Annotated in this window: 107 protein-coding genes, 6 pseudogenes and 2 riboswitches (1 of these 115 cut by a window edge); of the genes and pseudogenes, 30 read left to right on the top strand and 83 right to left on the bottom strand. The window is 56.9% G+C overall.

The window, feature by feature from the left end; translation table 11 throughout:
* The 23 genes from IRT44_RS07360 to rnjA all read right to left on the bottom strand — a co-directional run.
* Positions 1 to 148, bottom strand: the 5' end (the start) of a protein-coding gene (locus tag IRT44_RS07360) for an ArsR/SmtB family transcription factor (protein WP_171566167.1). The gene continues 188 nt to the left of window position 1, outside the view; the window shows 148 of its 336 coding nt (coding positions 1–148); it begins with the start codon at positions 146 to 148; its stop codon lies beyond the left edge, outside the window.
* A 94-nt stretch (positions 149 to 242) separates the two neighbouring features.
* Positions 243 to 1880, bottom strand: a complete 1638-nt coding sequence (locus IRT44_RS07355) for a GMC family oxidoreductase (RefSeq protein WP_212133478.1) — start codon at positions 1878 to 1880, stop codon at positions 243 to 245.
* Entirely contained in the window at positions 1870 to 2469 is a 600-nt protein-coding gene (locus IRT44_RS07350; RefSeq protein ID WP_171566164.1) for a gluconate 2-dehydrogenase subunit 3 family protein, read from the bottom strand. Before IRT44_RS07350 ends, IRT44_RS07355 begins: the two co-directional genes overlap by 11 nt.
* Positions 2470 to 2475: 6 nt before the next feature.
* Entirely contained in the window at positions 2476 to 2868 is a 393-nt protein-coding gene (locus IRT44_RS07345; protein WP_171566163.1) for a hypothetical protein, read from the bottom strand.
* Positions 2869 to 3034: 166 nt separating this feature from the next.
* Positions 3035 to 4327, bottom strand: a complete 1293-nt coding sequence (locus IRT44_RS07340; protein ID WP_212133480.1) for an arsenic transporter — start codon at positions 4325 to 4327, stop codon at positions 3035 to 3037.
* A 119-nt stretch (positions 4328 to 4446) separates the two neighbouring features.
* Positions 4447 to 5199 (bottom strand): phosphate ABC transporter ATP-binding protein PstB, encoded by a 753-nt coding sequence (gene pstB, locus IRT44_RS07335; protein ID WP_171566160.1) that lies wholly within the window; start codon positions 5197 to 5199, stop codon positions 4447 to 4449.
* Positions 5200 to 5332: 133 nt separating this feature from the next.
* On the bottom strand, positions 5333 to 6106 hold the full coding sequence (gene pstB / locus IRT44_RS07330; RefSeq protein ID WP_171566159.1) for a phosphate ABC transporter ATP-binding protein PstB: 774 nt from the start codon (positions 6104 to 6106) through the stop codon (positions 5333 to 5335).
* A 16-nt stretch (positions 6107 to 6122) separates the two neighbouring features.
* On the bottom strand, positions 6123 to 7013 hold the full coding sequence (gene pstA / locus IRT44_RS07325; protein WP_230077680.1) for a phosphate ABC transporter permease PstA: 891 nt from the start codon (positions 7011 to 7013) through the stop codon (positions 6123 to 6125).
* The gene (gene pstC, locus IRT44_RS07320) at positions 7010 to 8002 is read right to left on the bottom strand and encodes a phosphate ABC transporter permease subunit PstC (RefSeq protein WP_230077679.1); all 993 of its coding nucleotides are present in this window, start codon (positions 8000 to 8002) and stop codon (positions 7010 to 7012) included. The genes pstA and pstC overlap by 4 nt, the downstream gene beginning before the upstream one ends.
* Before the next feature lie 103 nt (positions 8003 to 8105).
* Complete coding sequence (locus IRT44_RS07315) at positions 8106 to 9020, bottom strand: phosphate ABC transporter substrate-binding protein (protein WP_230077678.1); 915 nt, start codon at positions 9018 to 9020, stop codon at positions 8106 to 8108.
* A 181-nt stretch (positions 9021 to 9201) separates the two neighbouring features.
* Complete coding sequence (locus IRT44_RS07310) at positions 9202 to 9777, bottom strand: GerMN domain-containing protein (RefSeq protein WP_171566155.1); 576 nt, start codon at positions 9775 to 9777, stop codon at positions 9202 to 9204.
* A 39-nt stretch (positions 9778 to 9816) separates the two neighbouring features.
* Positions 9817 to 11457, bottom strand: a complete 1641-nt coding sequence (locus IRT44_RS07305) for an N-acetylmuramoyl-L-alanine amidase family protein (protein ID WP_171566153.1) — start codon at positions 11455 to 11457, stop codon at positions 9817 to 9819.
* A 207-nt stretch (positions 11458 to 11664) separates the two neighbouring features.
* Positions 11665 to 12075, bottom strand: a complete 411-nt coding sequence (locus IRT44_RS07300) for a hypothetical protein (RefSeq protein ID WP_171566152.1) — start codon at positions 12073 to 12075, stop codon at positions 11665 to 11667.
* Positions 12076 to 12154: 79 nt separating this feature from the next.
* Positions 12155 to 12412 carry a hypothetical protein gene (locus IRT44_RS07295; RefSeq protein ID WP_171566151.1) on the bottom strand — a complete coding sequence of 86 codons (258 nt, stop codon included), beginning with the start codon at positions 12410 to 12412 and terminating at the stop codon, positions 12155 to 12157.
* 129 nt (positions 12413 to 12541) lie between these two features.
* Complete coding sequence (locus tag IRT44_RS07290; protein ID WP_171566150.1) at positions 12542 to 14167, bottom strand: peptide ABC transporter substrate-binding protein; 1626 nt, start codon at positions 14165 to 14167, stop codon at positions 12542 to 12544.
* Positions 14168 to 14367: 200 nt separating this feature from the next.
* Complete coding sequence (locus tag IRT44_RS07285; RefSeq protein ID WP_171566149.1) at positions 14368 to 15207, bottom strand: MetQ/NlpA family ABC transporter substrate-binding protein; 840 nt, start codon at positions 15205 to 15207, stop codon at positions 14368 to 14370.
* Between the two features lie 49 nt (positions 15208 to 15256).
* Complete coding sequence (locus IRT44_RS07280) at positions 15257 to 15922, bottom strand: methionine ABC transporter permease (protein ID WP_171566148.1); 666 nt, start codon at positions 15920 to 15922, stop codon at positions 15257 to 15259.
* 1 nt (position 15923) lies between these two features.
* Positions 15924 to 16937: a methionine ABC transporter ATP-binding protein gene (locus tag IRT44_RS07275; protein WP_212133617.1), complete on the bottom strand. Its 1014-nt coding sequence runs from the start codon at positions 16935 to 16937 to the stop codon at positions 15924 to 15926.
* Between the two features lie 81 nt (positions 16938 to 17018).
* Positions 17019 to 17134, bottom strand: a riboswitch (SAM riboswitch).
* Positions 17135 to 17264: 130 nt separating this feature from the next.
* Positions 17265 to 18242 carry an LCP family protein gene (locus tag IRT44_RS07270; RefSeq protein ID WP_171566146.1) on the bottom strand — a complete coding sequence of 326 codons (978 nt, stop codon included), beginning with the start codon at positions 18240 to 18242 and terminating at the stop codon, positions 17265 to 17267.
* A 233-nt stretch (positions 18243 to 18475) separates the two neighbouring features.
* Complete coding sequence (locus IRT44_RS07265; RefSeq protein ID WP_212133618.1) at positions 18476 to 19504, bottom strand: methyltransferase; 1029 nt, start codon at positions 19502 to 19504, stop codon at positions 18476 to 18478.
* Between the two features lie 138 nt (positions 19505 to 19642).
* Positions 19643 to 20515, bottom strand: a complete 873-nt coding sequence (locus tag IRT44_RS07260) for an aldo/keto reductase (RefSeq protein ID WP_171566144.1) — start codon at positions 20513 to 20515, stop codon at positions 19643 to 19645.
* 177 nt (positions 20516 to 20692) lie between these two features.
* Entirely contained in the window at positions 20693 to 21124 is a 432-nt protein-coding gene (locus tag IRT44_RS07255; protein WP_171566143.1) for a BrxA/BrxB family bacilliredoxin, read from the bottom strand.
* Positions 21125 to 21228: 104 nt separating this feature from the next.
* Positions 21229 to 22911 (bottom strand): ribonuclease J1, encoded by a 1683-nt coding sequence (rnjA, locus tag IRT44_RS07250; RefSeq protein WP_171566141.1) that lies wholly within the window; start codon positions 22909 to 22911, stop codon positions 21229 to 21231.
* A 288-nt stretch (positions 22912 to 23199) separates the two neighbouring features.
* On the opposite strand from rnjA, the gene IRT44_RS07245 reads away from it, so the two are divergent.
* The gene (locus IRT44_RS07245; protein WP_171566140.1) at positions 23200 to 23523 is read left to right on the top strand and encodes a DUF3889 domain-containing protein; all 324 of its coding nucleotides are present in this window, start codon (positions 23200 to 23202) and stop codon (positions 23521 to 23523) included.
* A gap of 148 nt (positions 23524 to 23671) precedes the next feature.
* On the opposite strand, the gene IRT44_RS07240 is transcribed toward IRT44_RS07245, so the two are convergent.
* Positions 23672 to 24286, bottom strand: a complete 615-nt coding sequence (locus tag IRT44_RS07240; RefSeq protein ID WP_171566139.1) for an SCO family protein — start codon at positions 24284 to 24286, stop codon at positions 23672 to 23674.
* Positions 24287 to 24359: 73 nt separating this feature from the next.
* A complete protein-coding gene (locus IRT44_RS07235; protein ID WP_171566138.1) occupies positions 24360 to 24674 on the bottom strand; it encodes a rhodanese-like domain-containing protein in 315 nt (104 codons plus the stop codon).
* 274 nt (positions 24675 to 24948) lie between these two features.
* A riboswitch (SAM riboswitch) is annotated at positions 24949 to 25058 on the top strand.
* A gap of 98 nt (positions 25059 to 25156) precedes the next feature.
* On the opposite strand from IRT44_RS07235, the gene IRT44_RS07230 reads away from it, so the two are divergent.
* Complete coding sequence (locus tag IRT44_RS07230) at positions 25157 to 26470, top strand: homocysteine synthase (protein WP_230077677.1); 1314 nt, start codon at positions 25157 to 25159, stop codon at positions 26468 to 26470.
* Positions 26471 to 26657: 187 nt separating this feature from the next.
* On the opposite strand, the gene IRT44_RS07225 is transcribed toward IRT44_RS07230, so the two are convergent.
* Positions 26658 to 26999 carry a DUF5412 domain-containing protein gene (locus tag IRT44_RS07225; protein ID WP_230077676.1) on the bottom strand — a complete coding sequence of 114 codons (342 nt, stop codon included), beginning with the start codon at positions 26997 to 26999 and terminating at the stop codon, positions 26658 to 26660.
* Positions 27000 to 27212: 213 nt separating this feature from the next.
* Between IRT44_RS07225 and IRT44_RS07220 the strand changes: the two genes are divergently transcribed.
* The 4 genes from IRT44_RS07220 to IRT44_RS07205 all read left to right on the top strand — a co-directional run bounded on the left by IRT44_RS07220 (position 27213) and on the right by IRT44_RS07205 (position 31818).
* Positions 27213 to 28151: an AAA family ATPase gene (locus IRT44_RS07220; RefSeq protein ID WP_212133619.1), complete on the top strand. Its 939-nt coding sequence runs from the start codon at positions 27213 to 27215 to the stop codon at positions 28149 to 28151.
* A 7-nt stretch (positions 28152 to 28158) separates the two neighbouring features.
* A complete protein-coding gene (locus tag IRT44_RS07215) occupies positions 28159 to 29349 on the top strand; it encodes a DUF58 domain-containing protein (RefSeq protein ID WP_212133620.1) in 1191 nt (396 codons plus the stop codon).
* On the top strand, positions 29346 to 30680 hold the full coding sequence (locus IRT44_RS07210; RefSeq protein ID WP_212133621.1) for a DUF4129 domain-containing protein: 1335 nt from the start codon (positions 29346 to 29348) through the stop codon (positions 30678 to 30680). The genes IRT44_RS07215 and IRT44_RS07210 overlap by 4 nt, the downstream gene beginning before the upstream one ends.
* A gap of 223 nt (positions 30681 to 30903) precedes the next feature.
* Positions 30904 to 31818, top strand: a complete 915-nt coding sequence (locus IRT44_RS07205; RefSeq protein ID WP_212133622.1) for a Nif3-like dinuclear metal center hexameric protein — start codon at positions 30904 to 30906, stop codon at positions 31816 to 31818.
* Between the two features lie 478 nt (positions 31819 to 32296).
* On the opposite strand, the gene IRT44_RS07200 is transcribed toward IRT44_RS07205, so the two are convergent.
* The 5 genes from IRT44_RS07200 to IRT44_RS07180 form a co-directional block, all read right to left on the bottom strand.
* Positions 32297 to 33037 (bottom strand): hypothetical protein, encoded by a 741-nt coding sequence (locus tag IRT44_RS07200; RefSeq protein WP_171566134.1) that lies wholly within the window; start codon positions 33035 to 33037, stop codon positions 32297 to 32299.
* A gap of 185 nt (positions 33038 to 33222) precedes the next feature.
* A complete protein-coding gene (locus IRT44_RS07195; RefSeq protein ID WP_171566133.1) occupies positions 33223 to 33429 on the bottom strand; it encodes a YezD family protein in 207 nt (68 codons plus the stop codon).
* Between the two features lie 166 nt (positions 33430 to 33595).
* Positions 33596 to 33865: a DUF2325 domain-containing protein gene (locus tag IRT44_RS07190; protein WP_171566132.1), complete on the bottom strand. Its 270-nt coding sequence runs from the start codon at positions 33863 to 33865 to the stop codon at positions 33596 to 33598.
* 252 nt (positions 33866 to 34117) lie between these two features.
* The gene (locus IRT44_RS07185) at positions 34118 to 35140 is read right to left on the bottom strand and encodes an NADH:flavin oxidoreductase/NADH oxidase (protein WP_230077867.1); all 1023 of its coding nucleotides are present in this window, start codon (positions 35138 to 35140) and stop codon (positions 34118 to 34120) included.
* 256 nt (positions 35141 to 35396) lie between these two features.
* Complete coding sequence (locus IRT44_RS07180) at positions 35397 to 35993, bottom strand: DUF4309 domain-containing protein (RefSeq protein WP_212133631.1); 597 nt, start codon at positions 35991 to 35993, stop codon at positions 35397 to 35399.
* 1002 nt (positions 35994 to 36995) lie between these two features.
* On the opposite strand from IRT44_RS07180, the gene IRT44_RS07175 reads away from it, so the two are divergent.
* Positions 36996 to 37823, top strand: coding sequence for a M23 family metallopeptidase (locus IRT44_RS07175; protein WP_230077675.1), 828 nt, complete (start codon positions 36996 to 36998; stop codon positions 37821 to 37823).
* A 319-nt stretch (positions 37824 to 38142) separates the two neighbouring features.
* Here the strand turns inward: IRT44_RS07175 and IRT44_RS07170 are convergent, their stop codons facing one another.
* The 6 genes from IRT44_RS07170 to IRT44_RS07145 form a co-directional block, all read right to left on the bottom strand.
* Positions 38143 to 38403 carry an HPr family phosphocarrier protein gene (locus IRT44_RS07170; RefSeq protein WP_230077674.1) on the bottom strand — a complete coding sequence of 87 codons (261 nt, stop codon included), beginning with the start codon at positions 38401 to 38403 and terminating at the stop codon, positions 38143 to 38145.
* Positions 38404 to 38432: 29 nt separating this feature from the next.
* Positions 38433 to 40349, bottom strand: a complete 1917-nt coding sequence (locus IRT44_RS07165; RefSeq protein ID WP_230077673.1) for a PTS fructose transporter subunit IIABC — start codon at positions 40347 to 40349, stop codon at positions 38433 to 38435.
* A gap of 32 nt (positions 40350 to 40381) precedes the next feature.
* The gene (gene pfkB / locus IRT44_RS07160; RefSeq protein ID WP_230077672.1) at positions 40382 to 41296 is read right to left on the bottom strand and encodes a 1-phosphofructokinase; all 915 of its coding nucleotides are present in this window, start codon (positions 41294 to 41296) and stop codon (positions 40382 to 40384) included.
* Positions 41293 to 42048: a DeoR/GlpR family DNA-binding transcription regulator gene (locus tag IRT44_RS07155; protein WP_171566125.1), complete on the bottom strand. Its 756-nt coding sequence runs from the start codon at positions 42046 to 42048 to the stop codon at positions 41293 to 41295. Before IRT44_RS07155 ends, pfkB begins: the two co-directional genes overlap by 4 nt.
* 220 nt (positions 42049 to 42268) lie before the next feature.
* Positions 42269 to 43372, bottom strand: coding sequence for a citrate synthase/methylcitrate synthase (locus tag IRT44_RS07150; RefSeq protein WP_230077671.1), 1104 nt, complete (start codon positions 43370 to 43372; stop codon positions 42269 to 42271).
* 153 nt (positions 43373 to 43525) lie between these two features.
* Positions 43526 to 44446 (bottom strand): LysR family transcriptional regulator, encoded by a 921-nt coding sequence (locus IRT44_RS07145; protein WP_230077670.1) that lies wholly within the window; start codon positions 44444 to 44446, stop codon positions 43526 to 43528.
* Positions 44447 to 44715: 269 nt separating this feature from the next.
* Between IRT44_RS07145 and IRT44_RS07140 the strand changes: the two genes are divergently transcribed.
* The 4 genes from IRT44_RS07140 (at position 44716) to IRT44_RS07115 (ending at position 50422) form a co-directional block, all read left to right on the top strand.
* Positions 44716 to 46371 carry a DUF6583 family protein gene (locus IRT44_RS07140; RefSeq protein WP_171566121.1) on the top strand — a complete coding sequence of 552 codons (1656 nt, stop codon included), beginning with the start codon at positions 44716 to 44718 and terminating at the stop codon, positions 46369 to 46371.
* A gap of 192 nt (positions 46372 to 46563) precedes the next feature.
* Positions 46564 to 49683 (top strand): S8 family serine peptidase, encoded by a 3120-nt coding sequence (locus IRT44_RS19385; protein ID WP_326838943.1) that lies wholly within the window; start codon positions 46564 to 46566, stop codon positions 49681 to 49683.
* A 176-nt stretch (positions 49684 to 49859) separates the two neighbouring features.
* Positions 49860 to 50132: a hypothetical protein gene (locus tag IRT44_RS07120; protein ID WP_230077669.1), complete on the top strand. Its 273-nt coding sequence runs from the start codon at positions 49860 to 49862 to the stop codon at positions 50130 to 50132.
* Entirely contained in the window at positions 50057 to 50422 is a 366-nt protein-coding gene (locus IRT44_RS07115; RefSeq protein ID WP_230077668.1) for a hypothetical protein, read from the top strand. Before IRT44_RS07120 ends, IRT44_RS07115 begins: the two co-directional genes overlap by 76 nt.
* A 73-nt stretch (positions 50423 to 50495) precedes the next feature.
* Here the strand turns inward: IRT44_RS07115 and clpP are convergent, their stop codons facing one another.
* The 5 genes from clpP to IRT44_RS07090 form a co-directional block, all read right to left on the bottom strand.
* Positions 50496 to 51077: an ATP-dependent Clp endopeptidase proteolytic subunit ClpP gene (gene clpP, locus IRT44_RS07110; RefSeq protein ID WP_171566116.1), complete on the bottom strand. Its 582-nt coding sequence runs from the start codon at positions 51075 to 51077 to the stop codon at positions 50496 to 50498.
* Positions 51078 to 51171: 94 nt separating this feature from the next.
* A complete protein-coding gene (locus tag IRT44_RS07105) occupies positions 51172 to 51417 on the bottom strand; it encodes a hypothetical protein (protein ID WP_230077667.1) in 246 nt (81 codons plus the stop codon).
* Complete coding sequence (locus tag IRT44_RS07100) at positions 51414 to 52007, bottom strand: winged helix-turn-helix domain-containing protein (RefSeq protein WP_171566115.1); 594 nt, start codon at positions 52005 to 52007, stop codon at positions 51414 to 51416. Before IRT44_RS07100 ends, IRT44_RS07105 begins: the two co-directional genes overlap by 4 nt.
* A 267-nt stretch (positions 52008 to 52274) precedes the next feature.
* Positions 52275 to 53561, bottom strand: coding sequence for a S8 family peptidase (locus tag IRT44_RS07095; protein WP_171566113.1), 1287 nt, complete (start codon positions 53559 to 53561; stop codon positions 52275 to 52277).
* Between the two features lie 160 nt (positions 53562 to 53721).
* Positions 53722 to 54492 (bottom strand): MBL fold metallo-hydrolase, encoded by a 771-nt coding sequence (locus IRT44_RS07090; RefSeq protein ID WP_230077666.1) that lies wholly within the window; start codon positions 54490 to 54492, stop codon positions 53722 to 53724.
* A 118-nt stretch (positions 54493 to 54610) separates the two neighbouring features.
* On the opposite strand from IRT44_RS07090, the gene IRT44_RS07085 reads away from it, so the two are divergent.
* From IRT44_RS07085 to IRT44_RS19325, 3 genes are all read left to right on the top strand, one after another.
* Positions 54611 to 55024, top strand: coding sequence for an Lrp/AsnC family transcriptional regulator (locus tag IRT44_RS07085; protein ID WP_212133037.1), 414 nt, complete (start codon positions 54611 to 54613; stop codon positions 55022 to 55024).
* A 219-nt stretch (positions 55025 to 55243) separates the two neighbouring features.
* Entirely contained in the window at positions 55244 to 55525 is a 282-nt protein-coding gene (locus IRT44_RS07080) for a hypothetical protein (protein ID WP_212133036.1), read from the top strand.
* Between the two features lie 38 nt (positions 55526 to 55563).
* A complete protein-coding gene (locus tag IRT44_RS19325; RefSeq protein WP_268255215.1) occupies positions 55564 to 55698 on the top strand; it encodes a hypothetical protein in 135 nt (44 codons plus the stop codon).
* Positions 55699 to 55842: 144 nt separating this feature from the next.
* Here IRT44_RS19325 and IRT44_RS07075 read toward each other — a convergent pair whose 3' ends face one another.
* The 3 genes and pseudogenes from IRT44_RS07075 to IRT44_RS07065 all read right to left on the bottom strand — a co-directional run bounded on the left by IRT44_RS07075 (position 55843) and on the right by IRT44_RS07065 (position 57440).
* Entirely contained in the window at positions 55843 to 56193 is a 351-nt protein-coding gene (locus IRT44_RS07075; RefSeq protein WP_212133054.1) for a cupin domain-containing protein, read from the bottom strand.
* 63 nt (positions 56194 to 56256) lie between these two features.
* A pseudogene (locus IRT44_RS07070) lies at positions 56257 to 56580 on the bottom strand (DUF2500 domain-containing protein); the annotation flags it as partial.
* A 98-nt stretch (positions 56581 to 56678) separates the two neighbouring features.
* Positions 56679 to 57440 carry an ANT(4')-I family aminoglycoside nucleotidyltransferase gene (locus IRT44_RS07065; RefSeq protein WP_212133035.1) on the bottom strand — a complete coding sequence of 254 codons (762 nt, stop codon included), beginning with the start codon at positions 57438 to 57440 and terminating at the stop codon, positions 56679 to 56681.
* Positions 57441 to 57904: 464 nt separating this feature from the next.
* On the opposite strand from IRT44_RS07065, the gene IRT44_RS07060 reads away from it, so the two are divergent.
* Positions 57905 to 59071, top strand: a complete 1167-nt coding sequence (locus IRT44_RS07060) for a cation:proton antiporter (protein ID WP_230077665.1) — start codon at positions 57905 to 57907, stop codon at positions 59069 to 59071.
* 63 nt (positions 59072 to 59134) lie between these two features.
* Here the strand turns inward: IRT44_RS07060 and rpmG are convergent, their stop codons facing one another.
* Positions 59135 to 59284 (bottom strand): 50S ribosomal protein L33, encoded by a 150-nt coding sequence (rpmG, locus tag IRT44_RS07055; protein ID WP_171566106.1) that lies wholly within the window; start codon positions 59282 to 59284, stop codon positions 59135 to 59137.
* A 229-nt stretch (positions 59285 to 59513) separates the two neighbouring features.
* Between rpmG and IRT44_RS07050 the strand changes: the two genes are divergently transcribed.
* The 4 genes from IRT44_RS07050 (at position 59514) to IRT44_RS07030 (ending at position 64249) form a co-directional block, all read left to right on the top strand.
* Positions 59514 to 60674: a CdaR family transcriptional regulator gene (locus IRT44_RS07050; RefSeq protein ID WP_171566105.1), complete on the top strand. Its 1161-nt coding sequence runs from the start codon at positions 59514 to 59516 to the stop codon at positions 60672 to 60674.
* Between the two features lie 118 nt (positions 60675 to 60792).
* The gene (locus tag IRT44_RS19380) at positions 60793 to 61656 is read left to right on the top strand and encodes a sugar diacid recognition domain-containing protein (RefSeq protein WP_304414791.1); all 864 of its coding nucleotides are present in this window, start codon (positions 60793 to 60795) and stop codon (positions 61654 to 61656) included.
* A complete protein-coding gene (locus tag IRT44_RS07035; RefSeq protein WP_212133033.1) occupies positions 61653 to 62795 on the top strand; it encodes a glycerate kinase in 1143 nt (380 codons plus the stop codon). Before IRT44_RS19380 ends, IRT44_RS07035 begins: the two co-directional genes overlap by 4 nt.
* 26 nt (positions 62796 to 62821) lie before the next feature.
* The gene (locus tag IRT44_RS07030; protein WP_230077865.1) at positions 62822 to 64249 is read left to right on the top strand and encodes a GntP family permease; all 1428 of its coding nucleotides are present in this window, start codon (positions 62822 to 62824) and stop codon (positions 64247 to 64249) included.
* Between the two features lie 87 nt (positions 64250 to 64336).
* Here the strand turns inward: IRT44_RS07030 and IRT44_RS07025 are convergent, their stop codons facing one another.
* On the bottom strand, positions 64337 to 65302 hold the full coding sequence (locus tag IRT44_RS07025) for a hypothetical protein (RefSeq protein WP_230077664.1): 966 nt from the start codon (positions 65300 to 65302) through the stop codon (positions 64337 to 64339).
* A 271-nt stretch (positions 65303 to 65573) separates the two neighbouring features.
* On the opposite strand from IRT44_RS07025, the gene IRT44_RS07020 reads away from it, so the two are divergent.
* From IRT44_RS07020 to IRT44_RS07010, 3 genes are read left to right on the top strand one after another with little or no spacing between them, the layout of a single operon-like run.
* Positions 65574 to 66935 carry a VCBS repeat-containing protein gene (locus tag IRT44_RS07020; protein WP_171566100.1) on the top strand — a complete coding sequence of 454 codons (1362 nt, stop codon included), beginning with the start codon at positions 65574 to 65576 and terminating at the stop codon, positions 66933 to 66935.
* Positions 66936 to 66972: 37 nt separating this feature from the next.
* On the top strand, positions 66973 to 67683 hold the full coding sequence (locus IRT44_RS07015) for a response regulator transcription factor (RefSeq protein WP_171566099.1): 711 nt from the start codon (positions 66973 to 66975) through the stop codon (positions 67681 to 67683).
* Positions 67670 to 69061, top strand: a complete 1392-nt coding sequence (locus IRT44_RS07010) for a sensor histidine kinase (protein WP_171566098.1) — start codon at positions 67670 to 67672, stop codon at positions 69059 to 69061. The genes IRT44_RS07015 and IRT44_RS07010 overlap by 14 nt, the downstream gene beginning before the upstream one ends.
* Positions 69062 to 69183: 122 nt before the next feature.
* Here the strand turns inward: IRT44_RS07010 and IRT44_RS07005 are convergent, their stop codons facing one another.
* Entirely contained in the window at positions 69184 to 69816 is a 633-nt protein-coding gene (locus IRT44_RS07005) for a nitroreductase family protein (RefSeq protein WP_171566097.1), read from the bottom strand.
* A gap of 169 nt (positions 69817 to 69985) precedes the next feature.
* Between IRT44_RS07005 and IRT44_RS07000 the strand changes: the two are divergent.
* Positions 69986 to 70730 (top strand): annotated as a pseudogene (locus IRT44_RS07000) (SDR family NAD(P)-dependent oxidoreductase).
* 105 nt (positions 70731 to 70835) lie between these two features.
* On the opposite strand, the gene IRT44_RS06995 reads toward IRT44_RS07000, so the two are convergent.
* The 29 genes and pseudogenes from IRT44_RS06995 to IRT44_RS06860 form a co-directional block, all read right to left on the bottom strand.
* Positions 70836 to 72494, bottom strand: coding sequence for a b(o/a)3-type cytochrome-c oxidase subunit 1 (locus IRT44_RS06995; RefSeq protein ID WP_171566094.1), 1659 nt, complete (start codon positions 72492 to 72494; stop codon positions 70836 to 70838).
* A 14-nt stretch (positions 72495 to 72508) separates the two neighbouring features.
* Complete coding sequence (locus IRT44_RS06990; RefSeq protein ID WP_230077663.1) at positions 72509 to 72976, bottom strand: cytochrome c oxidase subunit II; 468 nt, start codon at positions 72974 to 72976, stop codon at positions 72509 to 72511.
* Positions 72977 to 73006: 30 nt separating this feature from the next.
* The gene (locus tag IRT44_RS06985) at positions 73007 to 73159 is read right to left on the bottom strand and encodes a cytochrome c oxidase subunit 2A (protein ID WP_171566091.1); all 153 of its coding nucleotides are present in this window, start codon (positions 73157 to 73159) and stop codon (positions 73007 to 73009) included.
* 180 nt (positions 73160 to 73339) lie between these two features.
* Positions 73340 to 73996 carry a response regulator gene (locus IRT44_RS06980; protein ID WP_171566090.1) on the bottom strand — a complete coding sequence of 219 codons (657 nt, stop codon included), beginning with the start codon at positions 73994 to 73996 and terminating at the stop codon, positions 73340 to 73342.
* A complete protein-coding gene (locus IRT44_RS06975) occupies positions 73968 to 75062 on the bottom strand; it encodes a PAS domain-containing sensor histidine kinase (protein ID WP_171566089.1) in 1095 nt (364 codons plus the stop codon). The genes IRT44_RS06980 and IRT44_RS06975 overlap by 29 nt, the downstream gene beginning before the upstream one ends.
* Before the next feature lie 171 nt (positions 75063 to 75233).
* Positions 75234 to 76475, bottom strand: a complete 1242-nt coding sequence (locus IRT44_RS06970) for an outer membrane protein assembly factor BamB family protein (protein WP_230077662.1) — start codon at positions 76473 to 76475, stop codon at positions 75234 to 75236.
* 186 nt (positions 76476 to 76661) lie between these two features.
* Positions 76662 to 77137 (bottom strand): annotated as a pseudogene (locus IRT44_RS06965) (sporulation protein YunB); the annotation flags it as partial.
* A gap of 165 nt (positions 77138 to 77302) precedes the next feature.
* On the bottom strand, positions 77303 to 78295 hold the full coding sequence (locus IRT44_RS06960) for a copper amine oxidase N-terminal domain-containing protein (protein WP_230077661.1): 993 nt from the start codon (positions 78293 to 78295) through the stop codon (positions 77303 to 77305).
* 576 nt (positions 78296 to 78871) lie between these two features.
* Positions 78872 to 79576, bottom strand: coding sequence for a sporulation protein YunB (gene yunB, locus IRT44_RS06955; RefSeq protein WP_171566086.1), 705 nt, complete (start codon positions 79574 to 79576; stop codon positions 78872 to 78874).
* A gap of 30 nt (positions 79577 to 79606) precedes the next feature.
* Positions 79607 to 82390, bottom strand: a complete 2784-nt coding sequence (locus IRT44_RS06950; protein ID WP_230077660.1) for a calcium-translocating P-type ATPase, SERCA-type — start codon at positions 82388 to 82390, stop codon at positions 79607 to 79609.
* A 26-nt stretch (positions 82391 to 82416) separates the two neighbouring features.
* The gene (locus IRT44_RS19320; RefSeq protein ID WP_256379887.1) at positions 82417 to 82551 is read right to left on the bottom strand and encodes a hypothetical protein; all 135 of its coding nucleotides are present in this window, start codon (positions 82549 to 82551) and stop codon (positions 82417 to 82419) included.
* A 48-nt stretch (positions 82552 to 82599) separates the two neighbouring features.
* On the bottom strand, positions 82600 to 83259 hold the full coding sequence (gene ytaF, locus IRT44_RS06945; RefSeq protein ID WP_171566084.1) for a sporulation membrane protein YtaF: 660 nt from the start codon (positions 83257 to 83259) through the stop codon (positions 82600 to 82602).
* 93 nt (positions 83260 to 83352) lie between these two features.
* A pseudogene (gene mglC, locus IRT44_RS06940) lies at positions 83353 to 84368 on the bottom strand (galactose/methyl galactoside ABC transporter permease MglC).
* Positions 84369 to 84383: 15 nt separating this feature from the next.
* Positions 84384 to 85904 (bottom strand): sugar ABC transporter ATP-binding protein, encoded by a 1521-nt coding sequence (locus IRT44_RS06935; RefSeq protein WP_171566082.1) that lies wholly within the window; start codon positions 85902 to 85904, stop codon positions 84384 to 84386.
* Positions 85905 to 85987: 83 nt separating this feature from the next.
* Positions 85988 to 87031 carry a galactose ABC transporter substrate-binding protein gene (locus tag IRT44_RS06930; RefSeq protein WP_171566081.1) on the bottom strand — a complete coding sequence of 348 codons (1044 nt, stop codon included), beginning with the start codon at positions 87029 to 87031 and terminating at the stop codon, positions 85988 to 85990.
* A 331-nt stretch (positions 87032 to 87362) separates the two neighbouring features.
* Positions 87363 to 88259, bottom strand: a complete 897-nt coding sequence (locus IRT44_RS06925; protein WP_230077659.1) for a Cof-type HAD-IIB family hydrolase — start codon at positions 88257 to 88259, stop codon at positions 87363 to 87365.
* A 13-nt stretch (positions 88260 to 88272) separates the two neighbouring features.
* Positions 88273 to 89955, bottom strand: a complete 1683-nt coding sequence (treC, locus tag IRT44_RS06920; RefSeq protein WP_230077658.1) for an alpha,alpha-phosphotrehalase — start codon at positions 89953 to 89955, stop codon at positions 88273 to 88275.
* Between the two features lie 95 nt (positions 89956 to 90050).
* Positions 90051 to 91463 (bottom strand): PTS system trehalose-specific EIIBC component, encoded by a 1413-nt coding sequence (gene treP, locus IRT44_RS06915; RefSeq protein ID WP_171566076.1) that lies wholly within the window; start codon positions 91461 to 91463, stop codon positions 90051 to 90053.
* Between the two features lie 102 nt (positions 91464 to 91565).
* Positions 91566 to 92276: a trehalose operon repressor gene (gene treR, locus IRT44_RS06910; protein ID WP_171566075.1), complete on the bottom strand. Its 711-nt coding sequence runs from the start codon at positions 92274 to 92276 to the stop codon at positions 91566 to 91568.
* A 159-nt stretch (positions 92277 to 92435) separates the two neighbouring features.
* Positions 92436 to 93398 carry a substrate-binding domain-containing protein gene (locus IRT44_RS06905; protein WP_230077657.1) on the bottom strand — a complete coding sequence of 321 codons (963 nt, stop codon included), beginning with the start codon at positions 93396 to 93398 and terminating at the stop codon, positions 92436 to 92438.
* A gap of 6 nt (positions 93399 to 93404) precedes the next feature.
* On the bottom strand, positions 93405 to 95162 hold the full coding sequence (locus tag IRT44_RS06900) for a cache domain-containing sensor histidine kinase (RefSeq protein ID WP_230077656.1): 1758 nt from the start codon (positions 95160 to 95162) through the stop codon (positions 93405 to 93407).
* Positions 95159 to 96814, bottom strand: coding sequence for a response regulator (locus tag IRT44_RS06895; protein ID WP_230077655.1), 1656 nt, complete (start codon positions 96812 to 96814; stop codon positions 95159 to 95161). The genes IRT44_RS06900 and IRT44_RS06895 overlap by 4 nt, the downstream gene beginning before the upstream one ends.
* Before the next feature lie 186 nt (positions 96815 to 97000).
* Positions 97001 to 97960 carry a sporulation protein gene (locus IRT44_RS06890; RefSeq protein WP_171566071.1) on the bottom strand — a complete coding sequence of 320 codons (960 nt, stop codon included), beginning with the start codon at positions 97958 to 97960 and terminating at the stop codon, positions 97001 to 97003.
* A 37-nt stretch (positions 97961 to 97997) separates the two neighbouring features.
* On the bottom strand, positions 97998 to 98876 hold the full coding sequence (locus IRT44_RS06885) for an arginase family protein (protein WP_230077654.1): 879 nt from the start codon (positions 98874 to 98876) through the stop codon (positions 97998 to 98000).
* Positions 98877 to 98974: 98 nt separating this feature from the next.
* Entirely contained in the window at positions 98975 to 99175 is a 201-nt protein-coding gene (gene copZ / locus IRT44_RS06880) for a copper chaperone CopZ (RefSeq protein WP_029100895.1), read from the bottom strand.
* A gap of 191 nt (positions 99176 to 99366) precedes the next feature.
* A complete protein-coding gene (locus IRT44_RS06875; protein WP_171566070.1) occupies positions 99367 to 99528 on the bottom strand; it encodes a hypothetical protein in 162 nt (53 codons plus the stop codon).
* Positions 99525 to 101822, bottom strand: a pseudogene (locus IRT44_RS06870) (heavy metal translocating P-type ATPase); the annotation flags it as partial. The gene IRT44_RS06875 and the pseudogene IRT44_RS06870, both read right to left, overlap by 4 nt.
* Before the next feature lie 155 nt (positions 101823 to 101977).
* Positions 101978 to 102895: a pseudouridine-5'-phosphate glycosidase gene (locus IRT44_RS06865; RefSeq protein ID WP_230077653.1), complete on the bottom strand. Its 918-nt coding sequence runs from the start codon at positions 102893 to 102895 to the stop codon at positions 101978 to 101980.
* 3 nt (positions 102896 to 102898) lie between these two features.
* On the bottom strand, positions 102899 to 103999 hold the full coding sequence (locus tag IRT44_RS06860) for a carbohydrate kinase (RefSeq protein ID WP_230077652.1): 1101 nt from the start codon (positions 103997 to 103999) through the stop codon (positions 102899 to 102901).
* Between the two features lie 257 nt (positions 104000 to 104256).
* Between IRT44_RS06860 and IRT44_RS06855 the strand changes: the two genes are divergently transcribed.
* From IRT44_RS06855 to IRT44_RS19370, 7 genes are all read left to right on the top strand, one after another.
* A complete protein-coding gene (locus IRT44_RS06855) occupies positions 104257 to 104412 on the top strand; it encodes a hypothetical protein (protein WP_230077651.1) in 156 nt (51 codons plus the stop codon).
* A gap of 170 nt (positions 104413 to 104582) precedes the next feature.
* Positions 104583 to 105029 carry a MarR family winged helix-turn-helix transcriptional regulator gene (locus IRT44_RS06850; RefSeq protein WP_171566065.1) on the top strand — a complete coding sequence of 149 codons (447 nt, stop codon included), beginning with the start codon at positions 104583 to 104585 and terminating at the stop codon, positions 105027 to 105029.
* Between the two features lie 119 nt (positions 105030 to 105148).
* Positions 105149 to 105775, top strand: a complete 627-nt coding sequence (locus IRT44_RS06845) for an FMN-dependent NADH-azoreductase (protein ID WP_171566064.1) — start codon at positions 105149 to 105151, stop codon at positions 105773 to 105775.
* A gap of 78 nt (positions 105776 to 105853) precedes the next feature.
* Positions 105854 to 106240, top strand: coding sequence for a DoxX family protein (locus IRT44_RS06840; RefSeq protein WP_171566062.1), 387 nt, complete (start codon positions 105854 to 105856; stop codon positions 106238 to 106240).
* A 62-nt stretch (positions 106241 to 106302) separates the two neighbouring features.
* Positions 106303 to 107085, top strand: coding sequence for a pirin family protein (locus IRT44_RS06835; RefSeq protein ID WP_230077650.1), 783 nt, complete (start codon positions 106303 to 106305; stop codon positions 107083 to 107085).
* A gap of 273 nt (positions 107086 to 107358) precedes the next feature.
* Positions 107359 to 107901: a serine hydrolase domain-containing protein gene (locus IRT44_RS19375; RefSeq protein ID WP_326838942.1), complete on the top strand. Its 543-nt coding sequence runs from the start codon at positions 107359 to 107361 to the stop codon at positions 107899 to 107901.
* A gap of 36 nt (positions 107902 to 107937) precedes the next feature.
* The gene (locus IRT44_RS19370; protein ID WP_212133018.1) at positions 107938 to 108396 is read left to right on the top strand and encodes a serine hydrolase family protein; all 459 of its coding nucleotides are present in this window, start codon (positions 107938 to 107940) and stop codon (positions 108394 to 108396) included.
* Between the two features lie 57 nt (positions 108397 to 108453).
* Here the strand turns inward: IRT44_RS19370 and IRT44_RS06825 are convergent, their stop codons facing one another.
* From IRT44_RS06825 to IRT44_RS06800, 6 genes and pseudogenes are all read right to left on the bottom strand, one after another.
* Entirely contained in the window at positions 108454 to 109971 is a 1518-nt protein-coding gene (locus IRT44_RS06825; protein WP_230077649.1) for a succinyl-CoA:acetate CoA-transferase ScpC, read from the bottom strand.
* A gap of 163 nt (positions 109972 to 110134) precedes the next feature.
* Positions 110135 to 110806: a LytR/AlgR family response regulator transcription factor gene (locus tag IRT44_RS06820; RefSeq protein ID WP_212133017.1), complete on the bottom strand. Its 672-nt coding sequence runs from the start codon at positions 110804 to 110806 to the stop codon at positions 110135 to 110137.
* A gap of 176 nt (positions 110807 to 110982) precedes the next feature.
* Positions 110983 to 112406: pseudogene (locus IRT44_RS06815) on the bottom strand (alanine/glycine:cation symporter family protein).
* A gap of 311 nt (positions 112407 to 112717) precedes the next feature.
* The gene (locus IRT44_RS06810; RefSeq protein ID WP_171566055.1) at positions 112718 to 113038 is read right to left on the bottom strand and encodes a hypothetical protein; all 321 of its coding nucleotides are present in this window, start codon (positions 113036 to 113038) and stop codon (positions 112718 to 112720) included.
* Between the two features lie 155 nt (positions 113039 to 113193).
* Positions 113194 to 114645 (bottom strand): sensor histidine kinase, encoded by a 1452-nt coding sequence (locus IRT44_RS06805; protein ID WP_230077648.1) that lies wholly within the window; start codon positions 114643 to 114645, stop codon positions 113194 to 113196.
* The gene (locus tag IRT44_RS06800) at positions 114645 to 115340 is read right to left on the bottom strand and encodes a response regulator transcription factor (protein ID WP_171566052.1); all 696 of its coding nucleotides are present in this window, start codon (positions 115338 to 115340) and stop codon (positions 114645 to 114647) included. Before IRT44_RS06800 ends, IRT44_RS06805 begins: the two co-directional genes overlap by 1 nt.
* Positions 115341 to 115343: the final 3 nt, after the last annotated feature.

The raw sequence follows: 115343 nt of genomic DNA, 5'->3' as shown, positions 1-115343 counted from the left end.
ATGGTTGGGATGTTTGCAAAATCTCCACGAGATCGCGTACACAGAAAGACTGTACCTGCAGGAGAGCCATGATCGTCAAGCGTGTTTTGTCGCCGAGAAGCTTGTAGATCTCAGACAAATACAGCACCTGAGTCAAATCCACATCCATAATACCCCACCTTTGCCTTGCATATCTGTTTATCAGTATACAATACACACATAAGGCAGGGAAGATATGATGTCGACAGTTCCGTGAACACCAATCAGACGTCTCTTGTCTTCATTGCTTCCACCAGGCGGTCCGCTGTCCGGGCGGCCAGCGCCATCACCGTGTTGGTCGGATTGGCGCCGCCTGAGGTGACAAACGTGGAAGCACCCGCGATGAACAAGTTGGGAATGTCGTGGGTTTGCCCGAATTCATTGACTACCGACGTCGACGGGTCCTTGCCCATCCGGCAGCCGCCCATCAGGTGGGCCGTGTCGTCGACGACGTGCTGCGGTGTGCCGCCCATCGCTTCAATCAGCCGTTTCATCTGCTCGATGGCGTGCGCGATCAGCTTTTTGTCGTTTTCACCGTAGGAAAAGGTCACTTTAGGAATCGGCAGACCGTACTCGTCCTTCTCGTCGCTCAACGTGACGGCGTTGTCGGGATTGGGAAGCACCTCTCCGACGAGCGTGATCCGGGCGTAGTAGTTGTAATCCAGCATCGTCTCCCGCAAGGCTTTTCCCCACAATAAGGTGCCGTCCATCCGTTCCGCCGCAATCCCACCGGCCATCGCCACCGGTCTGGCTCCATGGGCGCTGAGCGTGTACCCCCGGGCAAATCCCCGGTTCCGGTCCGTCTCGTAAAAATGCTGGGTCAACGCAAGCACAGGCGTCCCTTTGTACAGGCGCACTTCTTCCGGAAGCAGTCCGTACACGTCCTGACTGGAGTGGGTCATGATCGCCTTGCCCACCCACCCGCTGGAATTGGCCAGTCCGTCGGGAAAATGGGGCGTGGCCGAATTGAGCAGCAGGCGCGGCGTCTCCACGACATAGCCGGCGAGAATCACCACCCGGGCTGTCTGCTTGTAGGTGTCGTTGCCGTGTTGAAAGAGAACGCCGGTAACGCGTGTCCCATCGGTGAGAATCTGCGTCACCATGCAGTCGGACAGCACTTCCGCTCCCGCCTGGATCGCTTTCGGGATGTGGTGAATCAAGCCGCTGTACTTGGCGTTGGGCATGCAGCCCTGGTTGCAAAATCCACGGTTGATGCAGGGAGGCCGGCCGTCAAACGGCGCGGACAAAATGGCCAGCGGCGCGACGACGCTGTCGAAGCCCAATTTTGCGCACGCTTCGCGAAACAACTGGGAGTTGGCGCTGATCGGCTCCCGCACCGGAAACGGATACGGCCCGTTGAACGGCCCCCAGGGGAAGTAATCGGGACCGGACACGGCAATTTCCCGCTCGATCTTGTCGTAGTAGGGAGCCAGGTCCTGATAGCGGATCGGCCAGTCTTCGCCTACACCATCCACTGTCTTGGTCATGAAGTCGCTCTCGTGAAACCGCAGGAAAACCCCGGTAAAATGAACCGTGCCGCCCCCTACGCCCCTTCCCGAGTTGTTGTGCCCCAGCCGCAGCGGATTGTTCCCGTCGACCAGGCGGGTCTCCTGCCAGCCGAGGTTTTTCATCGCCAATTCGTCACTGGCAAAATCGGTCTGCGGATTCCAGAAGGGGCCGGCTTCGATCACGACGACGCGCAGCCCGGCCTTGGCCAGTTCGTATGCCAGCACGCCGCCTGCCGCCCCCGCCCCGACGATACAGACATCCGCCCCGTCCGCGTACCGGCGCTGATCCAGCCGCTTGGAACGATGCCCTTCATAATGGTCGATGTGATGCGTAACCCGGTCCTTATTCTCCATCCGCTTTCGCCTCCCAGGGATCCACCAGTCCTTTTTCCACGCGCACATAGCCGCGCGGATACGCCGGTCCGCCGTAGCCGATGTCCGACCAGACCAGGGGGTGAGAGTAATACGCCTCCACCGTGTCGCGGAGCAGCTTGGTGAAAAAGTCGACGGGGTTCAGCTGCGCCCAGGCGGTCGTAGCGGGAACCTGCCCGGCAGCCACCGCTTCCAGCACAGCCTGCTGCTCTTCCCGCTTCAAGCCGGGAAATTCCTCGCCGTACATCTCGCGGCTGGCCTCGTTGACTCCGGCCAAGCCCAGAAGGTACAACTGCTGTTTGGGCGGCACCCCCACTTTCCGCTGCGATTCACCGATCGGACTGGCGGCCGTTTCGTCCAGATGCTGGACCACGTACGTCAGCACCTCCAGCCGGTGGTCATCCACCAGCACGCTGACGATGGACTGCAGCAGTATCGCTTCCGTTTTGGTAAAAAAACGACAGGCCACTTGCGGAGTGCGCCGCTTGGCCACGATGTTCCGGGTGTGAGGGTCCCAGGCCTCGTGTTCCTCCCACACGTCATACGATGGGTAACGGCTCGTTTTCGCCATGCCGCCTCACCCCCAGTACAGGGCCAGCAGCCCCAGGGCCGAGATCGCTGTCATTAGCAGCGGCAGCATAATGGGCGGGCCAACCAAAAAGTTTTGGCTCTGGGAATACCCGCCTACGCGCTGTCCCACTCCCGCAGTATGCAGATAGGCTCCGTACAGACTGCCAACCAAGCCAATCCACATAAACAGGGCAAACAGCACGCGCAGCCACCCCGCATTGTAAAAAGCCAGGACGATGGCGGTCACGGCAAACAAAGGCCCTTCGATCACCGGCACCCACATCTCCCAGCGGCGAAAGTTTTGCCGGGCGTGGAACAGTGTCACCTGAACAGACAGCATCGCAAACGCAAGTCCCACAAACAAGAGCAGCACCCGCTCAAGGGGCCAGCCTTGCCACATTGGTCATCTCCTCCTAGGAATCACATGTTCATCACCAGTGCTGTCCCTATTTTTTCCTCGATTTCCAGCGGCTATTCTCCCAATCGCGGCTCACTGCCCCAAAGACCCGAACCCAGCACAACAAAAAAAGGCCAGCCTGTCCACAGGCTGACCATGAGCGACCCGTTTATCCCGAAATAAGCAGCGTGAGATACAGGCCAGTCAACGTGAAAAACAATGTGGGCACGGTAAGGACGATCCCGGTGCGGAAATACTGGCCCCAGGTAATCGTCACACCCTTGCGCCCCAGTACGTGCAGCCAAAGCAGTGTCGCCAGCGAACCGATTGGCGTAATTTTGGGCCCCAGATCACAACCGATGACGTTGGCGTAGACGAGCGCTTCGCGAACCACCCCCGCAGTCGCCGTGCCCTGGACTGCCAACGCGTCAAACATCACCGTCGGCAAATTGTTCATCACCGAGGACAGCACTGCTGCAGTAAAGCCCGTCCCAACGGTCGCGGCAAACAGCCCGTGGACGGACAGCACATCCAGCCAGTCTCTCACCCAGTCGGTCAAGCGGGCGTTGTGCAGCCCCCAGACGACCACGTACATCCCGATGGAAAAAATCACGACCACCCACGGCGCCTCTTTCACAATCCGGCGCGGTTGAATCGCCGCGCTCTTTCTCGCTGCCAGGTAAAACGCTGCAGCCGCCCCGGCAATCAGCAGCGACACGGGAAGGTGCAGCCATTCACTAGCGAAAAAACCGGCCAAGAGAACGGCCAGAATCGGCCATGACAGGCGAAACAGCTCCTGATCCCGAATGGCCTCACGCGGCTCTTTCAGGTGGGTCAGGTCGCAGCTTCGGGGGATGCTGCGGCGAAAATACCAAAACAGCACCAGCAGGCTGGCCCCCACCGATACCAGCGTGGGCAGCAGCATCCTGCCCGCGTATGCGGCAAAGCCGATGCCGAAATAGTCGGCCGATACGATGTTGACCAGGTTGCTGACCACAAACGGCAAGGAGCTGGTGTCAGCGATAAAACCGCTGGCCATCACAAAAGCGAGCACCACCCGCCCGTCCAGCTGCAGGGCGCGCACCTGCGCGAGAACGATCGGCGTCAGGATCAGGGCCGTCCCGTCGTTGGTAAACAAGGCGGAAACGACCGTGCCCAACAGAATCACATAGACAAACATCTTCCGGCCGCTGCCTTTGGCCAATCGGACCATGTGCAGCGCCGCCCACTCAAAAAAGCCGATTTCATCCAGGATCAAGGATATGACGATGATGCCGACCAGGCTGATGGTGGCGTTCCACACGATGCCCGTCACTTCTCCGACGTCTGCCAGCGTGACCACCCCGCAGGCCAGTGCCAGCAGCGCGCCGCCGACAGCCGGATACCCGATCGACAGTCCGCGCGGCTGCCAGATGACTAGAGTCAAGGTAACTGCAAAAATGATGAATGCAAGCCAGACCACTGTTGTTTCTCCTCTCGCTCATCCCCCGCTGTGTCTGTTGTGTACGCGCGGCGGGACACATACATGAAAAAGAGCGAACCTCAAAAAGGCCGCTCTTCTTATATTACGATACTGTGGAGTTATCCGAAACGCCCCGTGATGTAATCTTCTGTCCGCTTGTCGTTCGGATGTTGGAAGATGACCGGAGTGGCGTCGTATTCCACCAGTTCTCCGTTGAGGAAAAACGCCGTCTTGTCGGAGATGCGGGCCGCCTGCTGCATGTTGTGGGTGACGATGACGATCGTGTAGGTACCCTTCAGCGTGAGCAGGAGCTCCTCGATCTTCGCCGTGGAGATCGGATCGAGCGCCGACGTCGGTTCGTCCATCAGCAAAATCTGCGGTTGGACCGCCAGCGCGCGGGCGATGCAGAGACGCTGCTGCTGACCGCCAGAGAGACCGTACGCCGGCTTTTTCAGCACGTCTTTTACCTCGTCCCAGAGCGCGGCTGCCCTCAGGCTGTTTTCCACGATCTCGTCCAGCGTGACGCGGTCCGTTATGCCGTGCAGACGCGGACCGTAGGCGATGTTGTCGTAAATGCTTTTCGGAAACGGGTTGGGCTGCTGAAACACCATCCCGATGTTTTTGCGCAGACGCTCCACGTCCACGTTGGGGCCATAGATGTCTTCGCCAAACACCTTGACCGTTCCCGTGATGCGCGTGTGCGGAACGTAGTCGTTCATGCGGTTCAGCGTCCGCAAAAACGTGGATTTTCCGCATCCCGACGGGCCGATCAGGGCCGTGATCGAGTGGGGTTCCACATCGAGATGGATATGATGAAGAGCTTGCTGTTTGCCGTAGTAGAGATTCAACTCACGAACCGAAATGACGCTCATGCGGTAATCGCTCCTTCGTTTCTCGTCTTCTCGATCGCGTCGCGGTGGACCACGAGGCCCTCCACCATGCAGTCAACCTGCGCGGCGAAGAGCTAGTCGCATTCAACATGCGGGCAATTCGACAGAGGGAGATTCAGCCGAAACGGCCGCTGATATAATCTTCCGTTTTCTTGTTTTGCGGCGCGGTGAAGATTTTCGACGTGTCGTTCATTTCCACCAGTTCTCCCATCAGGAAAAACGCCGTCTTGTCGGAGATGCGGGCAGCCTGGTGCAAATTGTGCGTCACGATCACAATAGTGTACTCTTCCTTCAAATCCAGCACCAGTTCTTCAATTTTCATCGTGGAAATCGGGTCCAGCGCGGAAGCCGGTTCGTCCAGCAGCAGAATCGTCGGCTGCATGGCGATCGCCCGGGCGATGCACAGCCGCTGCTGCTGGCCTCCGGACAGGGAGAGCGCAGACTCGTGCAGCCGGTCTTTCACTTCATCCCAGAGCGCTGCCTTGCGCAGGCTTTTCTCCACCAGCTCGTCCAGATCCCGCTTGTCATGCACGCCGTGAAAACGGGGAGCGAACGCAATGTTTTCGTAAATCGATTTGAAAAACGGATTGGCCCGCTGAAACACCATGCCGACCACCTGGCGCAGTCCTTCGATGGTGATCTTCTCGCTGTTCACCTCAATCCCGTCCACCACGATCGAACCGGTGACGCGGCAGCTGTCAACGAGGTCGTTCATCCTGTTCAGGCTGCGCAGGAGCGTTGATTTTCCGCAGCCTGATGGTCCGATAAACGCCGTGACCGCATTGCGTTCAATGTCCATGTTGATATTGGAAACGGCGCGTTTTTCGCCGTAGTACACAGAGACGTTGCGCATTTGAATGATCGTGTCAACCGCTGTGCCTGTTTGCATGGCGTTTATCCCTCCCCTAATTCGTTCCCGAAGTCATTTTCTTGTACAGCCAGCTGCCAAACCAACGGGCACCGAGATTGAACACGAGCACAGCCAGGACGAGAATGGCAGCCGCCCCGTCGGCGACGTCCCGGGCATCGGGGGTCAGCCCTTCGCTGTTTACTTTCCAAATGTGCACGGCAAGTGTTTCAGCCGGGCGGAACGGATTGAGCGGAGACGTCGGGCTGAACAGGGAAAAATCGGTGAAATTCAAGGTGGGAGACGACATTCCGGCGGTAAACAGCAGCGCCGCCGCTTCCCCGAAAACCCTGCCGGAAGCCAGAATCGCGCCGGTAATTATGCCCGGCAGCGCCGCCGGCAGAATGACGGAAACAATCGTCCGCCACTTGGTAATCCCCAGCGCCAGACTGGCCTCCTTTTGGCTGCGGGGGACGTTTCGCAGGGCATCCTCGGTAATCCGCACCAGCAGGGGGAGGTTAAACACGGTCAGGGCCAAGGCGCCGGACAGCAGGGAATATCCCCATCCAGTCATGTTGACGAACACCAGCAGCCCAAACAGGCCGACGACGATGGATGGAAGGGAAGACAGCACTTCGATGCTCAACCGGATAAACTGGGTAAACCGATTATCGGGAGCGTATTCAGCCATGTAGATGCCGGCCCCGATTCCCAGCGGCAGGGCAATCAGCATGGTCAGCACCAGCAGGTAGATGGAGTTGAACAACTGCGGCCCTACTCCCCCGCCTGCATTGACAATGTCGGGCGGAGAGGTGAGAAAGTCGAGCGTGAGCTTGTGCCATCCCTGCGAGAGGATGAAGCCAAGCAGCCCCACCAGTGTGCCGATGATCAACAGCGCAATCAGTGTAAGAACAACCGTGGCCGCGCGATCAATAACTTTTGCTCTCATTTGGTCACCATCTTCCTTCTGCCGAGAATGCGCAAGACCATGATGAAGACAAACGACATCAGCAGAAGCAGGAGCGCCATGGACCACAGGGCGTTGTTGTAGGGCGTCCCCTGGATCGTGTTACCCATATTCAGCGTAATCGCGCTGGTCAGGGTGCTGATCGGATCGAGCAGGCCGCCCGGCAGCCTGGTGGTGTTGCCAATCACCATCTGCACAGCCAGCGCCTCCCCGAACGCACGGGCCATCCCCAACACGACAGCGGTCAGGCACCCCGGCAGCGCAGAATGAAGCACCACATTCCAAATCGTCTGCCAACGGGTCGCTCCCAGCGCGAGCGAGGCGTTGCGCAAATCCTGCGGCACAGCCTCAATGGCGTCCATCGCCACACTGGTAATGGTCGGCAGAATCATCAGGGCCAACACGAGCCCCCCAGCCAGCAGGCTGAACCCCAAAACGTCAAACTGCACGCGGATAAACGGCACCAGCAAGGTAAGACCAACGTAGCCGTACACGACCGACGGAATGCCCACCAGCAGTTCGATGACCGGCTTGAGCACTTTTTTTCCGAAACCCGGGAACATTTCCGTCATGAAAATGGCTGCGCCAATGCCCAACGGGGCCGCAATGAGAGCAGCCAGCAGGGTGACGAGAGACGAACCGAGAATAAACGGCAGCACGCCGTATACAGCCGGTTCACCTTCCGGGTCCCATTTTACCCCGATCAAAAACTCGCCCAGGCTCACCCCGTTGACCAGGAACGTCGACAGCCCTTTGGAGGCGATAAAATACGTGATGGACAGCACGACAACCACCAGCACACCGGCGCACGCCATGGCGATAAAACGGCCAGTAACGTTCTCTGTAAACTGACGCTTGTTGTACGTCAGCAGCTTGCGATCGATCGCGGACGTCCGTTCCCCGACTTCCGACGTGCGGTCTGCGCTGATGCGGTTGTTTACGATGATTGACCCTTCCGAACGATGGCTCATACTCTCCCTCCATATGAATCAACGAACATATAAATCAGCGAAACACGCAAAATGAGGGGCAAGTGCCCCCCCACCCCTCATTCTGCTGCCGATTGTCTGTCCATTATTTTTGGGTTACATTGCCTTGGGCGTCGCGCTCCACCTTCATGTCGGTGATGGGCAGGAAGCCCAGGTCCGTGACGGTTTTCTTCTGTACCTCATCGCTCAGAATGAAGTCGAGAAACGCTTTTGCCGTGCCGGTCGGTTCCCCTTTGGTGTACATGTGTTCATACGCCCATACCGGATACTTGTTCGCGGCGATGTTTTCCGCAGAGGCTTCCACGCCGTCCAGTTTCAGCGCTTTTACCGAATCGTCGATGTAGGAAAGCGCCAGGTAGCCGATTGCACCCGGAGTTTCGGCTACGATTTTGCGGACAGTGCCGGAGGAGTCCTCGGTGATGCCTTCTGCTTCGTCATGGCCGTCCAGCGCGAATTTGTGGAAGGTGGCGCGAGTGCCGGAGCTCTTCGGACGGTTGACCAGCGTTACTTTCAGATCTGGGCCGCCTACTTCCTTCCAGTTGGTGATTTTGCCGGTGAAAATGTCAATCAACTGCTGCTTGGTCAGATTGTCAACCGTGACTTTCGGGCTTACCACCGCTGCCATCCCGACTACCGCCACTTTATGGTCAACCAGTTCGTTGGCCGGAATGCCTTGTTTCTCCTCGGCGAAGATGTCGGAGTTGCCGATGGTGGCTGCCCCGCTGGCAACCTGGCTCAAACCGGTGCCACTGCCGCCGCCCTGCACCTGAATTTGCACGCCCGGATTCTTGGCCGTGAAGTCTTTGGCAGCTTGTTCGACGAGCGGCTGCAGCGCGGTGGAACCTACGGCGGTTACCGGCTCGCCGGATACGGAAGATCCGTTGTTTTGCGTATTGCCTTGTTGTTCCGGTTGTGCCGGAGCCGCGTTGTTGCTTCCGCATCCCGCCAGAAGCGCCCCTGCCACGGTCAGCACCATAAGCAATTTGCCGAGCTTTTTCATCTGATGAAAATCCTCCTTAATCATCGGTTTGGATTGTTTCTCTTTCCATGAACAAACTATATCGCTCGAATGTTGCTGAATTGTGGTGCCATTGTAAAGCTTTCATAAAGTTTGCCGATTCGCCCATGCCCCTTCCATAACAAAAAAACGACATGTCCGATATTGGACATGTCGTTTTTCATTATTGGCTGTCTCTTGTCAACGGTTCCGTGATGTCAACGTGCCCCATCAGGGACTCGGTCGGCTTGCCGTCTTCCAGAATCACGATTTGCTTCACTTCGTCGAACTGGAAGAGCGTCTGCTTCAACGCATCAATGGCCAAGGCTTCGCCGCTGGAACCGAGGTTGTACACATTCTTGCTGTCAGCGTCAATGGTCAGTGTGCCTTTGTCAAACGTGACAGAGTGATAACGGAAATCCTTCCACAGCGGGCTGTGTCCCGCCTGCTTCGGTTTTTCCAACAGGGCGATCGCTTTTTTGTACTTGTCGAGGTCATCGGCATACGCGATCTCCTGCTCTTCCTTTTTCAGGTCCGTCAGGTTGTCGTCCGTGTAGTATACGGCGATTGTCTGCTTGGTGAGCTGCGGCTGCTCCGGCTGTTCAGCCTGAGGTTGCCCCGGCTGTTCAGCCTGCTGTTGCTGCGCAGGTGCGCCCGTCTGCTGGCCGGATGGCTGCGGCTCGGGCTTCGCCCCCTGTCCGCATCCTGCCATAAGCAGCACGAGAGCAGCAGCGAGTCCGATCAAACTGCGTCGTTTCATCGGGAACCCCCCTTCTGGTCATGTCGCCTGACTTGCCGCTTACCGGTACGTGAGATAGTACTCGCGAATGGCGGCGGCAAGCGCTTTGGCTACTTTGTCCTGAAACGCCGGCGACGTGAGTTGGGCGTTTTCCGTCGGATTGGAGAGGAAGCCCGTCTCCGTCAGCACGGCCGGCATTTTCGTGTTTTTAATGACGTAAAACGCCGTTTGCTTCACGCCACGGTCGGCAAATTTCGTCGCCCCCTGCAGGTGGCGGTGCACAATCCGGGCAAGGGCCTCGCTGTTGGCGTTGTAGTAGAACGTCTCGGTTCCCCCTGCGGTCGGCTTCGTGAACGAGTTGGCGTGAATCGAGATGAACAAATCCGCATTGCGGCTGTTGGCGAACTCCACGCGCTCTGCCAGGGTCAGATAGACGTCTGTGGTGCGCGTCATCTCCACCTGAAACTCGGGGTACTGCTTCAACTCTGCCGCCAGTTTTTTTGACACGGCCAGGGTAAAGTCTTTTTCCACATTTCCGGCTGTGCCGCTGGCCCCATTGTCGTGGCCCCCGTGCCCCGCGTCGACGACAATCAAAAAGCCTGTCTTGCCGGGAGCAGTCGCAGCAGGCGCCAGTTTGACGGCAATCCCGTCGTTGGTATACTCCAAATTATACTGACTCTTCTGGTTCAGCTCAATGACGACCCGAACCGTCTTTGGCGAAGAACTGTACTGGCTGTAGCGGATATTGGCAATCAACGTGTCGTCTTCAGGCTTGTCCGACGGCGACATCTGATTCGCCTCTTCCGTTTGATCCGGCTGATTCTGCCCATCTGTCTCTTCGACCTCGTCGGCCTTCTGGCTGCCCAGTTTGGCCACCAGGTCGTCGTCCAGCTCGGTCTGCGGCAGATCCAGCACGATGCGGTGCGGTCCCTCCAGGACGAACGTTTCAGGGGTTACTGGCAGCGTGGTGTCGATCCAGACGCTGTCCCCTTCTGCAGCAACACCGGTAAAGCGGCTGAGCCGTTTAATCTCGACGCGGTTGTCCCGTTTGTCCCACGTCATGCGGCCGCCCAATTCCTCTTCCAACCGATCCAGGGGCACGACCTGCTGATCGTCGATGGTGATGGCCTCAGCCGGGTGCTTCCAGGCGAAATCCTTCCATCCCACTTGTTCGGCCACCGCCTGTGCGGAGACGTACAGCGAGTCGCCCATCCGGTAGAAGTCCAGCGACTTGGACGGACTTTTGCCGTTGATCAGCACGGCTGGCGTCTCGTTGGCGATTACCGTGCGGGTGGACGCGTTCCATCCCACCGTGACACCGAGCGATTCAGCGACAAACCGGATCGGCAATAGCATCCGCTGCTGGCGCACGACCGGCGGAGTGTCCAGCTTCACCTGTTTCCCGTTGACCTTGGCTGCCGTGGAATCAAGCGTGAGCACCAGATTATGTACGCCGCGCTTGATGGTGGCTGTCCGCGCGGCCTCATCCCACTTCACATCGGCGCCCAAGCCTTCGGCGATCACACGGATCGGCACCAGCGTGCGGCCGTTTTGGATAAGCGGCGGCACGTCAGGCTTGACAGCTTGTCCATCGATCATCAGGTTCACCGGTTCTTCCTTGGCGCTGCCAGCTGCCGCAGCCCACCCGGGGATGAGCAGCAGGACCAGCAGAACAAAAAATAGTAACGATCGTCTCTTCATCCTGACCTCCTCCGTTGGTATTTCTTGTTTTGGCATAAACTACCGAGCGGGATGCGCCATAGTATTAGACGCAACAAAGGCGGCAAAGTTTGTAGGAGTTTTGGACCAAATTCAGTCGAAAAAAGATAAAATACGTCGAATTATGTCACGTATTTTCCAGTAATTATTAGTTGACAAAAAAGAGGCGCTTCCTTGGAAGAGAACGCCTCAACGTTTGCCCCAGCCCAGAAAACGTCTTTCCTTCCGGCTGGCCTGGGTGACGGATTTGCCTGTCAAACCTGAGTTTGCCAGGAACTGCTGAATCATGGCGATCACGGCCGGGTTGGAAAGCACCTTGATCGACTCCGCCACCTTGGGATTTTTCAATTGGGGAAACGCACTGCTCAAATGAGGAAGCAAGGGCAGCAGGTCTTCCAAGGAGAGCTTGGGTTTCTCCGGCTCCACTTGGACCGGAGCCCTCCGCCGCCGGCCAAAAATCGACCCCCGCCTGCGAGGGACCGGCTGTACCTTCAAGCGGTTGAGCGTCTCCTTCATCTCCTGCAGTTCACTCCGCACCTGGTCCATTTCGCTGATGATCTGTTCTTTGCTGGTGTATTGAGCATCGGCCAACTGGTTCATTTTCTCAAGCAATTGCGCGAGGGAGACGGTGGTTTTTTTCTTGCCTTTCGTCTTCTGAGCGATAGTCTCACCTCCCCCGCTATTTCATTCGCTTCTTGATGTTGTTTAAATCGCCCAGCTTTACACCCTTTTGGGCCAGCTTGTTCATCAGGCTGTTGACGTCCTCCGTTCGAGCCATCCGCCGAAACTGTGCCACGTACTGATCCAATTCCTGCTCGGTAAACGACTTCCCGAACTTTCTGCCCAGATCGCGCATCACTTCCTTCAGCCCTGCGTCTGTCTTCAGCTTATCTTTCGGTATGGACCTGACCAGGTTCAGCAGCTTTCCAAGATCCACGGCTTCTCCCCCTTGGTACGGTTTATTCCTTGTTACTCTATGACCAAAGAGGCTCGGGGGATTGGTCGATTGTCCCTGTCGGATGAAAAAAAGAAGAGAAGCACACGCATGTGCTTCTCGGTTTTGCCCTTATTCAAAGGAAGCCCATTTCCAGTCGACGTTGCCAAGATCGCTGATGACAACCCCTTTGAGGTTCTCCTTTTGCACCCAGGAGTGGGTGTAGTAGTAGATCGGGATGACGGGCATTTCGTCCATGAAGATGGACTCGGCCTCGGCCAGAATCTGCTTGCGCTTCTCCGTATCATTTTCCATGCTGGCCTGATCCAGCAGCTCCTTGAACTTGGGATGTTCCCAACGGGTGTCGTTGTTGCCGCCCATTTTTTCCTTAAACAACTCCAGGAAGTTGATCGGGTCGTTGAAATCACCCAGCCAGCCCTGGCGGCCGATTTGGAATTTGCCTTGGTGCAGGTCTTCGATGTACACCTTCCACTCCTTGTTTTCCAACCTTACATCGACGCCCAACGCTTTTTTCCATTGATCCTGGATCGCCTGGGCGATTTTTTGGTGCCCTTCTGTCGTGTTGTAGGAGAGGGTGACCGTCGGCAGCTTGGTGATGCCCAGCTCCTTCATGCCTTCTGCCAGCAGCTTCTTGGCAGTCTCCACGTCGTTGTCCTTGAAGTAGCCGTCCTTGTTCAGCGCCATGGTCGGCGGTACAGCCCCCATCGCCGGAAGTTGACCGGCCTGCAATACGTTGTCGATCAGGGATTGACGGTCAATCGCGTAAGCAAATGCTTTACGGATTTTTGCATTATTAAACGGAGGTTGCTCTGTATTGAACTTATACCAGTAGACACCTGCGATGGTCTTGTTGTGCATCTTCCCGGATTCTTTCAACATCGGGATGGCGTCCGTCGGCAGTGCACTTATCGGCGCGCCGGCCCAGTCGAGCTCGTCGCGTTCAAACATGGACAGTTCGGTGTTCTCGTCATCTACCATGGAGAACTCGATTTTGTCCATTTTTACCACGTCTTTATCCCAGTAATTTTCATTTTTCACGAGCACCAGCTTGTTCTTGTGCTCCCATTCCGCCATCTTGAACGGACCGTTCCCCACGTGGGTGCTCGCCTGCATCGCCCAGTTCGGGTTGGATTCAACCAGCTTCTTGTTGACCGGGAAATAGGTCGGGAACGCCGTCAGTTCCTTGAAGAAAGGCGTCGGCCTTTCCAGCTTTACTTCCAGCGTCTTTTCGTCCAGCGCCTTGACGCCGACGTCCTCCGCTTTCGCCTTGTTCTTGTTGTACGCCTCTCCGTTCTTGATGTAGTACAGCTGATACGCGTAGGCTGCTCCGGTCTTCGGGTCGAGCGCGCGCTTCCAGGCAAACTCGAAGTCGTGCGCGGTCACCGGGTCGCCGTTGCTCCACTTGGAGTCGCGCAGATGGAAGGTGTACGTGAGGCCGTCAGCGGATACGTCGATTTTTTCCGCCACGGACTCGTGCGGCTGACCGTCCGCGCCGATCCGGGTAAGCCCGTCAAATGTTGCCCGAATAATGGCCGAAGAGGTTGTATCTTCGGAAAGACCCGGGTCAGCCGTAGGCGGTTCGGAGTGCAGGTTCAACCTCAGCACCTGCGAGCCGGTTTTCTTCGCTTCCTCTGCCTGGGACCCCTGGCTTGGGTTGTCGGAATTGCCTCCACACCCTGCAAGAGCGGCACCGAGCACGAGGAGTGAACTCATTGCAATGAAAATATTCTTTTTCATGCCACTTATCCCCCTTGTCTAAATCTTTCCTCAAATATACCTCTATATATGTTGTTTTTAAACAAGTTTTACGTTGATTTAATAAAATTTTATTTATTTATAAAAAAATTCGTTGGAATGATAAACATTCATGCAAAAGTGGACGGCAAACATAAAAAACGCCCGAATCAGCCGATTCGGGCGTCAGAGGAGGGACGGCCTTAGAATGCCGGCACAACCGCTCCTTTATACGTATCCTCGATGAACTTTTTCACATCCGGCGAGTTCAGCTCTTTCGCCAGCTTTTGGATGGCCTCGGAGTCCTTGTTATCCAGACGTGCTACCAGATAGTTGGCGTACGGAGAGTCCTTGTCTTCAATGATCAGTGCGTCTTCGGTCGGCACCAGTTTGGCTTCCAGCGCGTAGTTGGTATTGATCATCGCCAGATCCACTTCTTCCAGAACGCGCGGCAGCATGGCTGCTTCTACTTCTTTGAACTGCAGGTTTTTCTTGTTTTCGACGATATCTTTTACGGTGCCTTTGATGCCAACACCGTCTTTCAGCTTGATCAGGCCGTTTTTCTCCAGCAGGGCCAGCGCACGGCCGTTGTTGGTCGGGTCGTTCGGCAGAGCGATGGTTGCACCGTCGGCCAGTTCGTCAATCTTTTTGATTTTCTTGGAGTAAGCACCAAACGGCTCGATGTGCACTGCCACCACCGGCACCAGGTTCATGTTTTGGTCTTTATTGAACTGCTCCAGGTACGGAATGTGCTGGTAGAAGTTGGCGTCCAACTGTTGTTCGTTCAACTGCACGTTTGGCTGTACATAGTCGGTAAATTCCTTAACTTCCAGGTTAATGCCCTGTTCTTTCAGTTTCGGCTGGATGAATTTCAGAATTTCAGCATGAGGTACAGGCGTAGCGCCCACTTTCAGGGTGATTTCTTTTTGTTCGCCCCCGTCCGAACCGCCAGACGCATTCGGAGCGGTTTCGGTTTTCGTGCCGCATGCCGCCAGAGACAGTGCCAGTACAGTCGACAGAATGGAAACAGCCCATTTTTTCACAGATGATTACCCCTTTCTCTTTCATATTGTTGTCTTTATGGTAAAGATCTTACTTGCGGCTGAAACGGATTACCAATTTGTCTCCCAGCGTTTGCAAGATCTGAACCAACACCAGCAAAATCACGACAGTAACAATCATCACATCGGTCTGGAACCGCTGGTAACCGTAGCGGATGGCCAGGTCGCCCAGTCCGCCGCCGCCGATCACGCCAGACATCGCCGTGTAGGAAACAAGCGCCACGGTGGTAATCGTAATGCCGGCAATCAACCCCGGACGGGATTCAGGCAGCAGCACGTTCCAAATAATCTGCCACTTGGACGCTCCCATCGACTGGGCCGCTTCGATCACACCGCGGTCCACTTCCCGAAGCGACGTCTCCACCAGTCTGGCGAAAAACGGAGCCGCCCCGATCACCAACGGCGGAATCGCTCCCTTGACCCCCAGCGAGGTGCCGACCAGGATTTTCGTCAGCGGAATCAACATGATCATCAGGATGATAAACGGCACCGAACGCAGCACGTTTACGACAAAGGAAGCAATCGTGTAAAAGACGCGGTTTTCCAAAAGCTGTCCCTTGGAGGTGAGAAACAGCAGGACGCCCAGCGGCAGTCCGATCAGGACGGTAAACAGCGTCGAAAAGCCCAGCATCGTCAGTGTATCCAATGTGGCCTTGCCGATTTCCGCCACATCGACGTTTTCAAACGTCAGTCCCATGTTACATCACCTCCACTTCAAGACCGCGCTGGCGCAGGGTTTCGATCGCGCGGCTGTTCTGCTCCGGATTGCCGCTCAATTCGACGACCAGCTGGCCGTAAGGTGTATCTTTCATCCGCGAAATCGTACCCTGCAGGATGCTGAACATCGTGCCGGTCTCCTGCATGGTCTGGAACAGGATCGGCTGGTACGTCTTTTCGCCCAGGAACGTGATGCGCACAATCGTCTGGTCGCCGGCCGCCTTTTCGTGAGCCACCACTTCCCGCAGCTCGGCGGAATCGGCCACCTGCTCCACGAACTCCCGCGTCGTCGGATGCTGCGGTTTGAGGAACACGTCCAGCACCTTGCCTTCCTCGACGATGACACCTCCGTCGATAACGCCGACACGGTCGCAGATGGAGCGGATGACGTGCATCTCGTGCGTAATCAGGACGATGGTCAGGCCCAGCTTGCGATTGATGTCGAGCAGCAGGGCGAGGATCGAATTGGTCGTCTGCGGGTCGAGCGCGGACGTCGCCTCGTCACACAGCAATACTTTCGGATCGCTGGCCAACGCGCGGGCGATCCCGACACGCTGCTTCTGCCCGCCGGAGAGCTGGCTCGGATACTTGTCGCGGTGTGCTTCCAGGCCGACCAGTGTGAGCAGTTCGTTTACCTTTTTGTCAATCTCCGCCTTGGGCCGCTTGGCCAGCTTCAGCGGAAAGGCCACGTTCTCCGCCACCGTGGCCGAAGAGAGCAGATTGAAGTGCTGAAAGATCATGCCGATTTGGCGCCGCTGCTCCTGCAGCTTGCGGTCATCCAGTGTAGTCAGGTCGACGCCGTCTACGATTACGTGACCGGATGTCGGACGCTCCAGCATGTTGATGCAGCGAATCAGTGTACTTTTCCCGGCACCGGAATGTCCGATGATGCCGAAGATTTCTCCTTTTTCTATGGTCAGGTCAATCCCCATTAGTGCGGGGACCGTCTTGCCCTGTACCGTGTAGTTTTTGCGCAAGTTTTGCAAGCGAATCATCCGGTTCACCTCCCTATACGGAACAAACCCCTTTTTCAGCATGAAAAAGGGGTTTGCATCGATATCCGATCACATCCACCCTTCTCATCTCTCAAGATTCTCCGATCTTGTAGGAATTGGCACCGCGACACCCATCTGTGCGATGAGCCGGTTGCCGGGCTTCATTGGGCCTGTCCCTCCGCCTCTCTTGATAAGAAGAATTTCTCCGTATATGCTGTTTGTTTGTATTTTCGTTGATACAAATCGGATTATATTCCATTTAAAAAAACGATGTCAATGGAAAATTAAAGGAAAAGTGCAGGGCGATCTGCCCGCTTGAAGAGAGCCTCAGCTCTGCTTCCCGTCCGTTTCCCCCGCGGAATTGGCTTCCGGTTGGGCTTGCAGTTTTTCCTGAACAAAAGCCTGAACACGTTCCACATCAGGAATAAGGACAGCACCGGCGCGATTGGATTCGCTGAACATCCCCATTGGCGGAAGCTGATACTGACCGGGCTGTTCGGTGTTCAGCGTCAATCCGAGCGAGGCCAGCTTCAACATGTCCAGAGAGCTGATGTTGGTCTGCACGTACGGGGTAATTTCTTTCAAAATGGACGGCAGTTGGATCAGCGTGGTGCCGCTCTTCATCTGGTCGGCCAGCGCGGCCATCAGCTTCCGCTGCCGCTCCGTCCGCGTGTAGTCGGACGTCGCGTCGTGACGGAAGCGGACGTATTGCAGCGCCTTGGAGCCGTCAAGCCGCTGCAGCCCTTTTTTCAGATCAATATCGTACATGCCCTTGTCCGTAGGGTCGCGGTACCGCATGTTTTTCTCCACGTACAGCTCCACGCCGCCGACAGCGTCAATCAGATGCTTGAAGCCCTCGAAGTCGGTGATCACATACCGGTTCACCGGCAGCCCGGTAAACTGGCTCACGGTTTCCATCGCCAATTCCGGCCCGCCTTCGACAATTGCCGCATTGATTCGCGCATGTCCGTGGTCGGGAATCTCTACGTAGGTATCGCGCAAAATCGAAAACAAATCATATCGTTTCGCAACCGGATCAATGCTGAGCAGCATCATCGAATCGGAACGGGGCAGCGCGTTGCTGCGCATGCCGCGCCGGTCAACGCCCATCAACAGGATGTTGACGCGCTCCTTGCCGTCCCACGTGGGAATCTCCGCCGCCTTGGTCGCGCCGCCGGCGGGATGGTCGATTACGTTTGGCTGTTGAATGTCCTCGGCAAATTGATACAGCGAATATCCGTAGTACCCCCCTGCCGCAGCGACTGCCACGATCAGGAGGAGCAGCATTCGTTTCAAAAAGCGCATATGGAAAACGCCACCTTTGTCTCTTTCAGATAATATACTCCCCACTTTGTCTAGTATACTCGAATCCGGTCGAAGGCGGGCACCCTATATTTGGCTGGAATCTTGTTATGTAGGTGCGCATGTGACCTGGCGATGCTTGAATAAAAAATGACACCTCCCTGCTACACGCGGATGAGGTGTCATCACAAACATTGGGCTATGCTATTGTTAAACAGATTGACTGGGCCATCCTGTCACACAGGGACAGCCTCCAGCATTGAGACGGCTGCAGACGTCGGAATGATCCGCTGCAGTTCAAAGCCCGCTCTCCGGAAAAGCGTCCGGAACTCCGCCTCGGTCCGTTCCTTTCCCGTAGCCATGATCATCATTTCCAGATCAATCAACATGGACGGATGCGGTTGATTATTGGCCGGAACGACCATCTCGATCACCAGGAGCTTTCCGTCTTCCCGGATGGCCCGTCGGCAGTTGCGGAAAATGGCAACGGCTTCCTCGTCGTTCCAGTCGTGGATAATGTTCTTCATCATGTACAGATCGCCGCCTGCCGGAACCGATTCAAAAAAGCTGCCGCCGATACACGCGCACCGATCCGCAAGCCCGGCCTCGGCAATGTGCCGCCGGGTGCCCTCAATTACGGCGGGAACGTCATAGATCGCCCCTTTCAGCCCCGGATAAGCATTCAGGATGGCGGTCATTAATCGGCCGTGACCGCCTCCCACGTCGATCACCTTGTCATATGGGGAAAAGTCGTACGCCCGCACCAGCGCCGACGCCATCCGGTTGGACATGTCCGACATGGCCTGGTTGAACTGCTCACCCGCATCGGGATGACGCTCCAGGTACGCAAAAACGCCCATGCCGTGCACGTCCTGAAATGCCGATTTGCCCGTTTTCACCGTATACATGATGTTGCTCCACGCGTCCCGATGCCATTTTTCCCCCATCATGATCGCCATGCCGCGCAGGCTGTTCGCTCCTGACTGCAGATACGAACCGAGCGGCCCCAGTGCAAACCGCTGCTCACCTTCCTCCCGAAACAGCCCGATGCCGCACAGCGCCCTCAAAATGCGATGGAGCGACGGGGCATGCGTCTCGGTCGCCTCGGCAAGCTCGCCGACGTTCTTCGGCCCATCCGCCAGCAGATCAGCAATTCCCAGCTTGGCGGCAACATAGATGGCCTGCTGCACCCATCCCCCGGTGATCCATTCCATGACCCGATCGGCTAACGCCTGTTGTAACTGTGACTTCTTCTCGTTTTGCATCCTGTCTCCCCCGCTCTATGGATTTTGTCTCACTGCCAAGGGTATTCAGGCACGTACAATAAAATTCCAGTTCATTCAAATAATAACGCTCTTTTCCATTTTGGAAAAGAGCGTTTGTCTCCGCGGTTATCTCCACAGTTAAAACTTCAGCTCCGGCAGCTGGTACCACTCGCCGGACATCCATTCGCTTGCCTTCCAGCGCAGCACGTCGGGACGGACGAGCGAAATGATCTCCTGGAAAAAGGCGACCCGCTCGATGTCGGTCATTGGGACAAAGCGGTTTGCCGCCTCCACATCCGCCTCCAGTTCGCTCATCTTGCTGACCCCGAGGATCGCGGTGGACACGGGCAGACTCCAGGTGTAGCGCAGAGCCTGTTCCGTCCACGGCGCCAGTTGGCCCAGCGCCATCACCTTCATCCCGATGACAGCCACGCCTTTTTCCACCGCCAGCGGAACGAATTCGTGGGCAAAGCTGTAGATAAAGTGATCCAGCGCCGACAGGGCGACCAGTGCGCTGTCAAACGGGAAGCGGCGAATGGCTTCCGCCAGCAAACGGGGATCGGTATGGCCGCTGATGCTCAGCTTGCGCACCAGCCCCTGTTCCCGAGCCTCGACGAGTGCTTCCAGGGCGCCGCCCTTGGCAAAAATGGCTTCAAAGTCGTGCGGCTGCATGACGTTGTGCACCCGCCACTCGTCGACGTAATCGGTCTGGAGCCGCTTCAAGCTGGCTTCCAGATCGCGCCAGGCCAAATCACGCGTCCGACCGCCGGTTTTGGTGGCGATCCACACCTTGTCGCGCAGCCCTTTCAGTCCCTTGCCCAGCCGCGTCTCCGACTGGCCGTCGCTGTAACTGGGCGCCGTATCAAAGTAGTTGACGCCTAATTCCACGGCGCGGCGGACAATGGCAATCGCATTTTCCTCGCTGCAGCCGTGTTCATCCACAATGCGCTGGGCGCCAAAGCCCAGCAGGGAGACCTGATGAGGGTCTCGTCCAAATGAACGGGTAATCATGCTTGGTCATCCTTTCGCAACATGCGCCCGGGCGTTCCCCCGCGAACCGCATCCCACCGCAGCGGCTTGCAAGCAGCCTGGCGGCGGGTCCATGGGGGTGCCGGGCTGTGGCAATTCGTTTTTACAACCACGCAGAACAAGACGCCCGCAGCGGAGCGTCTTGCCTCATGTTCGATGTTAGTCGCAATATTTATCGTACGCGTCGGTCAACAGCTTGGAAATGGTCACCAGGTCGTTGTTTTCGATCTGATGGCGCTCGATCATCGTCACCAGTTTGCCGTCCTTCATCAGGGCAAACGACGGCGACGACGGCGGATAGCCTTCAAAGTACTCACGCGCCTTGGCGGTCGCCTCTTTGTCCTGACCGGCGAAGACGGTGTAGAGGTGATCCGGCTTTTTCGGATGGTTGAGCGAGTGAGCCACGGCCGGACGGGCCAGACCGGCCGCGCAGCCGCAGACGGAGTTGACCACAATCAGTGCGGTGCCTTTCAGGTTCGGCAGCGTTTTTTCCACTTCCTCCGCCGTGCGCAGTTCGGTAAAGCCGACGCGGGTCAGCTCGTCGCGCATCGGTTGAATCACTTGATTCATGTATGCCTCGTAGGACATCATGGGGCATTCTCTCCTTTTTTCCGGTACATTTGCTCGTTATCAATTATATCCCGTGAAAGCCCATTGGAGAATGGGTTCCGACACTTTCACCGGTTTGGCCGCGCCTACACTTCCATCAGGATGGTCAAAATCATCGGATTGCGGCCGGTTTTTTCATAAATGAACGGCTTGATCACTTCGTTGATCTGCGACTTCAGCTCGGACCATTCCTTGATCTTCTTGTCCAGCGCCTCCTGCAGCTTCTGGCGGACGAGCACGGTGGCCTCCTGGATCAGCGATTCCGATCCGCGCACGTAGACAAAGCCGCGGCTGACGATGTCCGGGCCGGTCAGGATCTTGAAGTTTTTCATGTCCAGGCTTACCACGACCACCATCAGGCCGTCTTCCGCCAGGTGCTTGCGGTCGCGCAGCACGATGTTGCCGACGTCGCCCACGCCGCTGCCGTCGATCAGGACAATTCCGGCGGGCACTTTGCTCAGCCATGCTTTTTCCCGCGTGCAGTTGAGCACATCGCCGTTGTCCATGATGAAGATGTTGCTCTCCTCGATGCCCACCTGCTGCGCCAGTCTGGCGTGCATTTTCAGCATGCGGTACTCGCCGTGGATCGGCACAAAGTAGCGGGGGCGGATAAAGTTAAGCATCAGCTTCAGTTCCTCGCTGCTGCCGTGGCCGGACGCGTGGATGTCAAATACGTGGCTCAGCACCACGTTGGCTCCCGCCCGGTACAGCTTGTCAATCGTCCGGCTGACGTTTACCGTGTTGCCCGGGATCGGCGAAGCGGAGATGATCACCGTGTCCTCCGGATAAATCTGCACCGAGCGGTGGGACCCGGAGGCGATGCGGGTCAGTGCTGCCATCGGCTCGCCCTGGCTGCCCGTGCAGATGATCAACACCTGGTTGTCCGCGTAGTTGTCGATGTGCTTGACGTCAATCAGCATGCCCTCCGGCATCTGGATGTAACCCAGTTCTTGTCCGATCTGAAACACTTTTTCCATGCTGCGGCCGATGACCGCCACTTTCCGGTCGCACTCCATGGCCGCGTCCACCACCTGCTGCAGGCGGTGCACGTTTGACGCGAATGTGGCCAGGATAATCCGACCGCGCGCCTTTTTCACCACGTCGAGAATGCCTTCGCCCACCGTGCGCTCCGACATGGTAAATCCGTACCGTTCGCTGTTGGTGCTGTCCGACAGCAGTGCCAGCACGTCGCCGCTGCTGCCGATCCGTGCGATTTTGCCGAACTCCGTAGTGGGGCCGACGGGCGTCAGGTCAAACTTGAAGTCGCCCGTGTGAATAACCATGCCCTCCGGCGTGTGGATAACGATACCGAACGAATCGGGAATGCTGTGGTTGGTGCGGAAAAAGGTGGCTTTCAGCTTTTTGAACGGAATCTCCGTGTCCTCCGAAATCGGGATCAGCTTTACCTCGTTCTGCATCCGGTGTTCTTCCAGCTTGGCCTTGACCAGGCCCAGGGTGAGGCGGCCGCCGTAAATCGGCACCTTGATCTGCTTCAACACATACGGAATGGCACCGATATGGTCCTCGTGTCCGTGCGTCAACAGCAGCGCCTTGATCTTATGCTGATTCTCGATCAGATAGGTGATGTCCGGGATGACCAGGTCAATGCCGAACATCTCGTTCTCGGGAAATTTGACCCCGCAGTCGATGATGATGATCTCGTCTTCGTACTCGACACAGTACATGTTTTTGCCGATTTCGCCGAGACCGCCCATCGCGAAAATCTTTACGTCGCTCAATACTCGTTCCTCCCAATAGATTTCGTGCATGTGTTATTGGAAACCCGACCAATGCATGCCACCTTTTATTGTATCACATCGGATCGCCTTCGTTTCATCCAGTCTTGCCATTTTCCCGCATTCTGCAACCGGATCATGAAAAGAATCCGGCAGCAAAAAAAGAGCCCTCATGAACCGCCATCTGCCGCAAGGGCGCAGGGTCTATCTATCATCTTTGGTGGTCCTGGCTGCAGCGAGTATGATGCCGGTAATCGGGCACACTACCGCTCAAGCGATATTTTCTGCGGACATTTACTACGGAGAGGCAGGTGCGCCCTGATGCGTGACCGATTGCACCGACGGGGCTGGATAGCTGCATGTGCGGCGGTGCTGCTGCTCCTCCACGCCCTGCCGGCCTCTGCGCAGCCTCCCTACGCCAAATGGGGGCGGCTCGCGATCGAACACACGATGAAAACGTACCCGCAAGCGGAAATTGTCGACTACCTGCATGTCGGGCGGACGAGCAAAACGCCTGCTACGTGGGAAGAAACGTTCAAGCTGCTGCTCCGGGAGGGCAGACGCATGTGGGCCGTTATCGTGCGGATCGAGTTTGACAAGCAGACGGAGAAGGTCATCGCCATCCGTTTGGAAGAGACCGGCTGAACAGCCAATGTGACGAAGAGACCCGTGATGTTTGAATGGAACCGTCCATGAAACAGATGAACCCGCCCCGGGACTGAACACGTCAGGTCCGGCTTGGGCGGGTTTTGTCGAATATTGATTTCCGGCAGAAGCACTCCCGAATGGCTGACTAATCAGCCAACAGCTCAATGTCTTTCAACATGCTGTCCATATCCATTTTGGACGCCATCCCGTACACGCGGCGCATGTTGCCGTCCTTGTCGACGAGGAACATGACGGCGGTGTGCGCAAACGAACCGTCTGGCTGTTTCAGCACGGCGATGCCAAAGTCCTTGGTCACTTTTTCCACGGTGGCTTGATCGCCGCGCAGGAAGTACCAGCCGCTCAGATCGGCACCAAACTTGTCGGCGTACTCCTTGAGCACGTCCGGCGTATCCCGCTCCGGGTCAAAGGTGATCGTCACAAACGCCACCTTGTCTTTGAACAGCCCTTTGGCCTTCAGCTGTTCCTGCATCTTGGCCATGTTAAACGTCGTGGCCGGGCAGATATCCGGACAGTGGGTAAAGATGAACTCCACCAGCCGAACCTTGCCGTTGGTTCCGGACAGGGTAAATGTGGACCCGTCGATGTTATCCAGCGCAAAGTCGTTTATCTGCTTCATGACGGGGATCTGACTTTTTTGCCAGTACTGGTAGCCGAATACACCGACGACGAGCATCCCCAGCACGGCGGCCAGCACGGCAAACCAGTAGCGCTGCCAGAACGACACTTTGCCTTCGCTCATATCACGTGCCTCCTCTTCCTGATCGCGCTGTTGCCAAATGGCGATCACGCGCGTTTATCTCTGCACCGATACGTTACGCTTCCGTTTCTCCCGGCCAAGCGAGCATACCGCCCACCATGTTGGCCGCATCGAAGCCCAATTCCTGCAAATACTGGGTGGCCATGTGACTGCGGGCGCCGCTTCGGCAGACCAGCACGACCGGTGTCTCCTTGTCCAGCTCATCGACGCGATGCGGCAAAAAGCCAAGCGGAATCAGTTTGGCTTGCTTGATGTGGCCCGCATTCCACTCCTCCAACTCGCGCACATCGATAACCTGCACCTTCTCTCCCGCAGCCAGCTTCTCCATCAGCTCCTGCGGCGTGATTTCCTTTACCCCTTGTTCCGCCATATGTACAAGCCTCCTGTATCTTCATAAATATGGATTCCATACCGTCACCCATCATACCATACCGGCGGCTGTTTTCGTATATGACCCTCCCTGCACGGACGTGTGTTCAATAATTCGTCAGAATCAGGAAAAATATAGAAGGAATTTTTTGGGCGGGCACCATCACACGAAACGCAATCACAACAAATCCCCTTGACTTACCCGGAAATTCTTATTGACCAAACCCGGCGGCCCCCCTATAATACCAAGTAAGCACAATTTGCAAAATCTTTCGATTTCATCAAGAGCGGCGGAGGGACAGGCCCAATGAAGCCCGGCAACCGGCAAGCATCCTGCTTGCATGGTGCCAATTCCTGCAGAATCCCGGATTCTGAGAGATGAAACGGCCGCTTGATTCGGAATGACCGAAGCCTTCTTTCTCTCCGGAAGAAGGCTTCGCTTTTTATCCATTCATTTTCATGCAGGAAAAAGGAGAGATGACCATGTCGGATCAACGTCAGTGGAAGCCGGAAACCATTGCGCTGCACGGTGGACAGTCGCCTGACCCGGTGACGGGCTCGCGCGCGGTGCCGATTTATCAGACGACCTCGTACGTGTTTCGCGATACGGAGCACGCCGCCAACCTGTTCGGGTTGAAAGAGGCGGGCAACATCTACACGCGTATCATGAACCCGACCCAGGACGTGTTTGAACAGCGGGTCGCCCTGCTGGAAGGCGGTGTCGGGGCGCTGGCCACTTCCTCCGGGCAGGCGGCGATTACCTTTGCCATCCTCAACATCGCCCAGGCCGGAGACGAAATCGTCGCCTCCACCAGCCTGTACGGCGGCACCTACAACCTGTTCTACCACACGCTGCCGCGGTTCGGCGTCACCGTTCACTTCGTGGACCAGTCCAATCCGGACAATTTCCGATCCAAAATCAACGAAAAGACAAAAGCGCTGTTCGTCGAAACGATCGGCAACCCGCGCATAGACGTAGCCGACATCGAGGCGATTGCCGCGGTCGCTCACGAATACGGAATTCCGCTGATCGTAGACAACACCTTTGCCACCCCGATCCTCTGCCGTCCGTTTGACCACGGGGCCGATATCGTCGTGCACTCCACCACCAAGTTCATTGGCGGACACGGCACGGCCATCGGCGGCATCATCGTTGACTCCGGCAAGTTCGACTGGAGCAGCGGCAAGTTTCCCGGCCTGACCACGCCCGACCCGAGCTACCACGGCATCGTCTACACGGAAGCGTTCGGCCCGCTGGCGTACATCGTCAAGGCCCGGGTTCAACTGCAGCGGGATATCGGGGCAGCTGTCGCGCCGTTCAACGCCTTTTTGTTCCTGCAGGGGCTGGAAACGCTGCATCTGCGCATGGAGCGGCACAGTGAAAACGCTCTGGCCGTCGCCCGTTATCTGCAGGCACATCCCGCCGTGGAGTGGGTCAGCTATCCGGGATTGGAGAGCGATCCGCACTACCGCCTGGCGCAAAAGTACCTGCCAAAAGGTGCCGGAGCCATCCTCACGTTTGGCGTGCGCGGCGGCGTCGCCGAAGGGAAAAAGCTGATCGAGTCGGTCAAGCTGTTCTCCCATCTGGCCAACGTCGGCGATTCCAAGTCGCTCATCATCCATCCGGCCAGCACCACCCACCAGCAGTTGACGGAAGCGGAACAGCTCGCTGCCGGCGTCACCCCGGGCCTGATTCGCCTTTCCATCGGGACGGAGGCGATCGACGACATCATCGCCGATCTGGAGCAGGCGCTGAAGCAGGCGCTGAAGCAGGCGGTACCCCAGCAGGTTGGCTAAGGTACGAGACAGGTCAACGCACGGGCGCCCGTCGCGCGCAAAGCGTCCAAGGATGGCGAGCGTCCGCGTTCGTTTGCATCAAACAGCGAAGGGAGTTCCCCTTCGCTGTTTTTCTATTGCAGGACGCCGGATTTTCCACATTCGGGCGCAAGATTACATCATGGTGATATCGGGATTCTCCTTCTCTCTATTGCCTTCGCCAGTCATACACGTCATTGTTTAAAAGATTTAACGAATGACCGTTAATAACAACAGTGTGATCGTCCTTCCATTCAATAGATGCTGTATCAACGCGATACTCCCAATAGATATTGCGTTTTTCCCCTGTACTTGTTACCAGTTCACCCCTGATCGCTGTAGAAACAGTAGCGCCGCCGTCAACAAGGTATAGTTTGATGACGTATTCATTTGAAGGCGAAGCCGATTCCTTGATGAATGTCCCTTCTGGAAGATTGGACATCGAGAAAAAGAAATGGTACACGACGATGCCAACAAGAGCAGCAATCAAAATCAAGACGACCAAAGCCACGAAAAGCACTTTCTTTATCCGCAAAGCACCAGCCCCTTTACCTATTATTTATTGAATTACGTTTTGTCGGGATTTTCGGCTCGCTCGTTTCCCTGCGATTTTATCAAACCCCAAAAATTTTATGAAGATTTGGCAAAATAAGGTGTCGCGCTGTATAATACCTTCCATACTGGAACTACCGGTGCCCTATTTTCCGATAAAGGAGACGTCCGCATGATCCATCGTCCTTTGGACACATTGCTGGAAAGCATCAACCGCGTCATTGTCGGCAAGGCGCCGCAAATCCGGCTGCTTGTGACGGCTCTATTGGCCCGCGGCCACGTGCTCCTGGAGGACCTGCCCGGCATGGGCAAGACCGTGTTGGCCAAAACGCTCGCCCAGGCGATCGGCGGTACCTACAACCGGGTGCAGTTTACCGCTGACCTGCTGCCTTCAGACGTGGTCGGGCTGCACGTGTTCAACCAGCGGACCGGCGAGTTCGAGCTGCGTCGGGGACCGGTATTCGCCGACGTGCTTCTGGCTGACGAGATCAACCGGGCCACGCCGCGAACGCAATCCGGCCTGTTGGAATGCATGGAAGAACGGCAGGTAACCATCGAAGGGGTGACACTCCCCCTGCCGCCGACGCTGTTGGTGATCGCCACGCAAAACCCGATCGAATCAGAGGGAACCTATCCGCTTCCGGAAGCGCAGCTGGACCGCTTCTTGTTCCGCCTGTCGCTTGGCTACGGCAGCAGGGAAGACGCCCGGGAGATCCTGCGGCGGTTCCGGACAGGCTCACCGCTGGAGCAGGTGAAGCCGGTGATCACCGTCGACGAGATCGCTGCCATGCAGCGGGACGTGACAGCGGTGCACGTCAGCCCCGCCGTGGAGGAGTACATCATCGATCTGACGGCAGCCACCCGTCACCACCGCTCCGTGGAAACGGGTCTCAGCCCCCGCGCCATGATCGCCCTGCTGCGCTCGGCGCAGGCGTCCGCTTACCTGGACGGGCGCACCTACGTCCTGCCTGACGATGTCAAAGCCGTGTTTCCCGCTTTGGCCGTCCACCGCATCCGCCTGTCAATGGAAGCGGAACTGCACGTGACGGAGCAGGAAGTGATCGACGACATCCTCAAAAGCGTGGCGGCTCCGGTCGAAGAAGGCGTGTGATCCACACATGAGCACGAGACAGGTGTATCACGTCTTGGGGTTTCTCTGCCTGCTGTTTGCCCTGTTTTCGGGCAGCCGCTTTCTCTGGCTGTTTGGCGGCTTCTACTTTTTCATGACGCTGGTTCACCGCTGGTGGCGGGCCAATCTGCCGCGCTGGGTTCGGCTGGAGTGGAATGCTGACCTGCGCCGGGTGATGCAGGGGATGCCCGTCACCATCCGTTTCACGCTGCACAACCGCTCCTGGCTGCCGCTGCCCGGCACGGTGATCTCTCTGTCCTTTCCCAAACACGTGACAGTCGAGGGAGCGGATGAGGTGACAGCAAACAGACAGCGCTGTACAGCTCGCTTCCGCTTGGACCTGCCGCTGAGGACAAGCGCGGAACGCACGTTTACGATCACCCCGCACAAGCGCGGCCTGGTGTGGCTGACGGAAGCCCAGGCGGACACGCTCTCTGTGTTTGGCGAGGAACAGGACCCGATTTCGCTCCCGCTGTCGTTTTCCCTCCTGGTCTATCCGCTGCCCTTGGCGCTGCCTCCGCTGTTGGCGGCGGCAATCGAGCCTGACGGCGGCAAGCTCACGCGCAGACGCCGGGAGGAGGATGTCACGTTTTTTCGCGGCGTGCGCGGTTATGTGCCGGGAGACCGGTTAAAGCACATCCACTGGAAAGCCAGCGCGAAAACCGGCGCGCTGCAGACGCGGCTGTTTGAGCCGACCGCCCGCCCCAGCTGGAAGGTGGTGGGACACATTCTGCCGTCCTACGAACCGCTGCTGCAGCGGAACAATGAACCGGCGAACGAGCGGGTCATCTCCGCTCTTGCCGCGCTCTCGGTTCTCTGCCGCCGCCAATCGCTGTCCTGCGACATGTTCCTGACCGTGAAACAGCGCGGCCGGGAGCAGTTCCACCTCCCTCCCGGCAGCGGCAAGGCGCACCACATCCAGGTCATGACCCAACTCGCCCGCCTGCATCAGTACCTGCCGACTTCGCTGGCGGCCGCATTGCGGCGGTTGGAACACGGCGTCACCCGTGACACGATCCTGATCGTCACCCCGCGTCTGGACGAGCCAGCAGTAGAAGCAGTCAAACGGCTGGTGCGGCGCGGTCACAACGTCATGGTGCTGGACGTGTCGCAGGAGCAGCCGGTCCTGCGCCGGCACGAGTCCGCCCGCGCCCAGGCGAGGAAGGAGGTCTTTTCATGACGTGGTCCATGTTGGGACGCAGGATGCTGGTGTTCTGGATGGAAGCGCTGCTGACGGCCTCCGTGCTGATGCTGTTCCAGTGGCTGCCGGCCCAGCCGGAAAGCATGATCGGCTTTGTCCTGTTCGCCGTGCTCCTGCTCTCTCTGGGAAGCTGGCTGCACCAGGGAGGAGGACGCCATCTCCTGCTCCACCTGCTGCTGTATCCGCTGGTGGCTTCCGTCGGCGGTCTGTGTTTTGCCGCGTTCGGCTCCTGGCTGCTCGCCCTGCTTTTGGCCGCCCTCTTTTACTCGCGCATCCATACAGCAGCATCAAATCCGTGTACGCCTGTCCACCTGCGCAACCACTTTGTGCTGGCGCTGATCATCTGCTTGTTCCAGCTGGTAGTGGCCGGTCTGTTCGGCGCTCTGACCGCCCCGCAGACGTATGACGTTCGGGCGTATTACGCAATCCTGGCCTTCGTGCTCGCCAGCTACCTCTTCACCTGCTGGGGAGAGCACCTGACCCGTGAACAGCCAGGCGGCAGTGCCGCGCCAATCTCCCTGGCGGCCGCCATAGGCGGTCAACTGCTGGCAACTCGGCTGCTGCTGGTGGCGGGATACATCCTCGCAGGCAGCGGCCTGCTCTGGCTCCTGGCATGGCTCTGGGGGCTGGTCAAAGGACCGCTGGGAGACGGTCTGTACCAGTTGACCAGTCCGCTCCTGCAGGGAACGGCTGCGCTGTTTGGCAAGCTGGCGGACGTCCTGAATGGAAACGGCCGCGTCAACGAGCCGTTCAACAACGAAATGGATGTCCCCGAACTGCCTCAGGAGGAGTTTGCTCCGACCGGTGACGAGACGCTGTTTTCGCAGGTGGCGCCTTACCTGATTGCATTCGGCTCGGCGCTGGCCCTCGCCAAGCTGGCACAGTACATCTGGGAACGGCGCTACCGGCACGTCGGCGGCACGGCTGTCTCCCCTGCTTCGGCTGATACCATCTTGCGTCCGGTCGACGAAGACGCATCAAGTGACGACGATCCCCTCTGGGAGCAGGATGCGTTGGTGCGCAGCCCGGCCGGTCCCATCGACGATCCGGTGCGGTACGCGTACTACCGGTTTCTTCAGCACATGGCCAAAGCGGGGCTGCGGATCGAACGGCACGAGACCAGCCACGAATACTTGCGGCGCATCCGCTCGCAGTGGGCCAACGCCGACGCAGTAGAACTGGCCGAACAGATCACCAGTTACTACGAACGGTACCGCTACCGCCAACTGCCTCTTTCGCCGGAAGAACGGAACCATCTGGAGCAGTGCGTGCGCAAGCTGCGGGACGCAACCAAGCGCAAATGCAAATGATGGATTGGCACAACCGCGCCCTTCCCCGGCGTGCTGCTTGTACCGTGAGCACCTCCGTCTTTTTTGTGGAAACGGCATATGATCAGACGGGCAGCATGGTGTTGAAATAGAGGAAAGCTGCCGTTCATTCGAGCGTTTTCCCGGAAAAACAGCGGGATTGAAACTCCCCGCTAGCGGCCGTCCGGCAAATCCGGCATTAAATACCCGTACAAGGAGGGATTCCATGGAAAGCCTGATGCATCTTGAGCAAGCGTTTACCCGACTGTTTCGCATGGACGAGTGGGAATCCGATCCCGGCTTCAGCCGTTTCATTCCCATGGTGTACGATCCGATCGGGTTTGACTGGCGGCGGTTTTTCGAGGCGGAGTTCGTCCGCCGCTTCAACGGCCTGATGCTCAAAGGACGCGAACAGGTACACACCGTCTTTTTGGCCGTCTTCCCGACCGAAGAGGTGCTGAAGCGCTTCCTGGACGAGTCAGCGCCGGGCGACCTGTTGTTCATGCACCACCCGCTGCTGATGGAATGCGGCGACCCGCGCGGCCGCTGGGGCAGGGGGTTCGTGCCGATCGGGCAGGACTTGCTGCTGGCGCTAAAGGAGAAAGAGCTCTCCGTCTTCACCTGTCACCTCCCGATGGACACCAGTTGGCCGCTCGGCACTGGCGGCGCCATCATGGAAGCGCTGCAGGCCGAACCGATCAAGCCGTTTTGTCCGGCAGGAAACGGACATGTCGGCATGATTTGCCGGGTAACGGCGACGGATACCCGCTCCTTAATCGATCGTTTAATCACCTTGTTTGACATTCCCTACGTCGATTTTGAGGGGAAGGAACGGGCGCGCATCGAACGGATCGCCATCCTCCCCGGCTGCGGTGACGTGGCCGCGATGATGCGAGAGGCGGAAGCCAGCGGAGCCGACGCGTACGTGACGGGAGAGATCCACTGCCACATCGACAACGAATACGGGCGCACCAATTACGCCGCAGTCATGGCGTACGCCGCCGAAACGTCCATGTCGCTGATTGGCGTTTCACACGCCGCCTCGGAATACCTCGTGATGAAAACCCAGGTGAAACCCTGGCTGGAAGAGCGCTTTTCCGTAAATGTGACGCTGCTCCCGCAGTCGCGGTGGTGGTGGTAGGCGATCACGATCATGTACCTTCCTGCCATACCGTTTCGCTTTCTGCACGGCATTTTGCCGTGCCAGCGTGTAGACAAAGTCCGCGGCGCATGGGAGAGCGGGCCCGCTCGCTCGCTTGACGCCCAGCACAGAAGCGAATGATGTCCGCTCCAAAACGAGACGCGGGCAGGGGACAAACATCTGGGTATTTCGAGGAAGTGAGACTTGTGTCCCCTGTTGATTCCCGCGTCTAGCGTTTTTCCGCTGAGTCGGTCGTCAAAGGAGCTCGCTTGGCCCATCCCTCCATGCGATGCCCATTGTCTTCCGCTTCGGTTGATGAATGGGCAGGCCTTTCGGCCTGGAAATCATTTTTTGTGGACGCTAACTCAATGAACCATTTGTCTTCAGTCTGGCACGGCATTTTGCCGTGCTTTTCTATTTTTCCTGAAACATTTTGGTTGTTTTTAGCCAAAACAAGCGAAAAAGGTTGGGTGTGCGCCTATTTTTCTGTAACCAACGCCAATCCCTTTGCGGTATATCTGTATGTTTTTCTTGCAGAATCAATCCCTGACTGTTCTTGAACGTGAAAGAATGGACGAGTATACAAGACACTCCATGCCTTTGTCAGCTTGTTTACATCTGCACTGACAATCCGATTGTCCCTCCATGTGTAAATCCGGGTATGAAACACATCAGGGCTCCCGTAGGATGTTACAATTTCCTCCACGCCATCCTCATCCAGATCTGCTATATCTGCAACAGGTTCAGATAAAACCAGAAAAATGGACGGCTTCTCTTCCTCGATGGTTATATAATAGCGGAACGGACAGTTTGCTCCGCATAACCCTTCCACTTTAATTACAGATTTATGGAACAGGGACGATGTCTGAATATCCAGCCTGTCAACATAATGTAATGCACCTACATCTCCAAATTCATACAAGTCATCTCCAATTTGAATGCCTCCAATCAAACGGAGTGGATCATCCTCATCAACCTTCAAGAACGAAAACAGTTTGACGGTATCAAGCTGTTCCTCCTTTACGATCTGCTTGATTTTCCCCCTATCCAGTAACGTCACCTGTTGTTCCACCTTTACTTCTTCAAATGAAAGGGGGATGGTCGTTTCTTGTTCTGCGTTTGTGGATGCGGCAGAGGTATCGTCTCCGTACGTCTGGGCAGGGGAACAACCTGCAGCTAACAGGCACATGAAGAGAAAAAGCAGCACCATGTGCTTCAATCTTGTCACCTCAGGTGTTTGGTCGACTTGAACAAAATGAATAAATTTCCAAAACATTATAAATCGGAGTGAGCCCCCTGTCAAAACAGCGCAAATCCTCTATGTACACCAAGAAAATGAAAAAAGACACGGGTTTCTGTCCCGTGCCCCATGAAGATTCGCTCACCCATGCGTCATCCTGACGTCTAACTGCCCCGCCCTGCCTGCCTCGTGCTGGATTTGAGGGCGGCTGCGCGTTCCAGGGGAAAACGCGTCTTTTCGGTTCGTTCGATTTGCGTAATTTGCGACTCGTGCACGACGATGTGCAGGGTACCGTACTCCAGACCTTCCAGTGCGCGCAGGATCATCTCGATGCGAAAATCGGCGAGCTCTTCGCGATTCCGGTTCGCCATGTGATTCACTCCTGTCCAGCCGTTTTTCCTTCCCGGTCCGTTCAACCGCTGCCTGTCACTCCAGCGATGCAGGGCACGGTTGATTTGCCGGAAGCGGGAGTGGTTTGAAGAAAGCATAATTCTTATTAATCTTATGTGTCAAGTCGGAATTAGGTGAACATAAAGGTTACAGCCGCTTTCCGATGGACGAACACGAGCGCTTGCAAAACAGGATGGGGACGTTTTTCGCCTTTGCCTGATGTTTTACGTGCCACGACAGATTGTGATTCACAAAGTCGGTAAACACGACGATCAGTTTGGTGTCGACAGGAATATGTACCTTGTATTGGGAGTGTTTTCGACCCGTTACGTGATAAATCTGCCGGTATCCCCTGCCGTGAAGCAGCTCGGTAATATTCCCCAAGCGGTCTCCTCCGATGACCAGCACTGCAGACATTGTTTTCCTCCCTTCTACTGATGCTAACCGGTATAAGCCCGGCTGAAAAAAAAGAGATTTCTCCCTTTGGGGAAAAACCTCTAGTGGTCTAGTCGGTTTTACCGCGGCCGTTAAATTCCGATTAAACATATCGGTTTTTGATAATTATACGGTGCCAACTTCTCGGTTGTCAACCGCTTCCATCTTATCACGGCCGCGAAACCGCGCTTGTCATCTGTCCATTACCATTTCCCGCCCGGCAGAACTGCCCGTTTAAAAAGCACGTTCGTACTGTTTGGGCGGAACAACCTCGCCGGAGACGGTACGGATCGCGTGCAGCGCCCAGTACGGGTCGCGCAGCATACCCCGGCCCACCGCCACCAGGTCGGCGTCGCCGTTGCCCAGTGTCGCCTCGGCCAAATGAGGATTGTCCAGATTGCCCACGGCGATCACCGGCACATCCAGCGCTTGCTTGATCGCCCGAGCCATCGGCACCTGATAACCGGGGTGGATGCCAGGCCGTCCCCCTGAACCGATCGGACCTTCGCCTCCGCTGGAGATGTGGAAGATGTCAACGCCCGCTTCCTTGTAGCGGCGGCACAATTCCGTGCTGTACTCCAGGCCGTAGCCGCCTTCCACGTATTCCACCGCAGAGATCCTCATGATCAGCGGCATATCCTCCGGCATTACGCTCTTGACTGCTTTGATCACCTCCACGCCAAACCGCGCGAGGTCCTTGCCGTATTGGTCGTCACGCTTGTTGGTGAGCGGCGAGTGGAACTGGTGAATCAAATAGCCGTGGGCGCCGTGGATTTCGATGGTGTCCATACCGGCTTCGACCGCCCGTCTGGCCGCTTCCCGGAACTTGACGACCATCGCCTGCACTTCTTCCGTGGTGAGAGCGCGGGGCGTCTTGTATTTTTCGCTGAAGGCGATCGCAGACGGCGCGACCGGCACCTCGGCATCCTCCGCCTTGCGACCGGCATGCGCGATCTGCACACCGATTTTCGCTCCGTACTCGTGCACCTTCGACACGATCCGAGCAAACGCCGGGATCTGTTCATCCGACCACAATCCCAGGTCGTAGTCGGAGATGCGGCCGTCCGGTTCGACGTCGGTCATCTCCATGATGATCAAGCCAGCTCCACCGACAGCACGCGAGACGTAGTGGACAAAGTGCCAGTCGTTTGGTTTCCCATCCTTGGCCTCAACCGAGTATTGACACATGGGCGGCATAACCACCCGGTTTTTCAATGCGAGCCCTTTCCATTGAAAAGGGGCAGACAAGAGAGCCATGACTACCACTCCTTCCTTTTTTTTCATCTTCGCAAAAGACCGCCTCATTTTGCAACGTCTGGCTGCACTTTGCTACACTTTGCCCCCCTGGACGCCAAACGAGCACCTTTTGCCCAACAACATCCCCAAAAAAGCAAGGAACTCTCCCTATACGGGAGAGTTCCAGTTTGCTGGTCGTCACGAGCGCGAGCGGACACTATCACCCATGCGCCACGGACCTTGTCTGCACGCTGAGCAAGACAGTCGTACAGTCTGTTTATTTTTCCTGAAGCGTTATATATTTGACCGGATTGGTATCAAAAACGACTTTTAGCAAATGGTCATTTCCTGCATACTCCAGAATGAATGTGTCATCACCCGAATCATTCAGCACCTCACGAGAAGGGGTTCCCAGCTTTTCCTTAATATCAAAAGGTTTGCCGGTAAGATTCACGATTTTGGGGTCAGCAAATATAACGATAACTTTGCTATTCTCGCTGAGCTCATCAATGGAATTGGCATAATCCTCAAATCCCAGACTAAAACCATCGTAATACATGGCAAACCCAAATTCATCATTTCCAGTACGAGCCGGTTTTCCCAACTTCTCGATTACTTCCTTTTTCGTTGCTCCGAGTCCAATTGACACACCATGTAATTGTCCATTTTTCGCCTTCTCTAACACGTCAGATGTAACAGGATTCGTTGAATGGCCCGCCACTGTTTCAGAATCCAGCTTCTTTACAGTGTCAGATTTTTCAGAATGAACGAGGCTGCCGTCTGCTGTTTCAGAACTTGTCGAACACCCGATTAACACCATTGAACAAAGAAGCCCCACACAAAAAAGCGTGCGATACATTCTACGCAATGACATCACCTTCTCCTCTCAATGAGATATATCCATCTGGTGGGATATTCCCAATTATATTAATGAAATGGATTATTTTTCAACATCTTTGCATGCCTGGGGGGAACCAATTTTCCAGGCATGGTACAGACTGCCATAAGCCAACTGACTATGTCACATTCGACTGTTTGGAAAGCCTCCAAGATGAACAAACTTTCAGCGCTTTATACTTCCTCGCGATCTGCCAACGTAGCTGATTTTTAAACGAGATACACCGATGTCCTTCACTGTTTGACATTCGGAGCTGAATGCTTTTTGATAAGCCTTCAGCAGTTCCAGAACAGTCCCAAAAGTACTGTGCCCCTCTACATACGAGCTGTTAGGTTTCTACCCAGCAGAGCGCTGATTCTCCTTTACACCGGCGCTTGCTTCAGTCACACATTTTTCATTTTATTCATAGATACCCTCTAAATTCCGGTAATAAATGAGATAACTATTGATCGGCTCTTTTAAAAACATATTTTCCTACCTAATTTTTTGCCATTTATCAATAAAATTTTCTTAAGTGCTTTAAAACTAGTAAATCACCTGATTTTGCGCAATGTTTAAATATCGAAAGGTGAAAGAATTGTCACTTGTGGGAAGGAGATAGTAATGACTACATTCGCAGCCCCTGTGTTTACGCTTATTGTTTAATGGTCCTTCTCTACCCATACACAATACTTTCGTCATGATTTTCATTTGTTCCCCTGGAGCCGGGTATCCCAACAGATACCCTGGGAATTCCTAATACCTATACACACTAACTGTTATCCCCTTCCGCAGTCAGGAAATATTTTGATTATTTGTAGTTGTACGCCATAGCTATTACTGAAACTACGAACTTCTAAGTCTAACTGCTTCACCCTCCCCTCAACTGCAGCATGATATTATATAAGAAAATTCTAGAAATTCCAAATTATAATTTTTGTAACAAAATGGTAGAATGAGGGTACAAATTATAATTTTTGGAAGAGGGGTTGACAAGAAGTGAAACGAGTTACATTAGGATTGTTTGCTGTTTTATTATCATTTGGTGCTTCTAATGCTGCATTCTCTAAGAGTGCGGATGTAGTCCCTATGTATGATCCAGATAATCCATATGCACCGCTGGGGTGGAGATGGCCAACTACTAGTTACACAATTACCGGAGAATACGGTGAAAACCGCTCCGATGGGAGACACAAGGGAATTGATATTGGAGTGAAACTTAAACCAGTTTATGCGGTTGCTGACGGTCAAGTTGTCGGGGTTGGAATATATACATCTCCTCGAGCTAAGTATGTAACAATCAAACATAATGATAAGGATCCAAATGGAAATAACCTCATTACGCGATATCTTCATCTAAACGACTACTATGTTGGCAAATATGATTATGTAAGTAGGGGAGAAGAAATTGCTGAATCAGGTAATACAGGGGCACCAGGAGAGGAGGATGGAAGAGGTTATCACTTGCACTTTGATGTAAACAATGGGAATGATACAACCCCAGATTACTCAGATACAATAAATCCAAAATATTTCTGGCCAAATCAATTTAGATCATTAATGGCCGATGAAAGCGAACATAGCGATCACATCGAAATTGATTTTAAGTATGATAACCCTGAATATTTTATTGATCAAATTTTGATAGACTACGTTGGGGAAGATAAGTTTAACCAGTGGATGGACGAGAATAATCCAGAAGATAGGACATTGACTAACTTTAAGAAGCACTTTAATGTAACGGACAAAGATATTGAAAAACTAAACAAAGAAGCAAAAGAGAAAGCAGAGAAGAAGAACAAAATGAAAAAATCGAATAACAAGTGATATATAATCCAAGCAGCGTACTATCTGGCTCAGCGTGTAGACTAAGTACCCAAAGTACAAGATCTACACGCTTTTCTGTAAAAATTACGATTTTATTCGATTTTTCAATTTAGTGAAGAGATAGAGGCTGCGTTGGCCCGGTGCCAACAACTGTCTGTGGAGAAACGAGGAGAAAAGAGCTTCGCGCTGCTACGGGCCGCTTCTTTTACTGCGCATATATGCGCAAATGTGTCAAAACTCCCTCTCTGCGCTTGCAGAAGAGGGAGTTTTTAGGCGGTCTGAGGAACCCTCCCCATCCGGAGAGTCCCATGTGCGTTTTCTATTCGTGCACCATTTCGAGGATTTTGCCCAGTTCCTCCATGGCCGCCTGTTCCTGTTCGCCGCTTACTTCCAGCGTGATTTCGTCGCCTTTGGCCAAGCCCAGGGTCATCACGCCCATAATGCTTTTGCCGTTCACTTTTTTCGTGCCTTTGATGAGGTTGATCTCGCAGTTAAACGACGTCGCCTTTTGCACAAACAGCGAAGCGGGACGTGCGTGCATCCCTGTCGGGTTTTGAATGACGAATGTTTTGGTCAGCATGTTTCATCCACTCCTTGTTTTTTCTGTGTTTACTCTGTTCCTTCTTTTGCTGCTCGCTTGAGCAGATTGATCATCAGTGCCGTCACGACCGTACCGGCCAGAATCGAAACCAGGTACAGGACAGCGTTGCCCACGACCGGCAGAACAAACACCCCTCCGTGCGGCGCAGGCAGCGTACAACCAAAGAGCATCGACAGACCGCCCGCAACTGCGGAGCCCACCATGATCGAAGGAATGACGCGCGTCGGATCAGCCGCGGCAAACGGAATGGCCCCTTCGGTAATAAATGACGCACCCAGCACCCAGGCGGTTTTGCCTGCCTGCCGTTCCTCATCCGTAAACTTCTTCTTGAACAGCAGCGTTGCCAGCGCCAGGCCCAACGGCGGGGTCATCCCTGCCGCCATGATCGCCGCGTGAGGAGCGTAGTTTCCTTCGGCAATCATCGCGATCCCGAACGTAAAGGCCGCTTTGTTCACCGGACCGCCCATATCGAACGCCATCATGGCCCCAAGCACCATGCCCAGGAGTACGGCGTTGCCCTGGTTCATGTTTTTCAGCCAGTCACCCAGCGCCGCGTTGGCGGCCGCTACCGGCTCTGACACCACGTACATCATAACAAATCCGGTAATCATAATCCCGAACAGCGGGTAGAGCAGCATCGGCTTGATGCCTTCCAGGGACTGCGGCAGTCCGGCAAACAGCTTTTTCAATCCGGCTACCGTGTAGCCAGCCAGAAACCCGGCAATGAGCCCGCCCAGGAATCCGGCGCCGGACGAAGCCGCCAGCATCCCGCCGACCATGCCGGGCGCAAAAGCCGGGCGGTCGGCAATGCTCTTGGCAATAAACCCGGCCAGCACGGGGATCATCAGGCCAAAGGCTGTGCCGCCGCCGATATCCATCAGCGCCTTGGCCAGCGGGTGGAAAGACGGGTCATTTGGATCGGATGCCTTAATCCCGAACATGAAGCTAAGCGCGATGATAATGCCGCCGCCCACGACAAACGGCAGCATGTTGGATACCCCGTTCATCAGATGCTTGTACACAGCGGGCTGCTTCTGTTTGTTTTCGGCCTTCGCCTGATCAATCTTTTCCTTGTAACCAACCTTCGCTTCGCCGCTGTAAACGTACCCGTCCCGGTTCACCGCGCGTTTCAACAGCGTTTCCGCATTGCGAATGCCTTCCGCCACCGGCACCTCGATCACCACTTTGCCGGCAAAGCGCTCCATGTCCACCTGTTTGTCAGCGGCCACAATGACGGCTGCCGCTTCGGCGATGTCTTCCTCCGTCAGCCTGTTTTTCACGCCGCCGGAGCCGTTTGTCTCCACCTTGAGGGAAATGCCCAGCTCGTCGGCTTTCTTCTTCAACGCATCGGCGGCCATGTAGGTGTGGGCGATTCCGGTTGGGCACGCGGTTACGGCGACAATTTTCACTCCGCCGCCGGATTGTGCGTCGGAAACGCTTTCACTTTCACCGTGAATGTCCTGCTCTTTCCGGCAGATGATGTCCACGACCTGCTGTTTGGTTTCCGCCTGCATCAACTGCTGCCGGAACGATTCGTCCATCAGCATCTGGGAGAGCAGCGCCAGCGTCTCCAAATGCGCCTGGTTGGCATCCTCCGTCGCCGCGATCATGAAGAACAGATGCGCTTTTTGCTTGTCGAGCGAGTCAAAATCGATCCCTTCTTTGGACAATCCAAAAGCGATGCTGGGCGTTTTGACCGCTGCCGTTTTGGCGTGCGGGATGGCGATCCCGTCCCCGATCCCGGTCGAACCCAGTGCCTCGCGGGCCAGAATCGCCTGTTTCATCTCTTCCCGACTGTGCAGACGACCGGCTTCATCCAGCGTGGCGATCAGTTCGTCCAGCACTTCCTCTTTTGTCTTCGCTGCCAGGTGAAGCACAATCGTGTCGGCCTTCAGCAAATCGGCAATGCGAATGTGATGCTGCATGGTATTGCCCCCCTTTTTTTATTGCCCTGTGTTTATTCCACTGTGATCACGCTGATCTCGGGTAAATACGTGCGGATTGTTTCATGCGTACAAAACCCTTCCGACAGTGCGGTCGTGGTCCCCGCCGCAACAGCGAAGCGAAACGCCTCTTCCGCACGCCACCCTTTTGTATGCGCATACAGGAAACCGGCAACCATGGAGTCTCCCGCCCCGATCGAATTGACCGGTTTTCGCTTGGGAATCCGCGCGGCGAATGCCACTTCACGGTTGACGAATACGGCACCTTGCTCGGCCATGGAGACAATCACGTTTTGCGCACCCAGTTCCAGCGCCTTTCGCCCGCAGGCGATCGCCTCGTTGTGCGTGGTGATCTCCACCCCGAACAGTTCCCCCAACTCGTGATGGTTGGGCTTGATCAAAAACGGTTGTTCCGACAATCCGCTTTTCAGCGCTTCTCCCTTCGCGTCCAAAAACACGCGGACACCTTTGCCCTGAAGCCGTTTCATGATCGTCGGATAGATGTCGAGCGGCAAGCTCTTCGGCACGCTTCCCGCCAGCACCAGGTAGTCGTCCGGCCCCAACCGGTCGATCTGCGCAAACAGCTGCTGAAGCGCTTCCGCCGGGATTTCCGGGGAGACGCCGCTGATGTCAGTCTCGGTGTCGGCCTTGATCTTGATATTGATTCGAGAATCCTGCTCGATGGAAAGAAACTGATGCGCAATGCCGGCCCGCTCGACTTGCTGCCGGATAAACGCGCCCGTAAATCCGCCGACAAATCCCAGGGCCGTGCTGTCCACTCCCAACAGCCGCAGGACTTTGGAGACGTTGATGCCTTTTCCCCCCGCATCCTTCCACTCTTTGTGCGCCTCGTGTATGGTCCCTTTGTCCAAGGCAGGAACCCATACATGGTAGTCAATAGAAGGATTCAAGGTTACTGTGTAAATCATGCTTTCACCACTTTGAGATTTGTTAATCGACTGTACGCCTGCTGCTCTTCTTGCGACAAGCCGTCGTCGGTAATCACCGTCACCTCGCGCAAGTCGGCCACTTTGGCAAACGTGACGCGGGAGAACTTGTCGGAGTCGCACAGCACGAACCGCTCGTCGGAAAATTGCAGGGCCAACTGCTTCACGTACGCTTCGTCAGGGTCCGGCGTGGTCAAGCCGTGGTGCTTGTCGACCCCGTTCATGCCCAGGAAGCATTTGTCGAAGCGGTACTGGCTGATGGTTTTGAGGGCATCGCGCCCCACCAGCGACAATGTTGCCGCTTTCAATTCACCGCCAATTAAAATTGTCTTGATGTTCCGCTTGCTGAGCTGCAGGGCCATGTCGGGACTGTTGGTCACCACGACGATGTTGTCGTAGGGAAGGAACGGCAGCATCTGGTACGTGGTCGTGCCGGCATCGATGAAAATCGAGTCCCGTTCCTGCACCAGACTGGCAGCATACCGGGCGATTGCCGTTTTCTCCTTCTCGCGTTTGACCGCTTTTTCCAAAACCGTAGGCTCTTCAATCTTGTTCTGCAAGGAAGACGCCCCGCCGTGAACGCGCTTGAGCAGCCGCTGTTCTTCCAATTCGCTCAGGTCGCGCCGGATGGTCGACTCGGATGCCCCTGTCGCTTCCACCAGCTCGTGGATGCGGACAACATCCTTTTCTTTGAGCAGGGACAAGATGATGTGATGACGTTCAGGCGTTAGCAATTGCACCCTCCTTTCCGGAACGGGAAAAATACATGTTGAATCGTACCGTCATTATACCCCACTTTTCCGTCACAAACAACCACAAACGATCATTAACAATCATTTTCCGATCAAAAACGATCAATCGAAACATTGAGCGGCTGCCCAAAATGAAAGGAGCAGACCCCCACAGGGCTGCTCCCGTCAAAAGCGCAAACTGTATCAACAGCCGGGCCCGATGTTATTTCGGCATCGGACCGGTGTAATTCGACTGCGGACGAATGATTCGATTGTTTTTGGCCTGCTCCAGGATGTGAGCGCTCCAGCCGACGACACGGCTGACGGCAAAGGTCGGCGTGAACAGGGTATCGTCCAGGCCCACTGCCCGCATGACTGCAGCGGCGAAAAACTCCACATTGGTGTTCAGCTTGCGGCCAGGCTTGTATTCCTCCAGCAGCTTCAACCCTACCTGTTCCACGTGCGTCGCCAGGTCAAACCACGGGTCGTCGCCAGAGAGCTGCGACGCCACGACGCGCAGCGCGGTCGCGCGCGGATCGACGGTCTTGTACACGCGGTGGCCGAAGCCCATCAGGCGTTCTCCCTTTTCCAGCTTGGCGCGCATCCACGGTTCGGCGTTTTCCTTGGTGCCGATCGCTTCGATCATCTCGGTCACTTCGGACGGTGCGCCGCCGTGCAGCGGTCCTTTCAGCGCGCCGATGGCGGCCGTGATCGACGAAATCAGGTCGGACTGGGTGGAGCTGACAACGCGTCCCGAGAACGTGGAGGCGTTCATGCCGTGCTCCTGCGTCAGAATCAGGTAGGCGTCCAGCGCGCGCACATGAGCCGGGTTGGGCTCCTGTCCTTTCAGCATGTACAGGTAGTTGGCCGTGTGATCCAGAGCGGGATTGGGTTCTTGCGGCTCGCGGCCGTTGAGGCGGGCGTAGCGGTACGCCACGATTGTCGGCATCTTCGCCGTCAGGGAAATGACCTGGTCCAGCGTCGGCGGCCAGCTGTAATCGGCGCTGCCCAGTGCGGATACGCCGGTGCGCAGCACGCTCATCATGTCCACCTCGGCCGGGATCAGGTCGAGAATGCGCTTGACGTGGTCCGGCAGTTCCCGGTTTTCCTTCAGTTTGCCCTTCAGCTCGGCCAACTCCTGTTCGTTGGGCAGATGGCCGTACCACAGCAGATGGGCCACTTCCTCAAACGTATGGGTGATCGCCAGGTCGCGCGCCCAATGGCCGCGGTAGACGAGCAGGCCATTAAGGCCGTCCACCAGGCTGAGGTCGGTTTCAGCGACCGCAATGCCTTCCAACCCAATGGCTAATGTATGCTGTTGACTCATCCACACCACTCCTTCTTCTTCAGTCTGTTCGTGTCCATTCTCTTTGTAATCAGTATATCGATACAAAAACGATAAGGGAAATAGAATAATCCAGGTATACCAATTAAAAACCGTAATCAATTTCACTCCCCGGCAGGTCGTTGATTTGTCCCTTCACGCCCGGCCCGCCCCGTGCACCTCTGGCAGCGGTGGGTACAAGGCGGCCAGGATGTCGACAAAGCGCTGGACCGGTTCGCTTCCTTTCCCTTTTCTCTTCGGCAGCACCAGGTAGGTCGCCACCTTCGGAATGGTCAGGCCCGGCGTGGGCAGTTCCATAAAACGGTTTTCAAACAACTCCCTGCTGATGGCCGAGCGGGGCAGAAAAGAGACGCCCAACCCTTCCTCAATAAACGCCTTGGTAATGTCCACCTGGGAAACAGCCATCGTCCTCAGCGACAGTCCGCGCTGCCTCAGCAACAGCAGCAGATCGTCCCAGTAGCCGGGGTGATTGTGCGTCAGCAGCCGTTTGGTTTGCAGTTCCTGCTCCCAGTCGGGCAGCGGGGCCTCCATATCTCCGCCGCTGTGGGGAACGGCAAACACGACCGGATCTTCGTACAGCCTGTATGTATGCAGCGTAAGTTCGCCCGGGACCATTCGCGTCAGCCCGAGATCGGCCTGCCCGCTCTGCACCATGGGACCGATCTCCACGGAGTCAGCGATTTTAATGGAGAGGTCCACGTCCGGATACAGCTTGGTATAGCGGTGAATCAAATGGGACAACCGCGTGCGGGCAATAATCGGAGAAACCGCAATCTGCAGCTTCTCCCGGTACCCCTGCCGCCACGCCAGAAGGTCCTCCAGGCCGTGGTGCCATTGTTCCAGAAGCGCTTTGGCATGCGGCAGAAACCGCTTCCCGGCCGGTGTCAGCCGGACGCGTTTGCCCACCCGCTCAAACAGATTGATTCCCAATTCCCGCTCCAACGTCCGGATGTGCTGACTGACTGTCGGCTGGGCGATATACAACGCTTCAGCCGCCTGGTGAAAATTCTCCGTGGCAGCCGCCATGACAAATGTTTGCAGCACCCGAATATCCACGGCGCTCCCTCCTTCATGATAACCATGCGTTATATCATTCTGCCCAATCGGCAGTACGTCCTGTTTTCCCGCTGCAGGTACGCCAGCTGCCCAATCCGAAACATGGTTGTTCCTCCTCATATTCCCTGTATGATTTTCCTTTTATTAATAAATTTTTTCAAAAATATGGGCATTATTTCCACTTGCTTGTGGTACAATACGGTGTCGGGGGAAAAATCCTATCCACAGCGCCCCATATAGTGAAGAGAAACCATACAAGGAGGAACATTATGGAAACCACTACAAACGTGATTCCGCCGCGCAAACGCTTCAAGAAGACTCTGCTCGTGATCGGGGCGGCCGGGATCGCGGTGCTGGGCGGACTGGGCACAGCGTACGCCAAGCTGGATTTGTTCAAAAGCGCCAAAACGGTCTATCTGGAGGCGGAGGCAAACAACTTTGCCCAGTTGTCCGACGATATTTCCCAATCTTTTAACGAATACGAAGAGTACATCAAGCCGTACCTGGAAAAACCGGTTCACTCCACGACCGAACTGAGTCAAATCACCGTCGACGGCACTCCTCCCAACCCGCAGGCCGAAAAAATCCTGGACCTCTTGAAAAGCGCCAAACTGGTAATCCAGTCCAACGTGGACGAGTCCAAGCGGCAGCAGTCCGGCGGTGTGGAGGTGCATCTGAAAGACCGCAAGCTCCTTACGCTGGACTATTTCATCGATGACACCAAAATAGGCTTCCGGCTCCCGGACTTTTACCCCAAATACGGTTACGTGGACCTGAAAGACCGCGACACGATCAAGGAGCGATTTGGCGAAGAGCTGCCCAAGCGCCTGATCACGCCCCGCGACCTGTACGAGGCAGTGAAAGTCCCCCGCGATGAAGTGGCCGACGTGATCAAGCCGTATGCGCTCCTGTACGCGGAAAGCCTGAAAGACAGCCAGGTGACGATGAACAAGAACGCCTCCTTCTCCGAGGAAGGCTACCAGACGAGCGTCCGCGAGGTGACCGTCACCTTCACCGACGAGGAAGCAAAAGCACTTATGACGAAAATAGCGGAAAAGGCCAAATCCGACGACAAGCTGTTCGACCTGGTCTATGGCCGCTACCACAACGTCGCCTCGCTGCTGAAAGACAGCGGGTATCAGGACGTGGAGGAACTGTCCAAAGAGGAGTTCAAGAAAGAATACGTCAAGGTGTTTGACGACATGTTGGCCGATTTGAAAAGGACCACTGGCACGAACGACCAGCTCAAAATGGTGATGCTCATCAACAGCGACGATGAAATCCTCTCCCGCAAGCTGATGATCACCGGCAAACAGGGCAAGGAAGAGCAAAACCTCTGGCAAAGCGTCGCCTTTGCCAACGGAGCCGACAAGTACCGCCGCTACTCCCTGTATGTCGACGACCACGGCGAAAAAGGCGAGATGACGTTCCGCTACAAAGGCACCACGCACAGCGACAAAACGACCGGCACCATCGGCGTCCTGGTAAACGTCGAACGGGAAGCGAAACTGGATCTGTCCACCACGTTCGAAATCAGCAAGCAGGACAAAAAAGAGACGGGCACCTACGACTTCACGCTGAACCTGAAGAGCGAGGATCATCCGGAAGACATTGCCCTCTCCGGCCGCTTCTCGACGACAAAAACCGACAGCGGACGCGATTCCGAAGGCACGATCAAGCTGAATTTCGACAATGCAGCGCCCGACATGCCGAAGGGCATCAGCCTGAACGTAAAAGTGAAGGAAGCGTTTGGAAAGCCGCTCAACATTCCGGCCATGACCCCGGAAAATGCCGTCAACATCGCAACAGTGACCGACGAAGAAATCATGTCCATCCAGCAGGAAGCGGGCACGGCCGCGCAGTCCCTCATGATGAAGCACCAGGATTTGTTCCAGGAATTGATGCCGGCCATGCTGATGCCATGACGCTTGGATGCGAGTCCCCCTTTCCCCGCGGAAGGGGGATGTTTTTTTGTCTCTGTCCCCCTGTAAAAATAGGAAAATTTTTATCGAAATATGGCGAAAAAAAAGAATTTTTTTAACAAGGAAATCTCTTCCACAATACCGAAAACCAATAGCGACTTTATGAATTTTTATTTTTTGGTAGGAGGAGAAAGTGTGAAAAAAACGAGCAAAACCGTTGCCTCGCTCTCTCTCGCAGCTGTCCTGCTGCTCACGTCCCTGCCGTACAACGTGTACGCCTCAGAGAAGCTGAGCAGACAGGAACTGTCCAAGCTGAACAGCGTCACCAACGCAGTCGTCACCGAAGGGACCCGGACAGCCAAAATCTCTCCCCGTCTCAACACGAAATCCGACAAAAAGGTGAGCGTCATCGTCCAGTTCAAATCGGAACCGGCGGCCGTATCGCAGGAATACCGCCGCGGCTCCCGCTCGACCAGTTCACAGGAGAGCCGGGTCGCACGGGAACAGTCTTCTTTCCTGAAAGAAGCGCGAAAAAAGAACATCGACCTTGATGTAGAGCGCCAGTTTTCCCTCGTATTCAACGGCATGGAGCTGACCCTGCCGGCCAACCAGATTCCCAAGCTGGCTGAACTGCCCCAGGTCCAGGCTGTCTATGAAAACACCACCTACTCCGTCCCCGATGTGGAAACGGCCGATAGCGGTTCGTACAAATACGACATCGCTCCGCTGAAGCAGATCGGTGTCCTCGACATGTGGAAAGAGGGGCTGGACGGCAGAGGATTGAAGGTCGGGGTGATCGACACCGGTGTCGACTACCTGCATCCAGACCTGAAGGATGCCTACAAAGGCGGCTACGATTCGTTTGACAACGACAAGGACCCCTACGAGGAAGCGCCCATCTCCCCGGATGACGACCGCAGGGGAACGGGATACGAAGGCTCTTCCCACGGCACGCACGTCGCCGGCACCATCGTCGGCCGGGCCAAAAACAAGGATTCCGACGTACAGGTAAAAGGGGTTGCCTACGCAGCCGACCTCTATGTGTACCGCGTATTGGGCCGTGACGGCGGCAGTTCCGCGCAGGTAATCGACGGCATCGAAAAAGCAGTGAGAGACGGCATGGACGTCATCAACCTGTCGCTCGGCGCCGCCATGGAAAAGAACGCCGACTCCCCCGATTCGATCGCGGTGAACAACGCCATGCGGGCAGGCGTGATCACCGTCATCGCCAACGGCAACTCGGCACAAGACGAGCCGGGCCGCTACTACTATACGGCTGGTTCGCCGGCCGGAGCCAAACTGCCCATCACGGTAGGCGCAGTGACACCGCCAAGCGTGCTGTACGACGCCTCTGCCACGTCGTCTTTTGGCGACACCTACAACTTCCACGTGATGGCATGGCAGATTAATCAAAACAACTTCCGTGATCTGATCGGCACCGATCCGCTGCCGGTCGTGTACGCCAACCTGGGTTCCGCTCAGGACTTTGCCAATGTAGACGTAAAGGGCAAGGTAGCGCTTGTCTCCCGCGGCACGCTTGCGTTTACGGACAAGATTCTCAACGCCAAGAAAGCCGGCGCAGCCGCCATCGTCATCTTCAACGGCAACGACAAGGACGGCGACGGACTGGCCGACCTGGATCTCCCGCCCCAGGAACGCGGGGATTACATCGACACCATCCTGGGCGATCAAATAGAGGGGATTCCCACCTTTGACATGAGAGGGGTGGAAGGCCGAGCGCTGGCCAAGGAACTGCTGAGCGATCCGGAAAAGGCCCAGACCCTGACGTTTACCTTCTCCGGCGACTACCCGACCACCAACGATCCCGGCGACAAGGTGGCCGGATTCAGTTCGCGCGGTCCGGTCATGGGCGACAACTACGCCATCAAGCCGGACGTCACCGCTCCTGGCGTCTCCATCCTCTCCAGCGTACCCGCCTGGGGCAAGCTGATTGAAGGCGCCCAGTACGACAAGGCGTACGCCCGCTTCAACGGCACCAGCATGGCGACGCCGCACGTGGCCGGCCTGGCGCTGCTGTTGAAGCAGGCCCATCCGGAGTGGACCCCGTTTGAGGTCAAAGCAGCGCTCGCCAATACGGCGGAACGCCTCTACGACGAGGAGGGCACCCTGTATGATGTTTACTCCCAGGGAGCCGGGCGCGTTAACGGTCTGGCTGCAATGAAGACCCCGGCCGTGCTGCAAGTCGTGGAGCCGGTGACCATCCTCAACGAAGACTATGAGCCGGAGACGATCAACAATTACACCGCCAATACCAGCTTTGGCCTGATGAAACCGGGCAGCGCACCGGTCACCAAGACCCTGCAGCTGAAAAACACGTCAAGAGTGGACGTCACCTACGATGCCGAAGTGATCATGCACACCGCCGTTACCACCGACCCGTGGCATCCGAAAGAAACACCTGACGTCCGCGACATCAAGGTGAAGCTGTCGAGCGATACGATTTCCGCCAAAGCGAAGAAACGGACCAAGTTTACGCTCAGCCTCGCACCCGACAAAGACGCCGAGGAAGGCGTGTACGAAGGGGAAGTGGTGCTGAGGAGCAGGGACGAGAGGTACCCGGACCTGCATGTGCCGTTCGTCGTCCACGTCGGCGAAAAACCGGAGGACACCCACTTCGGTCTGGCCGACATGAAACTCTCCAGCTCCATCCTCTCTCCCGACGGGGACGGCAAGGATGACACCATTACCGTAGAGGCAGAGCTCCAGGCGACCGGAGTCAACCTGATCGAACTGGAGGCGTGGAGCCTGGACGACACGTACATCGGTACGATGGCTGTCCGCTTCAACGACTTCGAACCATTTGAACCGGGGCCGTTTACCATCTCCAACATTGACGGCACGTACGTCACCGGTTCGCTGGTGCCGAGGATGCTGCCGCCTGGCAAGTACAAGCTGCGCCTCGTCGCCTACGTCATCGATCCGGAAACCGGACAAGTGCTGGACATCTACGAGCTGTGGAAAGCCCTGCGGGTAAAAGAGCCGGTGTTCGACGAGTTTGCAGCGTCAGAGGCGCGCAGCAGCCTGAAAGAGACCGCAGCTGCGTTCCAGGCGGACATCGTCAACACGGAGACGATCGGGGAAGCAGTCCTGGCGCTGCCGACTGAATCCGAGGACGTCACCTACGCAGTCACCAAAAGCTCCAAGCCAGAGCTGATTGATAACGATGGCATTCTCGTGGCCCTTCCGGAAACGGACAGCGAAACGGTCACGCTCTACATCACCATTTCCTCCAAAGAAAATCCGGACGAGCAGGAAACGGTGAAGGTCAAAGTCACATTGAAGGGGCAGGAGTAATCCCCTGCCTTCCACGTCCATAAGCAAACAGGGACAGCCCTTTCTCCCACGGGAGGAAGAGGCGGTCCCTGTTTTCATTTTCACATGCCGCGCTTGATTGTATTCCCATGACAGGGCAAACCCGGTACAATAGGAACGTATGTTTCGCTGAATCCATCAACAGGGAGAGGTCGTTCATGTTTCTGCTGCCGCAAGACACTACATCCATGATCCTGCTGTTGATCGCACTCGGCTTGATCGTCTTCTCCGTCCGCGCCATGCTGCGCGCCATGTACAAAAAGGCGAAACGGGCGCTCTCAAAACGGTATTTCGCCGGCCTGATCAGCGGAAAAGCGCTGCTGATCGGGACGCTCTTGCTCGGGGCGGAGATGACGTGCAGACCCTGCTGCGTCACACCCCGTCTCCCTTCCAGCAATTCATGCTCGCTTCCGATTTTGACCTGGACGTAAAGGATAACCGCATTCTCTTTTCCAAAGACAAGGCGATCTCGGGGTATGTTCAGTTTGAAGAGCAGCGCGCCACCGTGTTTTTGACCGCCGAGATCAGCTATCCCCAAAGCGTGCAGACCGTCTGCGAGGCCGTGAATGCATTCGCCCCGTCCGCCCAAGCGGTCTCGGCCATCCAGGAGCTGATCCGGCAAAAGGTAAACCGCCGGATTCCCCTCCCGAACGGATACGTGGAAGTGAACGGAAGCAACGTGAAAGTGCAGCTGGATCGCCCTCTCGCGACACCCCTCTGATCCGGGCCGCAGTGCTCCCATTCCCTCCAGCGTTCCGCCCAACACCAGCAGGTTTATTCCGGTTCCCCCTCCGTTACAGCCGTTCGATGACCTTGTCGATCAGGCCGTACGCCTTGGCCTCTTCGGCAGACAGGAAAAAGTCGCGGTCTGCGTCGCGCTCGATCTTTTCCAGCGGCTGTCCGGTGCGTTCGGAAATGATGCGGTACAGCATGCGGCGCTGCTGCAAAATGCGCTCCGCCTGGATCTTGATGTCGCTCGCCTGCCCCTGGCTGCCGCCCCACGGCTGGTGAATCATCATCTCCGCGTTGGGCAGGGCGTAGCGTTTGCCCGGGGCACCGGCCACCAGCAGCACAGCGCCCATGGACGCGGCCAGACCGACGCAGATGGTGGAAACGTCCGGCTTGATGAACTGCATCGTGTCGAAGATGGCCATCCCGGCCGTGACCGAACCGCCCGGAGAGTTGATGTAGAGGTGGATGTCCTTGTCCGGGTCCTCCGCTGCGAGAAACAGCAACTGGGCGACGACGGTGTTCGCCACTTGATCGTCAATGGCGCTGCCGAGAAAAACAATCCGGTCTTTCAACAGGCGGGAGTAAATGTCATACGATCTCTCTCCGTAATTCGTCTGTTCCACGACAACCGGTACGAGATTCATCAGAATGCCCCCTTTACGGACTTGAATGGATGGCGATGGGCTGCGGCGACAGACGGCAGATGCACTTTCCCCAGCCGGCCCGGGCAAGCCTCCGCTATGCCGCCAAACGCATGAGCACAGCTTGCGGCGCGGCTGCTTTTTCCTCGCCAAAGCCGGATGAGACAACGGTCACGGTGGCCGGCCGTTCTTCCGGCCCCACCGTCCATCGGGTGACCGTGGCCTCCTGTGTCCTGCCTGTCTCCCCGACTTTGTGCGCGGGCAGGGAAACGACACTGCCGTTCCGTTCGGCGCCCGTTTCCCACACGACGACAGATTGCGGTTTTGCCTGCGGTCTCATCATTCTTCTCCTCCTTGTGAAAGCTGCGGGTAGACGGCCAGCACCACCTTATAGCTGTCCTCCCCGTCTGCTGACTGGTACTTCTCCACCAGTCGGTTGACCAGTTCCACGTATTCACGGACAAAGGCGCTTCGCTGTTCCGGGCCGGCCAGCCGGATACTGGTGTCCAGCGTGGCGCTGGGAATCTCGTCATCCCGGTCGGACCGCTCCATCAAGAGCAGCGAGTCCCGCTTGATCCGCTCCGCCATGGTGACCAGGTGCGACAAGGAGCCTTGGTCTTTGATGCGCTGAACGGTTTCCTTCGGCCAGTTCAGCGTCTCTGACAGGACGTACGTCCGCGCGATCGCCTGGTACAGGACTTCGACCAGATTGCGGACATTCCGGGTGCCGACCCGGCGCACCAGGCCCACTTTTTCCAGCGCCTTGAGATGGTAGTTGACCCGCTGCGGGATTTCGTTGATGCCGCGGGCCACCTCGGCGGCGGAGGCAGGCTCGACAAGCCGGCTCAGGATTTCTGCGCGAAGCGGGTTGAGCAGGGCCATCGCCTGCTCCGGCGTCTCGACCACGTATGTTTCCAACACTTCCTGTTCCACATTGAACACCTCAGAAAAGGATTCATTCACGTAAAAACATTTTATTACGTAAGCGCCCCATTGTCAAATGGTGGAATTGCACCCAAACAAAAAAGCCCGTTGTCGGGCGCTGCAGCGTGCGGCATCAGCTGTATCGGAACTCGGAAGACATCGGCTGCTGAACAAAAAACCCCGGCACAGACTTATACTGTGCCGGGGAGTCCTGCCTGTTGACCCATGTTGTGCAGGCTTTTTTTCGCATCAGATCAGGCAGCTGATTTTCTTTGCTTATTGATCACCAGCCTGGACGGTCGGGAATCCGAAGCCGGAAGCAATGTCATCGCCTGTCCCCGCGCTGATGCCTCCCTTGATGTCATTTGCTTTCGCGCGTTTTTGCAGCTCCGCACGGACATCGTTATTGCTCCATGTCGGATTCGACGCCCAGATTTTGGCTGCCAATCCGGAGATATGCGGCGTTGCCATGGACGTACCGCTAATGGTGTTATATCCGCCATTGGGCCACGTCGATTCGACCGACCGTCCCGGCGCGGATACTTCCACATCCCGCTCCTGAATCACGTAATCGCCGGCCGTTGACGGATTACCCCGGGAAGAGAAGTCAGCCACACGATACGTGCCGTTTTGCTGTACATTTTCCAGAGCGGCTACTGCTACGGCATCCTTCAACCCTCCCGGATAGCCGATCGTATTGGCGGAAGGACCGGAATTACCGGCTGCCGCTACCACCAGCGCTCCTCGCTGCTGGGCATAGGTCACGGCATTGGCAATCAACGAATCCTTCGCGGAGGAGCCAAGCGACATGGAAATCACCACTTTTACCCCTTTGCTGACGCCTTGATCAGCGGCGTAGCGGATCGCGTAGGCGATATCATCCGCATACCCGCTGCCCCCGTCACTCAGCACTTTATACGCCCACAGCTTGGCCTCCGGAGCGACGCCGTAAATGCCGCTGCCTCCTCCTCCGTTGGCGAGGATGGTACCCGCAACGTGGGTCCCATGTCCGTTGCCATCTGCGCAACCATTCACGACAGGCGAACTCGTAGTGAAGTTGTAGCACTGCTCCACATTGGCCGACAGGTCAGGATGCGCGGTATAGGCGCCGGTATCCAGGACGGCTACGCGAATCCCTTTGCCGCCGCTGGTGGATTGGATCGACGAATTCCGATAAATTGCTTCGATCCCCCAAGGCGTTCGGTCGGAAGGAGTCGCCATTGCCTCGACGCGCCCCTCCTCCTGGAACTCGGCAATCGACAGCGTGTTGACCAGCGTAACTTTCAAGGACTTGTCCGACGTCAATTTCTTCAGTTCTTCTTCCGTCACTTCGGTGGTAAAGCCCAGGTCGTCAAAGTCGTGCCGCTCTCCAAGCTGTCTCTTCAGGCTTGCCTTCAGCGACCTCACGCTTTTATCCGGCTGAATCAGCACCCGAAGCTTGTCCGAACTTGAACTTGTGTTTGTGCTTTCATCAACAGCCCCTGCACCTCCTGAAAACGCGGACAGTACCAATGCTGCTGACAACACCATGCCTCCCAACAGCTTTTTCCTTTGCCTCCTCATACAATCGCCCTCCTAAATTTGGTTATAATTAGTATCTGTGGCTCAATTATACATAATTCCGAAATTTATATCAATTACCAATTTTAGTTATTTTTGCAATTTCTTCTAAATTTTCTCCCCCTCGAAAAACCGTCATCCAAAAACAAAAACACTCCCCTCTTCAAGGGAGTGTTTTGTCAAACCGCATCACTTCGCCGTCTTCCGGCACCAGCACCCGGCCGTCCAGCTCTCGCTCCCGCAGGTGAGCGCGCAGTTCGGAGCGGCTCAGCAGACAGTGATTCCACGCTTCCATATGGGCGACGACGATCCGAGCGGACGGGCAGGCGCCGGCCAGGCAAACGACGTCCTCAGCGGTCATCGTGATGGGACCGCCGGTTACGAATTGGGCAGCTCCGGCAAAGACCACCGCCACTTCCGGCCGATGGTCGGCGGCGGCCCGCTCCACCTCTTCACACCAGATCGTGTCGCCGGCCAGGTAGAGGCACGGTTCCCCCTCCGCACGCAGCACAAATCCGGAGACAGGCCCCATCTTCTCACCGATGTCCCCGGTGCCGTGCCGGCCGCCCGTCCGCCCGAGGCGGATTCCTTCCCAGACGATCTCATCCGCCACCGGCGTAACATTTAAAAATCCGCACTCCGTCAGCCGCTCCCGATCCTGCGGCTGGCAAAAAACCGGAATCTCCTTGGGCAGCAAGTCGGCAGCCGCTTGGTCAAAATGATCGCGATGGATGTGTGTCACCAGGACGGCATCAATCCAAACAATCACGCTTTCCGCCGGTACGGGCAGCTCTACAAGCGGATTGGGCCGCTGGTTGGGCGTGTTGGGAGTGGCCGCGAGTTCGCCCGCCCGGCTCAGCATCGGATCGACAAGCAGCGTCCGGTTGGCGTATGTCACGCGCAGCGTGGCGTGTCGGACAAGCTGGATTTCCATACAGGTTCGCTCCTTTGCCATTATAATGGATACAGGTGAGTCCATTATAATCGGGTTATCGTTAACGCTGTGAAAAGATTCATCCTTCTGCGCTTTCAGGTTGAAAGGAGACTGCCTCATGCTCGATCAAACCGACTTGCACATCCTCGCCCTGCTGCGCGAAAACGCCCGCTTGTCGTGGAAAGAAATCGGCGAACAGGTGCATCTGACCGGCCAAGCCGTGGGCAACCGCATTCGGCGGATGGAGGACATGGGCGTCATCCGCGGATATACGGCCGTTGTCGATCCTGCCAAACTGGGCCCCTCCCTCACCGCGATCGTCACGCTCCTGATGAAAACGACGGATCACGGACAGTTCGAACGCTTCGTCAGGGGCCGCCCCGAGATCGTTGAAGCTCATCGCGTCAGCGGGGAAGGCTGTTATTCGCTGCTCGTCCGCGTCCCCGATCAGACGGCCCTCAACGCGCTGTTGGACGACATCCTGGCGTACGGCAACTACCGGCTGAGTCTGTCGATCGGCCGGCTGAAATAGGCACGTCCCGCCCATCATCCGACCATTTCTGAACTGACCGATCATCCTTATGGCGATGGCGCCATCGATCGGGTTCGGCCTGAGCCTCTCCTCCAGCTTTGTACCGGAATTGCACTTCGAGAATTTTTTCCGGTTGCCCGCTTCCGCCCAACGGGTTTACAATGAGGGATGCCAGGAACCCAGGTTCTTGCAGACGTCAAGAAAGGGGGGAAATCGCCGATGGAAGAAGCGCTTTTGCTGCTTTCGCTGGATGATTTCTTCGCCTTGCTTGCCCTGTTTGCGGGCTGCTTCCCGTCCGTAATGTACATACGGCGGTTGCAGCGCTCGCAGAGCGTGACCATTGGCTGGCGTAAAAACGACAGCTACGAACCTTCCATTAATCTTTGCTTGGTCGAGACGTATCCGATGGCGGTAAGGCAGACGCAGCGCATCCGGCTGCATCGGCGCGTACGGTGCGAAGACGGCGACTCGGATGCATCCGCACTCCGCTTTTCGCTCTGAGCAGAAGAATCAGAATCGAAAAAGGAGCGTGACGGTGCATGATCGCCAAGTACATCGGAGAAGCTCTGTTGGTTTGCTTCAGTCTGCCGCTGTTAGCCTATCAGACCGCGGAGAGCCTCTACGCGCTGGCGGACGCGTTTGCGCAGATGTCCGAGTACCTGCCGTGGAAATGACAACCGCAGCATGTATGACAAAACCCTGGCCGAACGGCAAACGGCCAGGGTTTTTCTAACTGTCGCGACAGCCGGGCGCAGGTCTCCCGTGCGCTGGCGGCGCGTGTGATCAATGCCGGCCGGTTCCCTTGTTCCCCCTCGCCGTCAATCCGCCGGCACGCGATCTCCCCGCGACGTCGGCTGGGAGATGACGAGAAATTCCGTCTCCGCCCCGCTTTCATTTTTCATCTGGTGCGGCACGCCCGGCGGCACTTCCATGCCTTCGTGGGGATGCAGCTCCCACGAGACGCCGTCCACTTCCAGCACCGCTGTCCCGGACAGCACAAAGAAAAACTGCCGCGACCGCTCATGGTAATGACGGACTTCCGCCGTTCCCGCCGGCATCCGCTCGTGGATCACACTCAGGTCGCTCCCCTTGACCAGATGCCAGCCGTCACAGCGCTCCCCCCAGACGTAGTGCTCCGCACTCCCCTTGGATATTTTTTTCAGCGGCATACCGCCTGACTGCCCGGATTGGCGAGGGGTCGACTTCGCACGGGGCTGGGGTTGAAACCCTTTGAACCGCGTGCCCTGATACGTGAGAATGCCTTCTTCGTTATCGGCTATCAGCCCGTACTCCGGCCCGTTTACACGAAACTCCAGCCGTTCCCCGCTGTCCAGCTCAAACGCCACGTAATACGACGTATGAACGCTTGAATCGCCGGCCCCTCCCCAGGTTTTTGTCCGCTTCCCCAACACCCTGGCAGGAACGCTGCGGACCGGCGCGGTGTTGTTGGACATCCACGTGACCACGCCTCTGACCAGAGCCGTCCCGATCAGCACGATGATTACCCCAAAGATCAAACCGGGCGCCAGCGTAAACCACAAGGGTTCTCCCGGCATGGAAAAACTCGCATCGAAAAACACGCTCCACCCTCCTGTCCATCACGCTACCCTGTTATACGCCAGGAGGAAAAAAATGTTTCGATCTTTCCCGCGATTCAGAAGGGAATCCGCCTGTTCTCCATGCAGTCATACCCGTTTCGGACGGCCCACTCAATGACCCCGTCCCAGAAGCTTTCGCAGGTGCTCAGGATCGCGTCGGGCTTCGATAAATCCCCGGCCATCACCAACCGGCACAGCGCGTCGAAACCGGCAGGGCGGTCAGACATCCCCAGCGCTTCGGTCAGGACGAGCGCCCTGGTGGAAAAGCACCGGCGATGATGCAGGCCGACAAGCATGGCGCCGTACGTGGCCGTTTCGATTGCCAGCGTCGGCAAAAACGTGCAGGGCCCCTGGACCCTGACATTTCTCCACTTGCCGGCCAATTCGTACAGTTCGCCTGTGATCACGCCGCAAACCGCACGGCGAAAATCATCCCTGTCAGGCGATTCCGCCACGCTGCGCAGTTCGGCGAAAAACGCTTCCGGATCATAAAGGCTCCGCACAGCGAAATACTTTCCGTGCGTGAGCGGCCACAGGCCATCGACGGACGCCGCATCCCGCAGCATCACGTCCTCGCTCAGAAAGTTCACCTCCGCTTTCCACGCCCCGACGGCCCATTCGCAGTCATCGTCCTGACCCGAAGAGCGCAGAACGCAGAACATCTCCAGATCGGAAAACGGGCCGTCCGTTTCCCGTGCCGCTGAGCCGTAGATGCCGATCGCCTTGATGTTCTCTCCGTGGACGGACAGCGCCCGTTCGGCGATCTCGTGCGCCAGGCGCGCACGCTCTTTTCTCGTCATTGGCATTGGTCCATTCATGTGGGTTCACTCCTTTTGTTTGGTACGAAGCGTTTCGAAAAAGCCGTACACAAACAGACAGGAGGGCCGCGGCATCAACGGGGGACTGTTTTGGCGTGCATGCCACCAACCTCCCGGACTGTGTGATCATTTCCGCCATTTTCCCAAAAAGGAAAAACCATTCCGAATCCATTATCCGGAAAATCCCGGAAAAAGACAAACCTCTCAAACGCCCCCCGGTTCTTCCCCTGCGGCACAGGCTGCCCGTCCGGCTGCCGAGTCAGAACAGGCCGGAGTCATTCTTTATTGACTTTTCAGGAATTAACGGTTATGATGGATATGCGTAAACGTGAATATGCGATTTGAATGGAGGAGCCTGTCACCTGGGTTTCCTATTGCCTTTTTTACGAAAAAGGCGGGGAAATCGAGGTGGCAGGCTCTTTTTTCATTCGCATCCGTTGCAACACATCAAAGGGGGAGTGTCCATGATTGTCTTTGAACTGGCGATGATTCTGCTTGCTTCCAAGATTGCGGGGGACATTAGCGTCCGCTTGGGGCAGCCCTCCGTACTGGGCAAGCTGCTGATTGGCATCGTGCTCGGGCCTACGGTGCTCGGGGTGGTCAACGACACGGAAATTCTCAAGGAAATCAGCCAGATTGGTGTCATTCTGCTGATGTTCATCGCGGGGCTGGAAACCGATCTCGACGAGTTCAAGCGGACGGGAAAAGCCTCCACATTCGTCGGCGTGGCCGGCATCCTGGCGCCGTTGACAATGGGGTATCTGGCGGGCACCGCCGTCGGCATGTCTCCGCTGGAAGCGGTCTTCCTCGGCCTGTTGCTTTCCGCCACCAGCGTCAGCATTTCCGTGCAGGCGCTTAAAGAGCTGGGCAGGCTGCAGTCAAGAGAAGGAGCAACCATCCTGGGTGCCGCAGTCATTGACGACGTACTGGTCATTCTCGCCCTGGCGTTTGTGATGAGCTTTACCGGCGGCGATGTCAATCTCGGCATGGTGGTTGTGAAAAAAGCGGTGTTTTTTGCCGTCGCCCTGCTGCTCTCCTGGAAAGTGGTGCCTTGGGTGCTGAAGCGGTTTGCTCCGCTGCAGGTAACCGAGTCTGTCGTATCCGCCGGACTGATCATTTGCTTCACGTTCGCCTTCCTGGCCGACTATGCGGGAGTCGCCGCCATCATCGGCTCCTATATCGCCGGCGTGGCCATCAGCATGACCCCGTACAAGCAGAAGATGTGTGAAAAAGTGGAAACGCTCAGCTATTCGGTGTTTGTCCCGGTGTTCTTCACCTCCATCGGGGTCACGGCGTCATTTGCGGGCATTGGCGAACATCTCGGCCTGATTGCCGGCCTCAGCATCCTTGCAATCCTGACCAAACTGGTCGGCGGCGCGCTCGGCGCGAAGCTGTCTGGTTTTACCTGGGGCAGCTCCCTGGGCATCGGCGCGGCGATGGTGTCCCGCGGGGAAGTGGCGCTGATCATCGCCTCCATCGGACTGGAAACCGGGTTGCTGGCCGAAGACATGTTTGCCGCCGTCATCGTCGTCGTTCTCGTGACGACATTGGTGACGCCGCCGCTGATGAAGCTGTTTTTCACCCAACAAAAGCTGGCGGCGGAACGCCCCGTGTTGAGACGAGAAGCGTAATCCGCCGCCGAAAGCCGGGACAGCAGTCCCGGCCAATTTTTTTGGTCAATGACGCGATTCGTTCTACTTCGTTTCCCGATGCACCGTCCGCCGCTTCAGCCGCGGCGAATACTTCATCAGCTCCAGCCGCTCCGGGGTGTTTCGCTTGTTTTTCGTCGTGATGTAGTTGCGGTCTCCCGTCTCCGTGCACTGCAGTGTCACTGTTACGCGCATGGTTTGTTCCTCCCTCTTGTGTTTTTCGGCCTGCCTTGATCAGCCATGTCTTGCAACTCCTTACGCACCTGTAAATCGTAACGAATACGATTTATCCAGTATTCTACCCCAATGGCAAACTGTTCGTCAAAACAAAACGTAATCTTTCCGATCTAAAACGTGTGGGAATCCTTACCCGATACAATGAATAGACCCATACTCTATGTCCAGCGGAAGGAGCCCGCGGAAGATGAAATTGACTCAATCCCTCGCCGACCGGATTGTCAAACGCACAATGGAAGTGACCAACCTGAACATCAATGTCATGGATAAGGACGGCGTCATCATCAGTTCCAGCGATCCATCGCGCATCCAAACCTTTCACCAGGCAGCCCGCCAGGTGATTGCCACCGGGGAGGAAATGCTCCTCGGCGAAGAAGATTGCCAAAAATGGACGGGAACAAAGCCCGGCATCAACATGCCCATTCGCTTTCAGCAGGAGATTGTCGGCGTGATCGGCATATCCGGCGCCCCGCAGGAAGTGGTTCCGTTTGGCAAAGCGGTCAAGATGATGACGGAAATGATGCTGCAGCAGGCGTATCTGACGGAACAGATGGAAATGGCGGAGCGCTCCGTCAATTTTCTGGTGCAGGAGATGATTTCCGGGACGCTGGACCCTGCGCGCGAAGTGGTAATGTCCCGCGGTGCCCTGCTCGGTCTGGATTTGTCCCGTCCCCGCTCGGTCGTGATCATCCAGGCAACCGGCTTGAAGGACGGAGATGAATGGCATGCTGACCGCAGCTTCCCCCGCAAGGTTGCCGCCTGCTTCCGCAATTCCGATCAGGTCTGCGTCTCCGTGACAAAGCGGAACTGCTGGATCGTCGTCACTGACTTGAGCGGTCTCCGCAGCAAAGAGCAGATCAGGCAGTATTTGCACGAGGCCGCCCACAAACTGCTGGAAGCAGCCCCCGCCTCCCTGCGCAGCCGCCTGCTGATCGCAATGGGGCGCGGCTATGAGGACGTCTATGAGCTGGAACTGTCGTTCAAGGAGGCCATGCAGGCCCTGCAGGTGCTGGAACGCTTCCCCGCCAAGGGGGCAATCGGCCATATTGACGACATGACGCTGGAACTGCTGCTGCTCGAAACACCCCCCGCCACCCGGCAGGTGGTGGTCCGTGACGTTCTCAAGGATCTCGTCAAACACGACGAACTGTTGGAAACGCTGCACGCTCTGTTTTCCGCCGATCTCAACCTGACGGCAGCGGCTCAAGCGCTCAACATCCATCGCAACACGCTCCTGTACAGGTTGGACCGGATTGAGGAGATGCTGGGACGCAATCCGCGCCGCTTTGCCGAAGCGGCCAAAATCAAGCTGGCGCTGGAACTGCACCGCCTCTCCCAAACTGGATAATTCTCACAGAAATCTGACAGCATTCGACACGCTTTTTTGGTGGTTTTGCAAAATGTAATCGCCTTCCCAATTCTTGTATAGTAAATGGTAACATCAGACAAACATGAGAGGAATGACTATGAATACTGATTCGTTTTTGCAGGATGGTTTTTTCGACGAAATTGTACAAATTTTGCACGAGGAGACCGGTCAGCACATCAACATCATGGGTGAGGGAGGTGTGATTCTTTCCTCCACGCGCCCGGAACGCATTGGCACCGTGCACGAGGCCGCCAAAAAGATCATGCTCGGCTTGATTGACGAAGCCCTGGTGACGGAAGAGCAGGCACGCCAACTGGAGGGCGTGCGTCCAGGCTCCAACCTGCCGATCGTGTACAACGGCAAGCGCATCGGCGTGATCGGCATGTCCGGCAATCCGGACGAGATGCTGCCGATCGTCCGCGTCGCCGCCCGGACCGTCGTACTGTGGCTGAAAAACCGCGAACAGATCACGGAACAGCAGAAGGCCTCCCAGCAGGTGTACGAACACCTGCACAACATGGCGGCCACGATTCAACAGATTTCCGCCAGTTCCGAAGACTTTGCCGCAGCCAGCCGAAACGCCCTGCAGGTGGTGACCAATGGCGAAGAACAGATCAAACAGATCACGGACGCGCTAAAGATGATCAAGGAAATCGCCGACCACAGCAACCTGATCGGCTTAAACGCCGCCATCGAAGCCGCGCGGGCCGGAGAAGCGGGCAGAGGCTTTCAGGTCGTCGCCACCGAAGTCCGCAAACTGGCATCTGTCTGCCAAAACACTGTCAAGCAGATTCAGGAGATTCTTCGCCAGGTGCACGTCACATTCGGCAGCATCAGCGAACAGGCCAAAGCAAACGACGACAAGGCACAGGAACAATCCATCGCGCTGCAGGCGCTGGTCAAATACGTGGACGACATTGAACAGATGATGGAAACCCTGGCCAAGGGAGGAACAGCATGAAGATTGTCATCGCACCTGATTCGTTTAAAGGAAGCCTTACCGCCAAACAGGTGGGAGATGCCATCGCGGCAGGCGTGCGCAAAGCGCTGCCGGACAGCGACATCGTCATCAAGCCGATGGCCGACGGCGGTGAAGGCACCCTTCAGTGCTTGGTGGACGCCACCGGCGGCAAGATTTTGCAGGCCACGGTCAAAAATCCCCTCGGTCGACAGATCACGGCGGAGTTCGGGATTCTCGGAGACGGGAAAACGTGCGTCATCGAGATGGCAGCCGCTTCGGGTCTCTACCTGATCGACGCGTCCGAGCGCAATCCGCTCGTGACCACCACCTACGGGTTCGGCCAATTGATCAAAGCCGGGTTGGACCTGGGCTGCCGCCGCTTTATTCTGGGGATCGGCGGCAGCGCTACCAACGACGGCGGGGCCGGCATGCTGCAGGCGCTCGGGTTCGCCCTGCTGGACGGGGACGGCCAGCCGCTCGCCTTTGGAGGAGGTGAACTTCATAAACTGGAGCGAATCGATTCGAGCAGTGCCGATCCGCGGCTGTCAGAATGCGTGTTTACCATCGCCTGTGACGTGGACAACCCGTTTGTCGGTCCAAACGGCGCTTCCCATGTATTTGGCCCGCAAAAGGGAGCCACGCCCGAGATGGTCAAACTCCTGGACGACAACTTGCGCCATTTTGCGGATGTAATTGAACAAACCCGCGGCATCGCCATCCACGACCTGCCGGGGACCGGTGCGGCTGGCGGCGTGGCAGGCGCCCTCCTCGCCTTTCTGAACGGCGAGCTGAAGTCCGGCATCCAGATTGTCAGTGAAACCACCCGGCTGGCCGAAGCGATGGAAGGCGCCGATCTGGTGTTTACCGGCGAAGGGCAGGTCGACCATCAGACGGCACAGGGCAAAACACCCTGTGGAGTGGCAAAGCTGGCGCAGCAGCGCGGGATTCCCGTCATCGTCCTGGCGGGTTCCATCGGCACTGGGATCGAGGCGCTGTACAAGCATGGCGTCACCGCAGTAGCCAGCATCATCAACAAGCCAATGACGCTGGAACAGGCAATGGCGCAAACCGCCGGACTGCTGGAACAGGCAGCCGAACAACTCACGCGCATATTCGCAACCAAGGGAGGATTGTCATGAGTCCTGAAGTTATTCAGTTGGGACCAATCATTTTGCTTCTTCTGCTGCTGGCGATTGTCTTCATCGTCTACGCGACCGCCAAGTGGAAGCTCCATCCGTTCTTATCCATCATTTCCAGCACATATCTTTTCGCATTGGCGACCAACTTTGTCGGCTCCCTCAGCGGTGTCGAAGAACCGATCATCGCCGACATCGGCAAAGAGATTGCCGGCGGATTCGGCAGCATCATCACCAGCATCGGTCTGGTCATCATCTTCGGAACAATGATCGGCAAAATCCTGGAAAACTCCGGTGCCGCCGTCAAAATGGCGGAAGTGGTGCTGCGCCTTCTGGGCGACCGCCATCCGGCGTTGGCCATGTCGATCATCGGTTGGATCGTCTCCATCCCGGTCTTTTGCGATTCCGGATACGTCATTTTGTCATCCCTGAAAAAATCGCTGGCGAAAAAGACAGGCGTTAGCGTCGTTACCCTGGCAGTCGCTCTGTCCACCGGCCTGTACGCCACCCATACACTGGTGCCGCCGACACCGGGTCCCATCGCCGCCGCGACCAACGTCGGCATTGGACCGGACGGCCTGTTCTGGGTAATCGTCATCGGTCTTTTCGTCTCCATCCCGGTCGCGCTCGCCGGACACATCTGGGCCCGCAAAGTGGCGGCCAAGCTCCCGGTGGAACTGGATGAGGCTGTGGAAAGCTTTGAAGAGTTCAAAGCCCGTTTCGGCCAACTGCCATCTGCCTTCGCCTCGTTTGCGCCAATCGTGGTTCCGATTGTCCTGCTGGCCCTCGGTTCGTTTGCCAACTTCCCGGTGGGAGTCGATGCCCAAGGCAACAATGAAGTGCTGATCACCGGCTTTGCCAACACACTTCTCACCTTCCTGGGCGCCCCCGTGAACGCGCTGTTTATCGGTTTGCTCTTCGCTATTTTTGGACTATTGCCACAACGCAATGAGGAAACGCTGACCAAGTGGATGGGCGAGGGCCTGCTGGACGCTGCTGTCATCATCATGATTACCGGTGCGGGCGGATCGCTCGGCGCGGTCATCAAGGCTACTCCCATCGCCGATTACGTGAAGACGCTGATCGACGGCAATGTCGCCTTTGTCGGCGTGGGCGCGCTGATCATCACCTTCCTGATCGCCGCCGTCCTCAAAACGGCTCAGGGCAGCTCCACCGCCGCAATGGTCATCACCTCAACGATCATGTTCCCGCTTCTGCCATCCCTGGGCCTGGATGCGATGATGGGCACTGTTCCCATCGGGCAGATGCTGACGGTCATGGCCATCGGCTGTGGTGCCATGGTGGTCAGCCACGTGAACGACTCCTATTTCTGGGTGGTCACCCAGTTCTCCAAAATGAGCCTGTCCACCGCCTACCGTGCCCAAACGATGGCCACGCTGGTTCAAGGCTTGGTCGGCATCGTGGTGGTATCCATTTTGGGAATCATTTTCCTGTAATCTTTGCCACAACAAACATCCCTCTCTTCTCCCGCAGGAAAGAGAGGGATGTTCGTTTGCAGACACAGCCTCAGGGTGCGCCTGCTGTCATTTCTGTTTCTTCGGCGTCACCTTCTGGAGGCCGATCGCTTCTCCGTAACGACCGATGACAGGCTGGTAGACGGCCGGATTGTTCACCGTCCGCTGGTCGATCAGCGCCGCCGGGCGGTTGTCTTTCCACGTCATCACGCTGTAGACCTTTCCCGTTTCCGTAGGCATGGTGATCAAAATGTCGTTCACGCTGTCCTGATTATAGCGGCCGATGTGCAGTTTCGGCAGATACGCCCGATCCCATTGGCCTACGGATGCATACGTCTGCTGGTTGGTTTTCCCCTCGCGGACGACGAGACGCAGATTGTCGGCCAGCAGGTTCATGGACGCGCCCATTTTGTGCCCCACCAGCAGCACGTGGTCGCGCACTCCATCCCCCGTCACATCGGCGTACCTGGTGTCCAGCACAAAGGTGCTGTCATTGTCCATGCTAAATCCTGTGTTGACGTCCACTTCGGGGGACGGCAAGTTGTCCCAATCGCCTTTGTCGATGGTGAGTCCGACGAGCTGCGGTTTCTGGTTGACCAGTGTCCAGACGCTGGTGGCCACGGCGATCCGGTCGTACCCGTCCACGCCATACAGGACCTGGCGGCCGAGATAGCGGATACTCCCGTCCGCCTCGTAGTACGGGACCAATTGGACCAGCTTTTCGGCAAAGCCTTTGATCGGTTTGCGCAGCTTGCCGTTGGCCTGGTAGACACCGTACCTCACATATCCGTCCTTGTTGGGACTCACGTCAACGGTGGTGACGCCTTTGAGATGGCTGCTTGTCACCTGTGCCCGAAATCCATCTACAAATGTTATCCCAAACGTAATCGAGTGCTCAGGCTGAATGCGCACCACGGTGGCAAACGCTTGCGGATTCACCGCCTTCGCATGAACCGGCTCCACATTCGGTCCCGGCGCCAAGAGAATCGCACCGCCGCAAAGCACGGCCGATACGGTCTTGCACCACGCTTTCATCACTTCTTCCTCCCTTTGTCATCCCTGCTGATGTGTTTGGCATCCTGCCGTCTGTAAAAACAGATTGCAGAACAGTCAGTTTCTCTAATCCGTCAATGAGCTGACTCTGTTTTCATAAACGGTGGCAGTTGCCAAATTGTTGCAATTCGGCATGTACCTTTTTCACCCTCGGCAGTGGATCAATGTCACCGGTTTGCAACTCTTTTTCCTTCCAATCCGGCTACAATAAGGGCAGATTTGCCAACACTGCATAGAAAGGAACGAAACCACCATGAAAAAATCGTGGCTGTTGCCAACCGCTCTCGCTGTTTTCACTAGTGCCTGCGGCCTGAACGACACGCCAAATGCATTGATGCGGGCGCCGTTGGCAGATGCCAACCAACAATCGATCAACCAAACGGTTATGCAGTTTTTGCCGCCCGGCTCACAGCTGACGGTGCCGCTTCACCCTGAAGAGGCCAGCGCGGTCAACCTGCAGGACCTGACCGGTGACGGCAATCCCGATTTGATCGCGTTTTACAAAACGGAAAAAACGGATTACGAAATTGGCGTGCTTGTCCTCAGTCAAAAAGAGGGAAAATGGAAAAAGACAGCGTCCTTGACCGGAATCGGCAGCGAATTGGACTACGTCCAGTTTGTCGACGTTACGGGCGACAACGTCCCAGAGATGCTGATCGGCTGGGGCGGCGGTGAAGGGCTGAACAAGGAACTGTCCATCTACTCCTGGCAGCAGGAACAGATGCGTGAGCTGTTGAAGCAATCGTACGCAGCCATGGCCGTCGGCGATCTCACCGGTGACAAGAAAGCGGAGCTGGCACTGATCTCGCACGACCACGACAAGCTGACGTCCAAAGCAGAGGTGTACGGTATCAAGGACGGACAGTTGGACAAGCTGGCCGAACTGCCCCTGGAGGGAGGGGTAAACGGCTATGAACAGGCGACGATCGGGAAGGCGACACCGACCCAGTCGGCGATCTTTGTCGACGCGGGCATCGGAGCACACTCCGGCATGACCGAGTTGTTGGTCTGGCAAGACGGCAAGCTGGTGCGTCCGCTGACCAAGGCGGACGGTGACATCTCTATGACCTTTAAACCCTATGTATTGCCCAGTGAAGACATCAACAACGACGGCATTGTTGAAATCGGCATTCACACCCAGCCGCCGGGCACCGACGATCTTGCCATGGTGGAAATTCCGTGGATCGCTTCCTATTACCAGTGGGACGGAGCGGCCGGCCTGCGCCACGTCGAGGACCACTATCAGTCGTACGGCATCGGCACGGATTTCCTCATTCCCGCCAGATGGAAGGACAAGTACACCATTGAAGTAGACCGCGACTCTGCCAATCCTCCCGTGCGCCTGCTCTATTACGGCCAGGGAGGCAAGGAAAAGGCGACGCTGCTCACCCTGCAGGCTGTCCCGCAGAAGGATTGGACAAAGGTCGAAGCGTCCCTGAAGGAAAAGCAAACGCCGTATATCGTGCTGACGGAGCAGGGACAACAGGTGGTAGTGGCGATTCAGCCGCAGGAAGCCAGCGGGTTGAGCGGTGCCGCCCTGCGTGAGTACAATGCCATGCTGCTGACAGCAGACGAAATCCGTCAGTTGTTCCGTCCGCTGAAAATGCCGATGTAACCGATTATCTTACCCGCAGGAGCAAGGAGTAGAGACGATGAAAGTGTTGTTGCTGGAAGACGAGAAGTCGATTCGCGACTTTGTCCGCATTAACCTGAAACGGGCAGGCTGTGAAGTGGTGGAAGCGGCCAGCGGGGAAGAAGCGCTGGAAATCGCCGAAAACCAGCCGGACATCGAGATCGCGATTCTCGACGTGATGCTGCCGGGGATCGACGGCTTTACGGTATGCGGGCACCTGCGCCAGAAGTTCCCCCGGCTCGGCATTATCATGCTGACGGCCAAGAGCCAGGAACGAGACAAGGTGATGGGCCTGGAGTTTGGGGCGGACGATTACGTGGTAAAACCTTTCAGTCCGGCGGAGTTGCTGGCGCGCGTCAAGGCGCTGCACCGCCGGCTCTACTCCCTCCCCGCTCCTGACGAGGCAAAACACCTCATCGACATCCATCCGTTCACGCTGCTTCTGGACGAGCGAAAGCTCTTGAAAGGCAGTCAGGAGATCGTGCTGACCCCGAAAGAATTTGCCATCATCAAGCTGCTTGCGGAAAACGCGAACAAGGCGATCAGCCGCGACGAGATTCTCACCAAGGTCTGGGGTCAGTTTTTCGTCGGCGACCTGAAAGTGGTCGACGTGAACATTCGCCGCATCCGCCAAAAAATCGAAGAAGACCCCGCCCACCCCAAATTCGTGGAAACGGTTTGGGGCTATGGTTACTTATGGCGAAAGGAAACGAACAATGAGAGGGATTAGGGCCAGACTGATCATCCACTTCGGGTTCATCCTGTTGTTGATCGTGCTGGTGTTGGAAGGGTTGTTCTACTGGGCGGTGCATACCTATTACTTCGGCACCGCCACCGAAACGCTGGTCACGCGGGCCACTACGTTCACCACCTTTATCAACAAGTATGCAGGCACGTACGGGCTGAAAGAAAAGGCCCGCTATATTTTGGAGAATGTTTCAAACGGGGAAACTGCCAAAGTGGAAGTGCTGGACACCGGGGGAAAAGTGCTGCTCAACTCCTACGGATTTCAAACCGCCGAGGTGATTGACACGCCCGACGTGAAGGAAGCCCTGACAAACACGACGGGCATCTACGTCGGCAAGTCACCGCAGACACCGGAGCGGGTCATCGCCGTCTCCAACCGGCTTACCTACCTGGGGGAAACGGTCGGTGTCTTGCGCTACACCATTTCCGCTGAACCGCTGTACGCAGCCGTCTACAAGATTGCGATGTACGGCGCAGGCGTCGGGGCCGTCGTCGTACTGTTTGCCTTTGGCCTGAGCCTGGTGACAGCCAAGCGCATGGTCGACCCGATACTGGAGCTGACCCGAGCGGCTACGCAAATGGCGACGGGCAATTTTTCCGTCCGGGCGGCCAAGCGCTACGACGACGAGGTGGGCACGCTGGCGGAGACGTTTAACTACATGGCCGAGGAGATCGGCAAGAACGAAAAACTGAAAAACGACTTCATCTCCTCCGTCTCCCACGAACTGCGAACGCCGCTCACCTCGATCAAGGGCTGGGGAGAGACGCTCCTTTCCGGCGGGCTGAACGATCCGGAAGAAACAAGGCTTGGCCTGGAAGTGATCGCCAAGGAAACAGATCGACTGATCGGCTTGGTGGAAGAATTGCTGGATTTCTCAAAGTTTCAGTCGGGCGAGCTGAAACTGTCGCGGGAGCGGCTGGACCTGCGCGACGTGCTGGAAGACGTCCGGGTGCAGTTCGCTGTCCGCTCGCACGACAAGGGTGTAGGGCTGCAGGTTGTCGTGCCGGATGCCCCCCTGCCGGTTACAGGTGACGTCAACCGGCTGAAGCAGGTCTTTGTCAACTTGCTGGACAATGCCTTCAAGTTTACCCCCAGTGGCGGGACGATCACCGTAACGGCGGAGGAGACCGGGAGATGGGCGGTCATCGCCGTAACGGACACGGGCGAAGGCATCGACCCGGAAGACCTGCCCCACATCACGGAGAAGTTTTTCAAGGGGCGGTCCAAACAGGCCGGCAGCGGCCTGGGCCTCTCCATCTGCCAGGAAATCGTCCAACTCCACGGCGGCCATTTCCACGTCGACAGCCGGCTCGGCAGCGGAACCACGGTAACTGTCGAACTGCCGCTGACAACGAAATGACGCCCAGCTCCCTCAGGATGACCACTGCAAAAACAGACCACGAACGGCAAATAGCCGGCAGCCCGCTCCACGTGGACGGGCTGCCGGCTTGTTCGTTTTCGCCTGATGGGATGAGAAGCTGATTAGAAGCTGTTTTCGATCACCAGTTGATCCAGGCCAAAGCGTGCGGTCGGACGAGCGGGCACACTGGCCTTGCCCACCGTAATCATCATCACTGGAATGTAGCGCGGCGGGATGTTGAGCGCCTGGATAAGCGCGTTACTATCAAAGCCGAGCATCGGGCACGTGTCGTATCCTTTTGCTTTGGCGGCCAGCATCAACTGCATGGCTGCGAGCGAAGCATTGCGGATCGCCTCGTCGCGCCCAATTTGCGGATTGTTGCGATACGTCTCTTCGATTTGGTTGATCAACGTTTCCCGCACTTGTTCGGTGACGTACCCCTTGGCCAGCGCATCGTCATAGACCGGACGTGCCGATTTGTCCGCCTCCAAATCGCCGAGTACAATAATAGTGGCGTAGGCGTCTACCACCTGCTGCTGCCCGTAGGCGATCGGCAGAAGCTGCTCTTTTTTGGCCCTGTCCGTCACCACGATAAAACGCCAGTGCTGCAGGTTCCAAGAAGACGGGGCAGTCGCGGCCAAACGCAGGATTTCGTTTAATTCCTCGCGGGGAATCTCTGCGTTGGGATCGTATTTGCGCACGCTGTGGCGTGCTTCCATGACTTGTTCAGCCGTCAGTTTTACGTCTGCTTGCATACGGGAAGCCTCCTCTGTCACTCATATGGTAACACTCTTACTTTATATTAGTCGCTTACGTATTGCAACAATACAATATGCCGGAACACCAGTCTTGCTCCTTTACCAGTGTTCCACACCCGTTTCATTCGAGGGGCCGGCCCATTTTCGTTGACAGGAGGAATTAATCATGTCGTTTGCAAACAAAATTGTCGTTGTCACCGGAGCCGGGCGGGGAATTGGCTTTGCTGTCGCCTCCCTGTACGCCGCCCGCGGCGCCCACGTGGTAGTCGCCGAACAAAACCGAGAGTCGGGAGAAGCCGCAGTTTCAGCCATCACCGCGGCAGGCGGAACCGCGGTTTTCCATCCGGTCGACGTCAGCGTCCCGGCCGAAATCGAGGCACTTATGCGCATGGTTTCGTCCCGCTGGAACAGGTTGGACATTCTCGTAAACAACGCCGGCATCTCACAGTGGGCCTCACCGTACGAGCTTTCGGTCGAGGAGTGGGACCGCATTCTGAACACAAATCTGCGCAGCGTCTTCCTCTGCTCCCGGGAAGCGGCCAAGCTGATGCGCCAATCCGGAGGCGGCGCGATTATCAACATCGCTTCCACGCGGGCACACATGTCCGAACCGCACTCGGAGGCATACGCCGCCTCCAAAGGGGGCATTCTCGCCTTGACGCACGCCCTGGCCGTTTCTTTGGGACCGGACAACATCCGCGTCAATGCCATCTCGCCCGGCTGGATCGAGACGGGCGATTACGATGCACTGCGGCCGGAGGACCACCACCAGCACCCGGCCGGACGCGTCGGCAAACCGGAAGACATCGCCCGCGCCTGCCTGTTTTTGACCGATGAAGGCAACGATTTCGTCACCGGCGGAGCTGGTGATCGACGGCGGCATGACGCGGAAGATGATTTACGTGCCGTAAGCCGCGCCGCCGACTGCGAACAGCGCATCGAAAACATAAAAGGGACGGTTCCGAGCAGAATACGCTGCGTGAACCGTCCCTGTTTCATGTGCCAATCCTTCGTTGCTACCAGGTGCGGATTGGCGGCGAACCCGGCGGATGGTGGTTAAGCTGTTCCAGGATCGGGTAGCCGTACGCCATCACGATCAGGAAGACCAGCACGCCCACCCAGACCGGCCAGCGCTCCAGAATGCGCGGTGTATGTTGTACTGTCTCCGTTTCCGCAATCGGATACTCGGTTTTTCCTTTGGGTGCAAAGAACGTCAGATAACCGAGGATCAACAGCAGCAGAATCGCCGCCGTAAACAGCAGGCCTCCGCCAAAGGCCATGACGCGCTGATAATCCATCCATTCGAGCGCGACCGGGTGATCCATGTAGGTCGTGTAGCTGGTTCGCCGAGGCGATCCCTGCAAGCCCATGTAGTGCATCGCAAACGACATCAGGAACATGCCGACTGCCCAAAAGACCGTCTGCACCATGCCCATGCGGTTGGCTGTACGGGTGAGCGTCCGTCCCGTCAGCGCCGGAATCAGCCAGTAGCTGACACCGAAGAAGGTGAGTGCGACTGCCGCTCCTATGGTAATGTGGAAGTGGCCGGTTACAAAAACTGTGTTGTGGACAACGGCGTTCATCTGGTTGCTGGCGTTGATAATCCCCCCGGCCCCGGCCGGAATGAAGAACAGCATGCCGACAAATGGTGCGAAGAAGCGCACATCCGACCACGGCATTTTTTTCAGCCAGCCAAACAGGCCGACTCCGCCTTTTTTCCGTCCGGTCGTTTCAAATGTGGCAAACATGGAGAACGCGGTCATCAGCGACGGAATCACGACAATCAGCGTCAGGATGACGTGGATCATCTTCCATCCCGGCGAGATGCCCGGTTCCATCAGTTGGTGGTGGAAGCCGACAGGGATGGAGAACAGCAGCAGGCAGATAAATGCCAGCCGGGCCAGCGAGTCGCTGAACACGTGGCCGCCGATGACCCGCGGCACGCATACGTACCAGGCAATGTACGCCGGCATCAGCCAGAAGTAGACCAGCGGATGGCCGAAGAACCAGAACAACGTCCGGCTGAGCATGATGTTGATCGTCGAGGTCCAGCCAAACGACCAGGGAATCAGCTGGAACAGCACCTCCACTGCCACGGGCAGCGTGGCGATGATCCACAGCAGGAAGGTCGTGACCGACATGAACACGAACAGGGGTGACATTTTCCCGCTATTTTCCCGTTTCCATTTGCGATAGCTGCTGAAGATCGCGAATCCGCCCAGCCAGCTCCCGACGACCAGCAGGGCCGCCCCGATGTAAAAGTACGGCGATGCCTTCAGCGGCGCGTAAAAGGTGTAGAGAACGGACGCGTCGTTGGTGATGATCGTCACGAGCGCCATGGCCGTACCGACTGTCATCAGCACCCAGCCGGCCCAGCCCCATCTCAAGGCAGCGGCGTGCAGGGCACCGCCGGTAGTACGCGCTACCCCGGAAAGCAGAAAGCCGATGATGAAGTACGTGGTAAAGATAAGTGCCATCAACACGCCGTGCGCGGTCAAAATCTGATAGTAGTTGGTCCAGCTCGGCAGTTCGATGAGGCCGCCGCGCACCATCCCCTGCAGCATTCCAGCCAGCGCCGCAAGTCCAAACGCGACATACGCCACCCAGATGTACGAAAGACTGAGACGAGCCGTCGAGCGGTCTACAGGCGTCTGACTAAATACAGCGATTTTCATGTTCCGTCACCTCCTTATTTCACCGTGATTGTGGTCGCCATGACCTGATGGCCGGCGCCGCAGTATTCGTTGCACAGAATCAGGTATTCGCCCGGCTTGTCAAAGGTGTACGACGCGGAGTTGATGTGTCCCGGCATCACCATGAAGTTGACGTTGGTTTCGGGAATCTGGAACCCGTGCACTACGTCCGGGCTGGTGACGTGGAAGTTGACCGTGGCTCCCAGCGGCACCTCCATTTTCCCCGGCGCAAATCCGAAGGCAAACGCCGTCATGTACGCGTCGTATTCATTCTCTCCCACCTTTTTCAGCCCCGGGTTGTCAAACGGAGGCGTTTGGGTCACCTGGGCCGGGTCAATCATCTCCATGTTGCTTGGCGGAGCCATTCCCATGGCAAACGCGTTGACGCACAAGAGTGCGATAAACAGCGCCAGCCCTCCCGCTCCCAGCGCAAGCCAGATTTTCTCGTAACGGTGCAAATGCATCGTGTCATCTCCCTTCTGCCTTTCACCTTGCTACGCCCGATTCAAAAACAGGGCAAATACGCCAAACCAACTGAGGAGAATGAACGCCCCTACCAACAGCACGGCGGCAAACGTGCCCTTCAGGTTCTCCTGCTCGGGCTGCGTCGGCTTGGCCTGGTGCTGCGATTCCGTACGCGTCTCCACGGCTCGCTCCTCCTTTCCATGCCGTACCGGCTGCGTTTTACGCTTTCATTCTATCCCCCGGCATGAGGGAAGTAAGTCAGGGAAAACCCCTAAAATGATCCAGGAACCTCCCGATTTTTCCTGATTTCTGTCACATTTTGGCCAAAAAGAAAAGACGGCGGTATGCGCCGTCTGTCTTCTCTATTCAAAATCAAGCCATCCTTTTTTGATCGCGTAGCGGACCAGATCCGGCCGGGTGCGCAGATGAAGCTTTTCCATGATGTGCGCCTTGTGCGACTCGACCGTCTTGACCGAAACGGTCAGCTGCTCCGCAATCTCCCTGTTGCTGAATCCCTTGGCGATCAGGATGAGCACTTCCTTTTCCCGATCCGTCAGTATCTCGTATTTGTTCTGCTCTTCGCCGTTTTTCACCATCTGCAGGAATTCCTCGATCAAGGACTTGGTCGCGGACGGGTATAGGTAGGCCATGCCCTGGTGAACGGTCCGGATGGCAGCAATCAGGTCCAGGTCGGGTGCACTTTTCAAAATGTAGCCGGACGCCCCCGCCTGTAGCACGCGAAACAGGTATTCCTCGTCGTCGTGCATCGTCAAGACCAGCACCTGGATGTCAGGCGCTGCTTCTTTTAACCGGGCGGTGGCTGACAGGCCGTTCTCCCCCGGGGGCATGCTCAGGTCCATCAGCACGACGTCAGGCCGTATCTCCAGCGCTTTGTCAACCGCTTCTTTTCCGTCGGCGGCGTAGCCGACCACTTCGATGTCCGGATGGGCGTTGAGCAGCATGCCCAGCCCTGAGCGGACGATGGCATGGTCATCGGCGATCAGGACGCGAATGGCCATCTTCTGTTTCCTCCTTTGCGAGCGGTATGCGCACGATCACCGTCGTCCCCTCGCCGGGGGCCGAGCGGATGTCGACTGTGCCTCCCAGCAGTTGGGCCCGCTCCTTCATGCCAAACAGTCCCAGGCCGGTCCCCTTCTTCTGCGCCCGTTCCACATCAAATCCGATCCCGTCATCCACAACCGTCACCACCAGTTCTTTGTCCCGATCCTCAAACACAATGCCCAACTTGTCCGCCTGGGCGTATTTGGCGGCATTGGTCATCGCCTCCTGCACAATCCGGTAGAGGGCGGTCTCCACCACGGCGGGATAGCGCCGGCGGTCCCCCTGCACGTGCAGGTCGATCAAGAGGCCAAAGCTCTTTTCAAACCGCTTGATCAGCGAGCGGAGGGCGGGCAGCAGTCCCAAATCGTCCAGGGCGGAGGGGCGGAGCTCCAGCGCCATGCGCTTTACTTCCTCCATCGCCTTTGCCGTCATCTGTTGAATGTCGGCCACGTGCTGCCGAAGCGGTTCGCTCAGCTTGCTCTGGCCGACCACGTTGAGCCCGACGAGGATGCTGTACAGCGCCTGTCCCACGCCGTCGTGCAGCTCGCGGGAAATGCGCTTGCGCTCCTCCTCCTGGGCCTGAATGACGTAGTTCGTCAGCTTGTGCTGATACCGCTCCTTTTCAGCCCGCTGCTGATCCGACATGTCCCTCAGGATCAGCACCATTTTGCCGCCGTCTATCTCCGGCAGCTGGGCCGAGCTGGCAGCCACAGGGTAATCCCGTCCGTCCTTTGTCTTCAGCCGCATCTCAAATGACGGCATCTGTTCCTGCTTGAAAAAGCAGTCGGCACAGGTCGCTTCCTCCCGGCAGGTTGCCATGCCCAGGCACAGCTCACATATGTGCCGCTTCCCGATCAGTTCTTCAGTGGCCCAGCCGGACATCTTCTCCAGCGCGGGGTTGGCCGTCACGATCATTCCCTCTTTGTCCACCACCAGAATCGCGTCGCTGACGTTGGCAAAGACGGACGAAAGCAGGGTGAAGGCTTCCTCCGACGAGCCCAGTTTTTTCATCCACGCGTCCATGCGCTCCTCCTCAAGACAAACATCCTTACCGTTATTGTAGAACGCGGACGGGGGAAAGTGTATCGGGGAATTCCCCTACCTCCCTGCTCTTCTCCCTCAAAGGAGCCCGTTTCCCGCAGGGTGATTGTCCTGGGTGTGGCCGGTGTCCTGCCTGTATACCGTGGAAGCCTTTTATTTGGCCTGCAGCTGGGTGACGTAGAACACGTAATCGCCGCCTTTGTACTTTTTCCCCGTTCCAATCGCGAGAAAAGCCTCGTCGGAGATTGGCAGCAGCAGATGCTGTTCCCGCTGCTCAGTGCTGTTGGGCAGCACCTTTTCCCATACCGTTACGCCGTCTTCACCCAGTCTGGCAGCGTATCCGTCCGAACTGGCGTCGTTCATGTTGAACTCTTCGTATTTCACGCAGCCGCTGACCAAAAGATCGCCGTCGCCCGTCACCTGGATGTCGTTGAGTGCGCTGGTCTGGGTCTTCTCCGCAAACCTCTTTTCCCACACGTTTTTTCCGTCTTTGTCCACCTTGAGCAGATACCCCAGACCGTATCCGGCCCGGTAGTCGCTGATCGTCCGATCCGTCCCGGCGATGACCAGACTGCCGTCCGGCGTTTCCGCAAAAGCACGGGGAACGGTGTCCAGGCCGGTCTCGTGCCGGCGTTCCCAAACGGTCTTTCCGGACTTGTCCACTTTTGCGAGGAAGAGATCCCGGTTAAGGCGGTACGAGTCATCTTCCTGACCAACCGCCCCGAGCAGCACGATGCCGCCGTCAACGGTCTGGCGTACCGCGGTGACCGCATCGTATGCCGCTCCTTCAAACGTCGTCTCCCATTTTGGCTTCCCGTCCTGTTCCAGTTTGGCGAGATACAGTTCGGTGCTGCGGTCCGGCTGTTCAAGCACCGCTGCCAGCACATAGCCGCCGTCGTCCGTCTGCAGGAGGCGAATGTCCAGGCCGACGTACTTGGGGTAGGTGTTGGCCCACGCGATTTCACCGTCGCCGTTCACCTTGATCAGGCGGAGATTCCCTTCTGGATCATTCGACCTGGTTAGTCCTGCCAGCAGAAAGCCGCCGTCTTTCGTCTGAATAAAATGGGACAGACGACCTAATTTCTCGTCAGTCACCGTCTGTGTCACCGTCAGTGTGCCTGATTGCTCCACCCGGACGATTTCGTATGTACGTTTGTCAGCCGCCTGGCGCGAGAAGAAGATCTCGCCATTCGTTCCGCGCTGCACGTTTCCGTAAAAGTCGCCGTATCTGTAGGGATGGGATTTTTCCCAGGTCACTGCCGGTCCTTCGATCGTTCCAACGGCCTGCGCCTGACCGCTCCACAGCAGCGGACCCGTGCCAACCAGGGCCAGCGCCAGCAGGCTCGTCCATTTCCACGCCCGTCCCTTCTGTCCTCCATGCGGTATCAGTCCCATTCGATTCACGCTCCGTCATCAAATATTCTCCTTATTTTTACATGAATTGCCAATTGGCGTGAATATGTGAAAGGTAATGTTTTTTCTGGTCTTTTTGGTGGAGTTTTTCCTTCCCGGTCCGGCAGACAAAACAAAGACGGGGCGGCCTTCGCCGCACCGTCTCTGCTGCATACTCCGCCAAGCGTTTCACGGCTGGGTGACGTTGGAATCGTTTCGCGGCAGCGGTACGTCCGGTTTGCCGGCGGGATTGTTGTAGAGATAATCGGGCACCTTGCCGACGATCAACGCTTCCGTTCAGCCCGGTCTCCAACCGGGTTTTGACCGATCCGACCGGCACGAACGAGACGGGAATCTCCGGTCCGAAGTGCTCCAGAAAGACGTTTTTCGTGGCCAGCCCCAGCGGCACCGTCACCACGACGTTCTCTTCCTCAAACTCTTTCAGCCGGGCTTGAATGCGGGAAGTAGTCTCCCCCACAATCCGCGCATACTGCTTGAAGTTGAAATTCACGGCCAGGATGTTTCCGTCACTGTCCTTTTCCAAAATGACAATGTCGTCGAAATCGATCCCTTGCTGTAGCAGCCGCTTGGTCACCGCATCGCTGATGGCCAATTTTGCGATCTGATCCGTTTTTTTGCGCGGCAATCAGCATCAGGGTCGGCTCAAAATTGCTGCCCAGACGCTCCCGCTTCATTTTCCAGTCTTTTTCAAAGTCTGATTAATTCTTACAGAAAAACCAGGACAGCAGGTGCCATCCCGGTTCTTTTCCATTCCGTTAATGAGACTTCTCTTATTATCACGTCAGCCAGTCGTTGCTGTTTGGCCTTTTTTATTCAGCGATATCCACAACGATTTTTTCTGCTACACCGATTGGTGGCAGACTGCGTGTCAGCTTTGGCCCGTAGAACGCAAACACGTTCATGTCAGCCTTCAAGTCTTGCGGTTTGAGTGCTTTGTTGTCCTTGGCATTAACGATGATCGTCTTGTCATTAATGATCAGCGCTACTTTTTCCGGAGAGGTCGCTGTCAGACCGCGTCCTTCTACCAGCATTTTATAGGTGCCTTGCTGGTCAGGCTCGATGCTGACTACTTTACCTGTTGTCCCTACTACTTCCGCAGATTCCAGGCTGCTTTTGACAACAATGCTGAGCGCGCCTGTCTGCGGTGGCCGGCTCATCGCCATGAAATTATGGTGTGTCGCTTCTACTTCCATGCCAAGCTTCAAGTCTTCCGGCTTCAGCTCTTTGCCCGCAGCGTCGGTAATTTTGGTTTCCGCGCTGATGTGCAGGATGATTCCTGTCTCATATCCATTCAACGCAATGGAAACTTTGCCATCGTCTGTTTTGTTGATCGTCGTGATCGTGCCAGTACGCACTGGCGCTTTTTCTGCCTCTTCGTCCACTACCGTCACCGCACTGTCTGTCACATTGACTTTTGCTTGCAGGATTTCATCCACGAAAGCGACTGGAACATAGGTGCTGCCGTTTAGGAGAAGCGGCTTTGCTCCGAGTGTCTTGTACATTTTCGCAAACGGGTAGCGGTCCTCCCCGGCTTTGGCGTAGCTCGCGATCGCGCCTTTTTGCACTTCCGCTGCCTTCAGTTCGTTGTTCCAGCTTACTTTGTACCCAAGGGATTCAGCTACCGGACGCAGTGGAACCAAAACGGTTTGTTGCTCTTTATCAAAAATCGCGGCTTGCTCAAGCGCGCTTCCGTTTACATTGACCGACAGTTCTTTTACTGGTTCGGAGGCAGCCGATACGATATTCGTTCCCAGCACGGCCAAAGCCGCCAATGTCATCATGCCTGTACGAATTTTTTTCATGCTGCATTCCTCCAATGCTCGTTTTGTACTTGATTTGTGCTTCTATTCATTTCATTGGACGGAATAGTTTTTGATACGTTTCAACAAATTATTGATTGACGCTTGTCGTTATTTCTTTCCCTTCCAAGAAGTAACAAAAAAGACAAAAAAGCTGATCCCGGTTAATAACTGTATTGCAAAATTAAGATATGTCTCGGTGGTCACATTTCTAGAAGGTATAATTCCTACTGTGTTTGGTGGATTTAGTCGAAAATAAAGACTTGCTACAGCGAATATTATGATAAATACGGAAAATATTACCCCGAGCAAAAACTTATTCATAAATTACTCCTCCCACTAAAAATTAATGTTCTCGAGTTGAGTCCATATACATTGTGTAAAAACGGAGTCTCTTTGAAAAAAAGAGAGCCATTTCAAAAACCCTCGGGCAGAATGAAGTTGACCACAAAACATTCCAGGAAAGGGGGATTTTGAAAATGGCTCACTATCAGATTACTGTAGATTCGCAACTTTTGCAGCAGCTTTTTCTCGGAATTCGCAGGATTCAGGAGCGGCCAAACTGCCGCCCCTCTTCCATTATGGCTGATGTATCATCTGCTCATTTCTCGGCATCGGTACGTCCGGTTTGCCGGCGGGATTGTTGTAGAGATAATCGGGCACCTTGCCGACGATCAACGCTTCCGTAATCGGGATTTGCGTCGTCACGGTCCGCTGCTCCGTGGCAAACGGGATGACGATCCTGAGGTCCACCTCCACCCAAATGTAGACGGTGATTAGCACCATGTTGATCCCCGCCTGTTTCAGTCCGGTCTCCAACCGGGTTTTGACCGATCCGACCGGCACAAACGAGACGGGAATCTCCGGTCCGAAGTGCTCCAGAAAGACGTTTTTCGTGGCCAGCCCCAGCGGCACCGTCACCACGACGTTCTCTTCCTCAAACTCTTTCAGCCGGGCTTGAATGCGGGAAGTGGTCTCCCCCACAATCCGCGCATACTGCTTGAAGTTGAAATTCACGGCCAGGATGTTTCCGTCACTGTCCTTTTCCAAAATGACAATGTCGTCGAAATCGATCCCTTGCTGTGTCAGCCGCTTGGTCACCGCATCGCTGATGGCCAATTTTGCGATCTGATCCGTTTTTTGCGCGGCAATCAGCATCAGAGTCGGCTCAATCCGCCGTTCGACGATCACAAACAGCACCAAGAGGCCGGCCATCACGGCCAAAAGCGTCGCGATCAGGCGACGGCCCCGTCGGCGCCACCCGCCTTTCCTGTAGCCCCACACGTCGTTCTCTCCCGCTATCTGACATGCTTCTCAGGAACGGACCGCCCTCATCGACCGTTCTGCCGTGCTCCGCGGCCGGCCGCTCCGCAGCGCCCCGCCAATGCCCGCGACAAACGTTGGCACGCCTGCTGCCACGAGGATCAGCGCCCAATCGCGGAAAGACAGATCCGTGGTCTTAAAGATCGGCTGAAGCGCATCAATGTAGACCACGCCCAGCACCAGCAGCACGGATGAAAGGACCGCCCAGACGAGGAACTTGTTCTCAAAGATGTTGCGATGAAACACGCTGTATTGGCTGCGGCAGTCAAACACGTGAATCAGTTGGGCCATCACCAGGGTGACAAACGCGACTGTCTGCGCATGCACCAGATCATCGGGGTTTTCCCGGAGCGTCAACCAGAAAGACAGCAGCGTCATGCCCCCAATCAGGAAGCCGCGGCTGATGATCTTCCACCCGAGTCCCCGGCCAAAAATGTTCTCATGCTTGTGGCGCGGCCGCTGATACATCGTGTCCGCTTCCGGCGGATCGACGCCCAGCGCCATGGCCGGCAGACCGTCGGTGACGAGGTTGACCCACAATATCTGAATCGGCACCAGCGGCAAGGGCATTCCGAGCAGCATGGCAAAAAACATGACGAGAATCTCCCCGACGTTGGAGGCGAGCAGATAGCGGATAAATTTGCGGATGTTGTCGTAGATGTTGCGCCCTTCCTCCACAGCGGCGACAATGGTGGCAAAATTGTCGTCCCGCAGCACCAGATCGGCCGCTTCCTTGGTCACATCCGTGCCGGTGATGCCCATGGCGATGCCGATGTCAGCCGTCTTGACAGCCGGTGCGTCGTTTACGCCGTCCCCGGTCATCGCGACGACGTGGCCTTTGCTTTGCAGGGCGCGGACAATCCGCAACTTGTGTTCCGGCGAGACGCGCGCGTACACGGCGACCTGTTCCACGATCTCAGCCAAACGCTCGTCGCTCATGTTGTCCAGTTCGCGCCCTTCCATCACCTGGCCGTACCCGCGCATGAGACCGATCTGCCGGGCGATCGCTTCTGCCGTCACCCTGTGGTCGCCGGTGATCATCACCGTCTTGATCCCCGCCTGATGGCACAGGTCGATGGCCGACTTCACTTCTTCGCGCGGCGGGTCGATCATGCCTGCCAGACCGACAAAGACGAGGCCGCTCTCCAGCACCCCCAACGGATGTCCCGGCCGATACCCCTGCAGTGTTTTGTAGGCGAATGCCAGCACCCGCAGCGCCTGTGACGCCATCTCTTCCGTCTGGTTCAGCACCTGATGGCGAAGCGACGCACTCAGCGGCTGCACCTCTCCGTTCCAGAGGATGTGGCTGCAGCGGGCCAGCACCGCTTCCGCCGCTCCTTTGGTCAAAAGCGTGAAGCCGCCGTCCGCACTTTTTTCCACCACCGACATCATTTTGCGCTCGGAGTCAAACGGCAGCTCCTCCACACGTGTCTCCTGCTGTCCGCTTTTCACGCGTTCCGCGCCCTGCCCTTTGGCGGCCAGCACCTTGAGCGCTCCCTCCGTCGGGTCGCCCACCACCTGCCACCGGCGCTCCGTTTTGCCGATACCGAGCAGCTTGCGCGTGTCCTCGCAGGACAGCCGGGCGTTGTTGCAGCGATCGGCGATCCGCAGGATGTAGGACAGCCCTGCGTCGCGGGCAGGAGACACCTGCCGACCGCCCAGGAGAAACACCCCCTCCGGTTCGTAGCCGCTGCCTGTCACCTCGTAGACTGTATTGCTGTGCCACACCCGGGTAACGGTCATTTTATTCTGCGTCAGTGTCCCGGTTTTGTCGGAGCAGATGACGGAGGCGCAGCCCAGCGTTTCCACCGACGGCAGCTTGCGGACGATGGCATTGCGCTTGATCATCCGCTGAACGCCCAACGCCAGCGCGATCGTGACGATAGCCGGCAGTCCTTCGGGAATCGCCGCGACTGCCAGGCTGACTCCGGCAAGGAACATGGTAAACAGGTCGTGCCCGTGCCATACGCCTGCCCCAATGACGACCAGTGTCAACAGGACGGCGACCACCACGAGGATTTTTCCCATTTGTTCCAGGCGGTGCTGCAGCGGGGTCCCCATCTCCTCTGCCGCGTTCATCAGATGGGCGATCTTGCCGATTTCCGTTTCCATCCCGGTAGAGACCACCACTCCCCGTCCGGTCCCTCCCGTCACCATCGTGCCCATGAACGCCATGTTTTTCTGATCGCCCAGCGGAATGTTCTCCCCGCCCGCCGGAGACAGCGTTTTGGCCGTCTTGCCGGCCGGCACCGATTCCCCGGTCAGCGCCGACTCTTCGATCTCCAGTCGGTTGGCTTCAAACAGCCGCATGTCTGCCGGCACCCTATCCCCCGCCTCCAGCAGCACCAGATCGCCCGGAACCAGCCGAGATGCGGGAATCATGTGCACCTGACCGTCGCGCACCACCCGTGCCATTGGGGATGCCAGTTCTTTGAGCGCCTGCAGCGAACGCTCCGCCTTGGCTTCCTGGATGAAGCCCAGCAACCCGTTGATGAAAATAATGGCGATGATCGTGATGGCGTCGAGGTACTCGCCCAGCGCGTACGAAATCAGCGTGGCGCCAAACAAGATCAGCACCATGAAATCCTTGAACTGGTCGATCAGGACAGTGAACAGCGGCTTTCGCTTCGTGTCCGCCAACTGGTTGGGGCCATAGCGGGACAGCCGCCGCTTTGCTTCTTCTTGCGACAAACCGCGGTCCGCGTCGCTGTCAAGCACATCTGCCACATTCGCTGACGTCAGCATGTACCATTTTTGATTCGGCTGTGTGTCCACCTGAATCTCCTCCATCCCCTACGCTTTCATCTCATATGTATGCTGACGAGCCTCAAAATAACCCACTCGTCCATCGCCGGCCTGATCGGCCCCTTGAGATGAAGTCTGTCAGCAGGTGTCCACTGCGGCCGGTCACCCATGTCCGCCGTCGTTTTCGCCATAAAAAACCCCGTCCTCCATTTTGGGAAGGACGGGGTGTATCTCCCGGACTATGTGATGCTCTTGGCCAATCCGATACAGATCAACAGGATCGGCGGCAGCCAGGTCAGGCGAGAAAGCCAGCGGGTTTGACCGGCGCGGCGGCCCAGGGCGATGCCCAAGGCGAGCAGCGCGGCGCTCATGACCGCGATGCACAAGGCGACCGACAGCGGCGGATAGCCGAAAAACGCCAGGCTGATGCCGGCGCCAAACGCATCCAGCGACAGCGCCAGGCCCAGCATGACCGCCTCCCAGCCCATGATGTGGCCGGAGCGGTCTGCGTCCGCCCGGGACGGGTCCCGCAAAATCTGGATGATCAATCCAAACGCGCGAAACTGGGAAACCAGCGCCTGCTCGGCTTCCTTTTGACGATGGTCGTCGTCCTGACTGGTGCTGTCGGCACGGGGAGAGAACAGCCGCCACAGCGTGAACAGCCCCAGCCCCACCAACACAGCCGCCCCCACCCGTTTGCCCCACTCCGGGGACAGCCAGAACGTGAGGGTGGACCCGACCGTCATCACCGCGTAGACGACGGAAAACGAACAGCCTGCCACGACGACAAGCGAGAGAAACGGCATCCGCATGTTCCGAAGTCCGTACGTCATCCCGACGCTGACACTGTCCATGCTGATCGCCAGGGAGACAAGAAGGAGCGAAAACCAGCCGCTCAATGGAGTCACCTCTTTTCCCTTGCCTTCTACTTATACGCCACAGGCTTATCCATTGTGCGGGGCTTCGCTCCGCTTCCGATATTGATCGACCGGTTACCGTTTCGCCAGATATTTGCGAATGTCAAAGGCGACTGCGGCCACGATAATCAATCCCTTGATAATCAACTGCCAGTACGGATTGACGCCGATGAAGGTAAGACCGTAGTTGATCACGCCAAAGATGAGCACCCCTGCCAGAACGCCTTGCACTGTCCCGATACCGCCCGACGTGGAGACTCCCCCACGACGCAGGCAGCAATCGCATCCAACTCGTACATGTTGCCGTAGTTGTTGGTAGCCCCGCCTGTTCTCGCTGCTTCGAGCACCCCTGCCAGACCATACAGCGCCCCGGCGATGGCGTAGATGATGATCAGGTTCAGCCCCACGTTGATGCCCGATACGGTCGCCGCCTGCATGTTGCCGCCGATCGCGTACATGTTTTTACCTAGCCGGGTCTTGTTGAAAATCACCCATACCAGAATGGACACGACGATCGCAATAATGACAATGTAGGGAATCGAGTAGGGTCCGGAACCGATGTACCCGGTGCCGAGTTGGCTGAAATCCTGCCGCAAGCCGCCAATCGGCTGCGATTCGTTTGGCTCCATGTCAAAGTAGATGGAGTTTGCCCCGTAGACGATGACCATGGTGCCCAAGGTGGCGATAAACGGCGGGACGCTGAACTTGGCCACGATCACCCCGTTGATCAGCCCCACGACAAGACCCGCCAAAATCGCCAGGAGCACAGGCACCACCAGCGGCATGTCAGGCAGATCCGGAAAGAAGCGGCGCGGATAATCCTGCATTTGCAGCATGGAGGCAGACAGCACCGCCGTCAGTCCCACTACGCGTCCCGCCGAGAGATCGACGCCCCCCGTGATCAGCACAAACGCCGCGCCCAGGGCAATGATTGCCCGGGTGGAAGACTGCAGCAAAATGTCGCGAATGGTGGTCACAGATAAAAATTGGCTGTCGTAGATGGCAATTCCCACGATTAGCGCCACCAGCACGATGTAGATAGCGTTTTGCGTGCAAAATTCACGTATGGATGTCGCTTTCAGTTTACTCATGGTTTCTCTCCTCCTCTACCCCGCCATGTACGCTGTAGCGAGGCGCATCACCTGTTCCTCTGACGCCTCTTTCCCGTCGAGAAAACCGGAGAGGCGCCCTTCGCACATGACCATGATCCGATCCGACATACCCAGAAGTTCAGGCATTTCGGAAGAGATCATGATAATGCTCTTTCCTGCTTTGGCCAATTCGGCAATAATGGAGTAGATTTCGTACTTGGCTCCGACGTCGATCCCCCGCGTCGGTTCGTCCAGCAGCAGAATGTCCGGCTCGGTCAGCAGCCAGCGGGCCAGCAGCACCTTTTGCTGGTTTCCGCCGGACAGATTTTTGATCTGCTGCTTCAGGGAGGGCGTTTTTACCCGAAGCAGTTCAATGCTTTTGCTCGCTTCTTCCTTCCGCTTTTTCTCGTCAAGCAGCAGATAAGGCTTCTCATACCGGGACAGGTTGGCGATGAGAGCGTTTTCCAGGATGGACAGCACCGGAAAAATGCCGGTGACGCGCCGCTCCTCCGTCAAAAGCGCCATCTTGTGTTTTTTGGCCTCGATTGGCGATTTGATTTTCACCTCTTTGCCGTGGATGAACATCCGTCCCGACGAGACTGCCCGCAGCCCGAACAGCGCCTCGACCAGCTCCGTCCGCTGCGAGCCGACCAGCCCGCCGATCCCCAAAATCTCTCCTTTTCTCAGCTCAAAGGACACGTTCTTGAAGGAATGGGCATGCGGCGATGTCAACCCCTCCACCTTCAGCACCACGTCTCCCGGCACATTCTCCCGCTTGGGGAAACGCTGGGTGAGGTCGCGGCCGACCATGCGCGATATGATCAGGTCGGTGGTCAGCTCCTCTGCCGGCCATGTGCCGATCAGCTTGCCGTCCCGCATGATCGTCACCTCGTCAGAGATGCGCAGGATTTCCTCCATCTTGTGGGAAATGTAAATGATCGCCACGCCCCGGCTCTTCAGCTCGGCGATGATCCGGAACAACTGCTCCACTTCGTTGCCCGTGAGCGATGAGGTCGGTTCATCCATCACGATCACGCGGGAGCGGTAGGAGACCGCTTTGGCAATCTCCAGCGACTGCACCTTGGAGACGGACAGGTTTTTCACAACCTCGCGGGGATCCAGTTCCAGGCCCAGATCGGCAAACAGCGCCTTTGTGTCTTGGTACATCTTTTTCTCGTCGACAAATGCGAACGGGCCGAATTGTTTGACCGGGAACCGACCGAGCCAGATGTTTTCCATTACGTTGCGATACGGAACGGGGTGAAGCTCCTGATGAATCATCGCGATGCCATTCTCCAGCGCATCCTTGGCGTTGTTGATCACCGCCTTTTTGCCGTCAAGCAGAATCTCGCCCCCGTCCGGCTTGTAGATGCCGAACAGGCACTTCATCAGCGTCGATTTTCCCGCACCGTTTTCCCCCATCAGCGCGTGAACAGTGCCGGGCCTTACCCTCAGCGTAACGCCGTCCAGTGCCTTGACCCCCGGGAATTCCTTGGAGATGTTGATCATTTCCAATACATAACCGTTATTCGTCATGGCATGTCCCTCCCCCGCTAGTCTTATATGGAATGTAAAGAAGACTTGGCGATTGCCAAGCCTTCGGGCACCGGCAGAGAGTCTTATTTCGCCTCGTCCATGTTTTCCTTGGTGATTTTCTTGTACGGAATCCAGACGTACTTGCCGTCAGTAATCTCGTACCCGGTGTTTTCTTTGGTCGGCGTTTGACCTTGCGCCAGCACGGCGGCGATGTTGAGGGTGGCTTGCCCCTGGTTTTTCGCGTCGTTCAGGACGGTACCCAGCAGCGTGCCGTTTTCCAGCTCCTTCAAGGCCGGTGCCGTCGCATCCACGCCTACGACAGGGATGTACTTGTTGTCTTTGAAGTACCCGGCCGCCTTCAACGCCTCGATCGCACCAAGCGCCATGTCGTCGTTGTTGGCAAGTACGGCTTCAATCTTGTCTCCCGCAGAAGCGAGGAACGCCGCCATTTTTTCCTGGCCTTTCACGCGGTCCCACATCGCCGTGTCTTCCGCCACTTTTTCCACCTTGATCCCGGCGTCCTCAATCGCCTTCACCGAGTACTTGGTGCGCAGTTCGGCATCCTGATGCCCCGGTTCTCCCTTCAGCATGACGTACTGCAGGACGCCGTCCTTGTTCTTGTCCGCTTCGGGATGGGCTTTCCAGTAGTCGGCAATGATCTGACCGGCAATGGTACCGGACTCTTCCGCCTTGGCCCCGACGTAGTACACCTTATCCCATTTCTGCATGTCCTCCGGCATCGGTTCCCGGTTGAAAAAGACTACCGGAATGTTGGCCTGCTTGGCTTTGTCAATAATGACGCCGGCTGCAGTGCGGTCAACCGGGTTGATGGCCAGCGCGTTGACCTTTTTGGTGATGAACAGATCCACCTTGTCGTTTTGCGTCGGCTGGGAGTTTTGGCTGTCGACGATGTCGACCTGGGCCTTCCCTTCCGCGCTTTGGGAGATGGCGTTGCGCACGCCTGTCATGAACGTATCGTCAAATTTGTAGATGGCGACACCGATTTTGGGAGTGGAAGCACCTCCTCCTCCCTCGCCTGCTGTCGGCTGGGAGCCGCCTGATCCCGAACATCCGGCAATGGAAAGGGCCAGCACGGCCGCTGTCGCTGTAGAAACAAACTTGTTCATCTGAAATCCCCCTTTTCGAGCTCTATGGTGGTGCCCACTGTTCCAATGTAAGCGATTGCAAACGAAAAATTAATAAAAAATCATGTGAATTTCTATCAAAATTCTCAGGAAACTTTTCGACAAAAAAAAAAGCGGAGCCGTTCCTCCCGCAGTCACACAGGCAATACTCTGATCAGCTTGCAGCGCAGTTTCTGGAGATCGTGATAATGCCGTCTTTCTGATATTTACATCATCTCCGGCATTGGAATGGAGGGATTCATGTAGATTAAAGTTCGCCTCCCTTTCACCCTCGCCCCCAAGGGCGGGCGGCCAGCGCAGCACGCTGGACCGCCTAGAAAAGCGCCCATTCCCGAATCGCACGAGCGACGCCGTGCTGATCGTTGGTGTCGGTCACGACAGCGCTGGCCCGCTTGATCTCGTCATCGGCATTTCCCATCGCGACGCCAAGGCCGACGATGCGCAGCATCGACAAGTCGTTGAAGCTGTCACCGATGGCCATCGTCTCCTCCAGGGCAATGCCGAGTCTGTCCGCCAGTTCCCGCAGCGCGATTCCCTTCTGCGCAAGCCTGTGCGTGACTTCCAGGTTGTTTGCTGCCGACGAACTGACGGCCAGCTCGTTCACGGCTGCCAGTCTGCGGGACACACGATCCAGCTTTTGCCCCTCCCTGGAGAAGACCATTAATTTGTAGAGGTGCTCGCCGGATCGGCCGAGCACGGACGCGTACGAGTCCACAGGGGCGAGTTCCCCGGCGGAAAAACGACGCTCATGCGCTGCACGGATCGTCTGTTCATCCGTGCCGGGAAACGCGCTTTGGATAAACGCACGCAGGACGGCAAACGCCTTATCGCGGTCGTTCGTAAACGTCCCCCGATTCGTGTACAGTTCGTAATACATGTCTTCCTGCCGCAGGATAGCCTCCGCTTCCTCATACGTCTGCGGGGGGATCGGCATACTTCGGACGATCTCCCCGGTTTCGCTCCGCACCTCCGCCCCGTTCACGCAGATGACCGGACAGGTGATGCCGGCTGCCGCAAGCGGCGGCAGGGCTTCTTTGTACGATCGGCCGGTCGCTACAACCACTGTGATGCCGCTGCTCTGTGCTTGTTGAACCGCCCGGGCGTTTTCTGCACTCACCTGGTGCTGCCTGTTCAGCAGGGTCCCGTCCATATCGAGCGCGATAAGCTTTACCCGGCAGCGTTTCTCGGCATTGGTCACGGTATTCGTCACCAGTCGTCCCCCCTTAACCGGCGAAGTAAAAGACAGCCGATTCGTACGGCCGCAGAGACAGCGAACGGACGTGAAGCCCCGTGTCCCGGTAGTTGGACAACAGCAGGGTGGGCTCCCCTGCCAGACGAATATCGTCGGGCAGCGCAAAAGACGTCTCGCTGGCGTAGAAGTTGTTTACCACCAGGAGGGTTTCGTTTCCGTACGTCCGCAGATACGCAAAGATTTGCGGATGATCGTCCAGAATCATCCGAAAATCGCCGTACGCGATGACATCATATGTCTTCCGCAGCTGGATCAGCTTTTTGTAGTGGTAAAAAACGGAGTCCTCGTCTTCAAGCGCGCGCTTCACGTTGATCTCCTTGTAGTTCGGTGCCACGTTGATCCAGGGGGTTCCCGACGTGAACCCGGCATGCGGACTGTCATCCCACTGCATGGGCGTGCGCCCGTTGTCCCGTGATTTTTGCTGCAGAATGGCCAGGATTTCCTGCTCCTGCTTCCCTTGCTCCTGAAGCTGGCGGTAGGCGTTGATCGACTCGACATCCCGGTACGCGGAAATCTCGTCAAAATAGGGGTTGGTCATGCCGATTTCCTCCCCCTGGTAGATGTACGGGGTGCCCTGCATGAGGTGAATCGTGGTCGCCAGCATTTTCGCCGATTCCCGGTGATACTCCCGGTCGTTTCCAAATCGGGAGATCGCCCTCGGCTGGTCGTGATTGCACCAGAACAGCGCATTCCAGCCTCCGCCGCTCTGCATGCCGTACTGCCACTCGCCGAGGATTTTTTTCAGTTGGAGAAAGTCAAAGTCGGCCAGCGCCCACTTCTCTCCATTGGGATAATCCACCTTGAGGTGGTGGAAGCTGAACACCATGTTCAGTTCGTGTTCGTCCGGCCGGGTATACTTCACGCAGTTTTCGATCGAGGTGGACGACATCTCGCCCACGGTGAGGAGGTCAGGCTTCCTGGCGAACACGTGACGATTCATCTCTTTCAAAAACTCGTGAATCCGCGGGCCGTCCGTGTAATACTTGCGGCCGTCGTCCATCGGCGTCTCCAGCGTGTCATCGGGAAAGCGCTGGTCTTTGGAGATCAGGTTGATCACATCCAGGCGAAACCCGTCCACGCCTTTGTCCAGCCAGAAGTTCATCATTTCGTAGACCTGCTGGCGCAGTTTGGGGTTTTCCCAGTTCAAATCCGCCTGGGTGACGTCGAACAGATGCAAATAGTACTGCCCCGTGGTCTCGTCGTACTGCCAGGCGCTGCCGCCGAACTTGGAGCGCCAGTTGTTGGGCGCACCGCCGTTTTTCCCGTCCTTCCAGATGTAATAGTCGCGGTACGGGCTCTGTTTGGAGCTGGACGCTTCACGAAACCACGGGTGTTCGGTCGAGGTGTGGTTCACGACTATGTCCATGATGACCCGGATGTTCCGGGCATGGGCCTCCTGCAGCAGCCGCTCGAACGTTTCCATCGTACCGTACGCGGGATTGATATCGCAGTAATCGCTGATGTCGTACCCGTTGTCTCTCTGCGGCGACGGGTAGATGGGGGTCAGCCAAATCACGTCGACGCCCAGTTCCTGCAGGTAATCCAGTTTTTCGATGATTCCCTGCAGATCGCCGGTACCGCTGCCGGTGGTATCCATGAAGCTTTTCGGATAGATTTGATACACGACCGCCTTTTTCCACCATGGTTTCGCCATTGTAGATCCACTCCTTTTCCATAATGGGCAATAGCAACCAATCTGCCAAAACCCCCTGCAGATCGGTTGCTATGCTCACCATCTCTCTCTTTTTGTTATTGTGTTTTCCTCGTTTTCCCCACCAGGAACGTCAGTGTGAAGGGCACCACCAGCGCGACTGCCATGCCGAGGAAGAATGCTCCCCAGTGTTCAGGAAAGATCGAGAGAAAACCGGGAAGCCCTCCCACACCGATCGACGCGGCTTTTACCTTGCTCAGCGTGAGAATGACAGCCCCGATGGCCGATCCGATCATCGCGGACACAAACGGGTACCGGTAGCGAATGTTGACGCCAAACATGGCGGGTTCGGTGATGCCCAGGAAGGCGGAGACGGCGGAGGTCAGCGACATGCCTCTCAGCTTTTCCTCCCGGGACACGAACATCATTGCCAGGGCTGCAGACCCTTGGGAGATGTTGGACAGCGCGAGCATCGGCCACAGGAATGTGCCGCCGGTGCTGGCGATCAATTGCAAATCTACGGCAAGGAAGGTATGGTGCATGCCGGTTACGACCAGCAGCGCATAGCACCCGCCGTAAAGCAATCCGCCGAGGATGCTGAATGCGTCAAACAACGAGACGAATCCGGACGTGAGCCAATTGGCCACTCCAAACGTCAGCGGTCCGATCACGGTAAAGGACAGGAAGCCCGTCACGAGCAGGCTGATGGGAGCCACCAGCAGCAGCCGAAACATGTCGGGAATCCGCTTGGTCAAAAACGTTTCCACTTTGGCCAGCACGTAGGAAGAGATCAGCACCGGCAGCACCTGTCCCTGGTAGCCGATTTTGGCGATCTCCCAGCCAAACAGATTCCAGTACGGCACTGTTCCATCCGCTACTGCCTGGGCATAACCCCACGCGTTCAACAAATCGGGATGGATCAGCATCAGACCGAGGACGATACCCAGCAGTTCACTTCCGCCGAAACGCTTGACGGCAGACCAGCCAATCAGGCCCGGCAGGAATACAAACGCCGTATTGGCAATAAGATTAATGATGCCCGCAAAATCTTTCCACTGCTGGTGAACGTCGACGAGCGACGCGTCGGGGTAGAAGATTCCCTTCCCGGTCAGCACGTTGTTGATCCCCATGAGCAGACCCGCCGTCACAATGGCAGGAAGGAGGGGAATGAAGATATCGCCCAGCGTTTTCACAGCTCGCTGGAACGGATTCAATTTTTTAACAGCCGCTTCCTTGGTCTCCTGCCTGGTGGCGCCTGTGATGTCAGCGATGTTAAGCAGCGCGTCGTACACCTTGTTGACCAATCCCTGGCCGATGACCACCTGGAATTCACCGTTCGAAGAAAACGAACCTTTGACGATTCCGATTGATTCCAGCAGCGTCTTGTCGACTTGCCCTTCATCCTTCAAGACAAACCGCAACCGGGTGACGCAGTGGGATACAGCTGCGATGTTGTCCCGGCCGCCTACAGCCTGGAGTATCTGCTCTACTTCCCGCTTGTTGATCTCCATGGGTCCCCCTCCTGTAATCGTTTTCATTCAAATCATACACTTGTTTAAACAAGTACGTCAATACTTGTTTAAACAAGTAAGCATGTGCAAAAAAAGAACGCCTTATCGGCGTCGGGCAAAATCCGTGAATTCAAACCGGTCCGGCCTGTGCCGGGATTCGGTGTATTCAAACAACGTGCCGTCGTGCAGGTGGACAAAGTTTTTCACCACCGCCACCAGGTTGTACCCTTTTACATCCAGATGGGCTTTGTCGAGGGCGGTAACCGGCTCCACGTGAATAATCCGCCGGGCAAACCCGATTTTTGCGCCCAGCTTGTCTTCCAGGTATTCGTAAATGGACTGTTCCGCAATCTCCCGCGTCAGGTCGCGAACGATATCTTTTCGGAAGTAGTTGATGTCAAAAATAATGCGCTCGTTTTTCAAGCTGCGCACGCGAAACAATCGGTACGCTTCCTGTCCAAGGGGCAATTTGGTTTTCGCCTGCAGCGGCTTGTCTATGGTGACGACCTCAAACAGCGGAACGGTCGTGACAAAGGCTTGCCCGCTGCTTTCACTCGCTTCCTTGAAGCTGACCAGACCGCCAAACGAGAATGTGATCAAATTCGCATCCAGTACAAACACGCCCTTGCCGTGAACGCTGTTGACGAATCCTTCCTTCGCCAGCAGATCAAGCGCCCGCCTTACGGTGCCCCGGCTTGTCCGATATATCCGGCAAAACTCGTTTTCCGAAGGCAGCTTTTCCCCGGGCGGGTAGGTCCCATCCAGTATCTGTTTTTTGATGTCTTCGTATATTTCCGTGTACCTCTTGTTCATCTGCTGCCTCCTGTGCTTTTGCGGTGACCTTTTCTCTCTATTACATCTGATTTCGCCCGCCGACGCAAAGTCCTGCTTTCCCGTCTCCCCTGATTGCGCTTGTCCTGCGCGATTGATCGGTCGAGGCTCGTCATCTTCCCGCCAGCGGATCGCGGTCTCTCACTTGACAAACGGAAACAGCAGCTTTTGGTTTTCCGACCAGAACATGTTGTCCATGTCGATGATTTTCGTTCCCGTATCGATACGGGAAGGGACGTGCAAGCCATTCATCGCCTCCACCGCGTGCTTGACGCCCAGGTAGCCCATGCTGAACGGATTCTGCATGATCGTAGCCTGGATCACACCCTCCTGAATGTACGCCAGCACGTCAGGCGGGCTGTCGATGGCTACCACTTTCACCTTTTCCGCCAGTCCTTTACTTTCAATCGCCTGGGCGGCGCCGAGCGCGGCGACGGCGTTAAGCGCAACGATGCCGTCGAGCGAATGGGAGTCGATCATCCTTGCGGCCAGCTCACTGGCCTGGTTTTGATCAGAAGCGCCCTCCCTTGCCACGATCGTTACCCCCGGATAGTGGAAGATCGCCTCCAGCAGTCCCTTTTCCCGCTGGGCGGTGTTTCCCCCGCCCAGGACGGCGATCCTGCCATGCGTTCCGACCAGTTCAATCAGCTTCTCTCCCGCTCGTTTGCCCGAGTCAACATGATCGGTGCCAATCCAGCTGACCACCCCCGGCCCCGTCAGTTCGGAATCGATGATCAACACGGGGATGCGCTGTTCCTTTGCCCTTGACGTGGCTTCGTCCAGGACCTGTTGGCTGTCGGGTGCGATCACCACGGCAGCTGTTCCGTCCGCAAACGCCTGCCGGACCTGCGCCAACTGCCCCTTCACGTCTTCTTCGTAGTCGGGGGCGTAGAAATTGACGTTGACGCCAAACTCTCTGGCGGCCATCTCCGCCCCCCATTTTACCGTCCGCCAATAATCCCCGTGCTTCATCCTGACGATGAGCGCCACGTTCTTCTGTTTGACCTGGTCGGCGGCTGGATCGGCGCAGGCACCCAGGACGGCAGCCGCCGCCAGCAGCAGATACACGAATGTTCGCCATGCCTGTTTGCTTGACTGGTGCATTCCTCTTCACGTCTCTTCCGTTATCATCGGTATTCGTATGGTCACGGTGGTACCGGTCTCCTCATCGCTTTCGATGGAAAGACCGTACGCTTCGCCAAAAAACAGCCGGATGCGCTCATGCACATTTTTGATGCCGACGCCCGACCCATCCTTGCTTTTGATTTGGCCGGAACCGATCTGCTCCAGCACGTGGGGCGGGATGCCCAGCCCGTTGTCCCGCACCCGGAACAGGATGTCACCGTCCGACCGTTCCGCCGACACGGTGATCCTTCCCTGATCCGCCAACGGCTCGATGCCGTGGTAAATCGCGTTTTCCACGATCGGCTGCAGCAGAAGTTTCAGCGTCTTGCAGGGAAGCACCTCGTCCTGGGCTGTGATTTCATAGGTGAATTTGTTTTTGTACCTCATTTTTTGGATGACCAGATAATTCCGCACGTGCTCCAGTTCTTCCTGAACGGTGATGATGTTTTTCCCTTTGCTGAGGCTGATCCGAAACAGTTTGGAAAGCGCGGTAATGGTGGTGATTACGTCTTCGTTTTTGCCGATCCCCACCATGCGCACGACCGAGTTGAGCGTATTGTACAAAAAGTGCGGGTTGATCTGCGCCTGCAGCACTTCCAGCTCGCTTTTCCGCTTGGCTTCCTGCTCCCGGATGATTTGATCCATGAGCTGCCTGATGCGGATCACCATGTGGTTGAAGCGGCGCGAGAGCTGCTCCACCTCGTGACTGCCGCGAACGGCCAGGTTGACCGTAAAATCCCCCTTCTCCACCTGCTGCATGGAGCGTTCCAGATTGCGGATCGGCCGGGAGATGGCAGCGGAGATATAGGTGAGGACAAACACCACCACGGCGATGACGACAACCAGCAGCCAGAAGATAAACCCGCTGATCTCCTTTTTGGTGGTGGCGATCTCGTCCATGTACGAGACGCCGACGATTTTCCAGCCGATGTCATCCAGCGTCTTGATCGTGACCAGCCGCCGCTCCCCGTCGGACTCGTCCACGTAGCTGCCGTACGAGTTTTTCAAGGCAATGGCCCGATTCTCGTTTTTCAATCCGACGTAGATCAGCTGCTGCTGCGGATGGTAGACGATGTTGCCGGCCAGGTCGATGATGTAGACATACCCTTTTTTGCCCAGCTCCACCCGCTGGCAGAGGTCGTCAATTGTTTTGAAATTGACGTCCACGAGCAGGATCGCGTCCTCCCTTTCGCCGTTCTGGGAGACCGAGATGCCCCTGCTCATCGAGACCACCCACTTGTACTCACCTTGAAACAGGTTCTGAATGTGCGGAAGCGAAAAGGAAATGTGGCCGGGGTCTTTCAACGCCGCCTGAAACCAGCTCTGTTCCTGCAGTCTCGTGTTTTTCCGCATCGCCGCCTGCGGATACGCGGCGATCAGTTCGCCCTCCCGTGAAAACACGGCCACCGAGACAAGATCCTCACGGGTTTCCAGAATCGTCCCCAACCGTTCCGTCAGCTTGTCGTCCGGCACGTTCTCGCTTCGGCGGATCTTCTCTGCGGCCAGTTCAAAAATCTCCTTCATGCTGTCCAGGTAGCTGTTCAGATTGAAGCTGACCTGGTCGATCATTTGCTGGGTGTGCAAAAATGCATTTTGTTCCGCTGTTTCGGAAAATTTGCTGTACAGCATGACGCCGACAAAGAGCATGACCGCGACGGTCACCAGCGTAAACGAGGCCGTGATGATAAACTGAATGCTCTTCATCTTCACCATTTGAACCAGCGCGTTAACCGGATTTTTCATCGTACCCCTCTGGCCATGTTTTTGTACTCCTTGGGAGACATGCCCCATTTCTTGCGGAAGCAGAAGCTGAAGTAGTTGGGGTCGGTATACCCGACTCGTTCTGCGATCTCAAAGGTTTTCAGGTCGGTCGTCAGCAGCAGTTCCTGGGCCGCTTCCATTCTCACCTGCAGCAGAAAGTTGACGAATGTCGTATTCATCTCCTTTTTGAAAATGCTGCTGAAATACCCCACGCTGATGTGAAGCTGCCTGCACACTTTGTGGATCGAGATGTCGCTTTCGTGGTAGTGGTTTTTGACGTATTCGACGGCCTGGGCGACGAGCCGTTTGTAGGAGGACTGCCTGACGCTGGCGATGCTGTTCATCATGCCCAAGCAGATGTGCAGCAGCCTGTCCTTCGTCTCCTGAAGCGTTTGGGCCTTGTGGATGTCCGTAAACCAGTGAAGATGTTCGCCAAATACGCGCTCCGGCTCCAGATTGGCCCCCTTGGCCGCCTTCAGGATGGCGGTCAGAATCTCCAGCAGGTAAATGTGATATTCCTTGATGGACACGCGGGCATCGGCAACTTCGGCAAACAGCTCATCCAGGATGTCCCTCAGTTCCTGCGGCGTCCCCACCTTCAGACAGCGGATCAGCGCATGCTCTTTTTGCTCGTCGAAGCGGACCTTTTCCACGCAGCGCTTTTCCACGTCATCGACGCAGATGACCCGGTTGTTTCCGAGCACGACCCTGTAGTCAAGCGCAGCAACTGCATCCTCGTAGGAAAAGGAAAGGTCAGCCAAGTCGCCGGTGACCGTCCCGATCCCAGCTGTTACTGTGAATTCGCAAAATTTTTCAACGAATTGCCGCGCTTCTTCCAGCACGGCCGTCGTTTTCCGGAGGATCGCCTCCCGCTCGCGCTCCTGGTGAACGGCAATCAGGACTACATGGTCGTTGTTGGTGAAGACAATCCCCAGACGGTGCTTGTCGACCACTTCCTGCACGATGTTGCGGACGGAGAGCAGCAGCAGTTCCCGATCCGTTCCCCTCGTCTGACGGCTGGGCGGCGGCGCAAAGTGATCAGCCGCATGTTCGTCGACACCGGGCCGGTCGATGCTGACGGCGCCGACCACAAAGCCGTTTCCCTCCAAATCGATCTGGTACGCGTGCGCCTTTTCCCGGATGTCGGCTGCAGGCAGCCGGCGGGTAATCAGCGACGTCAGAAACACTTCCCTTAGCACCGGCAAGCTTTTTTGATAGTGCTCCTTCAACAGGCGAATGTTTTTCTTCTCGGCGGCTTCTTGGTCAAGCCGCGCCCGCACTTTCAAAAGGGCGTCGATCAGTTCACCCGCAGAAAACGGCTTGAGCACGTATTCGTCGATCTGCAGCTTGACCGCTTTCCGCGCGTATTCAAACTCGTCGAAGCCCGTCAGAATCACGATTTTGACGGTGGGATACCGCTCTTTGACGACGGCGGCCAGCTCCAGCCCGTCCATAAACGGCATCTTGATGTCGGTGACGACGATGTCCGGTACGCTTCTCTCCATCTTCTCCAGCGCATCCTGGCCGTTTTCAGCCGTTCCGATGACCGCGAACCCGTAAGCCTGCCAGTCAACCTCGCGGATAACGCCTTCCCTTACGTCTTCTTCGTCGTCAATCAGCAGCAGTGTGTACATGCTTCTTCCCCCCGGTTACATATTTACTCCAGGCGGGCTCGGACTCCTCCCGGGCGGACAAGAAACAGGGCTTTCGACCGAAGCCCTATGCGTATCGTCCATGTCGTTTTCCCCGTCCGTGATTCCACACGCCAACACGAAAAAACCACCGCCTCCCCGGAAAGGGAAACGGTGGGCGCACTGTAATTACAGTTCGTCAAAGCCGTCGAAATCGAAATCCAATCCCGCTTCTTCAAACATGTCACCGGCCGACTCTCCGATCTCCTCCATGACCTCGCCCAGCAGCATGCCGCCCAGGAAACCGGCCGCCATGCCGCCGATCATGCCGGCCATGCCATGGCCGTGGTGACCGTAGTGTCCCTGGTGACCGTGCGGCGGCTGACCGTAGGACGCCATCGACACGTACGGAATCGCCTGCGGATTTTCCGCATAGGTGCGAAGCGTATCCAACAGGAAACGGGAAAGCTCCTCTTCCCGGTCGGCAGCCAGCAGGTCCTGCGGCACGACGATCTCCGCCTTGCGCTCCATCTCTCCGCCGAACCTGCCGGGAACAGCCAGATCCAGCTCCGTCAACAGGCGCAGCTCACCCGGTGTGGAGAGGAAGACGACCTCCAGTTCCTTGAGCGGGATGTCCAGCGGCCGTCCCGTGAAAAACGAAAACTCCTGACCGTACGGCGTGAGCTTGCCGGAGTCGGGCTTTTGCCGCAGATCGAGGCGGGCCAGTGCGTTCAGCACGCGTTCCACCGGTTCCGGCGGCAGCACCTGCACCGGATCCAGGTCGGTCGGGTCAAGCGCCCGTTCCACATCCAGCTTGGTGTGCAGGTAGTACTGAACGGACGGTGTCGACACGGCCAACCCTGCCGGCAGTTCAAAGGCAAACGGAATCTCCTGCACAAAGGGCTTCGGCTGCACGGTGAAGCTGCGGCTGACCGGGTACGTATGCACCGGACGCGTTACCTCCTGCCCCCGCACGTTCACCTTCATCATCAGCAGGACGCTCAGTTCGGAGATGCGCTGTTCCACGCTGCCTCCTTCGATGCGAATCGCGCCCGTGATCGTCTCTCCCAACCGGTAGGCAGGGCGATCCAGCCTAAGATCCACTGTCGCCGCTCCCACTCCCAGTTTGGCCATCAGCTTTTTCAGCAAGACCCTTTCCCCCTTTTATATAAGCAACAGTTTATATTTATATCGTATCAGATCCAGAGGGGGTTTTGCGAGCAGCCAGTGCGCGGCCAAGCAGCCGAACCAGTCGGCTGGCCTGCTCACCTGTCACGTCCCGCAATGCAGAAAATTCCGTCACATTTACCCCGACGACGCGCGGATCGGCCAGCACAGTGCTCAGCAGTTCCTCCGTCTGCGCCAGCGACAGGCCGGTTTCGCTCGGTGAATAGGCGGCTGCCATTGCCTCCTTGTGCATCACGTCGACGTCAAAGTGGACGAGGATATGCGCATCAGAAGGGATCGCCTGCAAGACGTCGGCTGCCAGCGGGCCCGGTCCCCGTTCACACAACTGATCAAGCGTGACGATCTCTACTCCTAAGGTCTCGTCCGGCATCTGCTGGCACCCCAATACGGCGATGCGGTCCGCTGTCCATCCGGTCTCCTCGATCCAGACGCCGCCGCCCTGCAGCAAAAACCACAGGCCCATGCCAGCTGCTCCGACACAGCGGGAGGCTGAGGGCACCCTCGCGTCAACGTGGCCATCCAGCACCAGGAGGTACGCCTTGTCTCCATAGACGTCGCGAAACGCTTGCGCCGTCCCGACGATCACGCTGCAGTCGCCGCCGAGAAACAGGGAAAATTGGTCGCGGCCAAAGCAGCCGCGCGCCTCTTCGCGCAGCAGGTCCCAGACCATGCGCGGCGCCGGCCAGTTGCGAACAGGCGGAACGTTGTGCCGCGGCAGATAAGCGGGAAGGACGAGATCTCCCCGGTCGGTTGCCGGTATACCCTGCTCCTGCAGAACGGTCATCAAACCCGCCGCCCGCAAAGCGGCTGGCGCCAGTTCCGTACCGGAGACATAGGCGCCGGAGTAGATGGGAATGCCTGTTATCGTTACATTCACCGCGCTCCCTCCTTAAATCAAGCTGCTTCCATTTTATCATAGCCTGATTTTCCCATCCCGGATCGTGTTCGCCAGCCGAGGGGCACTGCCGCCAGGTGTCAGACTACATCGTATCCCTGGTCTTCGATCGCTTCCTTGATCGCCTCCAACGTCAGGGCGTTCTCGTCATAGCTGACCTCCACCGTTTTGGCGGCCAGATCCACTTTTCCGGATGCGCCCAATTCCTTCAGTGCCTTTTCAATCGCGTTGACGCAGTGATTGCACGACATTCCTTCCACGCGCAGCGTTACGTTTTGCATGATGATCGCTCCTTTTTCCTGTTTTCTGTATGCTTTCTGTCCGCCTGCCGCCGCCTCTGCATTTCACGGGACCGGATGCAGGCGGGCTGGTGATTGCCGGTCGGGCCGCAGACCTACGAGCCGCGATTGCGTTTAACCGGCTGACTGTGAGGCGGTATGATCCGCCGCCGCTGGCCGGTCTTAGCTGCGGCTTACTGCGCGGCAAGGACGGCCGGCTGATTCAGGGAGTGGTTCTCCTGCTGCTGATGCGGAGCTTCTCCTGGAGTTGCAACCGCTTCGTACAGCAGGTAGCCGCCGATGACGAGTAAAAGGTACACGACGCCGGAAAGCGCCCATGCAGCTGTGCGGCTCATCTCATCGCCCCTTCGTTTCTTGTGATTCCAGGTTCCAGTTTGACGCGCTGCAGGCGCAGGGCGTTCAGCACGACCGACACCGAGCTGAAGGCCATCGCCGCTCCGGCCAGCCAGGGCGCGAGGAAGCCCAGCGCCGCCACAGGGATGCCCAGCGTGTTGTAGGCAAAGGCCCAGAACAGGTTCTGCTTGATGTTGCGGATGGTTTTGCGGCTCATCAGGATCGCGTCGGCTACGCCGTTTAGATCGCCGCGCATCAGGGTAATGTCTGCCGCCTCCATGGCCACGTCCGTTCCGGTGCCGATCGCCATCCCAATGTCGGCGGTGGCCAGTGCGGGCGCGTCATTGATCCCGTCGCCCACCATCGCTACCCTGCGGCCCTGCTGCTGCAGCTTTTTCACTTCGTCCGCCTTTCCTTCCGGCAGCACTTCCGCGATCACCCGATCGATTCCCGTCTGGCGGGCGATCGCCTCCGCCGTCTGCCGATTGTCGCCGGTGATCATGACGACCTCCAGTCCCATCGCCTTCAAGCGCTGCACCGCCTCGCGGGACGTCGGCTTGATCGTATCGGCCACCGCCACCAGCCCGGCCAGCCGGCCGTCCACGGCCACCAGCATTGCCGTTTTGCCCTCCTGCTCGAGCCGTGCCATTGCCTCCGCCACCTGGTCAAACGGGATCTGATGCCTGTCCAGGAGACGTCGCGTCCCTACCAGCACCTCCCTGCCGTCTACTGCGGCGCGGATGCCAAACCCGGGAACCGCCTCAAACGTGTCGGCGGCTCCGCTCAGCGTGACGCCCCTGTCGACAACTCCCTTGACGATCGCCTGAGCCAGCGGATGCTCGGAGTGTTTCTCCGCCGCTCCCACCAGCGCCAGCAGCTCCGCTTCCTCCATCCCGTAGGCCAGCACGTCAGTCAGCGCCGGCTCCCCTTTCGTCACCGTGCCCGTTTTGTCCAGCACGATCACATCCAGCTTGTGGGCCGTCTCCAGGTGTTCACCGCCCTTGAACAAAATCCCCAGTTCAGCGGCTCTGCCCGATCCGGCCATGATCGAGGTGGGCGTCGCCAGCCCCAACGCGCACGGGCAGGCGATCACCAGCACGGCGATGCCTTTCTCCAGCGCGGAGGCGAAGTCCCCCGGCGTCACCAGCAGGTACCAGACGGCAAAGGTAACGAGCGCGATGCCGACGACGACCGGCACGAAGATGCCGGAAATGCTGTCAGCCAGCCGCTGAATGGGCGCTTTGGAGCCCTGCGCCTCTTCCACGACCCGGATGATCTGGGCCAAGGCTGTCTCCTTGCCCACTTTGGTCGCCCGCACTTTGAGAAAACCGTGTTTGTTCAGCGTGGCGCCGATGACCTCGTCGCCCGCCGCCTTGTCGACAGGAACGCTTTCACCGGTCAGCATCGATTCATCGACCGCCGATTGTCCCTCCAGCACGATGCCGTCAACAGGCACCTTTTCCCCCGGCTTCACGTGGATGATGTCGCCCGGACGCACGTCTTCCACCGGAATCGTCAGCTCCTCGCCGTTACGGACCACCACGGCCGTCTTCGCTCTCAGACCCATCAGCTTGCGAATCGCCTGTGACGAACGCCCCTTGGCCTTTGCCTCAAACAGCTTGCCGAGCAGAATCAGCGTAATCAGCACGGCGCTCGTCTCAAAATAGAGCTCCGTCATGTGCGCCCCCGACCCGATGGAGCGAACCGCCAGGTAGAGACTGTAAAAGTAGGCGGCCGATGTGCCCAAGGCGACCAGCACATCCATGTTGGCGCTGCCGTTGCGCAGTGCCTTGTAGGCGCCGACGTAAAACTGCCGGCCGACGATGAACTGCACCGGCGTCGCCAGCGCCAACTGCACCCACGGATTCATGAACATCTCCGGCAGCCAGATGAACGAAGTGAAGGAAAAATGGCTGACCATCGCCCACAAAAGGGGGAGGGAGAGGATCAGGGAAAAGAGAAACTTCCCGGTTTGCCGGTCGATTTCCTCCGCCCGGCGGTCAACCATCTCCGCATCAGTCTGATCGTCCTTGGCAGCCGCTTGATACCCCAGCTTTTCCACCTGACGGATCAGGTCGTCCACGCCGACCTGCCCCGCGTCGTATTCCACGGTGGCTGTCTCCATGGCCAGGTTGACGTTTGCCTCCAGCACCCCGGGCAATTTGTGCAGCCCCTTTTCGATCCGGGCCGCGCATGCCGCGCAGGTCATGCCGGAAATCGAAACCGTCGCTTCTTTTATTTTCGCGCTCATCGCGTCTTCCTCCGCATCAAGATACCCATGAGGGGTATATTTTTGGTAGTATTCCCTCCAAGGCTCCTGTTTATTACATGCCCATTATATAATACCCCGGGTGGGTATATCAAGCACTTGCGCTAACATCTTCTGCCAAAAAAAGGCGCCGTCCGTTTTTGGACAGCGCACAATGGCGGCCGCTGTTATTGCGTGCCGTTTCAGTTTTTCTTGGCGTGATAGGCGACGGCAATCTTCGCCGCTACTTCCGCGTTGTGTTTCACCAGAGCGATGTTGGTCTGCAGGCTCTTGCCGGCCGTCAACTGTTTGACCCGGTCGAGCAGGAATGGTGTCACTTGCTTTCCGGTGATGCCCTTTTCCTTGGCTTCCGCCAGCGCTTGCTGGATAACGGCTTCGATCTCGCGGTGATTCAGCGCGTCCGCTTCCGGCACCGGATTGGCGATGACCAGACCGCCGTTCAGTCCCAACTGCCACTTGGTGTCCATCAGCGTCGCCACTTCCTCCGGCGTGTCCAGGCGGAAATCGACACCAAAGCCGCTCTCGCGGGCAAAGAAGGACGGGAACTCAACCGTGCGGTAGCCGACCACCGGCACACCTTGCGTCTCCAGGTATTCCAGCGTGCGGCCCAGGTCGAGAATCGACTTGGCTCCGGCGCAGACGACGGCCACGTTGGTTTGGGCCAGTTCGGTCAGGTCAGCGGACACGTCCCAGGTGATCTCCCCTTCGCGGTGCACCCCGCCGATGCCGCCGGTGGCAAACACGCGGATGCCGGCCAACTGCGCGGCGATCATCGTGGCGGCTACAGTGGTGGCGCCGATTTTGCCGCTCTCCAGAATGTACGGAAAGTCGCGGCGGCTTACTTTTTCCACCGATTTGTTGGTGGCAAATTCCTCCAGTTCGGCCTCGGTCAGCCCGATCTTGATTTTTCCGTTCATGATCCCGATGGTGGCCGGCACGGCGCCGTTGTCGCGGATGATGCGCTCCACTTCTTTGGCCATTTCGATGTTTTGCGGGTACGGCATGCCGTGTGAGATGATCGTCGTCTCCAGCGCCACGACCGGCTGGTTGTTCTCCAGCGCGTGACGCACTTCTTCCGTGCAGGTGAGATATTGTTTCATGGATTATCGCTCCTTTTCATACTGGCTTACTGTTTGTGCGAGCTGTTCCGGCTGCAGCAGCGGCGAGACCGACTGCTCCGTCTGCAGGGTCAGGGCGGATGCGGCCAATCCGAGGCGGCAGGCTTGTCCGAATGGTTCATTGTTGACGATGCCGTATAAAAGTCCGGAGGCAAATGCGTCGCCCGCGCCGGTGACATCCACCACCTCTGTCGGATACGGGGCCAGGTGCTCCGCCTGCTCCGCCGATTGATAGTACACGCCTTGCTCGCCCAGCGTGACGACCACCCGCTTGACGCCCCGCTCCCGGATCTGACGGCACGCCTCGGCGCACTCCTCGATCGACGTGATTGACATGCCGGCCAGCAGTTCCGCCTCTTCCCGATTGGGCAGGATCGCGTCCACGCCGTCCAGTCTCTCCGGCAGTTTCTTCGCTTTCGCGGAAGAGACCGGATCGATATACAGCGGGATGTTTTCCTGTTTGCAGCGCTGGATGATGTACGCCAGGCAATCCGCCGGCAGATTGGTATCGAGAAAAACGGCCCGCGCTGCCGCGATATGGGACCACTTGTCTGCAAACATCTCCGGGGTAAGCGCGTCGTAGATGTCCATGTTGGCCAGCGAGACCACCATCTCCCCGTCGATGTCCAGAAGCGCGGTGTAGGTGCCCGTGCGTTGGGCCGGCAGCCGCCATACCTGGCTGACGTCCACGCCGTGTCTTTTCGTCTCCTGCAAAATCCATTCGCCCTCTTTGTCTTCACCGACGCAGCTGATCAGCGTGACGCTTGTGCCCAGCCGCCCCAGGTTTTCGGCGATGTTGCGCGCAACACCACCGCACGACTCGGTGATGGCCACCGGATTGGACGAATGCAGCCGCACTTTTTGCTTCCCGCGCGCCTTCCGGTCCAGGTTGGCTCCGCCGATGCAGACGATCCGCCCTTCGTCGCGCAGCACATAGGCACGTCCCTTGATCTCGCCCCGTTTGGTGAGCTGGGCGACGTACCCGGCCACCGCCGAGCGGGAAATGCCGATCTTGTCGGCCAGCTCCTGCTGGCTGATAAACGGATTTTCACGAATGTAGCGCAGGATGAGCTGTTCCTTGTCCACGCCCCTCCTCCTTTCTTCCGACATCATTCCCTGTTTCTTATCACATTCTCTTTCTAAACAAAAGTTTATCACATAAACAAATGTTTGAAAAGAAAAAACACACGCCCCTTTCCCCAGACAAGAAACGCGCCTGCCGCCCCGCAACCAATCTTCGGCGCACATCGGGATTGCGCCCGGCATGGGACAGGTATACCGAGACAAGCTGCATGAGCCGCCCTGTTTCGCGCACACTAAGCGAAAAACAGGTGGGATCTCAATTGGCTGATCAACGAGAAAAGCAAAATCACGAAGACGAGTATTTTTTCTTTGACCTGTCCGACGAAAGCCACGAAAAACTGCGGGATAAAGAACTGCGGGAAGCAAAGGAAAATCCGCTGGGCCCGCTGGAGGAAGTCACCAAAGTGGAATACTAGGCCGTACTGCCGGCACCCTCTGCCCGCTCGCATCGCAAGCACCAGGGGGTGTCGCCTTTCATGCCGCTATCCCCTGTCAGCTCGGCTAATTGACAAGACAATCCCTCTCGTGTACCATTATCTCAAATTAGAGATATTAAACATCAAAACAAAAAGGAGGGCCATCCTTTATGACAGATACGCAGCAGCGAAACGAGTCACTTGAGCTCCTGATTGCGCTGTCCCGTTCCTACAACTGGGTCACGGCCCATGTCAACCGCGACATCCGCCGCCATGGATTGAACCCGACAGAATTTGGCGTCCTGGAAGTCCTGTTTCATAAAGGCCCCCAACCGTTGCAGCAAATCGGCGAAAAAATCCTGATCTCCAGCGGAAACATTACCTACGTTGTGGATAAACTAGAAAAAAAGAAGCTGCTGGTACGCAAGCCCTGTGCAGAGGATCGGCGCGTCATTTACGCGGAGCTGACCGACCAGGGCAAACAGTTTTTGGCTGATATTTTTCCGTCCCACAAGGAAGCGATCGAAAAGGCTGTGAGCGGCCTTACCGCCGAGGAAAAACAGCAGGCGATCGCGCTGCTGAAAAAGCTGGGGAGGGCCGCGCAGGAACGATTTTAGAAAATGCCTGCTGCCCGCAGCCAATAAAGACCTTGACAAAACAGCGGAGAGATAATAATCTTGAAATCAAGATTTACAAAACAAAGGTTATTGACTTACAAAATGAAAGGAGAAACCGCATGAGCAAAGTTCTGTTTGTGAAAGCCAACAACCGTCCCATTGAACAATCCGTCAGCGTGAAGCTGTACCACGCGTTTCTGGATAGCTACAAAGAATCCCATCCGAACGACGAGGTAGTGGAACTGGACCTGTTTGCGGAAAACCTGCCTTACTACGACGTGACGAAAATCAACGCCATGTACAAATCCGGCCAAGGCATGGAGCTGACCGCAGAAGAACAGAAGGCAGCCGATCTGGTGAACAAGTATCTGAATCAGTTCCTGGAGGCCGACAAGGTGGTGTTCGCTTTCCCGCTGTGGAACTTCACCGTGCCTGCCGTGCTGCATACCTACATTGATTACCTGTGCCAGGCCGGCAAAACGTTTAAATACACCCCGGAAGGTCCGGTTGGCCTGCTGAACAACAAAAAAGTGGCCCTGCTGAACGCGCGCGGCGGCATCTACTCCGAAGGTCCGGCTGCGGCGGCGGAAATGGCTGTAAACTTTGTACAAAACGTCCTCGGCTTCCTCGGAGTGAAAGACATCTCCACCGTGATCGTGGAGGGGCACAACCAATTCCCGGACAAAGCCGAAGCGATCGTGCAGGAAGGCTTGGAAAAGGCAGCAAAACTGGCGGAGACCTTCTAAGGCCCGCCGGCCTTTTCGGACAAACATCTTGATTTTGAGATATTTAAAATTAAAATATATGAAGGAGAGATGAACATCATGATGGATCTTGGTTTGTTGATCATTCGTCTGGTCGTGGGATTGACGTTTGCGGGGCACGGCGCCCAAAAACTGTTTGGCTGGTTCGGGGGCCACGGATTGAAAGGAACCGGCGGATGGATGGAGTCCATCGGATTGAAGCCGGGCGTTACCATGGCGCTGTTGGCCGGACTGGGTGAGCTGGTGGGCGGCCTGCTGTTTGCCGCCGGTGTCGGCACGTGGGTCGGTGCGCTGTTGATCGCCCTGACCATGCTGGTGGCAATCGTCAAAGTTCACGGCGCCAATGGCTACTGGGTGACGCAAAACGGATACGAATACAACCTGGTGCTGATTGCGGTGGCAATCGGAGTGGCCCTGATCGGCCCCGGCGCTTACGTCCTGTTCTGATCATCGCACGATAAATGGTAGCTTTCGGAGACCGCATCCCTGTGTTGAAGGAGGAACTGCACATGCACATCGCTGTTTATTCGCCAAACGAACAAGGCAAAGGTCATTTCGGCAGCGGCGAGATCGTGGAGAACAAACCGATCGGTTTTCCGCACGAACACTCGGCTGTCAAGCGCGTCGGCCCGCTGTTTTACTGGGCCTGGGCCAAATCGCTGGCCACGTTTGAGATTCCCCTGCATCCCCACTCCGGTTTTGAAATCATTTCGTACGTCTTGACAGGCACGGTGGGGCATCGCGATACGCTTGGCAACCTGCAGCAGGTCTCGACCGGTGGCGCACAGGTCATGCAGACCGGCTCAGGCGTCTATCACGCGGAAGAACTGCCGGCGGGAACGGAAATGTTTCAGATCTGGTTTGAACCGCATCTGGCCCGCGCCGTCAAGGAAGCACCCACGTACCATCAATACGACCATGAACAGTTTCCCGTGGAGGAAGCGGACGGCGTCCGGATCAAACATGTGATCGGCCCACAGGCGCCCATCCGGCTCGTGACCGACGCGGAGATGGCCGATATTGAGATCGCGGCAGGACAATCCTGGACCTATTCTCTTCCGGACGGATACGCTCTGGCGGCCGTGGTGGTGAGCGGCCGCGGCACTGCCTGGCCGCAGCGGCAGGCGGACGGCGGCCCTGCGGACAACGCTCCCCTGGAAACAGGCGACTTCACCGTCGTCACAACCAACGGGACGGAATCGGTCGTTTTCCAAGCCGATCCGGGTGAATCGCTGCGCCTCGTCGCCATCCGCGTCCCCGCCGAGGTGGAGTACCCGCTGTATCGCAAATAATCGCAGCGGCAAAAGCGAGGCCGTCACGCAGAAAGTGACGGCCTTTTTATTATGTTCGCGCCTCCTCCGCAAGCTGATCGGCCGGCCGATTTCTAAGTCTGGCCAGCCCCTTGTTAAACTTTTGTTTGAAAGGAAAAGTGACGCATTTCCTCCTCCCATTCACGGTTTTCCCCTTCATTCATCCGTTTTTCCGGCAGGAATTTCCCCGTTTTCCCGCGAAAAAGACGTACATACGTTCGCCCTTTCATTTCCATCGATTCGGAGGAGAGTCACATGCTGCCCTGTAAACCGACTGCCGCCTTTGATTCCTTGTTCGAATACGCCGAGCGGATCAACCGGCTGAACGGCGGTACCGCCTGCGCCATCTACGTCATCCAGCGCGGCCGCATCGTCGCGGAGCACTACAGCGGCCACCACTCCCACGCAGCCGATGCCCGTCCGGCGGCTGCCGATTCGCAGTTTCACGTCGCTTCCGTCCGCAAAAGCTACATCGGCTTTGCGGTCGCCTGGGCTGTGCACTCCGGCGGCATCGCCTCGCTGGACGAACCGGTCTCCCGCTACCTCTCTACGGATGAGGACAGCCGCCGCCTGCTGGACGGAGTCGCCGTCCGCCATTTGTTGACCCACACGCACGGACTGGATCGCGATGGCGATGGCCGGCTGGTCAGCCGCTTCGCACCGGGCACCGACTGGGCTTACAACAACACGGGCATCCAACTGCTCACCGAGCTGGTTCCCCGGGTGACCGGACTGACCGTCGCCGAATTGCTGGAGGAGAAGATTTTTGCCCCGCTCGGCTGGCGGGAGACCGGCTAGCGTACCGCTCCGGCGGAAACGCTGGTGCCGGTCATCATGGATCAGAAGGATACCGCCAAGCTGCTGGTTCACCCGGACCCGTCCGGTGCGGAACCCAATCTGCACGTTTCCGCGCGGGAGCTTGCCTGGTGGGGGTATCTCCACCTGAAAGCCGGTCAGCTCAACGGCAAGCAAATCGCTCCGGAAGCGGTATTTCGCCTGTCCGTGTCCTGCCAGTCGCCCTCGTCGCTGCCCCCCGGCCTGCCTCAAAACGGCTGTCTCTGGTTCGTCAATTCGGGGCCGTCGCCGCAGTACATCATCGGGGACAGCGTTCCCCGGGGCTCATACAAGATCGTCGGCCATTCCGGACCGCTCCTGCTCGTCGTTCCGGAACTGGACCTGGTGTTGGTCCGTATGGCCAACAAAAACGGCAACTACGAGGATGAGCAGGGCACCTATCTCGATTACCTGAAAGCGTTCAGCGACCGCGCCGTGGCAGCGGCCAAACGGGCGTAACCACCGCCTGGGCCCTGCTGATGGGCCAAGCTCGAAACGAACAAACGGTCTCCCCCGTCAGCGGGAGGAGACCGTTGTCATATCGAGCATCGTGCCTTCCCTGGCGAACCGCGTGTGCCAGGAGAACGCTTTTTCCAGCACATGCGGCGTATGGCCGCCGCGCGCCAGCGCTTCCCGGAAGTAGTCGCGCAGTTGATCACGATAGAGCGGGTGGGCGCAGTTCTCGATGATCAGCCGGGCCCGTTCGCGCGGCGCCAGACCGCGCAGGTCGGCCAATCCCTGCTCCGTGACGACGATATCGACGTCGTGCTCCGTGTGGTCCACGTGGGAGACAAACGGAACGATGCTGGAGATCTTGCCGCCCTTGGCCACCGACTTGGTGACAAATATCCCCAGGCGGGCATTGCGGGCAAAGTCGCCGGACCCGCCGATGCCGTTCATCATACGCGTCCCCAGGACGTTGGTCGAATTGACGTTGCCGTAGATGTCAAACTCCAGGGCAGTGTTGATGGAGATGAGCCCCAGACGGCGGATTATCTCGGGATGGTTGCTGATCTCCTGCGGCCGCAGCACCAGCTTGTCGCGGTACGCGTGGAAGTTGGCTGCCACCTGTTTCATTTTCTCCGCCGTCAGCGTGATCGAACAACCGGACGCAAATGTCACCTTGCCTGCGTCAATCAGCTCAAACACAGCGTCCTGCAGCACCTCGGAATACACCGTCAAACCGGAAAACTCCGACTCCAAAAATCCGTTGAACACCGCATTGGCGACTGAACCGATACCGGACTGCAACGGCATCAGGTTTCGCGGCAACCGCCCTTTTTTCACTTCATGACGCAAAAACTCGATCAAATGGCCGGCCATCACCGCCGTTTCCTCATCCGGCTCGGCGATCGTGGACGGAGAGTCCCACTGCTCAGTGATGACGATGCCCTTCACTTTCTCCGGGTCGACCGGAATGCCCTTTTGCCCGATCCGCTGTTCGGCCGAGGTCAGCGGGATCGGCGCACGTTCCCCCTGCCGGCCTGGCGTGTAGATGTCGTGGATGCCTTCCAGCGCGAGCGGCTGTGCCACGTTCAGCTCGATGATGACGTGCTTGGCATGTTCCACGAAGACGTTGGAATTGCCCACAGAGGTCGACGGAATGATCATCCCGTCTTCCGTTACTGCAACCGCTTCCACGATTGCATAATCAATCGGGTCCATCACTCCCGCGCGGATCAGCTCGGCCGTATGGGACAAATGCTGATCGACAAACAGCAGTTCTCCCTCGTTGATCTTTTGCCGCATCACCGAATCCACCTGAAACGGCAGCCGCTTGCCGACTATTCCCGCTTCCGCCAACACCGTGTCCACGCCGGAGCCCAGTGACGCCCCCGTGTATACGTTGACGGTAAGCGGCCGTCTCCCCTGTTTTGCCTGTTTTGCCAGGGCGACCGGCACGACCTTGGCGTCACCGGCCCGTGTAAACCCGCTCAGCCCGAGGGTCATGCCATCCTCAATCCAGCTTGCCGCTTCCTCTGCCTGGACGATTTTGTCTCGCAGGCGTTGATCGCGTAAGCGCTCCCATACCATGTTAGCCACCTGCCCATTTCGTTCGTCTGTTTGCTACCACAGTAGCACATCCAAACTGAACGAGCACTCGATTTCCCGCAAGCCAGAAAATGCGGCGGCAGGCCAGAAAAAACACCCCTGAACATCAACGGCGCCCAACGACAGGCCCAGGGCTTAACGTCCCTTAAAACCCGAGCCTTTGCCGGAAATGGCTGGCGTAGGACTGGCTGACCGGCACGCGGGTCCGCTGCTTGTCTTTCATCTCCAGCATGAATGTAGAATGAAAATGCGGATGGATAAAGCCAACCGCTTCGATATTGACCAGATAGCTCCGATGGCAGCGCACGAACTGTTCGGGCGGCAGCATTCGTTCCAGTTCGGTCAGGCTGTAGCGGTTGACGTACGAGCCGTTTGCCGTGTGCAGCAGCGTTTTGCCCTCGTGTGAACGGATAAACATGATGTCCGACACGTGGACAGGCAGCCAGCCGTTGTCCGTCTTGCCGGTCAGCACGGTCAGCGCCGGCAGCGGCGCCATATGCGGCATCAACACCCGAGGGTATATCGCAGTGACGCAGCCCTCGAGCCGTGCGCCGCGCACAAGCGGCAGCGAGACACCGTAATAGGGAACGCCAAACACCCGGCTTTCCACGTATTGCGCCACTTTCCGGCGAGCAGTAAGCGCTTTGTGCGTCGCCGAGCCTTCCCGCACTGCGTCGCCCGGTTTGATTTTCAGGTCGATGCTGGCGCTGGGCTGATAGTAAATGTAGCGGGAATCGTCCGAGACGGCGATCGACACGCCCTCCGGGATCACTTCACCGATCATCTGCAATACTTCGGGAACCAGTGTTTTCTCCATGCTTCATCCCTCTGCCATGAAAATGGATGTGTACTTTTATTAAAACACAATTGCGCCTGCTCCGGACGAACTCTCCTCTCTTTTCCACCGGCGGCGCCGATTTCGCAATTTGAACGGCAACGGAAAAAGACCCCGGCGCTGCATGTGCAGTCCGAGGTCTTTTCACCATTACGACATTACGACGTTTTCCTTCTGGACATATCCGACTCGCCCTGGTACTTGTATTCTTTCTCCCAGAAATCCGCGTCGGCAATGCCCACCTTGACCGGATCGAATACCGGGTCTTTCCCTTCTTTCATCTGGCGTTCATAGTCCTTCAACACGGCCAGCGCCGGCTTGGTGAGCAGCAGAATGGCGATGATGTTCAGCCACGCCATGCTGCCGACGCCAATGTCCCCCAAGGTCCAGGCCAGACCTGCCGTCTTCACGCTTCCGTAGAAGGTAACCCCCAGGATGACGATCTTCAAGGCGTACTCCGTCCAGGGCCGCTTCACGTAGCGGTTGAGATAGGCCAGGTTGGTCTCCGCCATGTAGTAGTAGGCCATGATCGTGGTAAAGGCAAAGAACAGGAGCGCAATCGCGACAAACGGTGCGCCGAAGCCGGGAAACACCGACTCGATAGCCTGCTGGGTATAAATCGGACCCGGCTCGACGTTACCCAGGTTGTTCACGATGGGCGCCGCTCCTTCAGGCGTTACGTTGTACATGCCGGTAATCAAAATCATGAAAGCGGTTGCAGAACAGACAAACCACGTATCCACGTAGACGGAGAACGCCTGAACCAGCCCCTGCTTGGCAGGATGGGACACTTCTGCTGCGGCGGCTGCATGCGGCGCGGTCCCCTGCCCCGCTTCGTTGGAATAGATCCCCGCTTCACACCCCAGGAGATGGCGGCGCCGAGAATGCCGCCGAAGGCAGCGTCCACACCAAACGCACTTTGGAAGATCAGCTTCAACACGCCAGGCAATTGGTTAATGTTCATAATGACAATAATCAAGGCCACCAAAATATAACCCAGCGCCATAAACGGCACGACTACCTGTGCTACATTGGCAATCCGCTTGACGCCGCCGAAGATGATCGCAGCCAACAACACGACCAGGAAAATACCCGTAATGGCAGGGTGGATATTAAAGGCGTTTTCGATCCCCGCCGCGATGCTGTTTGCCTGCACACCCGGCAGCAGCACGCCCGTTGCAATGACGGTCACCACTGCAAACAAGACAGCGTACCATTTCAGCTTCAGCCCTTTTTCAATGTAATAGGCAGGGCCGCCGCGAAACTGGCCATCTTGTTTGGTTTTGTACACCTGACCCAAGGCGGCTTCGACGAACGCCGAACCTGCCCCCAAAAAGGCCATCATCCACATCCAGAAGACCGCACCCGGTCCCCCTGCAGCGATCGCGGTCGCCACGCCGGCGATGTTGCCCGTCCCGACACGGCCGGACAGCGCCATCGACAAGGCTTGGAAAGACGATACCCCTGCCTCGGAGCTCTTTCCTTCAAACATGTGCTTGATCATGGCTTTAAAGTGTCTCAGCTGCAGAAACCGGGTCGCCAACGAGTAAAACAAGCCTGTCCCCAAACAGAGATAAATCATTGCAGGACTCCAAATAAGGTCGTTGATCCACGTAATGATTGCTTCCAAATAAATTGCCCCCTTTCAAAATCTTTCGATATTATGCAATTATAAAATATTTCGTTTGTTCATACAACTGGAAATAATTTCGACACCGTCCGAAACCAGACCAGCCAATGAATCACCGTCATATTGAATACCCACTGTCTTGCGAGAAAACGTATGGCCGCCAAAACAAAAAAGGACGGTAAAAACCGTCCTGACATATATGGATACATGGAGGGATGCGGGGAAAGAGTGGTGTTGCTCGCCTATGACCGAATGTCTCGCCGTTAGTTCTGGGCGGAATCGGTAGTAGATTCGGAACCTGTCGAACCCGAATCGGTGGAGCCGGTGGTGTCAGAAGCCCCCGTCGAGGCGTCGGACGTGCCGGCATTCGAGTCAGCTACACCAGCATTCGCGTTCGATTGTTCTTGAGAAACCGAGCTGTCGGTCGATTGGTTTTCCGTTTGAGTAGACGTCTCCGGAGTCGTGGCACTTCCGCCGTCCTGCTGTGTTGCCGGTTCCGGCGTGTCCGTTCCATTGGAGCATGCCACCAGGCTGCCGGACAGCAGTACAGCCACAGCGGCCAGGGATACCCATGTTTTTTTCATGTTCATTCTCCCCTTTCGTTTCAAGGTTCATGACGACCTCGCCGTCACACTCATAGCGTAACGGGAAAAGATAGCCATTCCGTGAGCGAAGTGGGAAAAAACCATGAACAAACTATGAAAAAATCATGACCGTCCCGAACCGCTTCGACGCCGTATTACTGCGCTTGCGCCTGACGGTACTTTTCCACGGTCGGCAGCCAGACCGTAAACGTGGTTCCCAAGCCCGGCTCGCTTTCCACCGTGATGGTTCCGTCGTGCAGTTCGACCAGCTCTTTGACGATCGCCAGCCCCAACCCCGTGCCCTTGTTTTTCTTGGAACGTCCGCGATCTACCTTGAAAAACCGTTCCCAAATGCGCGGGAGGTCGTCTGCAGCGATGCCAATGCCGCTGTCGGCGACAGACATCTTCACCCACTCGCCATCCGGTTCTGCGGTGATGCGGATCGTCCCTTCGTCGGTAAATTTCACTGCATTTTTGACCAGGTTTTTCACAATTTGGGCGACACGGTCCTTATCGGCGTAGATCTTCGGCAGGTTGTCCGCCAGTGCCACCTCGATCTCCAGCCCTTTCTCCGCCGCTTCAGGGCGAAAGGCAAACGCCGTCTTGTTGATCACCTCGGCCACATCGACCGGGAATCTGGCCAGCGTCACCTCGTTGTTCTCCAATTTCATCAAATCCATCAGGTCGTCTACCAGACGGTTGATTTGCATCGTTTCCGAGTACATCACGGCGTAATACTTTTGCCGCGCTTCCTCCTCTTCCACCAGGCCGTCCTGCAGCGCCTCCAAAAAGCCTTGGATCGCCGTCAGCGGCGTCCGCAGCTCATGCGACACGTTGGCGAGAAAATCGTTGCGCACCCGCTCCAGGTGGTGCCGTTCCTGCTCCACCCGTTCCAGCTTTTCCGCCAACGTATTGATCGTCTGCGCAAGGTCGCTGATCTCGTCCGCCGTGTCTATCTTGACCCGCTCGGCGTAGTTGCCTCGTCCAATTTCCGTGGCCGTGCGCTCGATTTTTTTCAGCGGCCGGGAGATCGACCATGAGAGATAGGAGACCATTGCCGTGGACAGCAGGACGCCGAACAGGGTGGCCCAGAGGATGGTTTCCCGCATTTGGGCAAAGGTGCGCTCGATGCCTTCGATCGGGGCGTGCAGAATGATCCCCCCGTAGATCTCCTCTCCTTCTCCCCAGGGAATGGCGACGGAGAGCATCGGGTCCTCCAAGCCATCGATCTTCAGTTCCGTTACCGCGTTTTCCCCGTTCAGCACCTTGTTGGCGATCGACATCGCGACCGATTTTCCCGTAAACACTTCGTCTTTCATCGAGGTAGCGACAATCTTCCCATCAGCGTCAAACAGCCAGATGCGCACATCGTACGTTTCGTCCAGATTACGCAGTTGTTCCAGCAGACGTGCATTAACCCGACGGCTGTCATTTATCTGTACGTTCACTTTTTTCGCCTGGCGCAGCAGTTCCTGTTGCTTGGCATTGTAAAAGTATTCCTTGGCGAAAAAGGAGATCAACAGACCGGAGATGCCCAATCCGATCAGCACGGTGGCAAGATAGCTGAACAACAGGCGGCGGAAGATGCTTTTCGACATCCCCAGCATTACTTGTCCACCTCGAATTTGTAGCCGATTCCCCACACCGTGTGGATGCATTCGTAGGGAAGCTTGCTCAGCCGCTGCCTAATCTTTTTGATGTGCACGTCAATCGTGCGGATGTCGCCAAAATAGTCAAAACCCCAGATTTGTTCCAGCAATTGCTCACGCGAAAAGACGCTGCCCGGCGATTTTGCCAGATGGACCAGCAGGTCAAACTCCTTTGGGCGAAAGCTGATTTTTTCACCGGCTGCGATCACTTCCCGCTTGTCCAAATCAATGGACAACTGATCGAATGTGAGCAGGCGCGCCGCGTCTTCCTCCACCTTTTCCCTCGGCTGCATTCTTCTGAGGATGGCCCGAATCCTGGCCACCAGTTCACGCGGACTGAATGGTTTCGTTACATAATCGTCTGCCCCAAGCTCCAAGCCGAGCACACGGTCAAATTCTTCGTCCTTTGCCGTAAGCATGATGATCGGCGTGTCCCATCTTTTGCGGATTTCGCGGCACGCCTCAAAGCCGTCCATCTGCGGCATCATGACGTCGAGAATAATCATGTCCGGCGATTCTTTTTCCACCAGCTCCAGCGCTTGTCTGCCGTCGCTGGCCACTACCAGGTCAATCTGCTGCTTCGCAAAGTACAGGCGAATGATTTCGCATACGTTTGGATCGTCATCGGCTACCAACACCTTTGTATGGCTCATAGC

The sequence above is a fragment of the Brevibacillus sedimenti genome (assembly GCF_020923495.1).
GTDB classification, from domain to species: Bacteria; Bacillota; Bacilli; order Brevibacillales; family Brevibacillaceae; genus Brevibacillus; species Brevibacillus aydinogluensis.
This window is presented reverse-complemented; position numbering and strand designations above follow the sequence as displayed.

What these genes read in the sequence shown, in the direction of transcription:
- IRT44_RS06960 (WP_230077661.1), bottom strand. Translation starts at nt 78,295, where the DNA reads ATGAAAAAAATTCGTACAGGCATGATGACATTGGCGGCTTTGGCCGTG.
- IRT44_RS07300 (WP_171566152.1), bottom strand. Translation starts at nt 12,075, where the DNA reads ATGAACCAGTTGGCCGATGCTCAATACACCAGCAAAGAACAGATCATC.
- IRT44_RS06840 (WP_171566062.1), top strand. Translation starts at nt 105,854, where the DNA reads ATGATGGATCTTGGTTTGTTGATCATTCGTCTGGTCGTGGGATTGACG.
- IRT44_RS07185 (WP_230077867.1), bottom strand. Translation starts at nt 35,140, where the DNA reads ATGGCTCTCTTGTCTGCCCCTTTTCAATGGAAAGGGCTCGCATTGAAA.
- treC (WP_230077658.1), bottom strand. Translation starts at nt 89,955, where the DNA reads ATGGCGAAACCATGGTGGAAAAAGGCGGTCGTGTATCAAATCTATCCG.
- IRT44_RS07195 (WP_171566133.1), bottom strand. Translation starts at nt 33,429, where the DNA reads ATGGCGAACCGGAATCGCGAAGAGCTCGCCGATTTTCGCATCGAGATG.
- IRT44_RS07060 (WP_230077665.1), top strand. Translation starts at nt 57,905, where the DNA reads ATGATTGTCTTTGAACTGGCGATGATTCTGCTTGCTTCCAAGATTGCG.
- IRT44_RS07245 (WP_171566140.1), top strand. Translation starts at nt 23,200, where the DNA reads ATGCGTGACCGATTGCACCGACGGGGCTGGATAGCTGCATGTGCGGCG.
- IRT44_RS07015 (WP_171566099.1), top strand. Translation starts at nt 66,973, where the DNA reads ATGAAAGTGTTGTTGCTGGAAGACGAGAAGTCGATTCGCGACTTTGTC.
- IRT44_RS07255 (WP_171566143.1), bottom strand. Translation starts at nt 21,124, where the DNA reads ATGATGTCCTACGAGGCATACATGAATCAAGTGATTCAACCGATGCGC.
- IRT44_RS07275 (WP_212133617.1), bottom strand. Translation starts at nt 16,937, where the DNA reads ATGATTCGCTTGCAAAACTTGCGCAAAAACTACACGGTACAGGGCAAG.
- IRT44_RS07085 (WP_212133037.1), top strand. Translation starts at nt 54,611, where the DNA reads ATGCTCGATCAAACCGACTTGCACATCCTCGCCCTGCTGCGCGAAAAC.
- IRT44_RS19380 (WP_304414791.1), top strand. Translation starts at nt 60,793, where the DNA reads ATGAATACTGATTCGTTTTTGCAGGATGGTTTTTTCGACGAAATTGTA.
- IRT44_RS07180 (WP_212133631.1), bottom strand. Translation starts at nt 35,993, where the DNA reads ATGTCATTGCGTAGAATGTATCGCACGCTTTTTTGTGTGGGGCTTCTT.
- IRT44_RS06875 (WP_171566070.1), bottom strand. Translation starts at nt 99,528, where the DNA reads ATGAGCCGCACAGCTGCATGGGCGCTTTCCGGCGTCGTGTACCTTTTA.
- IRT44_RS07305 (WP_171566153.1), bottom strand. Translation starts at nt 11,457, where the DNA reads ATGAAGAGACGATCGTTACTATTTTTTGTTCTGCTGGTCCTGCTGCTC.
- rpmG (WP_171566106.1), bottom strand. Translation starts at nt 59,284, where the DNA reads ATGCGCGTAACAGTGACACTGCAGTGCACGGAGACGGGAGACCGCAAC.
- pstB (WP_171566160.1), bottom strand. Translation starts at nt 5,199, where the DNA reads ATGAGCGTCATTTCGGTTCGTGAGTTGAATCTCTACTACGGCAAACAG.
- pfkB (WP_230077672.1), bottom strand. Translation starts at nt 41,296, where the DNA reads ATGATTTACACAGTAACCTTGAATCCTTCTATTGACTACCATGTATGG.
- IRT44_RS06930 (WP_171566081.1), bottom strand. Translation starts at nt 87,031, where the DNA reads ATGAACAAGTTTGTTTCTACAGCGACAGCGGCCGTGCTGGCCCTTTCC.
- IRT44_RS07080 (WP_212133036.1), top strand. Translation starts at nt 55,244, where the DNA reads ATGGAAGAAGCGCTTTTGCTGCTTTCGCTGGATGATTTCTTCGCCTTG.
- IRT44_RS07190 (WP_171566132.1), bottom strand. Translation starts at nt 33,865, where the DNA reads ATGTCTGCAGTGCTGGTCATCGGAGGAGACCGCTTGGGGAATATTACC.
- IRT44_RS07050 (WP_171566105.1), top strand. Translation starts at nt 59,514, where the DNA reads ATGAAATTGACTCAATCCCTCGCCGACCGGATTGTCAAACGCACAATG.
- IRT44_RS07020 (WP_171566100.1), top strand. Translation starts at nt 65,574, where the DNA reads ATGAAAAAATCGTGGCTGTTGCCAACCGCTCTCGCTGTTTTCACTAGT.
- IRT44_RS07355 (WP_212133478.1), bottom strand. Translation starts at nt 1,880, where the DNA reads ATGGAGAATAAGGACCGGGTTACGCATCACATCGACCATTATGAAGGG.
- IRT44_RS06835 (WP_230077650.1), top strand. Translation starts at nt 106,303, where the DNA reads ATGCACATCGCTGTTTATTCGCCAAACGAACAAGGCAAAGGTCATTTC.
- IRT44_RS07210 (WP_212133621.1), top strand. Translation starts at nt 29,346, where the DNA reads ATGACGTGGTCCATGTTGGGACGCAGGATGCTGGTGTTCTGGATGGAA.
- IRT44_RS07120 (WP_230077669.1), top strand. Translation starts at nt 49,860, where the DNA reads ATGTTTCTGCTGCCGCAAGACACTACATCCATGATCCTGCTGTTGATC.
- IRT44_RS06970 (WP_230077662.1), bottom strand. Translation starts at nt 76,475, where the DNA reads ATGGGACTGATACCGCATGGAGGACAGAAGGGACGGGCGTGGAAATGG.
- IRT44_RS07010 (WP_171566098.1), top strand. Translation starts at nt 67,670, where the DNA reads ATGAGAGGGATTAGGGCCAGACTGATCATCCACTTCGGGTTCATCCTG.
- IRT44_RS19325 (WP_268255215.1), top strand. Translation starts at nt 55,564, where the DNA reads ATGATCGCCAAGTACATCGGAGAAGCTCTGTTGGTTTGCTTCAGTCTG.
- IRT44_RS06905 (WP_230077657.1), bottom strand. Translation starts at nt 93,398, where the DNA reads ATGCACCAGTCAAGCAAACAGGCATGGCGAACATTCGTGTATCTGCTG.
- IRT44_RS19375 (WP_326838942.1), top strand. Translation starts at nt 107,359, where the DNA reads ATGCTGCCCTGTAAACCGACTGCCGCCTTTGATTCCTTGTTCGAATAC.
- IRT44_RS07165 (WP_230077673.1), bottom strand. Translation starts at nt 40,349, where the DNA reads ATGCAGCATCACATTCGCATTGCCGATTTGCTGAAGGCCGACACGATT.
- IRT44_RS07345 (WP_171566163.1), bottom strand. Translation starts at nt 2,868, where the DNA reads ATGTGGCAAGGCTGGCCCCTTGAGCGGGTGCTGCTCTTGTTTGTGGGA.
- IRT44_RS06975 (WP_171566089.1), bottom strand. Translation starts at nt 75,062, where the DNA reads ATGGACGCGTGGATGAAAAAACTGGGCTCGTCGGAGGAAGCCTTCACC.
- IRT44_RS06900 (WP_230077656.1), bottom strand. Translation starts at nt 95,162, where the DNA reads ATGAAAAATCCGGTTAACGCGCTGGTTCAAATGGTGAAGATGAAGAGC.
- clpP (WP_171566116.1), bottom strand. Translation starts at nt 51,077, where the DNA reads ATGAATCTCGTACCGGTTGTCGTGGAACAGACGAATTACGGAGAGAGA.
- IRT44_RS07265 (WP_212133618.1), bottom strand. Translation starts at nt 19,504, where the DNA reads ATGCAAAACGAGAAGAAGTCACAGTTACAACAGGCGTTAGCCGATCGG.
- rnjA (WP_171566141.1), bottom strand. Translation starts at nt 22,911, where the DNA reads ATGCACGAAATCTATTGGGAGGAACGAGTATTGAGCGACGTAAAGATT.
- IRT44_RS07280 (WP_171566148.1), bottom strand. Translation starts at nt 15,922, where the DNA reads ATGGGACTGACGTTTGAAAACGTCGATGTGGCGGAAATCGGCAAGGCC.
- IRT44_RS07065 (WP_212133035.1), bottom strand. Translation starts at nt 57,440, where the DNA reads ATGAATGGACCAATGCCAATGACGAGAAAAGAGCGTGCGCGCCTGGCG.
- IRT44_RS07150 (WP_230077671.1), bottom strand. Translation starts at nt 43,372, where the DNA reads ATGAGTCAACAGCATACATTAGCCATTGGGTTGGAAGGCATTGCGGTC.
- IRT44_RS07290 (WP_171566150.1), bottom strand. Translation starts at nt 14,167, where the DNA reads ATGAAAAAGAATATTTTCATTGCAATGAGTTCACTCCTCGTGCTCGGT.
- IRT44_RS06895 (WP_230077655.1), bottom strand. Translation starts at nt 96,814, where the DNA reads ATGTACACACTGCTGCTGATTGACGACGAAGAAGACGTAAGGGAAGGC.
- IRT44_RS07220 (WP_212133619.1), top strand. Translation starts at nt 27,213, where the DNA reads ATGATCCATCGTCCTTTGGACACATTGCTGGAAAGCATCAACCGCGTC.
- IRT44_RS19370 (WP_212133018.1), top strand. Translation starts at nt 107,938, where the DNA reads ATGGATCAGAAGGATACCGCCAAGCTGCTGGTTCACCCGGACCCGTCC.
- IRT44_RS06800 (WP_171566052.1), bottom strand. Translation starts at nt 115,340, where the DNA reads ATGAGCCATACAAAGGTGTTGGTAGCCGATGACGATCCAAACGTATGC.
- IRT44_RS06980 (WP_171566090.1), bottom strand. Translation starts at nt 73,996, where the DNA reads ATGGCCATTCGCGTCCTGATCGCCGATGACCATGCCATCGTCCGCTCA.
- IRT44_RS07260 (WP_171566144.1), bottom strand. Translation starts at nt 20,515, where the DNA reads ATGATTACCCGTTCATTTGGACGAGACCCTCATCAGGTCTCCCTGCTG.
- IRT44_RS07005 (WP_171566097.1), bottom strand. Translation starts at nt 69,816, where the DNA reads ATGCAAGCAGACGTAAAACTGACGGCTGAACAAGTCATGGAAGCACGC.
- IRT44_RS07105 (WP_230077667.1), bottom strand. Translation starts at nt 51,417, where the DNA reads ATGATGAGACCGCAGGCAAAACCGCAATCTGTCGTCGTGTGGGAAACG.
- pstA (WP_230077680.1), bottom strand. Translation starts at nt 7,013, where the DNA reads ATGAGAGCAAAAGTTATTGATCGCGCGGCCACGGTTGTTCTTACACTG.
- IRT44_RS07170 (WP_230077674.1), bottom strand. Translation starts at nt 38,403, where the DNA reads ATGCTGACCAAAACATTCGTCATTCAAAACCCGACAGGGATGCACGCA.
- IRT44_RS06825 (WP_230077649.1), bottom strand. Translation starts at nt 109,971, where the DNA reads ATGGTATGGGAGCGCTTACGCGATCAACGCCTGCGAGACAAAATCGTC.
- IRT44_RS07025 (WP_230077664.1), bottom strand. Translation starts at nt 65,302, where the DNA reads ATGAAAGCGTGGTGCAAGACCGTATCGGCCGTGCTTTGCGGCGGTGCG.
- IRT44_RS06990 (WP_230077663.1), bottom strand. Translation starts at nt 72,976, where the DNA reads ATGCATTTGCACCGTTACGAGAAAATCTGGCTTGCGCTGGGAGCGGGA.
- IRT44_RS06935 (WP_171566082.1), bottom strand. Translation starts at nt 85,904, where the DNA reads ATGACGAATAACGGTTATGTATTGGAAATGATCAACATCTCCAAGGAA.
- IRT44_RS06850 (WP_171566065.1), top strand. Translation starts at nt 104,583, where the DNA reads ATGACAGATACGCAGCAGCGAAACGAGTCACTTGAGCTCCTGATTGCG.
- treR (WP_171566075.1), bottom strand. Translation starts at nt 92,276, where the DNA reads ATGAACAAGAGGTACACGGAAATATACGAAGACATCAAAAAACAGATA.
- IRT44_RS06810 (WP_171566055.1), bottom strand. Translation starts at nt 113,038, where the DNA reads ATGAAAAAAACATGGGTATCCCTGGCCGCTGTGGCTGTACTGCTGTCC.
- IRT44_RS07315 (WP_230077678.1), bottom strand. Translation starts at nt 9,020, where the DNA reads ATGAAAAAGCTCGGCAAATTGCTTATGGTGCTGACCGTGGCAGGGGCG.
- pstC (WP_230077679.1), bottom strand. Translation starts at nt 8,002, where the DNA reads ATGAGCCATCGTTCGGAAGGGTCAATCATCGTAAACAACCGCATCAGC.
- treP (WP_171566076.1), bottom strand. Translation starts at nt 91,463, where the DNA reads ATGGAGATCAACAAGCGGGAAGTAGAGCAGATACTCCAGGCTGTAGGC.
- IRT44_RS06845 (WP_171566064.1), top strand. Translation starts at nt 105,149, where the DNA reads ATGAGCAAAGTTCTGTTTGTGAAAGCCAACAACCGTCCCATTGAACAA.
- IRT44_RS07075 (WP_212133054.1), bottom strand. Translation starts at nt 56,193, where the DNA reads ATGCCGCTGAAAAAAATATCCAAGGGGAGTGCGGAGCACTACGTCTGG.
- IRT44_RS07090 (WP_230077666.1), bottom strand. Translation starts at nt 54,492, where the DNA reads ATGGAAATCCAGCTTGTCCGACACGCCACGCTGCGCGTGACATACGCC.
- IRT44_RS06820 (WP_212133017.1), bottom strand. Translation starts at nt 110,806, where the DNA reads ATGGAGAAAACACTGGTTCCCGAAGTATTGCAGATGATCGGTGAAGTG.
- IRT44_RS07310 (WP_171566155.1), bottom strand. Translation starts at nt 9,777, where the DNA reads ATGAAACGACGCAGTTTGATCGGACTCGCTGCTGCTCTCGTGCTGCTT.
- IRT44_RS07140 (WP_171566121.1), top strand. Translation starts at nt 44,716, where the DNA reads ATGGAAACCACTACAAACGTGATTCCGCCGCGCAAACGCTTCAAGAAG.
- IRT44_RS07215 (WP_212133620.1), top strand. Translation starts at nt 28,159, where the DNA reads ATGAGCACGAGACAGGTGTATCACGTCTTGGGGTTTCTCTGCCTGCTG.
- IRT44_RS07350 (WP_171566164.1), bottom strand. Translation starts at nt 2,469, where the DNA reads ATGGCGAAAACGAGCCGTTACCCATCGTATGACGTGTGGGAGGAACAC.
- pstB (WP_171566159.1), bottom strand. Translation starts at nt 6,106, where the DNA reads ATGCAAACAGGCACAGCGGTTGACACGATCATTCAAATGCGCAACGTC.
- IRT44_RS06805 (WP_230077648.1), bottom strand. Translation starts at nt 114,645, where the DNA reads ATGCTGGGGATGTCGAAAAGCATCTTCCGCCGCCTGTTGTTCAGCTAT.
- IRT44_RS19320 (WP_256379887.1), bottom strand. Translation starts at nt 82,551, where the DNA reads ATGGCGAAAACGACGGCGGACATGGGTGACCGGCCGCAGTGGACACCT.
- IRT44_RS07230 (WP_230077677.1), top strand. Translation starts at nt 25,157, where the DNA reads ATGTCGGATCAACGTCAGTGGAAGCCGGAAACCATTGCGCTGCACGGT.
- IRT44_RS07240 (WP_171566139.1), bottom strand. Translation starts at nt 24,286, where the DNA reads ATGAGCGAAGGCAAAGTGTCGTTCTGGCAGCGCTACTGGTTTGCCGTG.
- IRT44_RS07095 (WP_171566113.1), bottom strand. Translation starts at nt 53,561, where the DNA reads ATGAGGAGGCAAAGGAAAAAGCTGTTGGGAGGCATGGTGTTGTCAGCA.
- IRT44_RS06865 (WP_230077653.1), bottom strand. Translation starts at nt 102,895, where the DNA reads ATGAAACAATATCTCACCTGCACGGAAGAAGTGCGTCACGCGCTGGAG.
- IRT44_RS07205 (WP_212133622.1), top strand. Translation starts at nt 30,904, where the DNA reads ATGGAAAGCCTGATGCATCTTGAGCAAGCGTTTACCCGACTGTTTCGC.
- IRT44_RS07235 (WP_171566138.1), bottom strand. Translation starts at nt 24,674, where the DNA reads ATGGCGGAACAAGGGGTAAAGGAAATCACGCCGCAGGAGCTGATGGAG.
- IRT44_RS06995 (WP_171566094.1), bottom strand. Translation starts at nt 72,494, where the DNA reads ATGAAAATCGCTGTATTTAGTCAGACGCCTGTAGACCGCTCGACGGCT.
- copZ (WP_029100895.1), bottom strand. Translation starts at nt 99,175, where the DNA reads ATGCAAAACGTAACGCTGCGCGTGGAAGGAATGTCGTGCAATCACTGC.
- IRT44_RS07035 (WP_212133033.1), top strand. Translation starts at nt 61,653, where the DNA reads ATGAAGATTGTCATCGCACCTGATTCGTTTAAAGGAAGCCTTACCGCC.
- IRT44_RS07270 (WP_171566146.1), bottom strand. Translation starts at nt 18,242, where the DNA reads ATGCGCTTTTTGAAACGAATGCTGCTCCTCCTGATCGTGGCAGTCGCT.